This window comes from Desulfobaculum senezii, from assembly GCF_054657395.1.
Map to the genome: position 1 here is coordinate 305,001 of NZ_BAAHYU010000002.1, position 115,343 is coordinate 420,343.

Here is a 115,343-nt window from a genome sequence, read left to right on the forward strand (position 1 = left end):
AGAGACATCTCGAGCAGGAACGAAAGTTGGTCTTAGTGATCCGGTGGTTCCGAATGGAAGGGCCATCGCTCATCGGATAAAAGGTACGCCGGGGATAACAGGCTGATCGCGTCCAAGAGTTCACATCGACGACGCGGTTTGGCACCTCGATGTCGGCTCATCACATCCTGGGGCTGGAGCAGGTCCCAAGGGTTCGGCTGTTCGCCGATTAAAGTGGTACGCGAGCTGGGTTTAAAACGTCGTGAGACAGTTTGGTCCCTATCTGCTGTGGGCGTAGGAGACTTGAGGAGGGTTGCCCCTAGTACGAGAGGACCGGGGTGAACGAACCTCTGGTGTTTCAGTTGTCACGCCAGTGGCACTGCTGAGTAGCTATGTTCGGAAAGGATAACCGCTGAAGGCATCTAAGCGGGAAGCCTGCTTCAAGATTAGGTCTCCCTGGACATTTTGGTCCCTAAAGACCCCTCGAAGACTACGAGGTTGATAGGCTGGGTGTGTACGCACAGCAATGTGTTGAGCTAACCAGTACTAATCGGTCGTGCGTCTTAACTGATCACAAATCTCTCCCTATTTTACTCATATATTTACATATTTGTCCTGGCGACCAGAGAGAGGTGGCTACACCCGTTCCCATTCCGAACACGGAAGTTAAGCACCTCATCGGCGATGATACTGCAGAGGAGTCTGTGGGAAAGTAGCCCGTCGCCAGGACTTTTTTTTGCCCAAAAAGCGCCAACAGCACACCACGCCGTCGGCGCTTTTTTTGCGCCCAAAATCCACCACCCTCACCAACCCCCAACCTGATCCTGCCACACAACACCATCGCACCCCATCCGCCCCCACGTATCCCATGGGCTCCACCGGCTGCTTATGCTCCAAACCTCCTGCCTCCGGCGGCTCAAGGACTCCGCCCTTGTATATTGACCCTCAAGCCAAAGGCGGAGAAAAAAGAAAGCCGCCTCCATGACTGGCATGAAGGCGGCTGTTGCGGCAGACCGTACGCCCTTGAGTTACGAGCTCGTTCTTAAGCTGGGTCGCCGCAATATGTAGTACAAACTCGAATGATTGTTAGAGCACAAAGCTCGAATTTGCAAGGAAGAGTGAACTACGATGAAACGCACCATGGGCATTGACGTATCGAAGGCCAAGCTTGATGTCGCCATTTCTGGTGACGACAGCACGTCCACTGTTGAAAATAACCCTTTGGGTTTTCAGCAAATCGTTGAGACGGCAGAAGCGCATAATGTTGAGCTCGTCATCGTGGAAGCGACAGGTGGATATGAGTCTGACGCCGCAGATTTTTTGATGGAGCAAGGCATTCCCGTCGCTGTTGTGAATCCTCGCCGTGTGCGTGACTTTGCCCGGAGCCTCGGAGTGTTGGCGAAGACGGATCGTATTGATGCTCTTGTTCTTGTTCAGTTTGGGGAAGTCGTCCCTGTCCGGGAAAATCAAAAAGTCCGGGCAACTCAGCGTAAGCTGGAAGCTCTTGTTAACCGTCGCCGGCAGGTCGTCGAAATCCTTTCCCGGGAGCGCGTTCGCTTGCAGCGAGCTTCGTCTGATGTGCGCCCTTACATTGAAGACGTTATTGCGACTCTGAGAACGCAAGAAAAGAGCTTGTCACTTGAAATCAAGAAACACATTCTCAGTGACAAAGATTTTTGTGACAAGGCAACTTTGCTTGAAACCATGAAAGGGATTTCGTCTGTAACCTCTGCGACTCTTCTTGCTTTCTTTCCTGAGTTGGGGACGTTAACGCCGAAGCAAGCAGCTTCTCTGGCAGGCCTGGCTCCATTCAACAGGGATAGCGGCAAGAAAACGGGGCAACGCTGCGTTTGGGGTGGGCGAATAAAAGTACGTAGCGCCCTTTACATGAGCGCAATCTCAGCGACTGTCTGGAACCCTGCAATTCGAGCCTTCTACCAGCGTCTTTGCGATGCGGGCAAACCTAAAAAGGTCGCCCTCACTGCCTGTGCAAGGAAGCTTCTCGTGATTTGTAATGCGATTTTACGGACGGGAAAACCTTGGGATCCTGCACTTAACGCTTGATTGCCAATACGATTGCTTGAGAATCCCGAGTGCGCACTTGCCGGGTGCGTGTGGAAATACAGTCGTGACCCCTGACAGGCTCACGTCCGAGTAGACTGGTTGGGAAAAGTTATTTGGGGGCCGTGGCGCTTTGGAAGAGCGGTGAGAATCCCTGACATGCGGCTCAATATCTTTCGAGATTGCCAGCCCGCCATCATCAATCCCCCTCGGCCCCCCCGCCCCGGACTCCCCCATAAAATCACTCCCAGCCTACACCTCACATCTCTTGTCTCCAGCGCCTTCAGTTCTTCGTCCGTTCGGCTTAGAAAGGGCGAAGGGTCTGAGAGATGAAGAGAGCAGAGCGGCTTAAGGACTACGCCCTTAAGACATCCCAAGTGCGCATGTGCCGGGTGCGTGTGGGAATTTAGTCGTGACCTCTGATAGGCTCACGTCCGAGTATATTGGGTGGAAAAATATTTTTGGGGACCTTGGCTCGTTGGAAGAGTGGTGAGAATCCCTGACATGCACCCCAACAGTATTTGAGTTGCCCAGCCCGCCATCATTAATAATCCCCACTCCCAGCCTACACCTCACCTCTCTTGCCTCCAGCGCCTTCAGTTCTTCGTCCGTTTGGTTTCGAAAGGGTGAAGGGACTGAGAGATGAACAGAGCAGATCGGCTCAAGGACTCCGCCCTTAAGACATCCCAAATGCGCACGTGCCGGGTGCGTGTGGGAATTTAGTCGTGACCTCTGATAGGCTCACGTCCGAGTATATTGGGTGGAAAAATATTTTTGGGGACCTTGGCTCGTTGGAAGAGTGGTGAGAATCCCTGACATGCACCCTAACAGTATTTGAGTTGCCCAGCCCGCCATCATTAATAATCCCCACTCCCAGCCTACACCTCACCTCTCTTGCCTCCAGCGCCTTCAGTTCTTCGTCCGTTTGGTTTCGAAAGGGTGAAGGGACTGAGAGATGAACAGACCAGATCGGCTCAAGGACTCCGCCCTTAAGACATCCCAAATGCGCACGTGCCGGGTGCGTGTAAAAGTACAGTCGTGACCCCTGATAGGCTCTCGCCGAGTATATTGGCTGGAAAATATTTTTGGGGGCCGTGGCGCTTTGGAAGAGCGGTGAGAATCCTTGATTTGCACCACAACATTTTTTCGAGTTGAGCAGCCTGCCACGATCAATAAAACCCAACCACCCGAGCCTAAACCTCCCCAACCACCAGCCGCACGCGCGAAGCACCGAATCCCAGAGCCTTCGGACGCTTCCAAGCGTCCAGAGCGGCCTAGACCGTGTCGCGTTCCACCATCTGCCCACCACGAACATCCGCGCAAAGCACCCGGCCAGCCCCGCCCACCCAAGCCTAGAAACCATGCCCGAGACTGCTCCGCACCCACCACCTCCTACAATCCGGCTCCGGCCGGAGGGGGACGGGTGTCCAGAGGGTGCGGGGGGAATGGTACAGTCCGGGTACATAGGTAACAGATTAGTCCGGGAACATGGGTAACACTTCAGGCATAGTCTGCCTGGAGGTAGCGTATGCCCTGGACAGAGGTAAGACCTATGGATGAACGGATTCGATTTGTTGTAGAGGCTGGGTCAGGAGCTGAGAACATGTCTTGGCTTTGTAGAAAATATGGCATTAGCCGAAAAACTGGCTATAAATGGCTCAATCGCGCACAAATGCATGGAATATTTGCTTTAAGCGAACACAGTCGAGCTCCGCGAAATTGTCCGCATCGCACGCCAATCGAGATGCGAGAGGCCCTCATTGCTTTGCGCAAAGCAAATCCAAGTTGGGGGCCAAAGAAAATAGCATCTGAAGTAAGCGATCGCTTTGGCCTAAGGCCTCCGGCGCCAAGTACGATTGCTTTGATTTTCCAAAAGGAAGGACTTAGCAAGCCCCGCAGACGCCGTAATGTTGTTATCCGCAACTGGCCCAACAAGCTCACTGAAGCAAGGCATCCTAATCATGTATGGACAATGGACTATAAAGGTTGGTTTGAGTTGCCCAATCGTAAGAAATGCTGGCCCTTCACTGTAATGGATCTGCACAGCCGTTACGTTTTGGCTTGTGATCCACTTGCCCAACCAGCCTTGGCCCCAACACAAGAAGCCTGTGACCGTGTTTTTTCCTACTTCGGCTTACCTCAAATTATCAGGGTGGATAATGGAATTCCCTTTGCGAGCTGTGCGGCCGGAGGAATATCGCGCCTTAGCGCCCAGTGGCTTCGCCTCGGAATAACCGTGGAATTCATTGAACCGGGAAAGCCTCAACAAAATGGTGCGCACGAACGAATGCACCGCTCTTTAAAGCGAGAACTTCGTAGAGCAGACACTCTTCGCCGCCAAAGACGCAGGTGTCAGACATGGCGGAGGATTTACAACCATAGCCGCGGTCATGAAGCTTTAGGCATGCGAACGCCTGCTGCTCTTTATGCGCCATCAAGCAGACGCCCACCAAGAATCCTTCCAGATTTCGTATACCCCCCTGAGTATATTCTGAGGCGAGTGAAGCGAAGCGGCTCCATACAATGGAGGGGACATCACAGATTTATCAGTCAAAGCCTGCACCGATGCACAGTGGGCCTTTTGCCAAACCAAAAGGGCGGTATGAATATCTATGCTGGATCAATCTTTTTAGGAGTACTGAATGATTCAGACACAAAAGGCTTAGTCAGGCCCTAGGGGCAACCTGTACCGCCAGAACCTGTTACCTATGTTCCCGGACAGAAGTGTTACCCATGTTCCGGGTTGTACAAATCCTGCAAGGTTCCCCCAACACCCTTTGGCCGTCGGAGACACGGCGACAACATACAGAAATCCCACCGAAAGCACCTCTCGGTCCCGTCATCACAACGCCCCACCAACAAGGCCTCTTTCTCCTCGACATCCCTCGCCACTCTCGGCCCCACCACCATAGCGCATCACCACAGCCGCGATATCTTCCCTACTCAAGCACTTCTAGGCACCCCCAACAGAGAGCACCATCTTCAAGTTCAAGCCCGCTTTTCCCAGAACACCGAAAGCATCTCTCGACTCCGCCACCATCCTGCACACAACCACAGTCTCCTCGTTTCAAACAGGTTGCGTCGTCCCTCGTTTACCCTCAACCTCACCGTCACAACATTCGGCCCAATCAACATATCTCCATCCACGGCTTACCGGGTGCCTACTCATTACCTCTTCTCAAGGAAGAACCGGCTCCCTTCCTACATCCATCGCCGTCGTTGCTTCTCTCCTTCCCCCCCCAATCTGCCTGCAGCCGTCCGTATCCCACCCCATATATCCCACACCGCAAGTGCCTTCACCGCACCAAGCCCCCCCCGCCACGCGTAAAGCGAAACGTAGTAATAATGGGGCGCCTACGATCATGATTGAAATATGATCACGATTATGTCATGTCTACCCATCCATTTGATGTAAGGAGCAAGCCGGAAGTGGGCTTGTGAGAATTGGGTGTGAACGAAAGGGGAAGTTGCGATGCCGTGTTATGAGTTTGAGGGTTTGGTTCCTGTGGTCCACCCGGATGCCTTTGTGCACCCGACGGCGGTATTGATTGGCGACGTGATTGTTGGCGCGGATGTGTATATTGGTCCATGTGCCTCGTTGCGCGGCGATTATGGCCGGTTGATTGTGAAGGATGGCTCCAATGTGCAGGATGGCTGCATCATGCATGGGTATTGCGATGTGGACACGGTGGTTGAAGAGAACGTGTCCGTCGGGCATGGCGCTATTTTGCATGGGTGCGTCATCAAGCGGAATTGTTTGGTGGGCATGAATTCTGTGGTGATGGATGGCGCTGTGGTTGGTGAAGAAAGCATCGTTGCGGCGATGAGTTTTGTGAAGGCAGGTTTTGCCGGTGCCCCGCGCCAGCTGCTGGTTGGCTCTCCTGCCAAGGTCCTGCGCGAAGTGACGGACCGGGATATGCATTGGCATGGCCTTAATATTCGCGAGTATCAGGCCTTGGCTGGGCGTTCGGCGCAGTCGATGACTGAGGTGGCCCCGCTTCGCGAGGTGGAGGAAAACCGCCCCCATCTTGCAGGCGTTACCGATGTGAAGCCGAAGATGTAACGTGCGAGCGAACGGCTAGGCGGCAGATGCAGGTGGCTCAACGTTCGGTATAAGGCGCTGAACGGAAGGCCCTCAGAGTAGGGTCTTCGGATTAAGGCGGGGTTCTCGCCGCTTTGCGCTTGCCTTATCCCGAGCGTCGCCCCACCACCGAGGAACGGTGCCTTCAGTCCGTATGGACGGTATCCACAGTGTGTGGCCAGGAGCACCCGGCAAAACAACGATCGTTCAGCGGTAGCGCCTGCCACCTTTTCTACTTTTTTTCCGGATCCGCGTTTTCCGAGAGAGAGGGCGTTTCACCGCGCTCAAGCTGTTCGTCCTCCACGGTTTGTGTTCGTTTTTGTTCATTGACGCACGCATCCCCGGCGAGCAGGAGAAAACGCCGTGGGGCGCCTTGCGCGCCGCAGTGGCGGAAGGGAATTTCGGCGCATTAAGGACAGTTGTACACGGGCGAGAATTGCTGTAAACGCCCGCAGGGCGGGGCAATTGTACAGGTGGTTGCTTTTTTCACAAATTCAATCTATGTCTTGCCCATCGCTTCGCGCTGGACTGCGCATCGCCTTGTTTGGTTAATCAAACGGCGTATATTTTTCACTCGATATCCCACGAAGAGCACACAGGTTGAGAGGTCACACGGACCTCTCCTTTTGGTGCGTATGATGCTGGGGGCGGTGGAGCGGGGCGAGAGCCTGACCCGCGACGCGGACGCAAGAACGCCCACGGCGTGAAGTCGGCGGCATATTTGCCATTGGACAGACGTTTGCGCTGCGGCGGGTGCAGTTTTGCTGCGAGCGGACCATGCAAAATATGCAAACCGTGCAACGCAGGCCTGCAATTGCATGGTTGCAGGATGGCGCAGGCGAACTCGCCTTTGACAAAAGTTCCCGTATTTCGAGGGATTGCAGGTGTAAGGATTTTGGCACGGTGTGTGCTGATTGTGCACTCAAACAAGCACCATGGCCGGAAAGTCCGGTCAGGACGCCTTGCGTGTTCAATTCTCCGGCGCACGCCGGAATTTTATACTGACTTGCTTCCTGAGAGGAACTTTCGATGCAAAAAGTTCTCACGACCTGCCCGTACTGCGGTTCGGGATGTTCTCTCTATCTGCTGCTGAATGATGACGGCCGGATTACCGGCGTTGAGCCGAATCTTGATCCGTCTAGCGTGAACAAGGGCGCGCTGTGCTCCAAGGGGCACTTTGGGGTGGACTTTGTCCAGCACCCGGAGCGCCTGACATCGCCCCTCATCCGCAAAAACGGCGTGCTGACCGAAAGCACGTGGGATGAGGCCTACGCGGTTATTGCCCAGCGCCTTGGCGGAATTGTCGCCGAGCATGGGCCGGACAGTGTTGCGGGATTTAGTTCCGCGCGCTGCTCCAACGAAGAGAACTACCTCATGCAGAAGTTCATGAGGGCGGCGGTGGGGACGAACAACGTCGACCACTGCGCACGGCTCTGACACGCTCCCACTGTGGCCGGTCTGGCCACCGCAATGGGCAACGGAGCAATGACCAACTCCATCGGCGAGTTGGACGAAATGGGGCTGCGGGACTGTATCTTTGCCATTGGCACCAACACCACCGAGTGCCACCCCATTATCGGCCTTGGCATGATGCGCGCCAAGCACCGTGGTGCAAAGTTGATTGTCGCCGACCCGCGCGCCATCACGCTGAGCCAGCACGCGGACTTGTGGCTGCGCCTGAAGCCCGGCACCGACGCCGCGCTGCTCAACGGCATAGCCCATGTCATCCTTGAAGAAGGCATGGCGGATGAAGATTTCATCGCCGCGCGCACAGAAAATTTTGAAGCGTTTCGCGACAGCGTGCAGCGCTTTACGCCGGAGATTGCCTCGGCCATCACCACGGTGCCTGCTGAGGATATCCGCCGCGCGGCGCGGCTCATTGGCAACAGTGAAAATACCGCCACGTACTACACCATGGGCATCACCCAGCATACGTCTGGCGTGGACAACGTGTTGGCCGTTGCAAACCTTGCGTTTGTCACCGGCAACATCGGCAAGCCCAAGGCTGGCGTGAACCCCCTGCGTGGGCAGAATAATGTGCAGGGCTCCTGCGACATGGGCGCGCTGCCCAACACCTTCCCGGGGTACCAGAAGGTGACGGACGCCGCCGTGCGCCAGCGTTTTGAGCAGGCGTGGGGCGTTTCGCTCAGCGGCGAACCCGGCCGCACCATTCCCGGCGTGTTCGACGGCATCGAGAGCGGTGCTATCCGCGCGCTGTATGTCTTTGGCGAGAACCCCATGCGCAGCGACCCGGACGTGAACCATGTGGAGCATTGCCTTGACCATGTGGACTTTCTCATCGTGCAGGACATCTTCCTGACCGAGACGGCCCAGAAGGCCGACGTGGTGCTGCCCGGAGCGTCGTTTGCGGAAAAGGACGGCACCTTCAGCAGCACGGAGCGCCGCGTCCAGCGCATCCGCAAGGCCATTGAGCCGGTGGGCGACAGCCGTCCGGACTGGCGCATCATCACGGAGTTGATGCAGGCCATGGGCTACGACGCCGACTACGCCTCGCCCGAGGACGTCTTTGACGAGATGCGTTCGGTGACGCCCACCTACGCGGGCATCAGCTATGCGCGCCTTGAGCAGGGCGGCATCCAGTGGCCCTGCTGGGACGAAGCGCATCCCGGCACCCCGGTGCTGCACGTTGGGCAGTGCGACAATGGCCGCGGGCAGTTCTCGGCCATTGACCACCGCGACCCGGCGGAGATGCCCGACGAGGAGTACCCCTTGATGCTGACCACGGGCCGCGTTGTGGCGCATTACCACACCGGCACCATGACGCGCCGCTGCTGGGGCCTGAATGGCCTGAGCCCTGAGGAGTCGCTGGAAATCAATCCCGCGGACGCCGAGGAGCTTGGTCTTGAGCATGGCGATCCCATCGTCGTCACCACCCGCCGCGGCGAAGTACGCACCAAGGCGCAGGTGACCCCACGCGTGCCCAAGGGGCTGACGTTTATCACGTTCCACTTCTCCGAAGCATGCGGAAATATTTTGACAAACAGTGCGGCCGATCCTGTTACCGAAACTGCGGAACTTAAGGTTTGTGCCGTGCGCGTACGTAAGGATACTGCGTCCGACAGCCGCGTTGTGGCGTAGTGCAAGAAAAAGGAAAGCAAATGCCTTCTCCTCTCAATAGCTTCGTTGTTGCTGATTCCGATAAGTGCATTGGGTGCAAGCTGTGTGAAGTGGCCTGCGCCGCGGTGCACGAAGACGTTGTGCCCACGACGGTCGGCTGCCAGCAGAGCCCGCTGCATCCGCGCCTGCACGTTGTGAACACCAGCGAGACCTCCGCACCTGTCCAGTGCCGCCACTGCGAGGACGCCCCCTGCGCCAACGCTTGTCCCATCGACGCCATCCGTCAGGTTGGCGGCCGCATTGTCGTGGACGAGGACGCCTGCGTGGGCTGCAAGAATTGCATGGTCGCCTGCCCCATGGGCGCGCTGCAGCTGATGGACGTGTACCGCCATGGCGAGCGGGTGATGCAGCCCGTCCTGCGTGAGGAAGCCGGCGGCCGGGTGGAGGAAACTCCCCGTCTTGTCGCCACCAAGTGCGACCTGTGCGCCGGCGTGCACGGCGGCCCCGCCTGTGTTGGCGTGTGCCCCGGCGACGCCCTGCGCATTGTCCGGCCCACCGCCCTGCGCCGTAAGCGCAATTTCAATGCCGCGGTGAAGCTGATGTCCGCTATCCGCAACCTTCCTGCCTAACCGCAGAGCACAGGAGCAATACGGTTATGATTCTTGATTCTGAGCAGATCATCCGCATCGATCAGGAGCTGTGCACCGGGTGCGGACGCTGCAAGGACGTCTGCCCGGTGGATGCCATCTCCGGCGAGCGGCACCAGCCGCACACCATCGACGCGGCAGCATGTATATTGTGCGGTCAGTGCGTGCAGGAATGCAGCGCCTACGACAGCATTTTGGATGAGTTTGAAACAACCAAGAAAGAGCGCCTTGCCCAGCGTGGCATGTTGCCCTCGGTGAAGGAACCGCTGTTTGCCGCGCATTACCGCGGCGACGCACAGCGCGTGTTCGACGCCCTGAAGAGCGACAGCTACACCATGGTGCAGTGTGCGCCTGCCGTGCGCGTTGCCATTGGCGAGGAATTTGGCCTGCCCCTCGGGTCCCTGACTCCGGGCAAGCTGGCCGCCGCCTTGCGCCGCCTTGGGTTTGACCGAGTCTACGACACCAACTTCGCCGCCGACCTCACCATCATGGAAGAGGGCTCGGAGCTGATCCAGCGCGTGCGCGAGGGCGGCACCCTGCCCATGTTCACCTCCTGCTGTCCCGGCTGGGTGAAGTACATGGAGGACGCGTATCCCGAGTTGGTGGACCATTTGTCCAGCTGCAAGTCCCCCATGCAGATGGCGGGAACCATGTTCAAGACCTATGGCGCGCGCGTGGATGACGTGGACCCGGCCAAGGTGTTCAGCGTGGCCATCATGCCCTGCACCTGCAAAAAGTTCGAAAGTGAGCGCCCGGAGATGCAGGCCAGCGGCTACCGCGACGTGGACGTGGTCCTCACCACCCGCGAGCTTGCCCAGATGCTGCGCCACATTGGGGTGGACTTCACCAACCTGCCCAGCGAGGACTTTGATAAGCCCCTTGGCACCTACTCTGGCGCGGGCAATATCTTCGGCAATACCGGCGGCGTGATGGAAGCCGCTCTGCGCACCGGCGTCGAACTGCTGACCGGCCAGCCCCTCGCGGATACGGACCTCGAGTACGTCCGCGGCGAGGAGGGCATCCGCACCGCCACGGTGGAGTGCGGTACGACGGAACTGAAGGTCGCCATTGTTGCGGGGCTGGAGAACGTTGTCCCCATTTTGGAGGACGTGAAGAACGGCGTCGCCGAGTACCATTTCATCGAGGTGATGTGCTGTCCGCAGGGCTGCGTGAGTGGCGGCGGCCAGCCCAAGATGATGCTCCCCGAGCACCGCGAAAAGGCCAACCTGCGCCGCAAGGCCGGGCTGTATGCCCATGACAGGAAGCTGGAGCACCGCCGCTCGCACGAGAACCCCGACATCAAGCGCCTGTACGAGGAATTCCTCGGCGAGCCACTGGGGCACGAGTCGCACCACCTGCTCCACACCGACCACAGGAGGAATGGCAGGGCGTGAAAAATACATTTGTTTTCGGTGATCCCAGAAAGTGCATAGGCTGCGGCGCATGCGAAGTGGCCTGCGCCATGGCGCATCTGGACAAGGACATTGACGGCGATGTGCGCAAGGCCAAGGAATTTCACCCGCGGGTGACCATTGTGCGCACACCGGATGTGACCATTCCCATCCAGTGCCGCCAGTGCGAGGACGCCCCCTGCGCCAACTCCTGCCCGGAGGAAGCCATCATCCGCCGCAATGGCGCGGTGGAGATTGTGGCTGGCAAGTGCGTGGGCTGCAAAAGCTGCGTTGTGGCGTGTCCCTTTGGCGCCATTCAGGTTGTGGAATCCACGCAGTCGGCATCCGAGCAAAAGCTGCAAGTCATGGACGGTGAAGAGGCGCATCACAAAGCCATTTTCGCCGCCTTGAAGTGTGACCTCTGTCAGGGCCGCGAAGGCGGCCCGGCGTGTGTGGACATCTGCCCCGCAGGGGCTCTGAACGTCATGACCCCTGAAAATATGCAAGAGCTTGTTACCAATCGCCGCCTCGCAGTGGTGAATGGATTACAATAAGACCCCCCTTACGCGCCCGGATCTGCCCCAGACAGCAGATCCGGGCACTCCCTTGCCAATGATCGAGCCGCTGGGCTACGCTTTTTCTTCCGGTTTTGGCCGGTTGTCTTTTCTCATGCAACAACGGAATGGAAAATGGCTATACGCAAGACGCGGATGATGCGTCCCCGTGGCCGTGGGACCGGACGGCGCGGATGTACGCGCCCCTGCGCATGGAGCCGCGCCAATACGGAGCGCCCCCGCCAGAGCTTGGAGCGCCTTGACGAGCAGAGCGGCCAGACCACGCTTATGGACCGCGTGGCTGTGCGCTACAAGGCTATAAAGGGCGATCAGGTGGACTTGTTGCGCCGGTTTGCCCCGGATGGCACCATCACGTACGTCAATGATGCCTACTGCCAGTTTTATCAGCTGGACGCCGCCGAGGTTGTGGGCATGAACTTTCAGGACCTGCTGGCCCCGGAGCAGTGCCACGAAATCGCCCGCGCCATTTTTTCCCTGACGCCGGAGGATCCCTACGTCCTCACTGAGCCAAGCTACATCCGCCGCGACGGCACGATGTACTGGGTGGAGTTTCTGAATCAGGCTATCTTTAACGACGCGGGGCGCGTTATTGAGTACCAGTCCATTGGCCGCGACATTACGCGCCAAAAGGACGCAGAACTGAAGATTCAGGAGGCGCAGGCCGCCATGACCCGTGCCACGCGCATGGCGACGTTGGCCGTGGTCGGCGGGGGCATCGGGCACGAGATTAACCAGCCCCTCAATGCCATTCGCATCCTTGCCGGGTCCGGCCTGTATATGGCCAAGACGATGGACGACCTGCCGCGTGAGCGAATTGTCCAGCTGCTGGAGGATATTTCCTCGCAGGTTGGGCGTATTGATGACATCATTCAGCATCTGCGCGATTTTCTGCGCGTGAACCAGTCCCGCCCCTATGAACAGTGCGACATGAACGAGTGTGTCCGCTCCGCGCTGGTCTTGCTGGACAATCAGCTGACCGCCGCAGATGTGCGGGTGGAGGTGGCGCTGGCGGAGGATTTGCCCCCGGTGTACGGCGTGCGCGTGCGGTTTGAGGAAGTCGTCCTCAACCTTGTGGCGAATGCCATGCAGGCCTTGGAGGAACGCCCCGGTGAGCGGCGCATCGTCATCCGCACATGGGATGAAGGCGGCGTGCATTTGGCGGTCGCCGACAACGGCCCCGGCTTGCCGGATGAGGACCGCGAGCGGCTGTTTGAACCTTTTTTTACCACCAAGAATACGGAAAAAGCCATGGGACTTGGGCTCTCCATTGTCCGCGAGATTTTGTCGTCCTGCCGGGCGCAGCTTTCGGTGACCAACGCCGAGGAGGGCGGCGCGCATTTTCAGATTGTGTTCCCCCGCACCATGAACGGCGTGCACCAGACCGGCGCAACGCCGACGGAGAGGGACGGCTAAAGGCCATGCGAATTCTTCTTGTTGACGACGATGCGCAGGGACGCGCTTTTCTTGCCGATTACCTGAATCTTTTGGGCCACGCCGTGACGTCCGCCGATTGCGTGGACCGCGCGGTGCAGGTGTACCGGCAGGAGGAGTTTGACCTTGTGCTGTCCGACATCAGCATGCCCGGGGCCACAGGCATCGACCTTATCGGGGCCTTGCGCGGGGGCGAGGACGCTCCGGGCGCGGATATCGTGCTCTATACCGGGCATATCGACGTCCAGTTGGCCATTCAGGCCCTGCGCGCCGGCGCGTACGACTACCTGACCAAGCCCATCAATCTGGAGGAGCTTGGCGCCGTGCTCGACCGGGTGGAGGAGCACATGGGCCTGCGCCGCGAGAATCGCCGCCTGACGGAGCATTTTGACGACGAAGTCCGCGCCGTAACGCAGGAGAAGGAAGAGGAGCTGGAGGAACTGCGGTCCATGCTTTCGCAGCAGGCCGAGGTGGACGGCATCGGTATCTTTTCTCCGGCCATGTGGCAGGTGGTGCATCAGGCGGAGCAGTACCACACGGACCGCTCCGTGCCGGTGCTTATTCAGGGCGAAACCGGTGTGGGCAAGGAGATTGTCGCGAAAATCGTCCACTATGGGCGTGAGCATACCACGCTCCCCTTTGTGGGCATCAACTGCGCGGCCATCTCGCCGAACCTTTTTGAGAGCGAACTCTTTGGCTATGAGCCGGGAGCCTTTACCGGCGGGGCAAACCGCGGCAAGCGCGGGAAGCTGGACATTGCCAAGGGCGGCTCGCTGTTTCTTGATGAAATCGCCGAAATCCCGGTGGAACTGCAGGCCAAGCTGCTGCGCGTGATTGAGGAAAACCAATTCTACCGCGTGGGCGGGCTGAAAAAGCACGAGACGGATATCCGCATCATCGCGGCCACGAACCTTGATTTTGAAGAGCGCATGGAAAAGGGGCTGTTCCGGCGGGACCTGTTCTACAGGCTCAATGTGGGGCAAATCATTATCCCGCCATTGCGGGAGCGCTGGGAGGATATTGTCCCCTTGGCGAAGATGTTCCTTGATGCTTCGGCCCGCAAGCGCGGGCGCGCCTTTGCTGATATAAGCGACGCCGCCCAGAAGGCGCTTTTGGACTACCACTGGCCGGGAAACGTGCGCGAATTGAAAAACGCCATGGAGTGGGTGACCCTCATGCACGATGCGCCAACCTTGGAGCCGTCCCACTTTGTGCACCTTTTTGCTGCGCCGCGGAGCACTGCGCCCAGCGGGCAGGCGCTCCCCGAAGCGGCAGGACGCGCCCGCCGAAAGCGTCCGGATAACGCGGAAGTGCTCCGCGTACTGGAGGCCTGCGGCGGTAACAAAACCCACGCCGCGCGCAAGCTGGGCATCTCGCTCCGTACGCTTTATTACCGTCTGGAGCGGATGGAGCAGCAGGACGGGTGACCGCTTGGCCGGGGCGCGCGGGGAAAACCGGGCGCAGGAATGAATTGGGAATGACGTGAGACCCGAAACGCGGGCAGCAAAGGCTGTCCGCGTTTTTTTATGCGGCCCCGCGCAAAACCTGTCAGGCGTTGCGCGGACGCATTTTGCCCCGTATGCTGGAGATTCTGCGAAGACTGCAACGGGGAGAAGCGGCGATGTGGACGAGAAAAGGCAGGCTGGGCGTAGCGGTGTGGGCGCTTGGTGTTTGGCTGGTGTGCGGTTTGGGACTGCGCGCCGAGGCCAAGGCGCAGGCCGTGGAGCCAATTCGCGTTGCGGCCATCTTTGCGCATACAGGTTCGGCTGCGGAGGAAAACACACCGGACTACCTTATGCCGCGTTTTGCCGCACGCATCATCAATGAGCGCGGCGGAATTCTAGGGCGTCCGTTGGAGCTTATCGAGCTGGACAACAAGAGTTCGGCCATAGGGACGGTTCAGGCGGCGCACAAGGCCGTGCGGATGGGCGTTGTGGCGGCGGTCGGCCCATCGCGCAGTTCTGACGCCCTTGCCATGGCCCCGGTGTTCGAAGAGGCGGGAATCCCCATGGTGGGGACCACGGTGACCGCGCCGGCCGTGACGCGGGCAGGGCACTTTATTTTTCGCGTTTGCTATACCGACGAGCAGCAGGCCGATGCCCTCGTGCGCGTGGCGTGGGAGGAACTTGGCGCGCGGCGTGCGGCAACCATCAATATCGCGGGCGAGGTGTATAGTCAGGGACTGGCCGAGCGCTTCCGCAGAGGCTTCATCGCGCGGGGCGGGACGATTGTCGCAAGGGAGGAATACCTGCAATCCGCCCTTGATTTTACGGACATCATCAACCACGTGAAGGAAGCGGCGCCGGATGTCGTGGTTTCGCCGGGGTTCGCCCGCGATTCCGGGTTGATTCTGCAGCAGGCGCGAAAGATGGGCCTGGAGATGCCGTTTATGGGCGGCGATGGGTGGACCGCTGTGGAGCAGTACCCGTTCATGAAGCCGCTCACCGGCGAAAATTATTACCTTTCGCATTGGCACTGGGGCAAGAAAAGCCCGGCCAGCAAAGCCTTTGTCCGTCTGCTCAAGGAAAAGATGGGCGAAGACGCCCTCGCCCGCGTCGATACCGGCAGCCCCTGCGGCTTCGACGCCATGATGCTCCTCGCCGACGCCATCACCCGGGCAGGCACCACCGCCCCCATCCCCCTGCGTAAGGCCCTGCTCGCCACCCAAAACTACCCCGGCGTCACCGGAACCATCACCTACAACGGCCAAAGAGACCCCCAAAAAAACCTTGTCCTCCTGCGGATATCAGGACGGCAGGTTGAGTATGTGCGGAGTATTATGCCGTGAGAAGGGGGGGAGAATGAAAAAAGAGGCGCCACATGGGCGCCTCTTTGCAGGAGTCGGAGTTATGCTGCGAGAGTGTGAATTGCTTGCGGAAAAGCCCGAGGAGGGCAGTCCGCCACTGAAGCGGCGGACTCGTGCCTCCAAACCTCTTCTGACCTACTAGGTTAGTCCTCAGACAGATTTTGGGGTACAGTCTCACGATGGAGGCCCCATGAAAGCTGCAGAGAAAGTCGCCCGCCAGCGTATGAGTGTGCTTGAGCTTGCAGAGAGCTTGGGAAACGTCAGTGAAGCCTGCCGGCGACGCGGTATGCATCGTAGTCAATTCTACGAGTACAAGCGGCGTTTCCAGACTCACGGCCTTGAAGGGCTCAAAGATCTGCCGCCTATTCCGAAGTCCCACCCTTTCACCACCTCCGAGGAGGTGGTCGAGCAAATCTTGGAATTGAGCCTAGCTCATCCTGCTTGGGGGTGCGTTCGCCTTTCCAATCAGCTCAAACTCATCGGTGTTTCGGTGAGCTCCCCTACCATTCAAAACATCTTGATCAAGAATGGCATGGGCACCAAGTACGACCGCTGGCTTAAGCTTGAGCAGAAGCAAGCTGGCGAACCCATTGAATTATCGGGCGAACAGGTCGCTTTCATTGAAAAACAAAATCCCGTTTTTAAAGAACGACACGTCGAGAGTTCTCGCCCTGGGGAGCTGTTGTGCCAAGACACCTTTTACGTGGGACGTCTCAAAGGGGTGGGGCGAGTTTACCTGCATGTCGTCGTCGATTCCTTCTCAAGCTATGCCTTCGGCTTTCTGCATACCAGCAAGCGCCCAGAGGCTGCCGTTTCCGTCCTTCACAACGACGTCATGCCGTTCTACGAGGAAAAGGAAATTGCCGTTTCCGCTGTCCTTACTGACAACGGCAGGGAATTTTGCGGAACCGAGACCCATCCATATGAACTCTATCTGTCCCTCAACGAGATTGAACACCGCCGTACCAAGGTGCGATCACCTCGGACAAATGGCTTTGTCGAGCGGTTTAATGGCACTGTGCTTGATGAGTTCTTTCGAGAAGCCTTCAGAACAACGCTTTATGAGACCGTAGAAGCACTCCAGGCCGACCTGGACACCTGGCTGACCTACTACAATACTGAACGCTCACACCAAGGGTATAGAAACATGGGACGTCGTCCCATAGAAACCATTAACGAGTACATCGAATCTGTCAGAGAAGAACGTTAGTAGGACACCTCTTCGTCATACAGCATACGCATGGCGTAGAACTCTTGTCTCACAGCAGTACGACTATTGGTTCACCTTGCGGCGCATTTCGTCAGCTTTCGTCATGATGGCGTCATAGTCCATCCCATCAAAGAATTCTCGCATTTTGGTCTGGTCACCACCCGTTTGCATAGCGACAAGCATGGCCATACCAGTCAACGTTTCTTGAAACTCCTGCCGTTTTTCTTCAGGCAAGGACGCCTGAATCTCTTGCACGGATTCATTGAAAGCCGACTTAGAAGAGGAATCCACAGTGGGGTTCGACGAACATCCGGCGCCAATGAGCATGATGCTGGCAATACAGACAGTTGCGAAGATGCGAGAAAGTTTTGTCATAGTGAACAGCTCCTTTTTGCGTGTAAAGATAAACAAATATCGGCAGGCTGTCACTATTGGTTTTTGTGTATTTATTGGCATGGAGTGTTGAACGGCGAAGAGTGGAAACGGAGCAGGAGGGGGGGGGAGAATTCTGCATCGAACAGGGATGCACGCGAAGTGATGGCGGGGGAGCAGGAGGGGGCGCATAGAAGTTTGGCGGGCTTTACGTTGATGAAAAGCTCGCTAGTCTTCTATGCCGTCTACTGTGAATGAATCACAGCACACTTTCATATATATCTATAAGCTGCTTGATATGAACAGGCATGACCAAGGACTTCGAGACTTCAAGGGCGGCCTGTTGCATTTTGTGATGCGTTTTTTTGTCTGAAAGGACAGTGTAGAGTGCGTCCGCAAGGGCTTGGGCGTCTACGGGAATGACGAGCGCCCCATCCCCTGAAATTTCCTTTGCCGGAACATTTTCGCTGATGACGGCAGGGATACCACAGTAGAAGGCTTCGGCAAAGGTTCTAGGAAAACCTTCTATGGTAGACGGCATGGCCAAAACTGTGTTGTGTGGAGCGAGGGCTTTAAATATGGAGGGAATGTCCTTGCGGAATCCAGTAAATGTTACATGTGATTTGATATTTAAAGTATTGGCTAACTTTATTAGAGTATTAAGTTCAGGACCGTTTCCAATGATTAAAGCATGTGCGTCTGGAATTCTTTGCACAAGAAGAGAAAGTGAACGTAAAAGAATATCATTGTTTTTGAGTTTTACAAGTCTACCGCATGTTATGACACAGGGGACATCGTTCTTGAGGATTGATTTGTAGGGTAAAGACGGTGCATTGATAAAGTCTTGCTCATCTATTGCGTTATAAAGATTGATATGCGGTTTTTGGGCAGGGTTTTCGTGAGCAAGACGCTTGTGAGCAACTTCTTTTGAAACTGATATAAATAATGTTGTTACATAGGATAGTATCTTGGCAGATATTCTGTACTTTGCTTTACCGTGTTGTGTAACACTGTGTAAGTGGTAAATAGTTGGTTTTTTAAGTCCGATGCAGGCAATTCGTCCGATATGTCCGCTCACAATGTCGTGCATGTGGACAATATCTGGATCTTCACGGCGAATAATAGAACGAACTTTTCTGATTATATTGGGTTTGAAGAATCCGATGTCTTTTGTTCTATTTGTAATAGATATTGTACGAATTCCAGCCTGAAGAAAATCGTTATAGAACTCTCCTGCACTAGACATGATAAGAGCAATAGGCGTGTGCCCAGCCCTTTTTAGTTCTTTGACTGTACTAAAGAGTTGTGTCTCAATTCCACCGCATTTGACTTGGTCGATTATATATAAAACCTTCATATTAAAATCGCCTTGAGATTTTTGGGGCAGAAGTTGGTGAGCTTATATGCGCGAAAGAATGGGGACAGTAAGCTGACCTACTAGGTTAGTCCTCAGACAGATTTTGGGGTACAGTCTCACGATGGAGGCCCCATGAAAGCTGCAGAGAAAGTCGCCCGCCAGCGTATGAGTGTGCTTGAGCTTGCAGAGAGCTTGGGAAACGTCAGTGAAGCCTGCCGGCGACGCGGTATGCATCGTAGTCAATTCTACGAGTACAAGCGGCGTTTCCAGACTCACGGCCTTGAAGGGCTCAAAGATCTGCCGCCTATTCCGAAGTCCCACCCTTTCACCACCTCCGAGGAGGTGGTCGAGCAAATCTTGGAATTGAGCCTAGCTCATCCTGCTTGGGGGTGCGTTCGCCTTTCCAATCAGCTCAAACTCATCGGTGTTTCGGTGAGCTCCCCTACCATTCAAAACATCTTGATCAAGAATGGCATGGGCACCAAGTACGACCGCTGGCTTAAGCTTGAGCAGAAGCAAGCTGGCGAACCCATTGAATTATCGGGCGAACAGGTCGCTTTCATTGAAAAACAAAATCCCGTTTTTAAAGAACGACACGTCGAGAGTTCTCGCCCTGGGGAGCTGTTGTGCCAAGACACCTTTTACGTGGGACGTCTCAAAGGGGTGGGGCGAGTTTACCTGCATGTCGTCGTCGATTCCTTCTCAAGCTATGCCTTCGGCTTTCTGCATACCAGCAAGCGCCCAGAGGCTGCCGTTTCCGTCCTTCACAACGACGTCATGCCGTTCTACGAGGAAAAGGAAATTGCCGTTTCCGCTGTCCTTACTGACAACGGCAGGGAATTTTGCGGAACCGAGACCCATCCATATGAACTCTATCTGTCCCTCAACGAGATTGAACACCGCCGTACCAAGGTGCGATCACCTCGGACAAATGGCTTTGTCGAGCGGTTTAATGGCACTGTGCTTGATGAGTTCTTTCGAGAAGCCTTCAGAACAACGCTTTATGAGACCGTAGAAGCACTCCAGGCCGACCTGGACACCTGGCTGACCTACTACAATACTGAACGCTCACACCAAGGGTATAGAAACATGGGACGTCGTCCCATAGAAACCATTAACGAGTACATCGAATCTGTCAGAGAAGAACGTTAGTAGGACAGATGCAGGAAGAGCTGGGTCATAGGGCAACCTGCACTGGTACCCGGGGCGGGACTTGAACCCGCACACCCATGAGGGCGAGAGATTTTAAGTCTCTTGTGTCTACCTGTTCCACCACCCGGGCATGTGCGGCTTTTGTCTATACCGATGGGTGGTGTGGCGTCAATGTTTTCTGGTGATTGGTAACAGCCTCGCGCGGCTGATGGTGTGGATGGCACCGGTTGGACGGGCGAGGATGAGATTGCCGTCGCGGTCTGTGATCATGTCACTGATGGGGCCTGCCTCGGTGGTGATGCGTCGCGTCACTCCATGTGCGCTCACGGCCCAGATGCTTCCGGTTGCTGTGCCTACATACACTGTGCGCTGAAGGTTAACGGCAATGGCGCTTGCTTCGGCAGGCAGGCCGGTGGCGAGGACCGTGCGGGTGGTGTCCTGCCATGCACATTCGAGGCGTCCGGTTTTGGGCTGGAGGGTGTAGATGACGCCTCGGGCGTCCATGGTTATGAGGGCTTCCTCACTAGCGTGTGCCTGGCCGGGCAGGGTCAGGATGGACAGCAGCGCCAGCCCCAGCGCCAGGGCCAACACTGCGGTGCGGCGGGGGATTGATTCGTGAAAAAGCATGTTTGATATGTTTTGCGACATGGTTTCCTCCTTGGTTCATGGTATGGATACCAATATGAGGTTTCCGGCACGAGCGGTCCAATATCGGCTTCGCATGAATCAAGATGTGGAGGATATCAGCGGTGGAGCACCGTCACTTACGTTATTTTTTGGCTGTCGCTGAAGAGCTGCACTTCGGGCGCGCGGCGAAGCGGCTGAATATGTCTCAGCCGCCGCTCAGCCAGCAGATCCGGCAGCTGGAGGAAGAGCTTGGGGTTGCGCTGTTCACGCGGACGAGCAGACAGGTGGAGCTGACGCGGGCTGGTGAGGTGTTTCAGGCGGAAGTGGTGGATATTCTGTCTTCTGTGGAGCGGGCGGTGCAGCGCGTTCGCAGTGTGGGAGCGGGCAAGGAGGGGGAGCTTCGTCTTGGGGCGGTGGTCCGGATGTATTTGACGTCCATACCATTGGCGCTGCGTAAATATCACAATGAGTTCCCCAATGTGTCGCTGCATCTCAAGGATTGCTCCACGGCAAAGCAGCTTCGGCTGATGCGCGAAAAGCGTCTTGATATCGGCTGCGTGAGCTATGTGCCCGAGGGCGACACGCTCTTTGAGAGCACGCTGCTCAACAAGGGATGCGTGGGGCAGTCCGTTGTGTTGCCGGAGGGGCATCCCCTTGCGGCGCGTGATGAGGTATCGCTTCAGGACTTAGATGGCGAACCGATGATTATGTTCCCCCGCTGCCAGCACCCGCAGTGGCACGACGCCATCCACGACGCTATGCATAGCGCTGGCGTGGAGATGAACGTTGTGCAGGTTGTGGAGCGTGTGCAGACGGGCCTTGCGCTGGTGGCAAGCGGACTTGGCTATACTATCCATTACCGACCGCTTCCTTTTGGTGAGACGCCGGGAATCGTGGTCCGTCCACTGCGGGAGCACTTGCCCAGCCCCTCGTTGTGGCTGGTGTGGCGCAGCGACGAAAGGGACCCGTTGGTCCGGCGTTTTGTGGACATCGTCAAGGAGTGCAGCGCGGCGCACCCGATGTGCTAGCGTGGCACTTTCGTCCTGCTGGGGGCTGTGGTACGTCCCCATGCCATGCAGATGAATCAACGAAGACGAGTAGTCGTTCTTGGCCTCGACGGCATGCCTTTGGAGCTGTTGCGCACGCTGTCACGCCAGGGCGTGACGCCGAACCTTGCGCGCATTGCCCTGTCGGGCCATGTCACCAGCATGCGGGTGGAGCTTCCGGAGCTTTCACCCGTTAACTGGACGTCCTTTGCCACGGGCGCGGGTCCGGAGACGCATGGCGTCTTTGGTTTCACGCGCATTGATCCGGCGACCTATTCCATTGCCATCACCGACGCCACAGCGGTGCGCACGCCCACCATTTTTGATGCCCTTGGCGAGCGCGGGTTGACCTCACGCGTGGTGAACCTGCCAAACACCTACCCGGCGCGGCCTCTGCGCGGGATGATGGTGGCGGGCTTTGTGGCGCCGGAGTTGTCGCGGGCCGTGTTTCCGCCGTTTTTGGCAGGACAGCTGGCGGCCATGGGCTACCGGTTGGAGGCCGACACCGTGCGCGGGAAGGATGACCCGGAAGTGCTCCTTGCCGAGCTCTCGGCCACGTTGGACTCCCGCCTTGCCGCGTTGGATTTGTTCTGGCGCGACCTTGCGTGGGACGCGTTTGTCTTTGTGCTGACGGAGACGGACCGTCTGTTCCATTTTTTGTATCCCGCCTTGGAGGACGAGGGGCACGCGCTTCATACGCCATGCCGCGAGCTGATGCGGCAGTTAGACCGCGTTGCCGGGGCGCTGCTGGAGCGGTTTGACGCGCTCCCGGAGCCAAAGCGCCTGCTTGTGATGGCTGACCATGGCTTCACGGCCCTTGAGACGGAAGTGGACATGAATTCATGGCTTATGGCCCATGGGTTTTTGCAGATGGAGGGCCAACCCCTCTCGGAGCTTGATGCCACCTGCATTGGCGCGGCGTCGCGCGCCTTTGCCCTTGATCCGGGGCGCATTTATCTCCACACGGCGGAGCGCTTTGGCCGTGGGCGGCTGCTTCCTGCGGATGCGCTGCGCGTGCGTGAGGAGCTGCGGACCATGCTGCTGGATATGCGCTACAAGGGCCGCCCGGTGCTGCGCGCCGTGCACCTGCGTGAGGAGCTGTATAACGGCCCCCTCAGCGCCAGTGCGCCGGACCTTGTGTGTGAGCCCATGCCCGGCATGAGCCTGACGGCCAAGTTTGACGGGCGCGAGGTGTTTGGGTTCCACGGACGGCGCGGCACGCATACGGCGGATGGCGCTGTGGTGTATGACAGCCTAGGCAGCCCTGCGGCCTCCCCGCGCGAGGTGGGGCAACAGGTGCTGGACTTTTTTGGGGCCAGAACGCAGTATTGACGCCCGTCCTGCCATGCCGCGCAGGACCGCCCCCCGGCGCTGCGCGCGCCGTCCACACAGGCACGGCCACACCGCCGCAACAACGACACCACCGCATTTGGATACTATGATAGATTTCAAGAACGAATTGAATCCGGCCCAGCTTGAGGCCGTGGAGACGCTGACGGGTCCGGTGCTGGTCATCGCCGGCGCAGGCTCCGGCAAGACGCGCACCATCGTCTACCGCATGGCCAACATCGTGCAGAGTGGCTACGCGCCGGAAAGCATTCTGCTGCTCACCTTCACCCGCAAGGCCGCCCAGGAGATGCTCAGCCGCGCAGGGACCCTGCTGGGTGAGCAGGGCCTGTGGGGCGTGACGGGTGGAACCTTCCATTCCTTTGCCTACGGCTGGCTGCGCCGCTACGCCGAGGCGCTGGGCGCGGCCAACGGCCTGACGGTCATGGACCAGTCCGACGCCGAAGGCATCGTGCGCGACCTCAAGAACGACATGCGCCTTGGCAAGGGCGACCGCTCCTTCCCCAAACGCAGCACGCTTCTTGGCCTTATCAGCAAAAGCCGCAACAAGGAACAGCCCCTCTCGGACATCCTGCGCAACGAGGCCTTCCACCTCGCCAAGTACGAGGAGGAGTTTGACCGCCTCGCCAAGGGCTACTCCCACTTCAAGCAAAAGCACGGCCTGTTGGACTACGACGACCTGCTCTTTGGGCTGGAGCGCCTGCTGCGCGAGCACGAACCCGCGCGGGACATGCTCCGCTCCCGCTACAAGTTCATCATGGTGGACGAGTTTCAGGACACCAACCTCGTGCAGGCGCGCATTGTGAAGCTGCTTGCCGGGGAGGGCGGCAACGTTATGGCCGTTGGCGACGATGCGCAGTCCATCTATGCCTTCCGCGGCGCGAACGTGCGCAATATTTTGGACTTTCCGAATCAGTTTCCGGGGACCAAGGTCGTCCGGTTGGAACAGAACTACCGCTCGGCCCAGCCGGTGCTGGACCTGACCAACGCCATCTTGGAACAGGCGGAGGTGAAGTTCCGCAAGAATCTGTTCTCGGATATTCCGGATGGCCCGAAGCCGCAGATTATCCGTACGCTGTCGGATAAGTCGCAGGCCAATACCGTGCTCAACAAGGTGCTGGAACTCTCCAAAAAGTACCCCCTGCACGAGATTGCGGTGCTGTTCCGCGCGGGCTACCACTCCTACCCCGTGGAAGTGGCGCTGAACAAGGTGGGCGTGAAGTTCCAGAAATTTGGCGGGCTGAAGTTCTCCGAAGCCGCGCATATTAAGGACGTGTTGGCCTATTTGCGCCTTGCCCAGAATGCGACGGATATCCCCTCGTGGCAGCGCGTGCTGTCGCACATCAAGGGCGTGGGGCCAAAGACCGTCACCAAGATTTATACCGCCGTCATGACCGGGAACGACGGCTACCTTGCCACGGTCCGCAAGCGGTGGACCGAGGTCGGCGAAACGCTGGAATTCCTCGACACGCAGCGCGCCCTTGGCGGTACGCCGTCGGCCATGCTGGCCCGCGCGCTGGAGTTCTATGAGCCGATTCTGGAGCGCCGCTACCCGGACGACTACCCCCGCCGCAAGTCGGGCCTTGAGGAACTGGAGCGCATCGCGACCCAGTACAAGGACATGGAGGCCTTCCTCGGCGACATCAGCCTTGAGAATCCGCAGGATGACGACGAGCGCGGCAAGGAGGATACCCTTGTCCTGTCCACGGTGCATTCGGCCAAGGGGCTGGAGTGGTCGGCTGTGCTGGTTATCGACCTTGTGCAGGACCGGTTCCCGTCCCGCCATGCGCTCAATAGCTCCGATGAGCTTGAGGAGGAGCGCCGCCTGATGTACGTGGCCTGCACCCGCGCCAAGAAGTACCTTGGCCTGTTTGTGCCCGCCACCATCTACAACCAGTACAACCACACCAGCGAGCCCGCGCTGGAGAGTCCGTTCCTGACGGAGCTTCCCGAGCGGACCTTTGAGGCGTGGCGCGAGAACTTCTCCGGCAGCATCAGCCAGATGAAGACGCCGCAGCCCGCCATGGCCGCCGCTCCCGGTGTCGAATCCGAGCCTGCCGCGGCGGACGGCGGAGGCGAAACGCGCCCGGTGTCGCCCAAGAAGCTGGGCTACTGCCGCCATAAGATCTTTGGCCGCGGCAAGATTGTGGCCGCCGTATCCGACGACAAATACCGGGTGAATTTCCCGGGCTTTGGCCTCAAGGTCATCATGGCGAACTTTTTGACCTTTGAATAAGTGCTGCTGCCGCGTTGTCGGCAGGACCGTTTGAGACTGATTCAGCGCCCCGCGCCATCTGCGCGGGGCGCTTTTTTGCGCCATAAATTCGGCAGGCTACGCCCATGGGCCGTGGGGGAGTGCCCGTGAAACGTCGCCTGTGCCCGCCTTTTGCCGCCGCGCGCACTCCCGCGCGACGGGGATGATTTCTTGCGTTATAGGCGAAATTTGTTTCTATTGGATAGTGGATGAACCTTTCCGTTGTGCGCGGGGTGCCCGGACACCGCCGAATCTGTCGCGGCTGGTTAAGGAGAGCCTTATGTCCTTTTGGAGTGGTCTTTCGCAGAGAATGCGGTCCATGACCGACCCGGGCGTGTTGCTTGGGGAGGTGCTCACGCGTGAGGGCGTCATCACCGAGGCGCAGCTTGCCAAGGCCGTGGAGCGCCAGCAGGCCGCGCAGATGGCGGGCGCGGATGTGCCCAATCTGGCGCAGTTGGTGGTGGACCTCGGCTTTGAAAAGGAGCCCCGCGTGCTGGAGGTCGTCAACGCGGCCTACGGCATCAAAGCCGAGTCGGTACGCGATGACATCGACGCCCTTATTGAAGAGCAGGTCCAGCAGACTTTCCTTGGCCGCCTGCGCATCCCCATCCGGTTTAAGCTCTCCGTCACTCTTGCCTTTTTCCTTCTCCTCTCCATGTTCGTCCTGAGCTATTTCCTGCTGCAGCGGCAGGAGAACAACCTCTATGAGGAAAGCATCAAGTCGGGAAAAATCAGCCTGACGTACTTTGTGGACGAGGCCAAGGTGCCCATCCTCAATGGCGATACCCTGCGCCTGAACGCGCTGGTGCGCAAGGTGACGGAGGTGGAGGGCCTGCTCTACGCCGCCATTGTGGACCGCGAGAACGTGACCATGGCGCACAACGACCTCTCCCGCGTGGGCAAGGCCTTGGCCCTGCCCGGCCGGGTGGGGCCGGAGACGAAGGAAGGCGATATTTCGTATTTCCGCCGGTCCACACTGGACGGGCGGCAGATTCTGAATCTGACCCGGGCGGTGACCTTTCAGGGCAAGGTACTGGGCAAGGTGCATGTGGGCCTGTCCTTGGATTTCATTGAAGACCGCATCGAGCGCGAAAAGCTGTTCATCTACGTGGTGACGGTGGTGTTCTTTCTTGCAGGCATGGCCGTGGCCGGGCTGCTGGGGACCAACTTCTCCCGTCCCATTTCCCGCCTTGTGGTGGCGACGCGTGAGATTTCGAGCGGCAACTACCATCACAAGGTGGACTTTAAGCGCAAGGACGAGTTTGGCGACCTGGCGCAGGCGTTTAATTTCATGAGCCACGAGCTGTGGCTCAAGTCCATCATGCGGGAGAGTTTTGGGCGCTATGTGTCCACCACCATCCGCGACCTTATCCTTGCGGACCCGGAAAGCATGTGGCTGAAGGGCGTACGTAACGAGGCAACCATCATGTTTGCGGATGTGCGCGGCTTCACCAAATATTCGGAATCCCACGACCCGGAAGTGGTGGTTGAACAGCTCAACGAGTTCTTTGACATAGCGGCGAAGAACATCAGCCAGCACGACGGGTACATAGATAAATTCATCGGCGACGAGGTGCTGGCCGTGTTTGGCGGGTTGCCGGACTCCACAGGCAACCACGCGCAGGACGCCGTGCGCGCGGCGTGGGCTATGCAGCAGGAGCTGGCCAAACGCGCGTCCGAGGCAAACCCCATCCTCAACCGCGTGGGCGCGTCCATTAATACGGGCACCGTGGTGTCGGGCAATATCGGCTCTGAGGTGCGCATGGAGTACACCGTTATCGGCGACTCCGTGAATGTGGCCTCGCGGCTGAATTCCCTTGCCGGTCCGGGCAGTATTGTTGTCAGCGAAACCACCTTTGAGGTGGTGAAGGACTTTGTGGAAGTGACGCAGCTGCAGCCGCAGATGGTGAAGGGCAAGGCCAAGCCCCTGCAGCCCTACGGTGTGGACCGTGTGCTGGGGCCTGATGATGGCCCCGCGCGCCCGCCCAAGATGTTTACCGGCGATGGCGTGGCCGGACCGCCGCCCGAAAAGGCGCGGCCTGTGGTGACCTCTGGCGGGGCGGGGCAAAAGCCCGCGCCGAAGCCCGCCGCAAAGCCGGCGGGGAAGGGAGCGGCCAAACCCGCAGGAAAGCCTGCCGCCAAGCCCGCACCCAAGCCTGGGGGGAAGCCCGGTGCGGCCCCTGCGCAAAAGCCTGCGGGCACGGCGCACCCCGCGCCCAAGAAGCCCGCGTCGCCGCAGCAGCCAAAGCCCGAAGCGGGCAAGGGGCAGGAACCAGCCAAACCGCGTCCGGCGGGCAAGCCCGGACCGACCAAGAAGTGAGGGGGAGCCATGAGTCGTAGGTGGGGTCTCGTATGGAGTCGGGTACTGGTGGTCTGTGTGCTTGCAGGGCTGTTGGGGGCGTGCGCCGTGGGCGGAAACCGCGTGGTGTCCACCACCCGTTCGTCGCGCTCCTACGCCGTGGTGACGCCGCGCGCGGGTGATACGCCGCAGGCGCTGGCCTTGCGGTATCTGGACGATGCGCGCAAGGGCTGGATTATTGAGGAATTCAACGGGGTGGAGACGTTGTCGCCGGACAGCTTTGTCACCATTCCGCTGATGCCGCTGTACCGTGGCGGCTTGGGCGAGGGGGGCGGATTCCAGACGGTTCCGGTGCTGGTCTACAGCGCGTTTTCCGAGCAGACCAGCGATGTGTTCTCCATGAAGCGCGACCGCTTCCGCGCCCAGTTGCAATACCTCAAGGACAACGGCATCACGCCGTTAACCCTTGAGGAGTTCGTGCGCTTTATCGAATTTGGCGACCATATCCCCGAGCGGTCGGTGCTCATTACCATCGACGACGTGGGGCAGAATACTTATGAGATTGCTTTTGATGAGCTCCAGCGCTTTGGCTTTCCGGCTACGGTTTTTGTCTGTACGGACCTTGTTGCGGACCGCACCGGGGCGTTGTCGTGGGACCGCATCCGCACCATGCGCGATGCGGGGATGGCGATTGAGCACCGCACCAAGACCCTGCGCAACCTTGCGCGGCGAATGGGCGGTGAAACCCTTGAGGACTACATCATCAACGTGGACCGCGAGCTCACCGTGGCGTCTCTGACCTTCCAGTCCGAGCTGGGGCAGCGCCCCTCGTGGCTGGCCTATCCCTTTGGCACCCTCAACGAGGCGGTGGTGGAACTGCTGCGCAAGAATGGCTTCCGCGGCGCGTTTACCATGGAGGAGCGGGTGTCGCCGTTTTTTGTGGACAACTATGCCATCCCGCGCATCAGGATGCCGGGTGACATCTCCATGGACGCCTACGCCGAGGTGATGCGCTTTGGCGTGGATGCGGCGGAGCGCGGCACCATGGTGGATGGCTTGCAGGCCGCCTTTGCCGCTGGCGATGATGAGCCGTATGCCGCCGTGGTGACGGAGGTCATGGCCCGCGCGGACGCCGCGTCAGCGGATGGGCAGTGGATACGCGCCCTGGAGCTGTACCGCATTGCCGGAACGCTGAATCGCCGCGCCCCCGGCGTGCGCCGCAAGGCGCAGGAGGCCAAGAAGAACATGGACGCACGGGCGGCGGAGTTGCTGGCGGCGGCGCGCACGGCCCGTGACGGAGGCGACCGCGCAGCGGCCCGTGATGCGTACGTGGAGGCCCTCAGGTACGATCCGTCTCCCGAGGTGGCCGCGGAGCTGAAGGCGATGCTGTCGCCGCCAACGCACCGCGAATTGGCCCTGACGCAGAGCGATACCCTGCGCCGCATTGCGGAGCGTGAATACGGCAACCCCGGCGGAGAGATTCTGCTTGCCAAGGTGAACAACAAGTCCGTGGTGGATATTCTGGACCCCGGCGAGATGGTGAAGCTGCCCATCCTGTCCGAAGCCTTGGCCCAGCGCATTGAGATTTCCCTTGCGCCTGTGGAGCAGGTGGCGCCTGTTGCCCCGGCTGAGCCCGCGCAGGAGGAAATGATGACCGAACCGGAGGCGGAAGCGGTGGAGGTGGTCATTCAGGAAACCCCGGCGGACCGCATTACGCCGCTTTTGTCCATGGCGCGTTTGCAGTTTGGCAACGGACTCTATGAGACCGTGGTCTCCATCACCAATGAAATTCTGCAGCTAGACCCGGGCAACGAGCAGGCTCTGGAGATTCAGCGCGAGTCCTATTACAGCTTGGCGGAGGGCTTTATCAGCGATGGCAGCAACGTGCGCGCCATGCGCATGCTGCGCAACCTGCCGCGCGACTACCGCGCAACCAAGGAGTTGACCGGCAAGGTGCAGCAGGCCCTTGATACCACGTCCGAGCCGCTCTACCTGCAGGGCGTCAACTACTACATCAACGAGGAGCTTGAGCGGGCTGTGGATTCGTGGGAGCTGACCCTGCAGGCCAACCCATGGCACAAGAAGGCCCGCAGTGACCTTGAAAAAGCGCGCAAGCTGCTGGAGGCTGTGCGCGGGCTGTAGGCTACGGGGCGTGTGAATACAAAAAAGACGGGGCCGCCATCAGTGTGATGGCGGCCCCGTTTGTCGTTTTGTGGTGGCGGGGTTAGCGTAGGAGGGTCACGTCCAGAAAGTCCGGCGTGGCCGTGTGGATGCGGAACAGGTGCCCGGCGACCTCGGTCTGCGTGGTGCCGAGGGGGACAAAGATATGCTGGCGGCTGACCACGCGGGGGCGGCTGCCGCCGCAGATTTCGCGCATTTGAAATTCCAGCTGCATGCCCTTTTTGCCCAGGTAACGCAGGGCGTATTGCCGTTCGGACTCGGCAACAACGCGCGTGCGCTGGATGGGGTCAAAGTGCACGCCGGCAGGTTCCACCCGTCCGGTAACGGCGCGGTAGCGCCCATGGGAATCCAGCGGAATGTAAAAGGTGGAGCTCAGGCGGCCGTCTGTGGCGACCATGCCCAGCACGCCGCCCAGCAGCATGGTGGTAAAGGTGCCGTCCACGCGCAGGCACTCGTAGGTGACGTTGGAGTAGCCGTCAAAGGTGGTCCCCTTGCCGTCGTCCAGCACGATGTGAAAATCGCGCGAGGCACGGACCTTGGGCAGGGTAAGCACTTCCTCGTCGTAGCGCCCGACGCGCAGGAGGTCCTCGCCGTTTTGCACGGAGCGGCGCTCGCCCTTGTGCATGGTGGCAAAGCGGACCTTGCGCAGGGTGGTTTCGCTGTTCATGCCGATGATGTCGACGTTGAAGCGTACTTCGTTGTCGCGCGGGATGGGCGGCACGTCTATGGGCGGCGGCGCTGGCGTAGGCGCGGGCTGCGGCGACAGGCGCAGGCAACCGCACAGCAGGCACAGGGCCAGCGCAAGGGTGAGTCTACACAAAGGTTTGCATGGCATAGTCCACTCGTTCCTCTTCGGTGGTCAGGCGGTCGGCGACGGCGTCCACCTTGTCCAGACGCGGTTGCAGCCCCGTTAGGTTGGCGATTTGGATGGCCAGACCGGGGCGGGCGTTGAGTTCCAGCATCAGGGGGCCGCAGTCCCGGTCGAGCACAAAGTCCACGCCCAGATACCCAAGCCCCGTCACGGTGTACCCCAAAGCCGAATGAAGGAGAAGCTCCCGCCAGCCGGGTATCGTGACGCCCGAGATGGGGCGCAGGGTGTCCGGGTGGGTTTCCACCGTGGCGTTTTTCCACACGGCGGTGGTGGTGACGCCGGTGGCAATGTCCACCCCGCAGCCCATGGCGCCTTGATGCAGGTTGGCCTTGCCGTCGGATTCACGGGTGGGCAGGCGCAGCATGGCCAGCACGGGCACGCCCTTGTACACGATGATGCGGATGTCCGGCACCCCTTGGTAGGCGATGTCGTTAAACACGGGGTCGAAGCGGACGCAGTATTCGATGATGGCCTTGTCCGGCATGCCGCCAAGGCTGTGCATGCCCGAAAGGATATTGGAGACGTGAAAGGACACATGGTCCAGCCCCACAAGGGAGTCGTCCGGCTTTTGGAAGCGCTGGCCCACGCGTCCGGTGATGACAAGAATGCCGTTGCCGCCGGACCCGCGCGCGGGCTTGGCTACAAAGGCGTCGCGGCCCGCGAGCATGTCGCCCAGTTTGTGGACCTGATGCGGCGCCTCAATGACGCCGTAGAGTTCAGGCACTTTGAGCCCCGCCTTTTGGGCAAGGTGCTTGGTGATGACCTTGTCGTCCACCAGCGGGTAGAGCTTGCGCGGGTTGTTGGGCAGCACGTAGTCCGCATTGCGGCGGTTCATGCCCACCACGCCAGCACGCTTCAGGCGGCTGAAGGGATTGCAGAACATGCGCCTACCTCGTCAAAAACGCCCGAAAGCGGACAAGGTCCATCAGGCGGTAACCGGTGTAGCGTCCCAGCAGCAACGTCAGCGCCAGCAGGACGAGGAACAGTTCCGGGAACACAAACACAAGGTGCCCCACAAGGTCGTTGACCATGACCAGATAGGCCAGCACGGCCACGCCAAGGGACCCCAGCGCCTGCTTGATGGCGGCCAGCGCCCCAAGCTCGTCCCACATCACGGAGATGCGCTCAATGGTCATGCTGAGGATGACCATGGGGAATAGCGACACTGAAACGCCGCGCGGCATGCCCAGCTTGTAGGTGATGATGCTGATGCCCGCCATGAGCAGAACCACCACAATAAGCACGCTGGCAAGGCGCGGCACAAGCAGCAGTTTCAGGTGCTCCAGATACAGCCGCACCGCCAGCCCCAGCACAATGACCAGCGAAAAGAGCGACAGCCCCCACACCAGTTCCGTTTCGCGGAAGGAGAGGGCGATAAGCACCGGCATGAACGTGCCAAAGGTGCTGAAGCCGATGACATTGCGCAGGAACACCAGCAGCAGCGCGCCCACGGGGATGAGCAGCAGCATGTGGTACATGGCCTGCGCCTGTACGGGCAGGCCGAGCAGGGAGTATTCCAGCAGGGCGTTGCCTGTGGCGGACAGGCGGTTGCGGACGTCGCCAAGGCTGCTCATGCTGTCCTTGACCACGGACAGGCGCACCGTGGCCTTGCGCGCGCCCATGGTGGACAACAGCGAGGCGTCGCCGCGCCACCACGGCACAAAGTGCTTGGGGGTGGAGAAGCGGTCGTTGGCGACGTCGAACATGCGCCATGTACTGCCGTCGTGAATTTCCAGCCAGTGGCGGATGGATGCGCCGCTGATGGTTTCCAGATCAATGCCGTGCACCGCCTGCGCGGGAATGCCCGCAAGGTGCAAGACGCGCACGGCCATGTTCACGGCGTCGAGGCGGCTGTCCGTCTCGCGCAGGAGGTAGGCGGCGTTGGGGTCGCTGCCGGGGTGCAGCAGCGCCTTCATCAGCAGGGGGACAAAGGTTTCAAGGTCGGCGGACTGCATGCCCGCTTCGCTGAGTAGTGTATCCGCAGCCTTGAGCTCGGACTCCGTAAAGCCGGGGTCCGTCAGGGTTGGGGACTCCGTGGAGGGTTGCCACGTCCAGTTGGGGTCCGGGCGCAGGGTGGCGTAGTAGAAAATATCCTGCTTTCCCGCGGCGCGGCGGCGGCTCCAAATGGCGGCGGCGTTGCCGCTTTCCTCGGTGGTGTGCAGGCCAAAGTTGCCGCCGATGTAGTGCTCGTCCGTGACGACAAAGCCGGGGACGCGGTCCAGCGTCTGCAGGCGCACTTTGACGGGTTGCCCCGTGCCCTCAAAAGCCACGTGGGCTTCAACCTTCCACAGCGGGGAGGTTTCATCCGGAGACAGGGGAAAGCCCAGCACGTGGACCTTGTAGGCAAAAACGGCGAGTCCGGTGCATGCCAGCAGCAGCACGAGGAACCTGTGCTGAAACGTATTCACGGTATGGTGTCCTTACAGTCCGGCCTTGGGCCTGGGCAGAATGTTGGTTTTGGAGGAATCCACAAGGATGCCCTTGCTGAGTACCCGCCGCCCCACAAGCAGGCGGTAGGTAAAGTGGGAGCGGTCCGCAAGGTTGACGGGCGTTTCAATGGTCCTGTCGCCAAAGCGCATCAGCATCCGTACCACCGGGCGGCGGTGATAGCCTTCCGGACGGCGCTTGATGCGGACAAAGTCGATGAGCGGGCAGGTCATGGGCGTGCGCGTGCCGTCTTTGTCAACGTAAGTGAAATGGACGCGCCCTTCCTCCTCGTCCACACGGATGTCCTCCGCGTGCAGGGATGAGGTTTTGGCTCCCGTATCCAGCTTGGCGTGGATAAGAAGCTCTGCGGAGTCGTCCGGGGGCATGATGAGGACGTATTCCGTCCAGCCCGCGACGATGGGATCGGTGTCTGCTGCCGAGGCGATGCAGGGCAGCAGGATGAGGGTTATGAGCAGAAGAGTCGTTCGGAGATGTCGCATTGGTCCTCCGGTAGGCAGTGGCCTGACCCGTACGCGGCGGCCCGCTTGTTGCGTCGGCAACTGTTTGGGCGGGGCTGGCGCGTTGTGGATGGTGCTGGTGTGTGGCGTAGGGCGCAGTGCATCCGCCCGGTGCGTCCGGACGGCGTGTCTGGCGCGCAGCGCCGCATTACACCTTGCGGGTCAGCCTCTCCTCGATGTCGTGTTCTAGGACGATGGGGGCCTTGGGGATGGCGTCAAAGGTGAAGCCCTGCACAAGGTCCTGCGGGGTGCAGGTGGTCCCGGCCGGAGCCAGACCAGCCCTGTGGGCAAGGTCGCCGATGATGGCCTGCGCGCGGGCGCCGCCCTGGCGCAGGGCGCGGATTTCGAAATGTTTGTGGCGCTTGGCAAGGCGCTCTCCCCCGGCGTCGAGAACGAGGGGGACGTGGGCGTACTCCGGCGCTGGCGCGTCAAGAAGCTGATGGATGTAGAGCTGCCGGGGCGTGCAGTGCAGGATGTCGTCGCCGCGCACCACCTGTGTGATGCGCTGGTCCACGTCGTCCACAGCCACGGCAAGCTGATAGGCAATAACGCCGTCGGAGCGGCGGATAGGAAAGTCGCCGCCGCACTCCTGCCAGCAGGTGGAGATGGGGCCGCGTATGCGGTCCGTGAAGGCGATGGTTTCACATGTGCCGTGCAGGCGCAGGGCAGGGGCGCGGCCAGCGGCGCGGCGCGCCTCGCGCTGGTCCTGCGTCAGGTGCAGGCAGGTGCCGGGGTAGGCTGGTCCGGCTTCGCCCACATGCGGGGCGGATGCCAGCGAGCGCAGTTCCTTGCGGGTGCAGAAGCAGGGAAAGGTCAGCCCCTCGGCGGTCAAACGCTCGATAACCTCGGCGTAGCGGTCAAGGCGCTCGCTTTGAGTGTAGGGCGCATAGGGTCCGCCGCAGTCCGGGCCTTCATCCCAGTCGATGCCCAGCCATTCAAGGTCGCGCATGATGTCGTCGGCGTAGGCCTGCCGGGAGCGCTCCGGGTCGATGTCCTCCATGCGCAGGACAAGACGGCCGCCCTGTGAGCGAACGCCCAGCCAGCAAAGGAGGAACGCCCAAATATTGCCCAGATGCAGGTGCCCCGTCGGGCTTGGTGCCAGACGGCCGCGCACCGGGCGGAGCATGTGTTCCGTTTCATTCTCCATGGCGGGTGTGGAAGCACGGTGCGGGTGAATTGTCAAGCTGTAGCACATCGCGCCACGCGGGGACGTAGGGGCGTTTGCGCCGGATTGCGGCGTGGCACATGGGGGGCGCGGGAGCCGCGTAGCCGGAGTGGGCCGGGGCCGTGGGGGCGCCCCGGCGGTCAGGGAAGACGGCAGCGGCATGGCGCAAAAGCGCAGCGGCGCTGGATGCGGGCATGGTTAGCTCCAGCGGCGGGGCTTGGCCGCAAGGGAGGGACCATCGCTGTGGCGGATGCCATTTTCCGCGTCGCGCAGGTCGCCGGGGGTGTTGATGTTAAAGAAACTGCTGAGCTGCGGATCCACGCGCCGCAGGTCGTCAAAGGAGACGGGATGCGCCGGAACTGCGTCAAACAGGCGTACCACCTGCCGCACACCCGTGGCCGCAAGGGCTTCAATATCCGGCAGGATGGCGCGGGCGTATACTGCAAGGAGCGGATGCCAGAATCCGTCCTCGCCACGGGGGACGACGGCGGGCGCGTGCGGCGCGGCGTTCAGGAGTAGCTTCAGCAAGGCCGGGTGCAGAAAGGGCGCGTCGCAAGGGACGACCAAAATCCGCTCAAAACGGGCATGGCTGAGGGCGGCGTGCAGGCCGGTGAGTGGTCCCGAGGCAGGCAACAGGTCCGGGACGGCGCGGATGGGCGCCGCGCCCGTATCCGCATCCGCCGCGCCAACGAGTAAGATGTCTGTGGACAGCGGGGTCAGCACGGCAAGCTGGTGTTCCAGCAGGGTGCGGCCGCCAAGGCGCAGGCTGGCCTTGTCCACGCCGCCGAGGCGCTCTCCGCGGCCTCCGGCGAGGATGGCGATGGATATGTGGTGTGTGGTTGGCATGACGTATGGTAGCGCGCAGAAAAAATTATCTGTTTGCGCGCTGTGCTCGCAGTGCTTTTAGCGGGCGCGCTTGATGCTGTCGAGGATTTTGGCCTCTATGGATTCCAGCTCATCGGAGACGGGCGGGTACCATTTGATGTTTGCCATCGCGCTTTGGGTGTAGGTGCGGGTGTGGTGGACGCGGATGCGGTCGTCCAGATAGCGGTGGGCATGGCGTGAAGCCGTGGGGAAAAATTCCAAATTGGAGAATGCGGCGGCATTTTCAGGGCGCATCATAAAATTGATCCACGCGTAGGCGCCGTCAATGTTGGTGGCCTTTTCCGGAATGGCAAAGGTGTCCATCCAGCCCAGCGCGCCGCTGGCGGGCACCACAAAGGCGATGTCGGGATTCTGGTCATTGAGCGCCCAGCCGTCGTTGTCCCAGCCCATGGCAACGTGGACTGTTTCGTCCTGCATGGCGCGGCGCAGTTCGTCGGCGGTGTTCCAGTACATGGCCACAAGGGGCTTGCTGGTCATCAGCAGGGACGCCGCGCGGCTGATGAGGTCCTCGTAGTGCCGTGGCGAGCCGTAGAGGTGGAAGGGGTTCTCCCCAAGGCTGAACGCCAGAGCGATGAGGGTTGGGCGTTTGAGGCGGTAGCTGATGCGCCCTTTGTAAGCGGGGTCGAGGAGCGCGTCGTAGTCCGTGGCGTCTGGAGCCTTGGCGGTGTTGACGATAAGCCCCGACGTGCCCCAGCAGAAGGGGACGGCGTAGGGCGTTGTGCCAATGCTGGTGTGGTGCAGTGTGGCCGAGAGCAGGACAGGGTCGAAGAGCTCGGTCTTGACGCGTGCGAGGTCGATGGGTTGGTACAAGCCGTAGGCCTTTTGCGCCCCGGCGATGCGGTCCTGACTGGGCTGAACGAGGTCAAAGGGCGCATCGGGCGCGCGCAGCAGGGGAATCATCTCTTCATTATTGGAATAGGTCACCGAGACGTTGATGCCTGTTTCCTGCGTGAAGCGCTCCACAAGGCGCGGAGGAGCATACCCCTGCCACGTCAGCAGGCGCAGCGGCTCCGCGCCCTGTGCAGGCGCGGACCACACGACGAAAAGAAGCAAGAGGAAAAGGCGCATGATGACTCCTTGTCGCCGAAGGGCTAGCGCGCCACAACCAGCAAAACCGAGTGCTGGATAGCGCTGGCAAGGGTCTCCAAAGACCGCTCGCCCGTGGACAGCGTGCCGGGGCACCCCATCCCAAAGATGGATTTGATGCGGCCACCAAGCCCCGCCGTATGCCGCGGCGCGCGGGCAATGAGGCTGCGGACCAACTCCGCGCGTAGGGCGTAATTCATTTCTCCGGGCAGTTCACCCGTGGTGTGGAAGACATGCTGGGCGTCAATAACCGCCTGCACAACGCCTACCACCTCGCCGCGGTCATTGACCAGCGGACCACCGCTGTTGCCGCTGGAAAGGGGCACGGAGATGGTGAAGGTCCGCGGGTCGTCCTGTATACCCTTGAGGCCGCTGATGCGTCCGGTGGAGAGCTTGGGCGAGGCGCCAAAAATGGCGACCTGCGGAAAGCCGATGGTGAAGACGCTGGCCCCAAGGCCGGGGGGCTGGGCCGCAAGGGGCAGGGCCGGCGGCAGGGTGCATGGGTCCTCAACGCCCAGCAGTACAAGGTCGCTTTGCATGTCGGCTTCCGCCACATACGCCGTCAGACGCGTGCCGTCTTCAAGCAGCAGGTCGATGCGTGGACGTCCGCGCACCACGTGCAAATTGGTGACAACGTATCCCTCTGCCACGGGCCAGCCTGTGCCCGTGGACAGCGTGTCGGGCGATTCGGGCTGGGTGCCATGCTGCTCCACCTCCTGCACAATGACTTTCACCGCCGGATGACCGGGCCGGAATGCGCTGAGGCGGCGCGCGGATTCAAGGGCGAGGTCAAAGCGCCGCTCCCGCGCAAAGGCCATTCCTGCCGAGGCCAGCAGGCCTGTGCCGCGCTGAACATTTTGCCGCGCACCTTCGCCCTGCATGTCCATGGTCCCCAGCAGCAGCATGGCATCGGGGATGTCCTTGCGGGCGGCGGTGGTGAGCCATTTGCGCGCAAGGGCGGCATCACGCGGGACGCCAAGGCCGCGCAGGTGCAGGTAGCCAAGGGCAAACTGCGCCCGGGGGTGGTCCTGCCGCGCGGCGCGGCGCAGCCATGTTGCGGCCTCCTTGAACAGAATGCGCCCTTTGCCGTGCCAGCCCTCGCGCATTTCGCGCTCCGCACGGCCCGCCAGCAGAAAGCCAAGCAGGAATTGCGCCTCGCTGTCGTCGTGACGCGCTGCGGCCCGAAGGCGCGACTCCTCGCCGGGGGCAGGCGGCGCGGCGGTAAAGAAGGACACCTCCGCCGCACGCACAGGCAGGGCGCACAGCACGACCACACACGCCAGCGTCGCCATAAGGGCGCGGACGCGTCTGGTGCGCGGGTGTGGGCGGTGTCGTGGTGCGGGCATGGTGGCGATGGCCTGCCTTGGTCAAAGGTTGAGGAGGCAACTATACCACTATGATTCTCGTCGAGGCAACGAGGGAGCGGATTTTCGCGGAATGGACCAGCGCAGGGGAAGGGGAGAAATGCAAATGCGGGGTTGACTGTTGCGTAAGCAACGCTTATGACTGCCCTCGCATGAACACCAGATTCACAGAGGAGGACGCACCATGAAACAGCTTTTTCGGACGCTCTTCGTGCTGGCGGTTATCATCGTGTGGAACGCAACGCCCTGCGTTGCCTAGCAGGTGATGCCCCGGCATGCCGGGATTGAATCATACGCGCAATCAGGCGCCGCCCCGTACCCGGGGCGGCGCCTGATTGCGTTTGGGGCGTTCTCTAGGCGAGGTGAGGTGTTTTACGGCAGGGCGATGTTGACCCAAAAGTCCACGGTGGTGCCCTTGTTCACGCAGCTGTCCACGGTAATGATGCCCCCCATGCGGGAGACAAGGCGGCGGACAATGCCAAGGCCAAGGCCCGTGCCCTCGTACTTGCGCGATTTGCCCCTGTTGAGCTGAATGAAGGGATCGAAGATGGTTTCCAGCTTGTCGTCGGGGATGCCGATGCCTGTGTCCGTGACGGTGAAGAGCAGACGCGCCGAGCCGGGGGCCGTGGCCTTGCGCAGCATCTGCACGTCCACCCGCACACTGCCCTTTTTGGTGAATTTTACCGCGTTGCCCACAAGGTTGAACAGAATCTGGCGCATGCGGCCTTCATCGCCAATGATCATCTTGGGGATGGAGTCGTCCACGGTGTAGCCGATGGTCAGCCCCTGCCGTTTGCTCTGCTGGGCAAAGGTGTTGATGACCATGCGGATGGTGCGCCGCAGATTGAACTCGTTGTGGGACAGGGTAATCATGTCCGCCTGCAACTTGGAGAAGTCCAAAATGTCGTTGATGATGGTCAACAGGCCTTCTCCGGCCTGCAGGGCGGTTTCCACACAGTCGCGCTGCTCGTAGTCCAGTTCCGTATCCAGCAGTACATCCAGCATGCCCAGCACGCCGTTGAGGGGCGAGCGCAGCTCGTGGCTCATGTTGGCGAGGAATTCCGTCTTCATTGTGCTGGCATCCTGCGCCAGGTCGCGGGCGCGGCGCAGGTTGTCCTCTATGCGCTTGTTCTCCGTGATTTCGCGGGAGACTTTGAGGATGCTGCCGTGCTCGTCCTCTCCTGTGCGCAGGGCGTAGTACTGTACCTCCCAGATGGAGCCGTCGGCGTGCGTGACTTCGTTGCGCATGGTGGTGCCCGTTTCCAGAACGCGCTCCACCGGACAGCCGGGGCAGGGCGTGTCGCGGCCCGTAAAGATGCTGTGGCAGGCGTTGTTGACCATGTCGTCCAGTTCGCGTCCTGCGGCGTCCGCGGCGGCGGAGTTGGCCCAGATGATGCGGCGGTCCGCGGTCTGGTGGACGACGGTCTCCGTGATGGTGGACAGAATAAGCTGTTTTTCGGACTCCGACCGGCGCAGGGCTTCTTCGGCGAATTTTTGTTCGGTGATGTTGCGCGCCACCTCAATGGCGCCGGTGACGGCGCCTTGCGCATCAAAGACAGGGTAGCCCGTCACAAACCACACATGCCCGTCCGGCGTGGTCATCTCGCGCGCAATGGGATCGCCTGTGTCGATGGCTTCGCGTACGGGGCAGCCCTCGCAGGGGGCGGTGCGGTTGTGCCACAGTTCGTAGCATTTGCGGGAGGCAAGGTCCTCCTGCTTCAGGTGCAGCGAGCGTGTGGCGGCCTCGTTGCCCCACAGCACGGTGTGGGACAGGTCGTGCCGGATGACGATTTCCGAAATGGTGGAGAGGATGGTGTGCTTTTCCTCTTCAGTGCGGCGCAGGCGCTGCTGCGCATGCATGCGTTCCGTCACGTCGTTGATGGTGACGATGGCGTATTCCTTGGTCCCGGATGCCGTGTAGATGGCGCTGACGCGGACATCGGCCCAGAATGGCTGCTCATTTTTGTGGAGATAGCGTTTTTCCAGCGTGCACGAGGCGTTCACGCTGTCCATGGAATCGATGATTTCACGGGTAATGGCGTAGTCGTCTGGGTGGGTGAGATCGTCAGGATGTTTCCCTAACAGCTCCCCTTTGGTATACCCAAATATCTCCGCCGCTTTCCGGTTGGCGTCGATGATGAAGCTGTCTTTGTTGGTGATGAGAATGCCCGACGGCGAGCTGTCGAAGATAGCCTTGAAGAAGGAATCGTGCCGCTTCATCCGGACGGCGGCTTCGCGCTGCGGGGTGACGTCCATCATCAGGCCCACAATGCGTTTTTCGCCGTCTGCCGTGGTGGTCAGCACCATGTCATCACGAATCCAGCGCCATGTGCCGTCGGCGTGGCGGAAGCGGTATTCCACCATGTGGTGCCCAAGGGACTGGAGCACATCCTCCACGTCAATGACCCCAAGGTCGTCGGGGTGCATGTGCTGGAGGAAAAACTCCGTACTGCCGGTCGCTTCCTCCACCGTGTAGCCGAGGATGTCCGTGATGCTGGGGCTGATGTACAACCCCGGAAAGCCGTCGGTGTCGAGGACGCAATAGAGAATAAATGGCGCGCTGGAGAGGAGGTCTTCCAGCCGGGCGAGGGAGAGCGCAAAATGGCATTCCCCTGCGGCGTCGCGCGGGGCGCTGCACGGGGCGTCCTGCGAGCAGGGCGCGCAGGGCTTGGGCGCAAGCGCCACTTCGTCCGTAATATCCGTAATAATGCCGGAGATGGTTGCTGTTTCGCCGTCCCCGGCGCTGAGGGTCATTGCATCACGCAGCACCCGCCACGAGCCGTCCGCGTGGCGGAAGCGGTACTCGGCGGTGTGCCGCCCTGAAATGGGCAGACGCTTGGCCGTAACGGCAGGCGCGGGGTCGTCCGGATGGATGCGGGAGCGCCAAAAGTCCGGGTCGGCGACAACCTCGTCGGGAGTGTAGCCAAGGATGCTGGTGATATTGGGGCTGACGGCGGAGATGGGACCGTAGGCGGAGAACGGAGCGGAATAAAAAATGTATGGAGAAGCTTCAAGCAGCGAATCGAGTTGGCTTTTTGACGCGGCAAGGGCGTCGCGTTCGCGGGTGACGCGTTGAAGTTCCTCGCGAAGGCGCTCGTCTCGCGCAAGGAGTCGTTCCGGGGGCAGGTGCTCGTGCATGTCCGTCTACTCCGTCCCGAAGGTGATGGTTGGAGGTGGTGCTGCGCCGCAGTCCCTGAAGTGAGCTGCTTGGGATATATGCAGATGGGAATCATCGTGTCAAACCTTCGTCTGGAAGGGGGGGACGCGGTGCGCGCGAGTTGTGTCACGCCACAAACTCGGGTAAGGATTTGACATTCTTATGTCGGGAGGAAAAAAAGTGGAAATTCAGGAGACCGGTTTTCCCGGACTGTTCATCATCAGGCCCGCAGTACACGGCGACGGACGGGGATTTTTCCTTGAGAGCTGGAGCCGCCGGGTTTTTGCCGAACACGGGATAGAGGTCGATTTTGTGCAGGACAACCACGCGCGTTCCGTCAAGCGGGGCGTGTTGCGGGGCTTGCACTTTCAGGCGCCGCCAGCGGCGCAGTCCAAGCTCGTTCGCGTGACGCGCGGCGCGGTGTACGACGTGGTCGTGGACCTGCGCGTTGGCTCGCCCACCTACGGCAAGTGGCACGCCGAAACACTGAGCGAAGAGAATTTTCTGCAAATGTTCGTCCCCAAGGGCTTTGCCCACGCCTATCTGACGCTGACGGACGAGGTGGAGTTTCAGTATAAGGTGGACGCCTTCTACTCGCCGGAGTGCGACTCCGGCATTTTTTGGAACGACCCGGACCTTGGCATTGATTGGCCGGAACAGGACCCCATCCTCTCCGACAAGGACAAGCATTTGCAACGCCTGAGGGATTTTGCGTCCCCGTTCCGGTTTGACGCCGCGTCGTAACGGCCGGAAGGCAACAGCATACAAACACTCGACCCAAGGACAGCATCCATGACAGAGCAGACCCCCGCGCCAAAACGGCTGGAGGGATGTCAGGCCATCGTTTTGGCAGGTGGTTCCGGGACGCGGCTGTGGCCGTATTCCCGCAGTTTGTACCCCAAGCAGCTGCTTGCCCTCACAGGCGAGCAGACCTTGCTGCAGGAGACCGTCTCCCGGTCTCTGTCCATATTTGACCCGCAGGACCTGTGGGTCGTCACCAACGAGGAGCATGTCTTTGAAGTGCGCAGTCAGCTCCGCACTTTGGACACGGGGCTGGACGGTCAGGTTTTGGCCGAACCCATGCGCCGCAATACGCTCCCGGCCATCATGCTGGGCATGGAGCGCGCCCTTGAGCGCGACCCTGACGCGGTGGTGGCGGTGTTCCCCTCCGACCATATGATTCATAAGCCCGAGGTCTGGCACGACGCTTTGGAACGTGGCGTGCGCCTTGCCCGCGAGGGCTGGTTTGTGACCTTTGGCGTGACGCCGGGCTATCCCGAGACGGGCTACGGCTACATTCAGCGCGGCGCGTCCCTTGGGGGCGAGGGCTTCGAAGTTGCGGCCTTTGTGGAAAAGCCGGATTTGGAGACCGCCAAGCGCTACCTTGCGGATGGCGAGCACTACTGGAACAGCGGGATGTTCGTGTTCAGCATCAAGGCGTTTATGGATGCCGTGGCGGAGTTTCAGCCCGAGCTGGACGCGTGGTGGCAGCAGCGGGGCGAGCGCGCGTTGGTGGACGGCTACGCCGGACTTCCGGACATCTCCGTGGACTACGGAATCATGGAGAAGGTTGGTCAGCAGGCCGTGGTGCGCGCGGACTTTGGCTGGGACGACCTGGGCAGCTGGGAGGCCCTGCACCGCCTTGGCGACAAGGATGCAAACGGCAACGTGGTGCGCGGCGACGTGCTGAATCTGGACTGCAAGGACAGCCTGCTTCTGTCGCGCGGGGGCAAGCTTGCCGCCGTGGAGGTGGAGGGGCTTATTGTGGTGCAGACCCGCGACGCCACGCTTATTTGTCCGGCGGACAAGGTCCAGCGCGTCAAGGACGTGGTGGGGACCCTCAAGAGTGAGGGCAGCTCCCTTGTGGAGGCGCACGTGACGGTGCACCGCCCGTGGGGCAGCTACACCGTGCTGGAGGAAGGCCCGCATTATAAAATCAAGCGCATCGAGGTGCTGCCCGGGGCCAAGCTGTCCCTGCAAAAGCACCACCACCGCAGCGAACACTGGGTGGTCATCAGCGGCACCGCGCAGGTGCGGGTGGATGACGACGAGATGCTCCTGTACGAAAACCAATCCGTCGATATTCCCAAGACGTCCATGCATAGGCTTGCCAATCCCGGCAAGGTTCCGGTGGAAATTATCGAAATCCAAAGCGGGCCGTATTTGGAGGAGGACGACATCGTCCGGTTTGACGACGAATACGGACGGATAAAGGCTTCCAAGGACGTCAGCTAAAACGGAAATCGCGGTTCGTGAATTTTTTCATTAGGCCTTGACACGTCTAGGTTCTCATGCCTAGAACTGCCTCGGTCATAATGGGAATTTTTAAGGATTTTTGTCCCACGGCGGAAATCGCACTCCGGCATTTTGGTGCCCGGGGTGGGGCGTCTGCCTTGGGGCTGTGGCGAGGGCCTTAGGGCAGTCGTTTCCCGTGACCGGGAAGAGACCGGGGGGGACCCGGCGGTCAAAACATTCTACCTAAGGATGAGGCGAGAGCACATGGTGAAAAAATCTTCGAGCAGTGGAGGGGCGTTGCCATTCTTCGTCGGATTTGTGGCGATGCTCTTTGTAGGATGGTGGGTCTTCCCCCGCGTGTTATTTAGCGAGATGCAGCAACCGATCCGGTTCAGCCATGTCGTGCACGTGGAAGACCAGGGCATGTTCTGCGACGACTGTCACTACCTGAAGGAAGACGGCTCGTTCAGCGGCATCCCGTCCACGCAGTCCTGTGCGGACTGTCACTACGACGTGCTGGGCACGGACCCCGACGAGGAAAAGTTCGTTGAGGAGTACGTGAACAAGGAGAAGGACGTGGAATGGCTGATCTACCAGTACCAGCCGGACAACGTGTACTTCTCGCACGCCGCGCACCAGGACATGGACTGCACGACCTGCCACCCGGACATGGAAACGTCGGATACGCCGCCCACGTACTACAAGAACAAACTCACGGACTACTCCAACGGCGGCTATAAGATCGTCTTTGGCCGTGGCGTTGGTGTGGACCCGGCCTACAGCCGTGGAACAATGAAGATGTGGGAATGCGAGCGCTGCCATGCCGAAAGCGGTCAGAGCAACGCCTGCTACGTCTGTCATCGTTAAGAGTGAGGTGGCGTAATGTTGAATAGAAGAGCTTTCCTGACGTTCTCCGCAGGTGCCACGGCTGGGCTGATGATTACCCCCATCCCGTGGAAGCTGACGGACGACGTGTCGATTTGGACGCAGAATTGGAAGTGGAATCCTAAAGTCCCCAAAAGGGCTATATATTTCTCTGAACTCGCATCCAAGATGGACCCCTCCGGTGCCGGCATCCGTGTCGCCACTGTAGACGGCCAGCCCATCGGTGTGGCCGGCAATCCCGACCATCCCCTGGGCAAAGGTGCCATCCCCTCCATGGCGGCGGCGGAAGTTGGACTGCTGTACAGCCCCTCCCGCGTGAAGACCCCCATGAAGAAGACGGCAACCGGCCATCAGCCCATCAGCTGGGACGAGGCCGAAGCCCTGCTGGCCGAGAAGGTTGGCGCAGCCAAAGGTAAAGTCGCTGCCGTGTGCGGTGACGAAACCGGCTCCGCGAGTGAAATCTTCAACGCCCTCGTGGCGAACCTTGACGGCCAGTTCTTCCTCACCAACGGCGAGGCGCAGAGCGCATCGCGTGCGTGGAAGATGATGGGCGGCGAAGGTCAGGTCGGGTACGACATCAAGAACGCGGACCATGTCCTGTTCCTGGGCGCCGACGCGCTGGAGTCCTCCGGCACGGCGGTCCGCAATGCGCAGGCGTTCTCCGCAACGCATCCCTCCGGCAAGCCCGCCACGGCCAAGTACGTCTACGCCGGTCCGGTGCAGAACAATACCGCTGTGGTCTGTGACGAATGGGTGCAGGCTGGCCCCGGCATGGCCGCTCCCATCGCGCTTGGTCTGGCCAACCTGCTGGTGCAGGACGGCATGACCGCCAGCTTCTCCGGCTTTAATGCCTTTGCCCGCAAGGTTGCGGCCTACACTCCCGCCCGCGTTGAACGCGAGACCGGTGTGCGTGCCCGCGACCTGCAGCGCATGGCTGCGGAACTCAAAAGCGCCAAGCGTCCCCTCGTGGTTGCTGGTTCCGAGTTCCTCGGCGGTGGCGGCGCAAGCATCCAGCTTGCCGCCCTTGGCCTCAACGCCCTGCTGGGCCGCGTCGGCGCTACCGGCGGCGTAAAGGCCGTTGCCGACGCTCCTGTTGTGGTGCCCGGCGCCGTGTCCCGCTCCGCCATGTACGAAGGCGACTTTGTCGGCTTTATGCAGCGCGTTGCCGCTGGCAAGGACAGCGTGGACGCCATGGTCGTCTACGACGCCAACCCGGCCTACGCCCTGCCCGAGCAGCTGAGCGGCGCCATGAAGAAGGTGCCCTTCGTTGCCACCATCAGCTCCTTCATGGACGAGACCGCCGCCGAGGCCGACCTTGTGCTGCCCGCGTCCATGACCGTGGAACGCTACGACGACGTGTACACTCCGTACGGTGCGGCTGAAGCCACCTACAATGTGAACACCCCCGTTGCGAAGAAGGCCTTCGACACCCGCCACGGCGCGGACGTCGCCCTGAGCCTTGCCGGGACGCTGGGCATGGACCTTGGCTACCGGAACTTCCGCGAAGTGCTGAAGGCCAAAGCCGAAGCCCTCGGCGCATCCTGGCGCGGCCTCAAGAGGGGACAGACCTTCACCGCATCCAGCAGCACGCCGAAGCAGCTGAATCTGGCCGCATGTGCCATTGACGGTCCGGCCACCATGGGCACTGGCGCTCTGGCGCTGGCTCCCATCGTGAAGACCAACCTTGGCACTGACAAGGTCGCTCTTCCCCCGCTGAACGTCTCCACCGTTCGCGAAACCGACTGCATGGTGCAGATGAACGCCAAGACGGCCCGCACCTGCGGCGTCAAGGCGGGGCAGACGGTCCGCCTCTCCGGCCCCGGCGGCAAGATGACCGCTCAGGTGGCCATCACGGAGAAGGTGATGACCGGTGTTGTGGCGGCTCCTCTGGGCCTTGGACACACCGCTTGGGACGAGTTCTCCCGCGGTCTGGGCGATAATGCCTTCAAACTGCTCGCCGCAACCGACGAGCCCGAGACCGGTATGACCGCATGGTCCAAGACCCTGGTCGAGATCGCCCACGCATAAAAAGAGGAACGCATCATGTCAGCATTCAAAGAATTCCCGATCAGATGGGGCATGGTCATCGACATAGACAAGTGCACGGGCTGCGGCGCGTGTACTGTGGCCTGCAACAAAGAAAATAATATCGCCCCCCAGCGTCAGCAGCTTGACCGCATCGCCGGAAAGGGCTTCCCCACCCGCTTCAAGAAGCTGGAGTGGATCACCATCTATGAACTGTCCAACGGCAAGCAGGGCAGCGCGCATGACAGCGCCTTCCTGCCGCGTCCGTGCATGCAGTGCGGCATGCCGTCCTGTGTGACCGTCTGCCCGGCAACGGCGACGGACAAAAATGAAAACGGCGGCATCGTCAGCCAGATCTACCCCCGCTGTTTTGGCTGCAGATACTGCATGGCCTCCTGCCCTTACCACGCCCGTGTGTTCAACTGGGACCAGCCCGTGTACCCCGAAGGCATGGAAAAGCAGCTGACCCCCAACGTCTCCGTGCGTTCGCGCGGCGTTGTGGAAAAGTGCAACTTCTGCCACCACCGTTGGATGTACGCCAAGGACGCCGCCCGCGTGGCTGGCGAGGACCCGAACGCGCTGCCCGAGGATGCCTACATCCCCGCCTGCGCCGAGGCCTGCCCCACCGGCGCCATCACCTTTGGCGATGTGAAGAACCCCGAGCATAAGGTGTACGAGCTGGCTCGCAGCCCCTACACCTTCCGCCTGCTTGAGCGCCTGGGCACTGACCCGCAGGTGTACTACATGAGTAAGCGCGAGTGGGTGCGTCGACAGGGTGACAACTACCTTGAAAACGAACCGGGCCCCGTAGCCCACGGCAATGGAGGTCACAATGGATAGAGCTCTTTGGCCTGAAGGCGTCGAGCGGTGCTCGCTCGGCAAGTTCCTGCTTTGGCTCGGGTTCGTCGGTGTGCTGCTGGCCGCCGGTCTGTACGAGTTCTTTATGATTCTCGTGCCGGACGGACTGGCCCGTACCGCTCTGGACAACTACTTCGGGTTCGGCCTGTGGATCACGTTTGACCTTGCGGTCATCGCCCTCGGCGCCGGAGCCTTCTTCACCGGTCTGCTCAAGTACATCCTCGACATCAAGGAGCTTGAGAAGATTGTTAACCTCACGGTCATTGTCGGCTTCATCTGCTACTCCGGCGCTATGCTTGTTCTGGCGCTGGACGTGGGGCAGCCGCTGCGCTCGTGGTTCGGCTACTGGCACGCCAACGTCCACTCCATGCTGACGGAAGTGATGTTCTGCATCACCTGTTACCTCATGGTGCTGGCTATTGAGTTTGTGCCGAACATCCTTGAGAACAGGAAGCTCAACGAGATTCCTTACCTGCACAACCTCGCGCACAACCTGCATGTGGTTATGCCGCTCATCGCCGGTATCGGCGCGTTCCTGTCCACCTTCCACCAGGGTTCCCTTGGCGGCATGTACGGCGTCCTCTTTGGCCGCCCCTACATCCTGCGTGACGGGTTCTTCATCTGGCCGTGGACGTTCTTCCTGTTCGTGCTGTCCGCTGTGGCTGCTGGTCCCTGCTTCTCCGTGCTGGTCGTGAAGATCATGGAGCTGCTTACCGGCAAGACCCTTGTGGATTACAAGGTCAAGAAACTCATGTGCCGCATTGGCGGTACCATGCTGTGCCTGTATCTGTTCTTCAAGTTTGCCGACACTTGGGCTTGGGCCGCCGACGTGCTGCCGCGCTCCGGCTTGACGTGGGATCAGATGTTCAACAGCGGCCTTGGCTACGGCGAAAGCCTGTTGTGGATTGAGCTGGGCCTGTGCGGCGTTCTGCCCGCCATCCTGCTGATGGTGCCCCGCTTCCGCAACACTCCGGGCCTGCTGTACACCGCCGCTATCCTGAACTGCACCGGCGTCACGCTGAACCGTTACGTCTTCACCGTTCAGGCGCTGGCTATCCCGGTTATGCCCTTTGACCAGTGGTACAACTACATCCCGAACTGGGCTGAGTGGGCACCCTGCCTTGGCGTTGTTGCCTACGGCATGCTCGTTCTGTCCCTGTCCTACCGCTACCTGCCTGTGTTCCCGCAGGAGAAGGAGCTGAACGCCAAGCCCCGCATGGCGGCTCCGGTTGAGCAGAAGGACGACGCGGAGGCAACGGCGACAGCCTAAACGCCCCTGCCCGACCCGTCTTCAAGGCCCGACCGGAAATCCGGTCGGGCCTTTTTGCGATGGGGATTGCTTCATATTGACGGAAGGTTGGGGAGCGTCTATCGTCAAGGCACGATGCAGCAGGATGTCCGGTGAATACTGCGGCGGACGGGCTTTGGTGCCGGACCCGCACGGGCCGCGCTCTGCCGCTGGTCTCCTGGAGGCGAGCCCCGGACGAAAGAGGCCGGAGCTCCCCGTCCGGTATGCGGAAGACAACCTACGCGTGCCGAGAAAATTTTTGCGCCGCCAAAGACGAATCGTGGCGGAGGTTGGGCGGGAGTGCCCGGCCGTGCCCGCGCGGGCCACAGCGCCCCGGGCCAGAAGCCAAGTGAAAAGCCTGAAGACGACGCACCGTGCCCGGATGGCGGATGCCGTCCGTGGTGTGGGCGTTCTTTTTTTTGTGCGGGCGGACACGCTCGCCAGCGCATATGACGACGAGAGTTGTTCAGACGTCACCGCAGTGCGGTGGTTGAGAAGGAAAAGCAGAATGGGACAGAATGAGGAGCAATACTCCACAATCCATAAGCGTGAGGACGATGTGTCCTCCATGGAAGGAGCGTATTGTCTCATTGATCCTCGGGCCGCCATTTGGGGCGAGGAACCGGGCAAGGGCCCGCATACACGCGTGGACTTTCCGCCGCAGCAGCGGGCGGGGTTTACCCTGTGCCCCTTTGTAAAGGAATTTATTAAGGTTGGGCGCCGCCACGTGCCGCGGGTCAAGCCCTATCTTTCCCTGCGCGACATGGGCGAGATGGTCCTTGCCGGGCTTGGCGTGCTGCGGGCCTCGCATGTTGTGGCCCCGGGGCTGTACTGCGTGGGCTTCCCCGATGAGGAAGCACCGGTGCTGGCCGTGCCGAACCGCAAAATGTCCTTTGATGTCCTGCGCAAGGAGCTTTCCGGCATTGACGCGTGGCTGCTTGTTTTTGACGCCACGCGCAAGGATTCATGGAAGGCTGACGAGCGGCACCTGTATTCCGTCCCGGCGCTGGTGCACGCGGTGCGGGCCTCGCGCCTGCACGATGTGGTCAGCCACCGCCGCGTGTATGTGCCCCAATCCGTCGAGCACCGCCTTGATGCCGACATTGTCATGGGCCAGAGCGGTTTTTCGCTGGTGTACGGTCCCCGGCGGACCAAGGACTGGCAGGGATTTTTTGAAAACGGCGGCGTTGCCACCGTGCCCATGCAGGAAACGACCTTCACCTTGGCCGAGCGCATGGTGCGCATTCCGCGTCAGCTGCACGCGCTACTGCGGCCGCTTGCCCTGTTTGCCGTTGTCGCCTTTGTGCTGTCGGGCATGGGGCCGGATGTGTTTGATTTTGATGCCGCGTGGTCGCGGATGCTGGGTGTGGTGTGGGCGGCTGTTGCCGCTCTTGCCGCGGGGAGTGTGGCCGTGCCGCTCCTGCTGCCGGTGCTGCCCGGCGGCAGGCTGACCTACAAGGGCCTTGGCATGGGCGCTGTTGCCGCGTGCGTGACGCTCCCCATGCTGCCGGAAGCGCTGTCCGCGCTTGATGTGGTGGCCCTTGGCACGTTGATTGTGAGTGCCAGCAGCTGGCTGGCGCGCGATTTTGCCCGGCTGACGCCCATCGGCGCAGCCATGGGTCCTGTGACCGTCTGCCGCCGCCCGCTCCTTGGGCAGTGCATTGGCGGCGCGGTGTGGGCCGTGCTGTGGGGGGCATCGCGTTTTCTTGGATAGCGCGGCGAAGACTGCGAGAGATGAAAGCGAAGAGGGATGGCCGGAGACGGCTATCCCTCTTTTTTTGCGGCGCGTACCAGCCCGCGCCAGATGCCCCGGTGGGCGCGCAGGTGGTAGAGAAATTCCGGGTGCCACTGCACGCCAAGGACAAAGTCGCGCCCGGTGTGCTCCACGCCTTGGATGACGCCGCTCTCCTCGCGCGCGCACACGCGGATGCCATCGCCCAGCTTGTCCACGGCTTGCTTGTGCAGGGCGTTCACCCACAGGAGGCGGGAGGACACAAGGCGGTAGAGCAGCGTGGTGTGGTCCACGGTGACGGATTTGCGGGGCAGGATGGTGCGCATCTGCACCGTTTCCGTATAGAAGGCTTCAAGGTCGCGGTGCAGGGTGCCGCCGTGGAAGACGTTGAGCAGCTGGGCGCCGCGGCAGATGCCAAGCACGGGACAGCGCAGGTCCTCGGCGCGGTGGAGCAGGCGGGTTTCCAGTTCGTCGCGGTCCTTGCCGGAGGAGGTGGAGCGCTTGAGGCTGAGAAGCCGCCGCAGGATGTAGATAAAGGGCGAGAGCAAGAGCCGCGTGCCCCAGTAGCGCCTATGGTGTGGGGCCACATGCGGGGGCGGGGCGGGCTGTTCGCCGTAGAGGCTTGGGTCCACGTCCGCGCCGCCGCCGATGACCAGCGCGTCCATGGGCGCGTCCGGCAGCGGCCCGCCGGGCACAACCCGAATGGGGCGCGCTCCGGCAAGCCGCAGGCAGAGCCATGTAAACAGCCACGGCCCCAAGCCGCCTCGGCGCGGGGCCGTGACCCAAACCGTCGGACGCATGGCTACTCCATCATCTCCCGCACATGTGCGGCCCATGGCCGGGTCAGCGCGCTGAGGGGCGTGCCGTGCAGGTGCATGAAGGCTTCGGCCATTTCGCCAAGGCGCTTCTCGTCACTGGCGAGGCGCTCCACGTGCAGCCACATGTCCCACTCCGCCGCCACGGTCCACGTCGGGTCGTCGATGAGGCAGTTGGGCAGGCGGTAGTGCAGGGCGGGGCGCGCCTTGATGAGGTGCATGTCCAGCGTGGCCGCCTCCAGGATGGAGCGGTCCATAAAGCAGAACAGCGGCAGCATATCAAGGGTGCGGTTTCGCGTGGGGTTGTGGGTCAGGTAGTCCACCACAAGATGCTGCAGGTCCGGGGCGTAGTCGGGACTGAGGACCAGCGCCTTGTAATCCTCGGGGAAGGAATCCACAAAGGGCGTCATGCGGCGCGTAAGGTCCACGTTCAGCGTTTCCTTCATCCAGTCTTCAAGGAGCAGGAAGGCGCGCAGATAGCGCAGTGCCGCCTCGGTGGTGACTTCCGGCATTTCGGGATTCATCTGAAAGCCAAAGGCGTAGAGGATGGACGCCTTGGTGCCCTTGGCGTCCTGCTCGTGCAGGGCCTGACGCAGTTCTTCGGCCACGTGGAGCTTGTCCAGCGGCAGGGGCGGTGTGGCTATCTCGCACGGCACAATGTTTTGCGAGGTCTCCAGCACCAGATGGTCCAGCCTGTCCTCGTCAATGAACTTCGAAATGTCGAGGCCCATTGTTTCAAGGATGGTCTTGTACTTTTGGTTCTTGAGGAGGGTGGCGTCCATCTCCGTCGCAAAGTCGCCATACGGGGTGTCCGTGACGGTGATATCAAAGGGATTGCGCTCCACCTTGCGGCCGCCGAACAGCCTGATGATGCAGTCGGCGGCGGTGTCGGGGGTGAGTCCTGCCATTTCGTATTCAAAGCCCACCCGGCGCAGGGCGTTGTCCTGCGTTGTGGTGACGGGGGGCATGGGCATTTGTGTCATATGTGTATGTCCTGTCGGTGTTGTCTGCGTGGCGCCCTTGGCGCGTGGGCGCCAAGAACATGGAATCACCTAGACATACACATGAATCCGGGCAGGACGCAACCGGGCGCGGAAAAGCCGCCAGCCACTGGCATTTGCAGGTCGGCGTGCCCTTTAAAGGGCGTCGTTGACGCGGCGGGACGAAAAAAGCCCCTCAGGAGGGGCTTTTTGATATGTGGAGGTGATGGCGACGTCTGTCCGTCTTTAGGCGTCCTTGGTGAAGACGAAAATGTGATCACCAGTAGGGACGGAGGCTTGAAATAAATGAGTGTTGTTTTTGAAAAAGGCGTCAACATCCTTGAAATAAGCGGTAACGGCAGGGTTCCGGGAAAGTGCTCCCAAATCATCGAAGAAAAAGCCCAGCATGCTCGCCAGCCCATCTGCCCCGGGATATTCGCGGACCTGCGCGCCAACGTGTTCTCCCAGTTCAAGGATGCTTTCGCGGGAGGGGAGGCCGCATTCGAGGTGCTCCTTGGCCCATGGAGCGCCCCGGTGTTTGTAAATCAGGCGCTCAACTTCGTTCTTGTCGAACCCTTTTACCGCAATGGGGACAATGAGGATAACGGCCTGTCCAGCAAGTGCAAGGAGGTCCGTCAGAAATTGGGCCCGGTCTGCCGCGGGGACGTGCTCCAGAACATGGACGGAGACGACAAAGTCAAAGGTTCGCCCCAATTGCTGCACTGTGTGCGCCAACAGCGTATTTTCCTGCGGCTCGCACAGCATATAGTCGGCATTGCCAAGAAAGTGGGACAGCAGCCCCTTGCCCCCGCCAATATCAAGGACGGAGAACTCGTCATTGTCCGCACCGTGGAGGTCCCGGATGACCTGCGCTGCGCGCTCCAAACGGACATAGGTTGGAAGAGGCATGGTTTTTCGTGTGGCTTCGTTGGCATGCAGGCGCTGGAGCAGGGCGTGGTCTACGGCGTCCGGGGCGAGGACTTGGGCGGTTTTCAGGTGCGCGTAGGCCGTGGTGGCGTCGTGGGCCTTGAGGGCCTGTGTTGCCAGATGAATATGGTAATCAGGATGCAGGGCGGACATGGTTCCTCACTGGACTTGGTGTGTTTGTGGATGCGCAGTATCGACGGGAAACTGACGGGCACGCCGCGTGAGGAAGAGGAAGCAAGTTATATACCGGGGTGGCAGTGCGCGAACCCCACACACGCGTGGTACACAACACAAAAGCCCCCAAGATGGGGGCTTTTTTTAGGTTCATCTCCCAATTCCGGGGAAGGCTGCTCTGATTTTGAGAAAGAAGTACTCGTCGTCGAGAAAGCCGTAGGCCATCCGTTTGATCACCTTGATCTTGTTGTTGATCCCTTCGAGTAGGCTGGTGTGTAGCGGATATCGGCAGTGTGAGATAATGCCCGAGATGTAGGGTTTGAGGCGCTTAGCGAATTTAATGAGCGGCTCGACTCGGCTTTGCATGGCGCGGCGGTACCAACCTTTCCAAAATCGCTTGGCAGCTTTGGAGTATCGGTAGTCCCAGAGTCGCTTCAAATCCTCCTTGAGGATATAAACCTTCATCAAATTTTTGTTGGCTCGAAGCAGGTCATAGAGCCGGATTCGATCTTCCTGTCGCATGAGATTCCGCCTGTTGCGCAGGAGCAGCCATCGTGAGCCTTTGACAACCTTACGGGCGTCTTTGTCATGATTGAGGCGATTGGCCTCATCGTTTCGGACGCGGTCGATTACTTCTCGGCCATACTTGGCAACGACATGAAATAGATCGTAGACGATCTCGGCTTTCGGGCATTGCGCCTTCACCTCGGCGGCATACGCACCGTTCATGTCCATTGCAACGGCCTCAATTCGGGCACAACCATCACGGCCAAGCAGTTCAAAGAATGGTCGGATGCTCTCCCGGCTGTTGCCTCTTCCTACCCACAGAACCCGCTTGGTGTAAGGCTCGACGATGATCGTGGCGTAGCGATGTCCTTTGCGGATGGCAAACTCATCCATTGCGACAACCTTGACGCCTTTCAAGTCAATGGGATTGAGTTTTTCCGCTAGGTACCGCTTGTCGATTGTCTTCACGGTCTTCCAGTTCAGGCCGTAGCATTCCGCGATGTGCTTAATGGGAAGTATGCGGCAGAGCCGAACAACGGACTCGGCCAGCCGCCTTGTGACACGCGAATACCTGTCGAGCCAAGGAAGCTGCTCCAGCTTTGGTCCACAGACGGGACAATGGACCCGACGCCGGATAACGAGCAAATGCGTTGCCGCGTCGAATACAGGCAAGTCACGAACCCAGCGTTCGACATAGTCGTGAACTGCGCAGACAAGCCTGCCGCACCCGCTGCATCTCATTCGCCTTCGCCTGATTGGAATCAACTCGATCCAGACTTCGGGGTGCTTCCGAGCTTCGCTGGCTTCAAGGCGCTGAACAGTTCCAACACGATACCCTTTCCAGTCTCCCAACAACCGGGTAATCTTGCCCTTGGACAACGGTGCCCTCCTTGTAGCTCTCGTCTGTTGTGCAACTGTCGAGATTACTGAGGGTTTCCGTTGTCCTCAATTTTTTATGTTTCCCCCGGAATTGGGAGATGAACCTTTTTTTAATGGGCTATGGCGCGCCGGGGTTATTTGTAGCAGACGGCGGCGACGGAATTTTTGTGGGAGCCGCTGATAACCTTGCGGCTGTAGGTCAGGTAGGTGATGACGCCTTTTTCAAAGTCGATAAACCGCACCACCTTGATGCTTTTGAAGATGAACGACGCGCGCTGGGAGAAGACCTCTTCGCCTTGTTCCAGCTGCCGGAGCCTTGCTTCATCAACCTTGCCCGTCAGCACGCAGGTAATGGACGAGCTGGCTTTGTCCTCTGCCACGCCAAAGGCGCCCTTGATGCCGCCCTTCATGGCGCGGGACAGGTAGCAGGTCACCTGCGGGATGTCCGGGTCGTCAAAGGAGAAAATCTTGATGGTGTGGTCGGGGCCGAGCATTTTCCATTCTGTGGAGACCTCGCCCACAACGCGGGCGTCGCTTGCGAAGCTGGGTGCGGCGCAAAGCAGAAAAAGCAGAGTCAAAACACAAATGTGGCGGATACGCATGATGCCTCTCGGGTTATAGGACGGTGGACGGCCGGGAGCCGTGCCGGATGAAGACTGTGTTGTTCTGGGGCAATCGGGCCGTGGTGTCAAATTGTGCGTGCCTGTTGGCGCGCGGCGCTAGGTGGTTTTGTGAAAGTCCCCCAGCTTACGCAGGAGCCACTGCCCAGCTTTGCCCAGCGTCTTGTGTGGGGAGCGGATGAGGTACAGGGGCGAGGCGTGCTCGCGCAGTTCCAACTCTAGTGAAATGGGGACGATGTTGCGCTCCGCCATCACGGTGGCGAGGATGCTGGATGGGAAAAAGGCCCAGCCGAGGCGGCGTTCCACAAGGGCGGCGCACGTGGCGTAGCTGTCCACCAGCCAGCGCTTTTGGCTGAAGTGGGTCACCTCGGTGTCCTTTTCCGCCGTGCGGCTGGTGACCACGAGTTGGCGCTCGTCCTCAAGGTTGCCGAGGGTGACCCCTTCCTTGCGGGTAAGGGGATGCGTGGCGGACGCCGCGGCCTGAAAAGGCAGGTACGAGAGCAGGGTGTAGGTCTCCAGGCGTTTGGGGATGCCTGCACTTACCACAAGTCCGATGTCCGCCATGCCGGATGCCACGTAGTCCTCAACATCGTTGAAGATGCCCGTCAGCAGGTCCAGCTCCGTAAAGGGAAAGCGGGCTTCAAACGGACCAAGCACATGCTCGATGAAGTTTGGATACAGGGCTTCATCAAGGGCGATGCGGATGTGCGTGTCTTCCTCCGCGCAGAAGGACAGCGCCCGGTCCTCCAGCCGCTCCGCGCCGCGGATGACGCTTTGGGCGTCGCGCAGCAGGGCTTCGCCCTCCTTGGTGAGGCGAAGGTACTTGCGGCTTCTGTCGAACAGCTGGGTGCCAAGGTCGATTTCCAGATTGGCCACAGCCGTGCTGACGCCGGACTGCGCCTTGCCAAGGCGCCGCCCCGCCGCCGAAAACGACCCCGTCTCCGCCGCAGCGGCAAAGCATTGCAGATGCGTGAAATTGAACGAAATCATGATGCATTTTTCTCCGTGCTCCCGGGGGAGGTCTGCGGGCAACGTACGCGCGCGGGCGGGCGTTGTCTATGACCTATACGCTTTTCGGATAGGTTCTCACTGTGCAGTCGGGCTCTTGGCGTATAGGTTCTTCTCGTTCACAGCACACAATGCCGGGGCGAAGCATGCCCCGCGCGGAGCGATACACCGGGAGAAGACACACATGGCTCTTATAGAATGGCACGCGGAGAATCAGTACATGAACTGGCCGGAACTCGTGGATGTGGCGCCCGAGAGCGCGGGCATCGACCTGAAGGCGGTCCGCCAGTACCGGTTGGCGTCCGTGCGCCGGGAAATGAAGCGATACGACGTTAACGCGCTGATTCTGTCGGACGCGGTGAACATCCGCTACGCCACAGGCGCCAGAAATATGCAGGTGTTTTCCGCCCGCAATGCGCCTTCGCGCTATTTGCTGCTGACGGAACACAGGAGCATTCTGTTTGAATTTACGGGGTGCGAGCACCTTGCCGACGGGCTGGAAACCATCGACGAGGTCCGCCCCGCCGAGACCGCCAGCTTCGTGGCCGCCGGGCCGCACATCCGCGAACGCGAGGCGCAGTGGGCGCAGAAAATGATAGCCCTCATGCGCGAGCTGGTCGGGCCGGATCTGCGCGTTGGGCTGGAGCGGATGAACGCGGGCGTCGCCATTGAAATGGCGCGGCAGGGCGTCCCCATCGTGGACGCGCAGGAGCCTGTGGAAATGGCGCGCTGCATGAAGTCCGACGAGGAACTCAAGTGCGTTATCGCCTCGCTGCAGGCGACGGAGCAGGCTACGGGCAAAATGCGCGGGGCCATCCGTCCCGGCATCACGGAAAATCAGCTCTGGTCCGTGATGCATCAGGAAATCATTGCTCTGAATGGCGACTATGTGGAAACCCGGTTGCTCAGCTCTGGCGCGCGCACCAACCCGTGGTTTCAGGAGTCGGCCAACAAGGTCATCGGTGAGAATGAACTCATCGGCTTTGATACCGACGTCGTGGGCTGCCATGGCTACTATTCTGATTTTTCGCGCACCTTTCACGCCGGACCGGACGCCCCCACCGAGGAGCAGCGCACGCTGTACAAGGTGGCCTATGAGCAGATCCAGCACAATATTGGCATTATCAAACCGGGTATGACCTTCCGCGAGTACGCCGAGAAGGCGTGGGACATTCCGGAAAAGTACCACGCCAACCGCTATTACCTGTCCGCCCACGGCGTGGGCATGTCCGGCGAATATCCCTACCTGTACCACCGCGCGGACTTTCCGGACGCGGGATACGACGGCGTTATCCAGCCGAATATGACGTTGTGTGTGGAGTCCTACATTGGCGAGCAGGGCGGCCGCGAGGGCGTGAAGCTGGAGGAACAGCTGCTGGTGACCGAGCACGGCACCACGCTGCTGACGCATTATCCCTTTGAAGACGAACTGCTCAAGTAGTAAGGCCGGGCGCCACAATGCATGACGAAGCGGTAAAGAGTCAGACGCCGGAAGCGCAGATGCCAGAAAAAAACCAGATGCCAGAAACCCAGATGTCGGACACGCAAATACTGGAACGCGGCGACCTGCGCATCACGCTGCATAAGCGGGGCGAGAACGCCTACGTCAAACAGCGCCGGCCCGTGACCTACGGGCTGTACCACGAGGTGGAAACCCCCTCGGCGCGGCTGCTGTTTAACCTTGAGGGCGACATTATCCGGGCCGAAGGCCGCGGCGGCGCATGGCCGAGCGACCTTGAATACCTCCGGCGCACTGCTGGGGACGACTGGGTGTACTATTCCACCGGCGGCTACGGCGGCTCGTGGGAAACGCTGACGGAATCGCCGTTCCCGGCGCAGGTGTCCTTCCGGATTCCGGAACCCTACAGCGAGGTGTTCAAGACCTTCGGCGAATACTATTTGCCGAACCTGCCGTACGCGTCCAACGCCATTTTGGGCACAGACCCCTTTGCCATACCTGCGGTGCAGGCACTGCTGGACGGTTGGTGTGATGAAGTGCAGGCCGTGCGGCGTAAAGCCAATGACCTGCCGCCGCAGTTTCGCGCGTTTCTCGGCCGGGTGGCGGACAATACCCCGCAGCGCCTGCGCCAGAAGGCGAAGCGCCTGTTTGCGGCCTGCGGCGGGCGCGCATCGGTCCTGCCGCCGGATGCGCGGCACGTGGACTACAACGTCATTCCGCTGAATATCTCGCAGGGCTGTCTGTATAAATGCCGGTTTTGCACGGTGAAAAACACCATGCCCTTCCGGACCCGCTCGCGGGCGGACATCGCCGGGCAGTTGGACCAGTTGGCGGCGCTGTATGGTCGCGACCTTATCAATTACAACGCCGTGTTCCTTGGCGACCACGACGCCCTTGGCGCCGATGACGCCACGATTTTATGGGCAATCGGTCAGGCGCGGGAGCGGCTGGGGATTGACCGGTCCTATATGCAGGGCGCGAGCGTGTTCCTCTTTGGCAGTGTGACGTCGCTGATGGCCAAGGATGACGCCTTTTTTGACCGCCTTGGGACCTGCGGGGCCTCGGTGTACATCAACGTGGGGCTGGAATCCGTGGACCAGCAGACGCTGGACTTCATCGGCAAACCTCTGCGCAGTGCGCAGGTCGCCCGCTGTTTTGAGCGTATGCAGGAGATCAGCGCGCGGCATGCGTCCATTGAATGCACGGCGAACTTCGTTTTTGACGAGGCCTTGCCGCAGGGGCATATCCCGGCGTTTTTGGAGTTGGTCGGTGCGGCTGGTGGGTCGGCGCAGGCGAAAGGGACTGTGTATATGTCGCCCCTGTGTCTCAGCCCGCCGTCAGCGCGCACGCTGTTTGAGCTGAAGCAGCTGAAAACGTGGAGCCGCTTGCCGCTGTATTTGTACCTGATTCAACGGCTGTAGAGTGAGTTTTTTTGAGCATTGGGCGGACGCCCTGCCAGAATTATGAGGACGCTGTGTCCGTGGAACGTGGGGAAAAATTGGGCCCCCCATCAAAAGGCAAAACCAAGACAAGGAGTGAATGTATGAAGAGGCTGAAAGGAATTTGCGCGCTCGTCGCCATGGTCTGTGTGTTGTCCGTTTTTCCGCAGCATGCCAATGCGCAGGATAAGACGATTCGGTTTGGCGTGAACAACTGGGCCGAGAATGTCGCGGTCTCCAACATGTGGAAGATTCTGCTGGAAAAGCGCGGCTACGACGTTGTGCTGACGCAGGTGGGCAATGGCGTTATGTACAGCGCTGTGGCGAATGCTTCGCTGGACGTTGGGCTGGAAGTGTGGCTGCCCAATTCCGATAAGCCTCTTGTAGACCGCTACGGCAAGGATTTTGACATCCAGAATGCCTGGTACAAGGGCGCAAGCCTTGGGCTGGTGGTCCCCTCCTATGTGGACATCGATTCGCTGGCCGACCTTGCTGAAAACAAAGAGATGTTTGACGGCGAAATCATCGGCATTGATTCCGGCTCCAGCCTGAACGAGATGACCCGCGGCGCCCTGAAGGAATACGGCCTTGAGTACGACTTTGTGGAAAGCTCGGAACCGGCCATGCTCGGCGTGTTGAAGGCCGCATACGAGGCCAAGAAGAACGTGGTGGTCACCCTGTGGAACCCGCACAGCGCCTTTGCGAAGTTTGACCTCAAGTACCTGAAGGACCCGAAAAACGTCTACGGTGAAGGCGACGACATTTTCTTCATCACCAGAAAGGGCTTTGACAAGGACTACGGCGAGGTTCTGGGCTGGATGAACTCGTGGTTCATGACTGATAGCACCCTTGGAGAACTCATTGCCACCATCGAGCGCACCGGCGACCCCGAAGAGGGCGCGGCCAAGTGGATTGAGGCCAATTCGGAATTGGTCGAGTCTTGGTTCAAGTAACGGGCGCAGCGTGCGCAGGCGAAAGCGCCGCGCCGCACGCCCCCGGCACCTGCTGTGGCGGGTGATTATATTGCCAGACAAAGGCTCCCCGGACAGATTCCTGTCTGGGGAGCCTTTCTTATGCGTGGGGGAAGGGCAACGGCGCGGTGACACCAAAACAGGGCGCCGGGCGCGGCTTCTGGACGGACTAGGGCAGTTCCAGCGTAAGGCGCAGCATGTCCCGGAGCTGGATGCCGTCTTCAAAAATGGGCTGGGGGTAGTGGGTGACAAAGAAATCCCGGTCGATGGCCGTTACCCGAAACCCGTGGCGCTGGTAAAACGCAAGCTGGTAGCCAAAGCTCCCGGTGCCCACCTCCAGCCGCGGGGCGCCGCTGTAGCGGAAGACGCCTATCACATGCTGTAACAACTGCGAGCCAATGCCCCGCCGCTGATGCTCCGGGGCAACGGCAATGCTCATAAGCTCATACCCGCCATCCGGCAAAGGGAGCACAGCGCACGCGCCACGAACCTCGCGGTGGTCCTTCTCTGCCAGCGCGACAAAGCACCGCGACTGCGGCAGATAGGACGCGAGCTTGTCCTCGGACGGGTCCGCCAGCAGAAGGAGTGAGCGGGGCGCGTCCGACGGCGGAACTTCACAAATATGCATGGGGCATCTCCTTTGAGCATTGGCTCTTTGTGCGAGCCGACTCTACCCCAAATGCGCGCAATACCGAAGGGGTTTCGGGGGGGCACTGCGCCCCAACCGTGTTTGCGGCCAGCACCGCCGCCAGCATCGGTCCTGCGGGGCGGAGGAGGGCTGGCGGGCGCGGCGCGTGTGGCGCCTAGTTGCTTCGCTGGGCAAGGACTTTGGTCAGCACCACCCGCGCGCTGCGGGCCTGTTTCGTGTCCACTTTGGTGTCCAGTACGCGGATGAACTCGTGCATCTGCGCGGTGGTCAGGCCAGTGTTCATGGCGGCGCCAAAGTGAAAAAAGAGCTGCCCTTCGGTGCCGGTCATATTCGCAAGGGCGGCGATGGTCGCCAGTTCGCGCTGCTGATGCGTCAGCACATCGCGGGCGAAGATGTCGGCAAACAGGTGCTCCTTGAGGAAGGTATCAATGATGGGCGTGAACTCTTGGTACGGCGCGCGCGTGGTGGGAATGTCCTTCTGCCCGGCAAGGTCCGCGCGCACGCGGGCGCCGTAGGCGTCGCGGTCCATGTCGGCGGGCAGGGGCGAGGCCTCTTTGCCCTCGGCGTCCAGAATGCCTTTGGCCCTGCGCTCCTGCGTCAGGGTCATGAATGCGCCAAGGGCATTGAGGCTGCGGGGAAAGCCCGCATAGGCGTACAGCTGGACGAGGATTTCCTTGATTTCGTTTATGGTCAGCCCGGAGTCCAGCCCGTCACTGAGGGCCGGGGTCAGCCGGTCCATGTCACCACTGGCGGTAAAGGCGGCAATGGTGATGATGGCCTGCTGTTGGGCATCAAGGGCTGGTTCCGGTGTGTGTTTTGTCGTCATGGTTGCCTCCGCTGCGGATGCAAGGCCGAAGGTGAAAACAAGGGCAATGATGGCAAATGCAGACGTCCTTCTGATCATATCGGCCTCCGTGCATTGCAGGCAGTGTGTTGGTGGTTGTCCGCGCCTTTGTGGCGCCTTGGGGTGTGGGGGAATGGCGGGGCCTGTGGAGGGGGCGCCCCGGGCTTAGCGCGCGTCCAGCGCGTTATACTCCTCGTCGCTAACAGGTTCGACCCATTCGTTGGAGCCGCCCTCGGCGGGCACTTCCACCGCCACGTGGGCAAACCACGAATCCTTGGCCGCGCCGTGCCAGTGCTTGACCTCGGGCGCTATGTGCACCACATCGCCGGGGCGCAGCTCGCGGGCGGGTTTCCCGGCTTCCTGATACCAGCCGCGGCCACCCGTCACGAGCAGGATTTGCCCGCCCTTGTGGTGGATGTGCCACCAGTTGCGGCACCCCGGCTCAAAGGTCACGTTGCCGATGACCACACCCTCGGTCGAGAGCATTTCAAGGTAGCTGGTGCCGGTGAAGTACTTTGCGTAAGCGTCATTTTTCCCGCCTGTGGGAAAGATGCCTTCTCCGCGAAAGGAATGACTCATAATGGTCTCCGTGGGTTTTGGGGAATTTCTTTTGTAATTCTCTTTACGGCGCCAGAAGGGCCTTGCGGGATTTCCCCCGGCGCCTGTTGAGTAAACACAGGCGCAGTATATGCCATATTGCCGCGTGTGTGGTTGGCGGATTCTCTTTGAATGTTGCCCAATCCTCTCCGGCAAAGGAGATGTGGCATCAGGACGCCGGCCGTTAGGCGCGGCGTCCTGTGTGGCTGAAGTAGAGCGCAAAGCTGATGCGGGTGAGGACGGCGGCAAGAACAAACAGCCCGGCTGCCGCCCAAAAGATGGTGTTTATGCCGCTGGTATCGACAATGACGCCGCCAATGCCCGCCGCGCTGCCAATGGCGAATTGGATGGCGGCAACGGACAGCCCGCCCGCCAGTTCGGCGTGGTCGGCGAGGGTGCGCGTAATCCATGTGCTCCAACCAACGGGCATAAAGCCCCAGAAGACCCCCCACATGAGAATCAGCAGCAGGTTCGTCCACAGGGCGCCGTCGGTGAAGGACAGGACGATGGCGGTCAGCGCCAGCACCGTTTGCAACAGAATCATGCATCCGCGGAACCGCCGCTCAAAGAGCATGCCCGCGCCAAAAGTCCCAATGCAGTTGGCGAGGCCAAAGACGCCAAGTACAGCGGAGAGCTGCGAAGGGCTGAGGGCAAGGGTGCGCTCCAGAAAGGGGCGGAGGTAGGTGAAGAACATATTGTAGCCGCCAAAGCTGAAAATGGTGGCAAGGATGCCAAGCAGCACCCAGTTCTGCCGCAGCAGGCCGAACATGCTGGAAAAGCTGGATGCCTTGCCCGGGCGAAGGGGCGGCAGGGCAATCCATTGCCACACAAGGGCCGCCACGGCGAGAACCGCGCCCAGCCCAAAGACGGCGCGCCAGCCCAGCAGGTTCCCAAGGGAGCTGGCAACAGGCAGAGAGATGACCGTAGCCGCCGCAACCCCGCCGTAGATGATGCTCAGCGCTCGGGGCACAGCGCTTACAGGCACAAGCTGCAGCGCTACAGCAGCGGACATAGACCAAAAGCCCCCCACACAGATGCCAAGAAGGGCTCTGCCAATGAGGAGAATGGCGTAGTTTGGCGCTATGGCGACGATGAGGTTTGAGGCCACAAGAAGGGAGGACAAGGTCAGCAGGATGCGGCGTCTGTTGATGCCTTGCGTCAGGGGGGCAAGCAGCAGGCTTGTCACCACGGCAAAAGCGCCAACAACGGAGACGGTTTGTCCCGCCATTCCTTCGGTAATGCCAAGGTCGCGGGCGATGGGCGTCAGCAGGCTGATGGGAAGCCATTCCCCGGCAATAAGGCTGGTAACGCCAAGGAACAGGGAAAAGACCGCGGACCAGTGCGCGGGACGCGCGTCAAAGACATTGGGGTGTGATTGCATGGAAACGGGGTACCGGTACTTGAGATGTATGCCGCTGCACCAGAAATTGGACGCGTAGGCGTGGCGGAGACGACGGCGGGGCCTGCCATGCGTGGGGCAGGCCCTGCCGTCGTAACCTTGCGCAGAATGCGCAGCTGAGCGGCGTGTGGTTATTTCAGGGCCGTGGCGAAGAAGTCTTCCAGCGTGTCAAAGGGGATTGCGTCCACTTTGTCGTACAGGTCCACGTGATTGGCGCCGGGGACGACCACAAGTTCCTTGGGCTGGTTGGCCTTTTTGAACGCATCCTCACTGAAGTAGCGGGAGTGGGCATTTTCGCCGATGATGAACAAAATGGGCCGGGGCGAGATGGACGCAATGCGGTCAAGCAGCTTGTAATTCATGAAAGCCATGTCGCTGGTCATGGTGAAGTGCGTGGTGGACCGGCGATGCTGGCCGCGCTCCGTCTTGTAGTAGCCGTAGAACTCGCGGGTGATGGGGTCGGTATTCTCGTCGATGGTCTCCGGCAGGCCCAGCGTTTTGACCTCGCCGCCCGCATATTCCCGCCAGCGCTGCTCGCCGAGTTCGTCGAGGTAGGCGTTGCGGTCCGCTTCGGACCACGAGTCCATCCAGCCGTTGGCCTTCACCCGGCTCATGTCATACATGCTGACCGTAGCGATGGCCTTGATGCGCCTGTCGACCTGCGCCGCGCTGAGGGCAAAGCCGCCGCTGCCGCAAATGCCGATGACGCCTATGCGTTCGCGGTCCACGTAGGGGCGGGTTCCCATAAAGTCCACGGCGGCGTGGAAGTCCTCCACAAAGCCTTCAACGGATGAGGTCTGGCGCGGAAAGCCGCCGCTCTCGCCGTTGTAGGATTCATCAAAGGCGATGGTGACGAAGCCGCGCTCCGCCATGGTTTGGGCGTAGATGCCCGCCCCTTGCTCCTTCACGCCGCCGTAAGGCGTGCCAACGATGATGGCGGGGTAGCCCCTGGACGGGTCAAAGTCCTTGGGCTTGAACATGTCGGCGGCAATGAAGATGCCAAACCGGTTATGAAATTCCACCTTCTCGTGGATGACGTTGTCGCTTTGTGCGTATGTTTTGTCCCAGGTCATGGTGTCCTCCGCATGGGCCATGGTTGTGAAAAGAACCAGAAGCAGGACCGGCAACAGGGCCGCTCCTTTTTCGGCGAGCAGTGATGCGGCGCGCAAGGCGTCCTCCTGCATGGGCTGTGGTGTGTGGCCGTGCGCCTACAAGGCGGACCGGAATATCGAGACGATGTCCGCGGCGCTCATGGGCGGGCGCCCGGGCAGGTTGCCGTCTTCATCGTGGATGATTCGCAGCGTGTCGCGGGCGTAGGTCTCCAAAAGGGTGTCGTCGATGCCCAGTTCGCTCAGCCGGGTCGGGCAATCGATGGAGCGCAGGAATGCTTCGAAATGGTCAATCCCCTCCAGCGCGCAGGACACATCATTCTCCGAGGTTGCCGTCAGGCCAAAGATGCGCTGGGCAAACTGGACGAACTTTGGCGTGTTCGTCTTGGCCGCAAAGCGCATCCACGCGGGGTTGATGACCGACAGGCCCGCCGCGTGGGTGACGTCATGATGGCCGGACAGGGTGTGCTCCAGCATATGCACGGGGTAGGCGCCGTTGGTGCCCACCTGCACCCAGCCGTTGAGCGCCACAGAGGCCGCCCACTGGATGTGCGTGCGCGCTTCAATGTCCGCGCCGTCGGCGAGGGCTTTCGGTCCCCACTGCATGGCGGTGAGGATGACGCCTTCGGCAAAGCGGTCCTGCAGGGGCGTGCTGTCGATGCCATTGAAGTAGGCTTCGGTTACGTGGGTGATGAGGTCGCACACACCGTAGGCCGTCTGATTGCGCGGCACGCTGACGGTAAGCTCGGGGTCCATGATGGCGGCCTTGGGGTAGAGCAGGGGAATTTGGATGAAGGATTTGACCTTCGTCTCCTCGTTGGTAATCACCGCGCCGCAGTTGGTCTCGGACCCTGTGGCCGCCAGCGTGGGAACCGTGATGACGGGCAGGGCTTTTGGGGGAACGTGGACATCCGCCTGCCCATGGTGAATCATATCCCACGGGTCGCCGTCGTAGAATGTGGCGGCGGCGATGACTTTTGCCGCGTCCATAACGCTGCCGCCGCCGATGGCGATGATGACATCGCAGCCCTGACTGCGGGCGGTTTGCGCGCCGCGGATGACGGAGGTGATGCGCGGGTTTGGCTCCACGCCGTCGCACTCGGCAGAGGCAACACCTGCGGCCGTAAGGCTCTGCACTGCGCGGTCAAACGCACCGCTTTTCTTCACGCTGCCGCCGCCGGTGACAATGAGGGCTTTTGCGCCGTATTCGCGGGCCACTTCTCCAAGCCGGGTCAGATTGCCCGCGCCAAAAATGATTCGAGTCGGATTGTGAAATTCAAAATTCATTCCCCACTCCTTGTGTTTTCATGTGGTCGATGGAGACAGTTCTACGGGGAGGGCTGGCGGGATTGAACACACATTTCTCTCTAAAGTTTGCCCAATCCTCTCTGGATGGCGCGAGAGGCTTGAACCGCAGCGGAAAGTGGTGTCTGTAGGATGAGCAGACTCAAGGAGGGAAGGCCATATGTCAGAACTGGTTCAATTGCTTCATGAAATGGCAACGAACGACGGCGGGGCCGTTGAATCAAACCTGCCGGGCGTACGTTTTTTTAAGGATACAAAGCACGTTAGGCGCAGGCCAATGTTGTACAATCCTGGAATTTGCATTGTGGCATCGGGGCACAAGGAAGGAACGCTCGGCGGGGTGTTTTTCCGCTACGACGCGGACAACTATCTTGTCACATCCGTTGCCATGCCCTTTGAGTGCGAGTCCTTCCCCGGTGAGCGCGACCCGCTCCTTGGGCTGTACATCGACCTCGACATGGCCGAGCTCAATGACCTGATAACCCAGATGGACGAGCGCCCCGGCTCCGTTGAGCTTGGAGGCGGCGATTCGCCATTGGGCATTGGTCCCTCAGCCATGGATAAGGACATGAAGGACGCGGCGGTAAAGCTCCTGCGGACGCTGCGCTCCGAGCGGGAGGCCCGCATCCTTGGCCCGGGCCTAGTGCGCGAAATGTACTACCGCGCCCTGTGCGGCAGCCAAGCCCCGGTACTGTATTCCCTTGCCAAGGGCGGCAACACCTACTCGCAGGTGGCGCGGGTGATTTCCCTGCTGGAAGGCAACTACGCCAAAAAATTTAATGTGCAGGAAATGGCGGACTCCGCGCATATGAGCGTTTCGGCCTTTCATAAGGCCTTTAAGGACATCACGGCGGACTCGCCCCTGCGCTACTTGAAAAAAATCCGCCTGACCCGGGCGCGCGACCTTATTGTGCAGCAGAATATGAAGGCCTACCTCGCCGCCGATGCTGTGGGGTATGAAAGCACCTCGCAGTTTAGCCGCGAGTTCAAGCGCCACTTCGGGCAAAGCCCTGCGGAGCTCATGCGCGAAATGCGCTCCGCCGTCTAAGAACGCGCGGCCAGAGACGTTGCCGTGTCGGAGATGCTGCCCGTTGGGACACAACGCAAAACGCCCTGAGACGTTACTGAATGTCTCAGGGTGTTTTGCGTGTGCTGTGGCGGAAGGGGGGGATGTATGGACCCGGCCAGCACGAGGGAAAAAAGACGGGGCGGAGCCATGCTCCACCCCGAGGAAGCTGGGAGGCCTTGTCCGGTGCCGCCTGATGCCGCCAGAAGAGCGAGCGCCGGGAAGCCGGCCGCGGCGGCGCGTCCGTGCCCCCCCCCTCCACTGGACATCAGCGCTGGAATTGCCTATTGACGCGTATTTGAGAAAGAAATTCAAAGTCATTTTCAAATTGTAAACGCGCAATCGGTACCACCTCATGCAGAACACTGTTTTCCCCTCTCATCCAAGTCCGCCCGGGGGCGCCCTGTGGCCCTGTAGTTTTGGGGCTGTGTACATGGATATGGACGGTCTTGTCCGGCATATAGCCGGACCGGAGCGGCTCCCCAAAGGATTGAGCGATGCGCTGAGCGTTGGGGCGTCCATTGACGATGCCTTAGGCGCGTATCCGGCGCTGAGGCGTCATGTTGCCTTGTCTCACACTGTTTCGGCGTATGCGACAACATTCCGCGTTGGGACGGCGTGTTGGCGGTTTCAGAGTGTCCGGTGCGGGCTTGCGGCGTTTCGGTCCACCGGCGTGCTTCTTCTTTTGGAACAGACTTCCGCGCCGCGCACGTGCGTTCATGCCAGCGCCGCACGCCTTGCGGGGCTGCTTGGCGTATTTGGAGAGCGGGGCGTTTTGCATGATGGCGGCGGGGCGCCGATTGTTTGCATTGTCCCCGGGACAAAGCAGAATTCGCTTCTTCAGCTGGCCAGCACGGCCCCGCGTCCGTTTCCGCACCTTGGGCAGCACCACGCGCCACTTTCACGCAAGGCTCAAAGGCGGCTTGGGACCGACGGATGGTGCGTTGATGTCCTCTCTCCGCTACAGGATCACGACGCCGCACCGCTCCTTGCAAAAAGCTTCTCGCTCACCCTTGGGGGTCAGCGCCTGACCGCGAGCTTCTACCGCCCCGTCTCACTTGCAGGGCGTCCCGGTACGCGGGAGGCAACCTGTGTCGTGCCTGCATCAGGTGTCCGGGGCACCGGCTACAAACGCGCGCCCGCGCCTGATTTTACGTTGCTGCATGTAGATGATGGCTACTTGCCCCTTTTGCGGACCCATGCGGCGCACCTGATGGATGGGGCGCCGTTGTCCTTTGAGGAGATGGTTCACCCACGCGACGTGGAGCGCTACCGGGCCACTATCGACGATGCCGAGCGCCGCCGGGCGTCATATGCCTTTCGGTACCTTTTGCGGACGGACGAAGGGCAGGATGTGTACGTCATAGATACGGGGCGCGGTGTCTATGATGTGGATGGAAATCTTGCCCACATTGAAGGGGTGCTTTTCGAGGCTTCAGCGCTTGAGGCGTTGGTGGAGAGCGCCGCCAATCAGGAACCGACCACGGCGGCTGGCGAGTTTGTGGAGCTGGGCATCATTGGGCGGTCGCGCGGCGTTCGGGAGGTGATAGCAACCATTCGCAAGGCTGCCACGTCTTCGGAGTGTGTGTTGATTCAGGGTGAGTCCGGCTCAGGCAAGGAGCTTGCCGCCCGCGCCCTTCATACTGCGAGCGCGCGGGCACACCGTCCATTCATCGCCGTGAACTGTGGCGCCATACCTGAATGCCTGATGGAGAGCGAATTCTTCGGCCACCGCAAGGGAGCCTTTTCTGGTGCAGACCGTTCCCACGCCGGGCTTCTTGAGCAGGCTGACGGGGGAACGCTTTTCCTTGATGAAGTTGGAGAGATTCCTCAGCCCATACAAGTGAAACTCCTGCGCGCCATTGAGGGCGGCGGTTTTTCTCCTGTTGGTGACGCGCGGGTGCTGACACCGGATATCCGCATCGTCGCGGCCACCAACCGCAATCTTGCCGAGATGGTCGCCAAGGGAGCCATGCGCCGCGATTTCTACTACCGTATCAACATCTTGCCCCTCACCATTCCCCCGCTGCGCGAACGCCGGGAGGATGTCCCCCTTCTTCTTGGGCATTTTCTTGAGCAAGCCGAATGCACCCAGCCCATCCCGGGCAAGGCGCTGACCCGGCTTATGGACTATCCGTGGCCAGGCAATGTCCGTGAACTGCGCAACGTGGCCATGCGCTACGCCACCCTCGGCGAGCTTCCCGCGGAGCTTGTAGGTCCGGAGCAAAGTCTTCCTGAGGAACATCCGCAGGAGCCGCCCACCTACGGCACCCTCAAGTCCCGCCTTGGCGTTGTGGAAAAGGACATCCTGCGCAAGGAGCTGGATGCCAGTGGCTGGAAACGCACAGCCGTTGCGCGCCGCCTTGGTATCGACCGCCGCACTCTCTACGATAAGATGCAGCGCTACTCTCTGAAGCGAAAAGGGAAAGTGGGAGAATAGCGCCCCACCATGGGGTCGATTGGGCCCACATGCTGAGAGCGCAGGGCTGGCATGGGCTAGGTGGCGTTTCGTGTGTAAAACGGGAAGAAAAGCTCCCAATCTGAATTCTCCCGTTCGTCTTCGCTCGTCGCAAAACCCTTGCTGGTGCTGGCTTTTTGCGTATTGCCTTCTGGCACGCTGTTTGCTGATTATGAAAATCAAAATCATTGCAAGAGCATTCAGGAGGAACAATGTCTATATGACCTACTAGGTTAGTCCTCAGACAGATTTTGGGGTACAGTCTCACGATGAAGGCCCCATGAAAGCTGCAGAGAAAGTCGCCCGCCAGCGTATGAGTGTGCTTGAGCTTGCAGAGAGCTTGAGTACATTTTGCGCGCCGCCTTTCAGTCCGGTTTCGGACGGCTTTGTACTACCGCACTGTATTAAACGGCGGATTTCGGCAGGGGGACACAAAAAAGCCCCGGAAGTACCGAGGCTTACGTGTTCGTCTGGCGGAGGGGGAGGGATTCGTGTTGTCGTCTAAGCCCTCGGCCATCCGAGATTTTTCTTCAAAACAGGCTCTGTCGAACCCCCAAACGAGCCCCCAGCATTGGGACTGAGTAAAAAAAATAGCCGAATGGCGAAATTCTTTACTTCATGCCCTTAGATGGGGAGAGGGGCCCTCCATGGTCAAGGGGGGTGCCCCCAGGGGGGCTCTATGTATAATCACGCACACCTGATGTGAAAAAACAAAAAGGGTGCGGGACTACTCCATATCCTCGTAGAACCATGTGATGTTCGGGGAGTTCGGGTTTTTTCGTTCTCCCGAAGCCAGGTATATCCAGCTTCCTTTCTTGATCCCTTCAAACTCTTCGTCGCCGAGGTAGAAACGCTCGCCATGGCTGTTGGTCTTGTAGACTCTGAAATAGCCGTAAACGGGGCGCTCTGGCTCTTTGGGAGTCTCCAGTGTCTGCGAGTATCTTTCAGGCCTTTCGGCGACGTCTCTGGCGATTTTCTCAAGATCATAGAGCTCAACAAGGTTGAAGCCAAACTGAGGATTGCCACGCTGGGTTGCATCCGATGGTTTCACGATGCCAGCCTCAATGAACTCAAGGAATCGCTTCAGGGTGAACGGTATCCCGTATGCCTTGAGGTGGGCTTTTCTGATGAGCGTCTTCGGGAGCAACCGCTCCGTGCGCCTGGTTTTCTTCTCCGAATACGTCGCCCCTAGAGTCTTGGCTCCAGAGAACCTCTTTGTGTTGTCGTCCATGCTCTTCGTTCCTTTGTGTTGCCGCGCGTTGAATGAAGAGCCTGCCTAAGGAATGAAAAACCGCTTAGGGCAATGATCAAAGAGGAACGTGAAGGTTCGCTCCGGGCGGTATAGCTGAGGCTGAGGCGGTGGGCAAGAGGAGGGGGACGCGGGCAGAGGCGCGTCTGTGTGCATCTCATACTCTTTACTCATGGCGGTGTTGAAGGTATTGATTCCCCTAAAAAACAACAGCTTGGGGGATATATGAGTAAGGGCGTCAAGGTGTGCGCCACGTATAGCGTTGTTACTCCGATGTTTTTGTCTGGTGCGGACCAGTCGAAGCCGGAGCTGCGCGTGAGTTCTATACGTGGTGCGCTGCGTTTCTGGTGGCGGGCGCTGGCGTGGAATCGTTGTAAAGGGGATTTGAAAAAGATTCGCGAAGAAGAGTTTCAGTTGTTTGGCAGTACGTCGACTGGGCAGGGGATGTTGATGCGGCTTGTGGGGAAAACGAATACGAGCCAATGGAAGACTGGCTCGAAGGAGGAGCAGTGCAGTGTGGTCCCTCATGACGAGAAGAAGAAAGGAGGTTTCACATATTTTGCTTATGGTGTCGCAAATTTTAGAAAGGAACTGAAGCATGGCGTATTTCAGAAGCCTAGCGACTTTACCATACAGTGCTTGCTCACTGAAAAGCAGGTAGCGCACAAAGATTCATTATGTAAAGCTCTTATAGCACTTGGAACTTTCGGTGGGCTTGGTGCAAAGAGCAGGAAGGGGTTTGGTAGTCTGAATATCAAGTCTCTCCTTGTGGATGATGTGTCCTATGAAGGTTTCTCGGATGATGCTCTTGAACGGATAAAGACACTAATGGGGGGCGAAACGTGCGCAGAATTGCCTCCCTATTCAGCCTTTTCAAGATGTTCTCTAGATGGATGCCCATGTCAGGTCGTTGATCTTGGGATAGAAGAAAGTAGTCCGGAAGATGCTCTGGGGATGGCCGGATTCGAAATGGCTCATTATAGGGGGTGGGGGTTCAGACTCAAGAGCGGCAGGCGTGTCGTTTGTGGAAAGGAAGCTCAGCAGAATTTCCCAAGAGACCATGAATGGTACTGTGAATACAAAGAGAACCCAAGACAACGCCCACGATGTATCGCTCACCCACAACGTGCAGTGTTTGGCCTGCCTCATTCTTATGACAAAGGTAAGAAGGTTGGGCGTTCAACAGTAAAGCCAGTAGATTCAGAGCGACGCGGAGCGCCTATTTTGTTTCATGTATTCCCGAGCAGTGAGGGATATAGAGTTCTTGCAATCGTTTTGACTTCGACATTTTTGCCGCCCGAGAAGACGCTTGAAATTTCATATAAGAGAGGAGATAAGCAGGTCTCTTCGTTTAAATATATCCCGGTTACTGCCGCTTGGAACATCCTTCAAGACTTCATAAAAACCTTTGAAGGCGGCGAGGTCCTCTACTCCGCACCGGAGGACAGTCATAATGAGTAAGTATCTTCATTTCTCGATTGGCCCGGTTCAGGGATTTGTGGCGCAGTCTCGTCGGACTCGTGATTTGTGGGCGGGGTCGTATGTTTTGTCTTGGCTGATTGCCCATGCGATGCGCGCGGCCAAAGATGAGGGCGGCAAGATTGTTAGCCCTCATGTTGAGGGCAAGACGCTGAATGCATTTGCTGGAGAAGTTCCTCCGGAAGCAAGACCGACATTTGGGCAGTTGCCGAATCATTTTACGGTAGATTTGGGTGGCGTTACTGACGACGGCGCTCGCGAGGTCGCCCGTAAAGCGGAGGAGGCAGTCCGCGACGCGTGGAAGCGACTTGCAGATGGTGTGTACTCATATATCGAGCCAGCAATTAAAGCCGATGGTCGTTCCGCTGAAATCAAGGCCCTTTGGGACCAGCAGATTAAAGACTTTGGCGAGACTCATTGGGCTATTTCGGAATCCCCAAGCTTTGCCGTGCTCCATCAGCGCAAAGCGTGGCGCGTGCCGTCTTTAAATGATGAATGCGGCGACCCGTGTTCGGTCATGGGCGGATATCAGGAGATATCGACGTATGACCGTGCGTCCGGTGGGCGTAAGGCTTTCGATGATCAGAAAAAGTTCTGGACGCGCATCCGGCGGGAGGCCGGCAAGGACCACAAGCAAGGCGTCTCGCCTTTCGACCTGCCGGAATTTGAGCGGCTTTGCGCTGTCGCCTTGGTAAAGCGTCTTTTCCCGATGCTGGCGAAGGATGACGAGTCCCTTCTTGGCTACAAGCTGGACGTCAAGCATTGGCCTTCAACGGCGCATTTGGCGGGGTATGAGTTTAAGAAGGTACTCCAGAACAAATCCCTTGATGATGAACTTAGTTCTTACCCTAAAGATGTGTTTGATGCTGCCAAGAAGATGCCAGGCAATACACTCCGTGGTGCCTTTCTTGGCGTAGGCGAAAGCGCGGCATCTTCTACTGGTGAACTTTATACTTTTGAGAATCTCGGCGGTGAATACCTCTTCGAGTCCGCACTATTGCAGTCGTGGACCCGCAATGCTTTTTCAAAACCGAACGCGGGCATAGATGGGCCTGTAATCGCGAATGAACTCGCCAAAAAGCTCCGCACCCTCTACACCAAGGCCGAAGGCCGTCCGTCTCCTTTCTATGCCGTTCTGCTCATGGATGGTGACCGCCTTGGAAATCTCTTTCACGGCAAAAATCCCGACGAAGCTCAAAAACTCTCCGAACAGCTCGCGGATTTTTGTAAAGGCGTGCCGGGCATCATTGAAGCTCGCGCTGGCTATACCATTTATACTGGTGGCGATGATGTGCTTGCGCTTCTGCCAGTGTCCACGGCTGTGGATGCGGCACGAGAGCTGAAAACGCTCTATTGCGAGGCGTTACCTCCTGGAAATCCCGAATCTATCCCCACCATCTCCGCAGGCATTGTGTTTGCTCGGTTCAACGTTCCGCTCATGGACGTGATTGCCGAGGCGCACCATACGCTTGATGACATTGCCAAGGAAGAGGCGGGGCGTGCTGCTTGTGCTGTGACTGTCCTCAAGGGCGGGAGCGATAATGTGCGGTGGCGTGGGAAGTGGAAGCAGGTTGATGACATCCTTGGGGCGCGACAGGCATTGGATGATGAACAGCTTTCGCGCAGCTTCACGCACCGCATACTGGGTATTTTTCAGAAATTGGTACGCGATCCCAAGTTGAAGCATGACAAGGTCAAGCTCCCAAAGAGCATTGGTATGGAAGAGATTATCAAGAGCGAGTACGAGCGCTCCGTTGAGCGCCGTGGTAATGATTTATCTAAGGAAGAAATCAAAACAGCCGCCAAGAAATTCCTCGATGCGATGAGGTGGGTAGAGGTGGAAAAATCTCAGCCCCCAGAGAGCTTTCAGCCGTCCGGTATGCTTCTCGCGCGGTTTCTGCAGCAGCACGGAGGGCTGATTAATGACTGATTCCCGCCGTTTCTTTTCCATGGAGCCTGTTGATTCGTGGTTCTTTCGCGATGGTCGTCCCATGCATATTGATGAGAGTGCGCTCGGTAGTTTCAAGAGTTTGTTTCCGCCGTTTGCCTCTACCGTAACAGGTTGCCTGCGCGCGGCGTTTGCGCGTTCGAAAGACTGGGATGGCCGTTCCCGTTGGGAAAAGGTCTGGAATAAAGACCTTGGTGATTTCAACGAGACGGGCCCGCTGCGGTTTTCCGGACCGCATCTCTGTAAGGGCGATGAGCTGTATTTTCCCGTACCCCAGAGTTTGTACTTTGAGGGTAAGGTGCCGTGTGCCATGGCGTGGCCGTCCGGCGAGAAGTATCTGACAGACCTTTACGAGAGGCCTATCAGCATTCCGGAAATGAAGCCGCATAATCCCGCCGCAAAGGTTCGCGATGACCTGTACGTATCGCGCGACGGGCTTGTGAAAATGCTCAACGGGAAGCACCCAGCCAAGGACGATGTGCTCCCCGTTTCGGAGCTTTGGGAGAGCGAATCTCGCATTGGTATCCGGCGCAGCGCGGAGACACTGACCACGGAGGAGAACGCGCTCTACACCACGAAGCATGTGCGCCTTCGTAAAGACGTGTCGCTGGTGTGCGGTATTGAAGGACTGAAAGACGGCTACCAAGCTCCGTCCACTCCCCAGCCATTTGGCGGTGAAGGGCGGTTGGCAAGCATTGAGGAGTTGAAGGCGGAGGGCATCCCGGCGTCTTTCAATGCGGGTGGCGACACACTGTCGCAGTTTGCGTTGTACGTGCTTACCCCGCTGAAGCTTGGTGGGATGACGCTAACTCCAGAGTCCGCAGTTAAAACGGACAAGGGGCCGTTTACGCTAAAATGCGCCGTCACGAGCAAGGTTCTTCATGTTGGTGGCTGGGCGAATGTACGGGATGAAAAAGGCAGGGCGAAATATCGCAAGCAAACGCGCTCCCCGTTGATGATTGGTGGTGCTGTGCTCTTTTGCAAAAGCGAGACGGCGGCGCTTCGGGTGGGGGATGTTGTTCGCATTGGTGATGATACTGAATTTGGATTTGGCGTTGCTGTCGTTGGGCAGTGGAACGCGGAGGGTGAATAGATGAAGAATTGCGTAATCGGCATGGTGGCAGAGACCGCCATTCATTTTGGTGTGGGACGGAGTGAAGGTGTTGTAGATTTACCCATCGCCCGCGAGGCGGCAACGGATTATCCCGTGATTTACGGCTCGGGGTTGAAGGGGGCGTTTCGGCAGTATGTGCGTGATTGCGGCAAGTCCGAGGTAGATGAAAACGATGTGTTTGGCGACAAGGATGCTGAAAGTGCAGGCCGTCTTTGCTTCTCCGATGCTCGCATTTTGTTGTATCCGGTCCGGTGCATGACGGGTTCTTTTGTGTGGATTACGTGCCCGATGGTGCTTGAGCGGTTCAAGCGGGACATGAAGCGGTTTGGTGAAGAAGTTTCGTTTAACGTGCCAGCGATTGAAAAAGTTGGTCAGGCCGTCACTGCAAACAAGAATAGTGATGGGAAGCTTCTTATTGAAGATCAACTGTTTGAGGTCTTGAAAAAGAAGAGTTTGGGCCAAGGGTCGGATTCAATTGTCGCGTCATTGAACAAGGTGATTCCGGTGGAAATCGTTCGCAAGCAGTTGAAAGAACGTCTCGTAGTGCTCAGTGATTCAGATTTTACTCATTTCGTGCGGTTTGGCGTGCCGATTGTGGCCCGAAATGTTTTGCAAGAAGGAACAAAGAAGAGCAACGGCCTTTGGTATGAAGAGCATCTGCCTGCAGATACCATTATGTATTGCGGCATTACTGCGCGCAGAGATGGAGTTGAGGAATTTACATGTCTCTTAGAAGACACCCCCTACGTACAGGTTGGCGGCAACGCTACAGTTGGGCAGGGATGGTTTAATATGATGCGCGTGGGGGGCGAGTAATGGAACAGTTTTATGAACAGAAACGGGCGGCGTATGCGCTTGAATGTGTGAAGAGAATTGCGAATAAAAAAGAATCTGAAATAGTAAAAGCAAAATATCGTACTGCTGTGCGCGGTTTAGGGCCATCTGTCATCATGAGTGGTCTTGGGCAGTCGCTTTCAACCTTGTACGCGCGAGGCGAGCGGAAGAATGGTGACGAAGGTGCAAAGGCACTGCTTGGTGATGTGATTCGCTGGGTTGTTGAACATCCAGTTCACCAAGATGGCTGGAAGACAGTCCCTCATCATTTTTTTAAAAAAATTAATGATTCGTCGCGGGACACATATAACCTCGTGCAAGTAGAGGTTATTGCGCTTCTGGAATGGCTTTCAAAGTACGCTGTCGCGATGCTCCCAAATCCGAATGATGTTGAAGAGCGCTCAGAGAAGCAAGACAAAGATGGGGGGGAATAAATGCCAAGTGAGACCCCCAAGATTGAGAAAGTCTTTTATAAAGAGCTGCAGGCTTATCTGGGAAAGAAAACGGATTTCACGTTCAACTCGCTTCTTCATGATACGTTGTTTGCCTTCGTAGCCAAAGATAAAGGGTATTGGGGTAAGGATGTTGAGAAGAAATTTTTGCACCCCACCGTCACCGTCCCCGCAGGCCTCATGGATCGCCGCGAAGCGCTGGTTGCGCAGTGGCGGAAGCGGGCGAGGTGTCGGGCGTTGAGTTTTGAGGCAACGACGACATCGCGTTTTGTGACGGGGATGGGGTTGCCGCATCCTAAGGAGAACGGTTTTTCGTGGATGCGCCCTTATGGCGTGCCGTACATTCCGGGGAGTTCGCTCAAGGGGATGCTTCGGGCGTGGCTTGAGTCAGATTGGTGTGATTGGGGATGTCATCGCGACACGCGAGATTCTGACGAGACTAAAGACCCTAAAGCGGAAGAGAAAGAAAGGTGTTCACGTCTGAAAAAGCTGTTCGGCACGGCTGGGCAGATGGGCGAGATTGTGTTTATGGATGTTATTCCTTCGGGAAATAAGGTCCAACTCGCCATGGACGTTATGACGCCGCACTATGGGCCATACTATGGCGCGAGTGACGGTGATTTGCCCAATAATCCGCCAGCAGACTGGTATGACCCTGTGCCTATCCAGTTCTTGACTGTGGAGGCGGGGCAGAAGTTTCGCATCGACCTGTTGTTGCCGCAGGAGAAAGCTGTGGATGGTGATATTGGAGAAAAGTTAAGAGAAGGCCTTGAGCTGTACGGCATAGGCGCAAAGACATCGTCTGGATTTGGGCGGTTTGCGCTTGAAGAAATAGAGGGGAAGAAGAGTGAGTGAGTTGGAGAAGGGGGATAGCTTTAGTGAATTCGTAAGGTTGCGATATTTAAATGCGACAGGCGTAGTCTTATTGATTGTTGTCGTGTTTATTGTTCGGTTTGAATTGGCAGTTTTAGGTTTAGAGACAGATTTTTGGGATGGTATGGATTCGGCATCTTTTTATATTTCCTTTTGTGTGATTTTAACAAACATAGCTTTTGCTTTTGTAAATCTCCAAGGGCAATGGATTAAATCTTTTCCTAACTATATGGAAGTCATATTCAAGCGAAATAACGTTGAACTGGAAAAGTTTGGTACGAATGGAAATCCTATCCCAGTCGTGTGTGAAGCAGATGTTCGATCACTTGCACAACAATTTGGTAAATCAAAAAATGAAGATAAAAATTTGCCGTTAAAAGTTGAGTATGATGTTCAGAACGAAGTCGACATGAAGAATAGGCAAAAGCTGTATACAGTGACGATGTGTTTGCGTCCTCCTAAGCCAGAAGATACATCCGATATGAAGAAGACAAAGACAAATGTAGAATTCAATTCACCAGACCTTGGCGGTAAGGTTGGCATTGAAATCAAGTCCGAGGTTCGGATTTCGCCGGAATCGGCAAGCTGAGTGGGTATGAAGGAAGGGCGCGGGCGCAATGGTCCTGCGTTCTGCGCCTTTTTTTGGGGTGAAAAGCAAGGCGTGGCAGTGGTCTGCGGGTACGAAAAAATTTTAGGTCGATTTTGCTGATTTCCGGCTGGAAGGGTGTGGAGAACAGGGTTTTCATCCCAGCCTAAGATCCTGTATTTACAGGCAAAGAAAGAAACTCGACCTAGGACGAAAATGGACGTCTGTGGAAAACTGCCAAAAGAAGCCTAAAAAAGACGACGTCCACGAAAATGCCCTTGCAACTGCCTTGAATTATAGGGTAATTGAAAGCAAGTCTCAAACGAGACGTCCGTACCGGTATGGGTTGTGACAAACATAGCCCCCGGCGTGGTGGGCCATTGTTTCCTCAAACGAGACGTCCGTACCGGTATGGGTTGTGACAGCATACCCGTTTTTTCCACTTTGCAAATCGTTGGCTCAAACGAGACGTCCGTACCGGTATGGGTTGTGACTTCTCCCGCGTAATCCCGACAGTTGCTTCTACTCAAACGAGACGTCCGTACCGGTATGGGTTGTGACTGCGTGCTCTCCATCTGCCAATCGGCAAGGGCTTCTCAAACGAGACGTCCGTACCGGTATGGGTTGTGACTTGTCTTGCATACGTTGGTATCCTAGTGCTTCGCTCAAACGAGACGTCCGTACCGGTATGGGTTGTGACAGGCGGAAAATATGGTCCTTTACCGGCTCTACGACGCTCAAACGAGATGTCCGTACCGGTATGGGTTGTGACATAGGGGCCTCACAAAGAATACTAATCCTGTGAGTCTCAAACGAGACGTCCGTACCGGTATGGGTTGTGACACATCAATAAAGCTGTCGAAAGCCATGATCACTGTAAACTCAAACGAGATGTCCGTACCGGTATGGGTTGTGACAAAGCAAGGTCGCTGTCAATGTACCACGTTTTCTCAAACGAGACGTCCGTACCGGTATGGGTTGTGACCCTCATCGTTGTCATGGTCTGCCCACATGCGCGCCTCAAACGAGACGTCCGTACCGGTATGGGTTGTGACAGAAACAAGTCGTCACGATACAACAAGTGTTCGCTCAAACGAGACGTCCGTACCGGTATGGGTTGTGACTCTAGGTAGTCCCCATCGAGCATCTTGGTCCAAATCTCAAACGAGACGTCCGTACCGGTATGGGTTATGACCCCGCCATGGAGCCGTTCTCGAACCCAGCCATGCTCAAACGAGACGTCCGTACCGGTATGGGTTGTGACACATCAATAAAGCTGTCGAAAGCCATGATCACTGTAAACTCAAACGAGATGTCCGTACCGGTATGGGTTGTGACAAAGCAAGGTCGCTGTCAATGTACCACGTTTTCTCAAACGAGACGTCCGTACCGGTATGGGTTGTGACCCTCATCGTTGTCATGGTCTGCCCACATGCGCGCCTCAAACGAGACGTCCGTACCGGTATGGGTTGTGACAGAAACAAGTCGTCACGATACAACAAGTGTTCGCTCAAACGAGACGTCCGTACCGGTATGGGTTGTGACTCTAGGTAGTCCCCATCGAGCATCTTGGTCCAAATCTCAAACGAGACGTCCGTACCGGTATGGGTTATGACCCCGCCATGGAGCCGTTCTCGAACCCAGCCATGCTCAAACGAGACGTCCGTACCGGTGCCCTCAATGCTCCAGCGCCCCCATCCCCATTAACCCTTAACTCCGCAGGTTTTGCCGTATGCCTCGTGTCCATAATTATGTCGTTGCGTATGACATATCGAACGATAAGGAGCGGCTTCGGGTTTCTAAGGTGCTTGAGGGGTTTGGGGAGCGGGTGCAGGGGAGTGTGTTTGAGTGTGTGCTTGATGCGGCGGGCAAGCGGCGGCTGTGTGAGCGGCTTTCCGCTCTTGAGCTGGCGACCGGTTTTGTCAGTCTGTACCGCCTTGCGCCGGATGCTTCCCGCGACGACATCGGCGACGCCCCGCCTAAACCTTCTGAAGCCTACTCCGTGGTGATATGACTCCATTCCCAGACTTGCGCTGGCATGTGCTTGGCGTCACGCTGGCGAATACGCGTAACGTCTTTGCCCGCCAGCACCCGCTTTCCATCTTTGACGCGGTGTTCAAATATGCTGCCGGTCGCGCAGGTATCAATTCACCGTACTTCTTTCACCCCGTCGAACACGCCCTCCCCGCACGAATGTCCAGAGGAGGGCGCTTTCAGTTGGAGGTCGTTTTCCCGACTGCCCCGCAGGCAGAGGTCGCCGCCTTTGCTGGCGGTTTGCAGGAACACCTCGCCGACATTCGGAACAACTTTCGTATTCAGGGTGAGCCCGCAGTATGGCAGGAAAGCCTCGCCGAGCGCGTGGACGCTTTCGTTGCGGCCGGTGTGCCGGATGAAGTGTGCCTCGACTTTCTCACGCCGTTTCCTTTCAAGCCTCAGAATAAGAATCGCCGCTGGCTCATCTCCGCCAAGGAGTTCTTCCGCCTGCTCGTGCGGCGCGTGGAGCGTTTTTATGGCGAATGCTGGACGGGGGCGGCAGCCTTGCATGAGGCGGTGGCGACGCTTCCATATTATTGGGAGTATACGCGGCATAAGCATCCGTCGCGGTCCGGACGCGGGACGCAGTTTGTGCATGGCATGACAGGGCCGCTGTACCTGAAAGGCGACATCGCGGCGGTGCTGCCGTTGCTGCTGGCTGGCGAGCGTTTGCACGCGGGGCGACGACTGGCGGCCGGAATGGGATGCTATCTTGTGCGGCAGGAAGTTCCGTACTTTGATGCGATGCTCGGTGACCAGCGGTTTCAGGAGCGGGTTGCGGACCAACTGGAACGCGAATCCGACCGCGCAAACGAGCTGGAGCGGGAATACGACAGTGTCCGGGCGGCGGTGACGCAGGTTGCGGAAGATATCCTCGATGGCTGTTACGAGCCCGCGCCTGCCTCAGCCGTGGACGTAGCGACGACAAGCGGCGCGAAACGGCGTCTTGTGACTTATGCGGCGAAGGATGTGGTGTTGCAACAGGCTTTGCAGACGCTCCTGTCGCCTGCTCTGGAAAAGATGTTTGAAGAGGCGTCCATATGGCACAGGCGCGGGCGGTCCCGCGAGACCGGGCGACGGATGGTGATGCAAGCGGTGGGCGAGGGCTTTTCGCATGCGCTGGAGGCAGATATTCAGTCATTCTGGGAAGAGGTGCCGCATGCGCCACTTTTGCGCGTTTTGGAGCGGGAGTTCCCGGTGGCAGACCGCCAGACTCTGCGAGCGGTGCAGGCGTCTATAGAAGGCCCTGTTAGTGTGGGCGGGCGCGTGGTTTGCGAATCCACGGGGCTGGCGCAAGGCAATGCCCTGACGCCGCTTCTTGCAAATCTGTATCTTGATACCCTCGACGAGCAGATGGAGGAGCGCGGTTATCGGCTGGTGCGCTACGCGGATCGGCTTATTGTGCTGACTCGGGAATTGGAGGAGGCAGAAGCGGCACGGGAGGCGCTGTGCGGGATTCTGGCTCGCCTCGGGTTGCGGCTCAATATGGAGCAGGCAACGATTTCCAGTTGCGAAGAGGGATTTTCCTTCCTTGGCAGAACGTATGGGCTTGGCGCAGACGATGAATTGGAAGGCGAGGCGCCGTTACGCCGTACAGTGACCGTGACAAACCGTTACGCCTTTGTCGGGGTGGATCATGATTCACTGTGTGTGCGAAAAGGCGAGGCGGACCTTGCGCGTGTGCCGCTGGCGCGGGTGGAAAACGTCGTCATGATGGGGAATAATTCTATTTCGGCGCGGTTGGTCCAAAAGTGCGCATCAGAGAGCATTCCCATTACTTTTTGCTCTGCGGCAGGGCATTACGTTGGCTCCGTGCAACCGGACTCGAAGCGGCATTTTGAAATGGCAGGGCGGCACCTTGGGCGGTTCGAAGCGCTTGCGCCTGATGCGCGGGTGCGGGCTGCGCGGGATGTCGTATTGGCGAAGATTTCGAATTATCAGCAATGGCTGAGGGCGCGAGGCGTGGGCGGGCACAGTCTGCACGCATTCGAGCAGGCGGTGCGCGGCGCGGCACAGGCACAGAGCGTGGGGGCGCTGCGTGGACACGAAGGCCTTGCGGCAAAAGCGGCTTTCGCGGTGACGCAGGCGCTGGTCAGTCCGGATGTGACAGACGGAAGTTTTGCCAGCCGGAAGCGTGAGGCGCGGGCCAAGGCGGATCGCTGGAATACGCTACTCGATTGCCTGTATTCGCAACTTTTCGCGCGGTTGAATGTGCTGGTGCGCGGGCGCGGGCTGAATCCATATCTCGGCGTACTACACAGCCACAAGGATAATTACGAATCGCTTGTGTGTGACCTGCAGGAACCCTTTCGTTTCCGCATGGACCGGCTGGCGCTCAGAATGGTCAACAAGCGGGAAATCCTGCCGGAAGATTTCGACCGATCCAAAGCGGGGCGTTATCGCCTGACGCGGGGTGGATTCGCCAAGGTGGTGGAAGCCTTCGAGCGCGAAAGGCGGGTGCAGATAGCGCAGGATAGTGGACCGCTAGGAGACCAGCTCGCCGCGCAGGTCGCGGCAGTTGCTCGCTGGGTTGGCGGCGACGAGCTGGAGGTCTACCGCAGCGGCGCCCCTATGAAGACGCGCGGTGCGTGCAATACTCTTTGAGGAAAATGGAAGGGCGGTGCGTGCGCAGTGGCATGATAGCCCGTCGTGGGGCGTTTGGGAGTTGCAGAGTCGTCGCGGCAATCTCTACTTCCCCCGCGCCAGAGCGGGAGTTAAGAGACGCCAATAAAAAAGAATATGAATATTAATATGAGCCGAACTGCTCGCGGAGCGCCATCAGCGCTTCGATGAGTTCGTCGAGCAGATGGGGCGCGATGGTCAGCCCCTTGCGCGTCGGCTTGAACTGGTCGCCTGACAGGTAGAATACGCGGATGTCGGCATAAGGATTGTGGTTATAATGCGTGATGGACGCCCGGACCTCTTCCATGGCGTTCTTGGGGAAGGTGTAGACGTGAGTCCAGTCTGACATGGGGGCCTCCATGAGGGGGGCGTGAGGTGGGTGCCTTTATATCCTGCTGCTGTATATTCGTATAATAAATGATTTTGATCAATATGACATGCCGGGACACCAGAAGTCGCAGTTTTCACAGTATTCGCACCGTGCCATTATAATATGTTAGTAAGACAGTCTTCTTTCTTTATGTTTTTTCTATGGCGTGAAATGCTAGAGCTGTGAGTAAGCAAAGCCCCCGCAGGACGATAGCGGGGGCTTTGCTGTGGCGTAGGGTGCCCCCCTGCGAAAAGTGTGAGAACTGTGAATCCCTTCGCAAGGGGGCCGTTACTAGCCGCGCTTGACCACGACGTAAGCTTCCTTGCAGTGCTTTCCGCCGCGGTCAAGGCCTTCGGGGAGCTTTGCAATATAGCCATGGTTCAGCAGTATTTTTACTGCCGCTCTGCACGCGACAACCCCTTCACGAATGGGGCCTTTATAGATGTCCTCCAGGGTGAACGAGGTTATGTCGTTGTCCGTCAGCCACTGGAAGATTTTTTCGGCGTTGAGGATTTCCCTTGTGGGCACGACCTGCGAAACGATGCGGAGGCGCTCCTCAATGTACCAATCCATTATGCATGTCGCGCGGCTGAACGCCTCGGGATTGATCTCGGTGGCGCTAGGCTCGTCGATGACTGTAAGCACTCCTGCGATGCGGAGGGCAATTTCAGCCGCCCGTTTGATGAAGGGGAGAATACGGCTGTAGTCCTCCGTGTTTTCTTGATGGTCCACAAGACTGTTGTGGTATGCCCCATATAGCCCCTTATCCGGGGCAGGAAGGGACAAGGTTCTGAGGTCATAAAAGCCTTTTGGTCCGGTTTTGAAAATCGGGCTTTGATGTATTATGGCGAGCATTCGCTCGTTGTACTGCTGTGTCTTGAAGCCGTTTCTCGGGCTCTGGCTCTTATATCGGAGTAACGACCCCGTATCAGGAGCGCAGTACAAGAGGCACCTGTTAAGAAAACCTTGGTCCTCAAGGTCCTTGTCGTTCAGCAAGGCCTCTATGATTGCCGGTTGCCCCATGAGGTGGATCGCAAGCTGCCCATGCGAGCTCCCTTCAAGGGGGCGGCTAACGCGGACGACATCACTGGTTTCCCTGTCCCATATGCTTGACCAACTTGCTGCCATCTTGAGGCGATTGTCATTCTTCATGCTGTAGCCGTGGGTGAGTCTGGCTGATTCGTCGCTATGAAGGATGAGTGTTCCATACCCCTCGTGCAGTAGGCGATTGAGTCCCTCCATCGTGGGATCGCTTGTCACAATGACAGGTGCCCTTGGAGGCTGAGGGCCCTTCCCCAGTTGTTTAAGGGCCTCTTGTTTCTTGGGCGCCCTGGACCTAATGATAGAGAGCTTTTGGTGTTCAAAAAGGGCCTTGGCCTGGTCGTATCCTTCTTTTGCGGCGTGGTAGCGGTCAGTCAATTCCATTTGGAATTGCTTGAAAGGGGCCATGACAGCCCTGCTCGCCGTGCTCTTCCCGGTTCCCGATTTAGCCGCTGTGATAGCGTATAGGCCGCAACCAGACTCCCGGCCATCGTGTTCAAGTTGGACGATGGACTGGGCTGCAAAGCTTGCCGCCGTCAACAATGTCTGCGCGCAGAGTGGGGCCGGAATCTGGTGTGCGTTCATGAGATGCAGAGCTGCAGACGCAAGCACAGGCCCAAGTTTATCAGTGGGGAATGGGCGGGGTGTGCTCGCAACCTCGCGTAGGCGGGGGAGAGGCTTGGCCTTCATGACAGCACCCCCTGGTCTTTCAAGTAGTCGCGGACGGAATCGATCCCCTGCTCGCCATGCATGTCGTTGAAGTCCGTCCGGCCCGCTGGATCGAAGAACGTAGGGAAAATGGCAATGCCGGAGACGGCAGTTGCTGCCCTGATGGCGGATCGGCGTCCGGGGTTCTTTGAAGTCCCGTGGTCGTCATCGCCGCATATTACGATGCAGGTTGTTGGGTGCTGGCGGCGAATGCGCCGGGCGACGTGGATAAGGTTGCTGGCCGTCATGGCGCAGATGACCTCAAGGCCTGTTGCCAGGTGGAGCGTCGCGCCTGTGGCGTAGCCCTCGCAGATGAGAATGGCCCTTTTGTCACCGGAGAGGGAAAAGAAGTTCCCTTGGAGCTTTCCTCCTTGCAGGAACCTCTTGCATCCGTAATAATCGATAAACTGAACAGAGGCGATCTTGTTAACCTGGCCCTGAAAGATCGGGATAACAAGATTGCCTTGCTCGTTGAGGGATATCCGCCCAAGGGCGGGTATCCCTTTCCTTTGTAAGTAGGGGTGGTGAGTTGGGCAGGCAGCCAAGGTGCGTATCAGGTTAGACGCGATGCGTGCAGCGTTTTTGTGTGCTGCTTGCTGCTGACGCTCCCTAGCCCTGCGCTTCTGGGTTAACTCCTCCCGCTCTGTGGCGGAGAGGGCGATTGGGAACTCTGCCTTCCATGTGCCTCGGACACCGGCGCGGTGGTTCTCGAACCAGCCGTTTGGAATGCCATCGAGGTGGAGTTGATACGCTCCGTCCTGACCATCCTCTTTGCCCTCCACGCCACACCGGTGGATACGGCCATCGCCGATGACCTCGTTGGGTCGTAACCCTGCCTTCCACATTGCGTTGAGGAAAGCTTCCGGAACGTTAATCCTCATGGTCTACCTCCTGAGTTGGGCCCTGGGCTGTAGACAGCGTGTTGATCAGGGCCGTGATGTCCTCTTCCCTCCAAGCAACGATGCGTGTGCCGAGCTTGATGCCCTTAGGGAACCTTCCGCTTTTGACGCCAGCCCACCACGTGGACTTGCTGACCGGGATAATCTCCAGCACTTCGTGCAGCCTTAGAAAACGTCTTGTTGTGCTCATAGGCGCTCCTTGTTTTGCAACAAGTCCTGGTGGACACGTTGCGGTGTACTCGGTGCCTATAATGCTGAAAGACAGCAGGGCTGGGGACTGTAAAATAAGGTTTTTTTGCTTTTTGGGGCGGGGTAACATGAGATGGAAAATGGGTGCCCCCCCAAAAAAGCCCGGCTTTCGGGCCTTTTTGGGGGGCGAGGAGAGATGTAAAAGAATGAGTTTTCCAGGTGGTGATGCGGGGCGGGTAGGGGGTGCTTATTTTACAGAGAAAAATTCCAAGTAGCGATAGTCACGGTATTCACGGGCAAGCCTTGTCGTGTTGGACCACCACTCGTTGATGTCTGCCGGCTCGTCAGTTGTTCCGCGCCGTTTAGGGCACATGAAGTCATAAACCTCTTTCCTTGAGGCTCCCTGACTTTGAGCATCAAGTATCTGGAGGTACTGCCTGTAGCGTTGAGGTTTATAGTGTTGCCGGCTTTGGGGGGGCTCTTCAAATTGTGTTACGTATCCTCCACGGGCATGAGGGAATTTATCCTTGGAAGCTTCAACTAGTTCGGCAAAGTGTGAGTCGCAGAATCCATAGGTTATCCGTCGAGAGAATTCCTTTTTAACGCGTTCAACTTGAGCTTTGAAGGGGTCACGAATGTCGAACAGTGCTAAGAATTCATTGTCCTTGAGCCGTATGGTTAGAAGGGAAGGGCCGACACGTTCTATGCGTGATTTGTCGTATGACGAATCAAATCGAAATGGTTTTATGAGACGAGGGTTGAGAAGGGAGGTGAGCCCGAACACTTGTTTAAAGAGTGCTACGCAACTGGGGGAGAAAGGTTCGTCAACCATGTAAAAAAGCTTTTCCCAGCGAAGGAGATAGGGCTCAACCTCAGGTGCCGGTGCTATCCTTCCTGGAGACGCTGGCACTAACTTATCCATAAAGGCGTCGCAATATGCCCTGATGTAGGCTTCGTTTCTTCTAATGAACTCCCACCCCCACCTAGGACGAGGGGTATTAACGCCAGGGTATGAGTTCGTGTCGCGCCAGTTGGGCTGGGGAGTAAAACGGTCCATTAAAGAGGGGATCTGTTCTGCCACATTACACTCCTTCAAAGGTTGACAAGTTAGGACGTTGCTTTCACCTCATCCAAATAATCCGCCCACGCTTGCATCATATTGCGCCGGACATCGAGGTGTTCGGCTCTGTTGTATGCTGCGCGGACTTTGTTTTGCTCGGTGTGCGCAAGTTGGCGCTCAATGGCGTCGGGTAGCCAGCCCAGTTCGTTGAGACGGGTTGAGGCCATGCTTCGGAAGCTGTGTCCGGTGAATTCTTCCTTGCTGTACCCTAGGCGACGGAGCGCGGCATTGACGGTGCCATCACTCATGGGGCGGCCATTGCTGCGCAGTGATGGGAAGACGTAGCGCCCGTGTCCGGTAAGTTGGTGAATTTCTTTAAGGATGCCAATGGCTTGTCGGGAAAGAGGGACGATGTGCTCGTTGCGGGTTTTCATCTTGGATGCAGGGATGCGCCATTCCGCCGCGTTCAAGCTGATCTCTGACCATTCCGCGCGGCGGAGTTCGCCGGGGCGGACGAAAACCAGTGGCGCAAGCTTGAGCGCTGAGCGGGAGATGATGTTGCCGTCATAGTCTCCAATGGCTCGCATGAGTTCGCCAATCTGGTGGGGAGCTGTGAATGTGGGGTAATGAGTCTCATGCGTGGGAGTCAGAGCTCCCGAGAGGTCGGTTGCAGGGTTGCGGTCTACGAGGCCAGTGATGAGGGCATAGTTGAAGATTTGGCCGCAGATGCCGCGTACCCGATGGGCGACGGAGATTGCACCTCTTTTTTCGATACGCCGGAGAGTCTCCAAGAGAAGAGGGGGAGTGATGTCTCTGACAGGAAGGGCACCGAGGTAGGGGAAGATGTTTTTTTCGAGGCGCTGGACCACTGTTTCTGCGTGGCGTGGAGACTTGTCGCGCAGGTGCTTGCTCATCCACTCGCGAGCGAGGGACTCGAAGGTTGTGCTCTGGGCCTCATCCTCCTTCGCTTGACGCTTTTGCTCTGCACTGGGGTCGAGACCATTGCTGAGCAGCTTCCGCGCCTCCAAGCAAAGCTCACGAGCTTCGCTAAGAGATGTCTCGGGGTAGGGGCCGAGCGAGAGCGTTTTTTCTCTGCCCTCAAAGCGGTACTTCATCTTCCACAATTTGGAGCCTGAGGGTTTGACGAGAATATAGAGGCCTCGCCCGTCAAAAACTTTGTGGCTCGTTTCTTGGGGTTTGAGAGACTTGATGCGCCTGTCAGTGAGCTTCATGGGGGTTCCCTCCATGCATAATTCGTAAATTACTTTACGAACCCCCATATAGACCCCCATTCGTATTGGATGTCAATGGACGTAAAAAAAGCTCCTCAGACAGGTAACTGCCTAAGGAGCTTATCTTTTGTGCGAATCTTCGGACCTCTTCGGATGCCCTAGGATTACGAAATGGCGGAGGGGGAGGGATTCGAACCCCCGGGGAGCGTAAACCCCCAACGGTTTTCAAGACCGTCGCAATAAACCGAGCTCTGCCACCCCTCCGCGTGGATGGGTGGCGAATATATTCGGGACTGGGGAGAATGTAAACCTTTTCTGGACAGGGATTGTTTCCGGCAAGGCGGGGCGGGTGTTTGAGTGGGAAGTGGCGGGACATCCGGGGCTGAATTCCGGGTGTCCCGCCTCTGCTCGTGTTGATTCCTGCTAGAAGGAACTGCGGAAGATGCGTTCGATGACGGTTTGGTCCACCTTGATGGGCGCAAGCGGGAGCAGGAGCTTGCTCAGGGAGGAGTCCATGGTCATGCGCGTGAGCTCGGGGAGGTCGGCTTCCGTGAAGTAGCCGTTCATGCTGGTGCCCTGACCGACGCTGTTCAGCCACTTTTTCAGCTGGCTGGCCGCGTAGTCTGCTTCGCCGCCGACGCCCTTCAGGTCCGGGACGATGGGGTTGAGGATGTCCGCCAGCACTTCTGGCGTGGCGTGGTAGATTTCGCGGACCATGGCGGGCATCAGGATGCCGAGGCCGTCGCCGTGCGTGACCTTGGCGTTGATGGCGCTCATGGCGTGCTCCATGGAGTGCGTGATGTGCAGCAGGCCGATGTCGAAGGAAATGCCCGCGATGGCGGAGGAATACATCAGCCAATAGCGCGCCGTCAGGTTATGCGGCTCCACAATGGCCTTGGGCAGGTACTTGGCAACAAGGCGGATGGCGTCCTTGGCAAGGCAGATGGAGTACGGATTTGTGGTGATGGTAGTGGCCGCCTCCAGCGCATGGTTCATGGCGTCGATGCTGGTGGAGATGGTCTGCTTGAGCGGCATGGTCTGCGTCAGTGCAGGGTCTTCGATGGTGAAGGTCGGGTACACGTGCGGGGAGTTGATGGCGGGCTTGTCCTCGCCGTCCGACTGCGCCACCGCGAACGCATCGGTTTCACTGCCCGTGCCATGGGACGTATTGATGGCGATGATGGGCGCGGCTTCGGCAATGGGCTCGCCCTGCTCATAGAACTGCTTCGCTGTTTTGCCGGGGTGGCGCATCAGGACTGCCGCCGTCTTGGCCGTATCCATGGCGCTGCCGCCGCCAATGGCGAGGATGACATCCGCCTGCATGTCCGTGGCGGCCTGTGCGGCTTCTTCACAGTTGTCATAAGTTGGGTTCGGGCGCACCTTGCCATAGTGCGTAAATGCCGTGGCCTCGGCCTCCAGCGCAGGCTTCACCGTCTTCCACGCGCCTGAGGCCTCGTAGGCGATTTCGTCCGTGACAACCAGAACCCGCCCTTGCCCCTTGGCCGTGAATTCCTTGAGGATGTCCGTAATCATGGCGACCGCGCCCACACCGAAATACGTTACAGGGCGGGCAGGTTGCAGTTTGAAAACGTGATTGATGTCAATCTTTTCTTCCCAACCAGTCATAGCGACTCTCCTTGGTTAAATGCGGCTGAAGACGCCGTCGCAATGGTGCTGCATAGAGTGGTTATCCCATAAGCAAACACCCCTGCGCATAAACGGAAGCGCCATCTTCCGCCGCGTCTGTGGCCGTCGTCACGCGCGGGGAGCCGCGTGGGCGGTCCGGTGTCTTCAGTCAGGTTCCGTGTGTGGTTTCCCTGCTTTTGTTCAAAAAGGAAGGCAAGTTGTGTGCCGAACATGCAAAGCGCTAAGCCGTGCGGGTTTCCGGTGCATCTGCGTTTTTTGGAGTGGGTCAAAAGACGCCACATTTTGTGGTGGGGGACGCCCATTTCCTCAAAGTGCCCAATGCGGCGTAAAAAGGGCTTGTGTCGTTGTGACCCGTTCGGGCTGCTGAGGTGGCCGGAATGCGCCATAATCCTATTGAAATACTTGGGTAAAATGGAAGGCATGCCTCCGGCGGGTTAAGGACTCCCGTCCTTGTATATTGACCCTCAAGCCGAAGGCGGAGAAAAAAGGAAGCCGCCTCCATGACTGGCATGAAGGCGGCTGTTGCGGCAGACCGTACGTCCTTGAGTAATGAGCTCGTTGTTAAGCTGGGTCGCCGCAATATGTAGTACAAACTCGAATGATTGTTAGAGCACAAAGCTCGAATTTGCAAGGAAGAGTGAACTACGATGAAACGCACCATGGGCATTGACGTATCGAAGGCCAAGCTTGATGTCGCCATTTCTGGTGACGACAGCACGTCCACTGTTGAAAATACCCCTTCGGGTTTTCAGCAAATCGTTGAGACGGCAGAAGCGCATAATGTTGAGCTCGTCATCGTGGAAGCGACAGGTGGATATGAGTCTGACGCCGCAGATTTTTTGATGGAGCAAGGCATTCCCGTCGCTGTTGTGAATCCTCGCCGTGTGCGTGACTTTGCCCGGAGCCTCGGAGTGTTGGCGAAGACGGATCGTATTGATGCTCTTGTTCTTGTTCAGTTTGGGGAAGTCGTCCCTGTCCGGGAAAATCAAAAAGTCCGGGCAACTCAGCGCAAGCTGGAAACTCTAGTTAACCGTCGTCGGCAGGTCGTCGAAATCCTTTCCCGGGAGCGCGTTCGCTTGCAGCGAGCTTCGTCTGATGTGCGCCCTTATATTGAAGACGTCATTGCTACTCTAAGAACGCAAGAAAAGAGTTTGTCACTTGAAATCAAGAAACACATTCTCAGTGACAAAGATTTTAGCGATAAGGCAACGTTGCTTGAAACCACGAAAGGGATTTCGTCAGTAACCTCTGCGACTCTTCTTGCTTTCTTTCCTGAGTTGGGGACGTTAACGCCGAAGCAAGCAGCTTCTCTAGCAGGCCTGGCACCATTCAACAGGGATAGCGGCAAGAAAACGGGGCAACGTTGCGTTTGGGGAGGACGAATAAAAGTACGTAGCGCCCTTTACATGAGCGCAATCTCAGCGACTGTCTGGAACCCTGCAATTCGAGCCTTCTACCAGCGTCTTTGCGATGCGGGCAAACCTAAAAAGGTCGCCCTCACTGCCTGTGCAAGGAAGCTTCTCGTGATTTGCAATGCGATTTTACGGACGGGAAAACCTTGGGATCCTGCACTTAACGCTTGATTGCCAATACGATTGCTTAACGATCCTGCGAGCGGTCATGACGTGTGCCCCGCCTGTTACGTGCCAGACTTCCTGCCATGCTCCCGCGCGTGTGGATGAAAGGGGAGCGCAATAAAGCCCACCCCCCATTTTCCGTCCCAGCTTCCGGGGCGGAATTGAGAGGATTCTTAAGGATGAAATCCTTAAGCCACCGGAGGTAAACCTTGCGCGGCATAACCGCCCGGTTCGTCAAGAGGCACCACAAAGGCATGCCTCCGGCGGGTTAAGGGCTCCCGTCCTTAACGATCCTGCGAGCGGTCATGACGTGTGCCCCGCCTGTTACGTGCCAGAACCCCTGCCATGCTCCCGCGCGTGTGGATGAAAGGGGAGCGCAATAAAGCCCACCCCCCATTTTTCCGTCCCGGCTTCCGGGACGGAATTGAGAGGATTCTTAAGGATGAAATCCTTAAGCCACCGGAGGTAAATCTTGCGCGGCATAACCGCCCGGTTCGTCAAGAGGCACCACAAAGGCATGCCTCCGGCGGGTTAAGGGCTCCCGTCCTTAACGATCCTGCGAGCGGTCATGACGTGTGCCCCGCCTGTTACGTGCCAGAACCCCTGCCATGCTCCCGCGCGTGTGGATGAAAGGGGAGCGCAATAAAGCCCATCCCCCATTTTTCCGTCCCGGCTTCCGGGGCGGAATTGAGAGGATTCTTAAGGATGAAATCCTTAAGCCACCGGAGGTAAATCTTGCGCGGCATAACCGCCCGGTTCGTCAAGAGGCACCACAAAGGCATGCCTCCGGCGGGTTAAGGGCTCCCGTCCTTAACGATCCTGCGAGCGGTCATGACGTGTGCCCCGCCTGTTACGTGCCAGAACCCCTGCCATGCTCCCGCGTGTGTGGATGAAAGGGGAGCGCAATAAAGCCCACCCCCTATTTTCCCGTCCCGGCTTCCGGGGCGGAAATGGGAGGATTCTTAAGGATGAAATCCTTAAGCCACCGGAGGTAAATCTTGCGCGGCATAACCGCCCGGTTCGCCAAGGACACCGCGTGGTTGTTATGGGAGGAGGGTGCATGGGTTGCGTCGGCGGGCGTGACCAGCTAGGGTAGTATGGCCGTTGACGCGCGTTGGTGTTTTCGGCGTTGAGCATAGCCGGGCATCCATCGTGTTGGTGGAGGCCCGATTGGCTGTGCAATTTTGAAACGCCGCCAAGCGGCACATGCAGAAGGAGAGCCAAAATGGCCCAGGCGAAAAGCGGCGACACAGTACGTATCCATTATACTGGAACCCTCGCGGACGGATCCGAGTTTGATTCCTCGCGTGATCGTGAGCCGCTGGAGTTCACCCTCGGTGCTGGTGCAGTTATCCCCGGCTTTGATTCGGCCGTGGACGGCATGCAGCCGGGTGATTCCAAGTCCGTGACCATTCCGTGCGCAGAAGCTTATGGCGACTACGTGGACGAAGCGGTGGCCGTTGTGCCCCGCGATCAGTTCCCGGACCACATATCTCCCGAACTTGGTATGGCCCTGCAGATTCCCCAGCAGGAGGGTTCTCCTGTTGTGGTGACGATTACCGAGATTTCTGACGAGTCCATCACTCTCGACGGCAACCACCCCCTGGCGGGCAAGGACCTGAACTTCGAGATCGAGCTTGTCGAGATCGTTTAGTGAGAATGGGGGCGCTTCGGCGTCCCCTTCTTTTTTGGTACGATGAAGCAGGAACGACACCTTACCGTGCTGGCCTTTGGCGACAGCATTACGTCGGGCTGGGGCATTGGCCTTGGCGCGTCGTTTCCGTCGCTGCTTGAGGCGCGGCTGCGGGATGAGGCCAAGCTGGAACTGACGATGCGCAACGCGGGCATCCCCGGCGACACCACGCGCGGTGGCTTGGGGCGGCTTCCTGCTGCGCTGTTTTCACGGCCGGATTGCGCCATCCTTGCCCTTGGCGTGAATGATGTGTTCCACGAGGTGCCGCCGGAGTCGCTGGAGGCGAACCTGCGGCGCATGCTGGAGCTGTTTGCCGAGGCGGAAGTGCCTGTGCTGTTTGTGGGCGTGCGGGCGCTTGGCGTGGTGGACCCGGACTATGCCGAGGACTTCAACGCCGTGTACCCGCGTCTGGCGCGGGAGTTTGGCGTGGAGTTCTATCCTTCGCTGCTTGCGGGGGTGGAGGGTGTGCCGGAGATGAACCAGCCTGATGGCGTGCACCCGAGTGAAGCGGGCGCGCGGCGCATTGCGGAGGGCATGTATCCGTCCCTGTTGCGGGTGCTGGATACCTGCTGGAAGGTCTGAGGAAGGTGTACGCGCGCCGGGGCTGGGATACGCCCCGCAGCGGGCGCGCAAGGAAGAGAGTAAGGCGGGCGTCTGATGTGGACGCGCCGCCCTTTGTTTTTTGAGGGGCTGGGGTTACTGCGCGAGGCCGCGCAGCAGCAGCTTGAAGTCCGTCACGGAGCCCTTCCACGTGACGTGGGGGCCGACGGAGACGCTGATGATGGGGTCGTCTGCGGCGTTGACCTCGACGACGATTTCGTCCTCTGGGGTTGAGAAGACGGCTTCTGCCCATGCCTGTGCGGGCAGGTTGTTCACTTCAATATCGTAGTCCGTGTGCAGTTCGCAGCTGATGCGTTTTTCGTCCATGGATTTCTCCTTGCGGTGTAATGGTGCCGTGGGCGGCGACGCGAGTGTGCGACAACCGGGCCGGATGTGCAAGTGGTGGCTAGTCCTCGCCCAGCATCTGGCGGATGTGCTTTGCCTGCCGCTTGGTCAGCGAGGTGAATTGGCAGCCGATGATTTTGGGCGACACCCGGCGCACGGTGGCGGCGACCTTTTTGATGGTGACGGTGCCCATGATGACGAGGTCGAAGGTGAGCTTTTGCCCTTCCTTGAAGGTCACGCTCATGGGCTTGAAGCCGAGCCCGCCGAGGCTGATGTCCACCACGGGCAGATTCTCCGCCACGCCGGGGAGTTTGACGGCGCGGTCGGCAAAGGCGAGCCGCCTGTGCCGCCGCATTTCCGAGCCGTTTTTCTCCTGAACGTTGCCGTCCAGAATTTGCACCTCGTGCCCTTCCGTGTCGCTGGTGGAGCCGTAATACCATTCCTCGCCCGTGAGCTTGAGGAAAAGATCCTTGGCGGCGGGGATTTCTCCCACGCTTTCTAGAATGGTGCGCAGGGTTTCCTCGGCGCGCTCGTCCTGCCCTGCGTCCATGTAGGCCTTAGAGAGGCCGACGGCGATGTCCGTGTCCTTGGGCGAGAGGGCGTGGGCGTGCTCAAAGGCGGTGACGGCCTTGTCGTGCGCGCCTTCATCCTGATGGCGGGATGCGGCGGTCTTGAAGGGATTTTCCGCGTCGGGTCGGGCTTTTTTGACCTCGGTATACAGGGATTCCGCCTGCTGGGCGTCGCCCGCGTAGGCGTAGATTTCCGAGGCTTTGAGAAGGTGCTCCATGGCCCCGTCCAGATTGCCCTTGCCCCGGTGGACTTCCGCAAGGCCTTTGTGCGCTTCGGGAAAGTCGGGCAGGCGCGAGAGGGCGGTGGTCAGCTTTTTGTGGGCGCTGTCGAACTTGCGCAGCTGAAGGTCCTTCCAGCCGCTGGCGAAGAGGCGCTTTGCGGCGTCCTGCGGGGAGTCGTGCTCCGGGGCCGTGCTTGGCGCTTTGGGCGCCGCCTTGGGCGCGGTGGCCTCAGCTTTTTGGGGCGCGGCTTTGGCGGCCCGAAGGGCGGTAATGACGGCGCCGACGAGCTCACGCGGGGAGAAGGGCTTGTTCAAAATGCCGTGCGCCCCGGCCTTGGTGGCGCGGTGCCTGTCGTCGTCGGTGGGGTTGCGGGCGGTGATGACCACGGGCACCCGCAGCCCGGCAGAGCGCATCTTGCGCAGCAGGATGAAGTCCGCTGCCGAGGCGATGGACCAGTCCACCAAAAAGACGTGGGGCGGCGACGTTTGCAGGGTTTCCCATGCGTCGCGCACGTCGGCGACCATATGCACGTGCGAAAGGCCCGCGGAGGTAATGATCTTGCGGAGAAAGTCGCGGGCGGCCTTGTTTGGCTCCGCGATGACGAGTCGCAGTGATTGTATTCCGGCCATGGCACCACCGTTAGCGTCGAAGGGGATGCCTGTGATAGTACACGGAAGACGCGGCGGCGTCATGGTCTGGCCGCGGAGGAGGATTTTTTGAAAAGAATGCCGATGACAAGCGAATATTGCGCCGGCGCGCCTTCGCCGGAGCTGGAGCGCGGTGTGGCGGAATTCAATACGGGGCGCTACTACGATTGCCACGAAACCTTGGAAGACCTGTGGCGCGGGGACCAGACGCCGCACCGGGACCTGTACAAGGGTATGCTTCAGGTGGGCGTGGCGCTGTATCACCTTGAGCGTGGCGGGCGGCGCGGTCCGCTTCGGCTGTTGCGGCGCGCGCAGGAATTGCTGCGGCCCTTTGCCCCGGTCTGCCATGGGTATGATATTGCAGGGCTGGTGGCGGACGCGCGGGACTGCCAGCGGCTGGTGGAAGGGCTGGCAGAGGAGGCCAGTGTGCCGGAGCGGGTGTTTGCCCTGCGCATCCACCGTGCGGGGCCGGACGGCTGACGCGTGCGGGCGAAGGATTGAAGAGAGAACAACGTGGCGCAAGACCACCGCGTGACGGGCCGCTCCCAGAGGGGGCGGCCCGTCTTGTTTTTTCAGTCCTTAAAGCGGATGCGGAAATCGGTGATTGTGGCGTTGTAATTTTGGGCTCTGGAACTATAGGTCCAGCCAAAGCGGAAGTGCTGGAACTCGTTGTCGCCAATGCCTAGATTTCTGGAGTCAGTGATGGTCGGTGCATCTGCAATGGGATCGTAGGACGAGAACTGGTCCAGGTCCTGCGCCAGGTCGCCGCAGTCGGCGTTGGTGCAGTTGTGCCAGATGCGGATGTCCACGTCCTTGGTGGTGGCGTTCCAGTCCACTTCCATGCGCAGGGGGATTTCCTTCGCGGCGGTCTTCTCCATCCAGAAGCCGCTGTCCTCCTCGTAGATGCCATCCGTGCCAGGGACGGGATTGCCCGTGCCGTCAGAGAGTGTTTCTATATGCGTTGTGTCGTCGTTGAGGTTGGTGCTGTTGGTGTTCCAGTACAGAATGGCCATGTGGTTGGCCGCTTGCAATGTGCCGGAATCGTTGGGGTCATTTTGGGCAGAATGCTCTCTTGTATCAAATTCAAGTCCAATTTTGGGAGGAAAGATGCCAAGAGATGTCCCAGGCCGTTTACTTGCGTATCCTAGGTATCTCCCTTGATCTGCACCACAGAGTTGGCTTGGGTCATTGTTTAACCCCGTTGAGGCATTAATGCCACACAAAGCGAATGTGTGCCCTCCGTTTGAAGTGTCAATGCTCCAGAGGAAATAGACCCGGACTCCGGAGCCGAAGCTGCATACGCCCTCGTCGCAGGCGCCTTCTGTGGCGTTGCCCATGTACCATATGCAGGCCATATCTTCAGGGCCCGTGTCGTTGAGGTTGATGCCGTCGCCGTCGGCGTTGACGGTGAAGGGTGTGCGCGAGCCACTGCGGGTGACGTAGCCGTCGCCCGGGCTGGCAAGGGGAAAGTCGCCGAGGTCGTCCTCAAAGGAGACATCGGAGCCGCCGGGACCGGTGTGCTCTGCCGTGGAGCAGTCTACGGTGTTTTGCAGATAGGTGAGGCGCGCGTATTCGAAAATATCGTCAAAGGTGCGCGAGGTGTCCACAGCGCTGAGGTCGCCGTGGGTGAGGATGCTCAGGGTGGCGGAGCCGGACCCCGGGAGGGCGGTAAAGTCCTGCTGGGAGTTGGGGCCGAAGCTGGCCACGATGAAGGCCACGTCGCTGACGGTGGACGAGTCCGGCTCGGTGACGGTGAGCTGTGTGGAGTTGGTGCCGCAGGGGCCGGAGTTGGTGAGTTTGGATGCGCCGCTGACGTCGGCGACAAAATAGTAAAGGGGCTGTCCCCACGCATCGGTTTGGGTGGCGATGGTGGAGGGCACCGTGTTCCCGGTGCCCGGCGAGGGCAGGGCGTAGCTGCCGGAGCTGAACATCTCGCCGATGATTTCGTCGCGCGCCTGCCGCACGAGGTTGCGGCTGTCCACGACCTTGTCGGAGCCAATCTTGGAGATGAGCCCCGGCAGGGCGGTGGAGACGATGACGCCGATGATGACGACGATGATGGCCATCTCGATGAGGCTGAAGCCCTTTTGGATGCCGGTGCGCATAGCCGTTCTCCTTGCGTGGCCGTGGCTGGGAGCCATGTTTGAACAGCCAGTTTGGGTGAATGCTGCAATGTTTCGCTTCGTCCGGAGCGCGAGGTGCTGCGGGGAGAGTTGAGCGGGCGGCGGGCTAGCGGAAGCTGAGGCCAAAGTCGGTGATGGTTATCTCCTGCGTGCCGAAGCTGGATGTCGTCCAGCCCAGCAGGACGCGGTCGAATGAGCCGCCTACATTGTCATAGTAGATGGTGGCATTGACGAAAGGGTCCGCAGTGCTGCTGGTGTAGTCGGCCGAGAGGTCCGTGAAGCTGGTGCAGTCCTCGGTGGCGCAGTCGCGTATCCAGCCTTGGATGGTGTAGGAATACAGGCTGCCGCTTTCCTGCGCGCGGGCGACCTCGAAGCGGACGGAGTGCTCAAAGCCGTCCTCCCACTGTGTGGCGGAGGCGGGGATGTAGATGCCGGTGTCCGTGGAATTGTCGCTCGGGATGGTGGCCTGGGTGGTTTGGCCGGCGTCGTCGTAGGCGTTTGGCGTGGAGACAAGGTCGCCGTGCTGGTTGTCGTCGTCGCGGGTGAGGCCCCAGTAGACGATGGACAGGTGGTTGCGGGTGTCGCCGGGGGAGAGGTTTGCGCTATCTAATGAAGGATCACTGCCCTCGATGACGTCGTTGGGGTAGGCGTCTATCTCAAGGCCGATTTTTGGCGGGTTGATTTCGCCGTCGCCCGCGCCGCTGCCGCTGCCGGAATACGCAAGGCGCGCCCCGGAGATGCCGCAGTCCGCCGCCGTGTTGTCCGTGGCCTGCGTCACCGCAAAGATAAAGCCATCACCGGCGGTTTTGCTGTCCGCGCTGGTGTCGGGGGTGACGTAGGTGAAGGAGAAGAAGACGCGGAAGCCGTTGCCAAAGTCGCAGGTGCCGTTGGTGCAGTTTCCTGCGGACTCGTTGCCTTGGTACCACAGGCAGCCTGCGTCGTCTGTGCCCGCGCCGTCGCCAAGGGTGGCGGTGTTGGTTTCCGTATTGACGGAGACTGCGCCCGTGCTGCTGCCGGGCGGGCTGATGCCGGTTTGCGTTCCGGCAAAGTCGCTGATGTTTTGCCCAAAGCTGACGTCCGACCCGCGCGGGACAAAGGAGTCGGACGCGGTGTTGGTGCAGACCTTGTTGCGTAAGAGGTTGTAGGAGGCGAACTCCACATCGTCGTCAAAATTGAAGCCGCTGCCGTCCGTGCCGTAGGAGCGCGGGTCCGACACGGCGAAGGTGTTGGTGGAGTTGGTGGTTTCCTGATTGTTGTTGCGCCCCGCGCTGATGAGCACGAAGGCGATGTCCGTGAAGGTATCCGTGCCGCTGGGCGTTGTCTTTTGCACCTCAATGGAATCCGTCAGGGACGAGGTGCACAGGTCGCCGCTGGTGAGGCCGGAGTCCGGCGCGTAGACGATGGTGTTGCCGTAGGGGTCGGTCTCCACGCCGATGTCGTCGAGGGTGGTGGGCAGGCTCTTGTTGATGATGGCGTAGCCGATGATTTCGTTTTTGACCTTGGTGAGGAACTGGCTGGTGGCGCGCTTTTTCTCCTGCTGGATGAAGTCCGAGACGATGGGCAGGGTCAACCCGATGATCAGCCCCATAATGACAAGGACTATGGCCAGCTCCACAAGGGTGAAGGCGTGTCGCGAGCGGGATGTCTGATCCACGGTGCACTCCTTTGACGCCGGGGGCGTCCGCTTCCGCCGTGAGGGCTACTGCGCCAGCAAGGCCCGAAGCTCCGGCGCGGTAACGTAGATGTACATGTCGTCGTCGCCCCGGTCCGGGGATGCCCCGGTGTAGTCGGGCAAGGTGCCGAAATCAAAGTCCGGCGGGTCGTCGGGGTCTAGGGCCGCGATGTGCTGGGTGCCTGCGCCTTCCTCAAAGAGCTTGCGGTAGCTGTCGTCGTCCAGTTCGCGGTCGCGTCCGGCGCTGACAATGACAAAGGCCACGTAGTGCACGGTGTTGCCGTCCTTGTCGATGAGGACGGAGCGGGTGCCCGATGGCGCTGTGGCGTTTTGCCCTTTGGCCAGGTTGTCCTCCACGTATTTGGCGGAGCCTTCGGCCATGGGTTCTTCCGTACTCTCTGCCAGCCCTTCAATGAAATAGAGCCTGTTGCCCCATGCATCCAGCTTGCCGCACATGCAGGCGTCCACGTCCTTGGCGGTGGCGTTGATGCCGGTTGGGTCGCAGTCGGTATTGTCCGTGCGTCCGGCAACGCCGTCGCCCGTGTAGGACGGATAGGTGTTGGAAAAGAACAGACGCTTGATGAGGCAATCGCGCGTTTCCACAAGGATGGCATTTGTTTTGCCCACGCGGCGGCCCTCCCACACCGTCATCCACGCAAAGCTGGCGGCGGAGATGATGATGCCGATGATGACGAGGACGATGGCCATCTCAAGGATGGTGAATCCTCCCCGGCGCGCGGAGGCCGTGTGGTGCGTGCGGCAGGTCGTGCGCGGCTGCATATCTGTATTGGGCCCCTTGCAGTAAAGGGTTTTCGACTCCATGACACAATGACACCTTTCATGGCGAATGGCAACACAGCTGGCGCTTTTGCAGTGTGCCCGCAAAGATGAATGGTGTTGGGGTGGTGCAGGGTTTTTCGCGTTTTTTGCCGTGTCTCTGGCATGCTTTGCGCCCGCGTATTGTAATGGCTGGCAAATGGCCGTAGAGTAAACAAAGGTGGACTCTGCTGTTTTGCCCGCGCTTCCTGCGGGCGTTTTCGGGCCTTTGCGTGGAGGTGTGATGACTCGCCTACGCTGTGACGGATACGTGTTGCCAAGCCGCCGTTCCCGCCGGGGACGCGCCGTTTCCGAGTTATTGGTCGGGGTGCTGATTGTGTCTATCGTACTGCTTGGGCTGCTCTATTTGTGGACAGAGGACGACAAGCCCACGGAATTTGGCATTGATGTCTCGCCCTACCGTGTTGCCAATGCCGTGTATGCGCACAATCTGCTGGAGCGCTACCGCCTCGCCGTCATGAATTATATAGACATGTACGGACAGCTGCCCGGCGATGTGGGGGCGCAGGCCAACGGCACCGGGCGCGGCGATTGGCGGCTGGAGCGTGAGTATGGCGAGGGCGAGCGCGCTTTGGCCGATATGGCCGATGCTTCAGTGGTGCCGCGCGGCACGTTGCGCGTGCGTGGGCGGGAGCTTGAACTCGCGTGGGTGTCGCTGGTGGCGGATGAGCGGGAGCTTACAGGGGCCAACTATTTCGTTCTGCGCGGGTTCAACCGCGACGAGGCCCGCGCCATGGATTGGAAGTTCGACGATGGGCGCAACAATGACGGGGATATCCTTTACGCCGTGCGGGGCGAGGATGCCGTGGACCTGTATATGCGGCTGGAACTGGATAACTAAATCGTGGGCAAAACAAAGAGACTGAGGGGGACTGCCGTGGGGTATCGCAGGGGCTGGTTTGTTGGGGCGCTGGTGCTGGTTTGGCTGTGTGTGGCGCTGCCTGCTGGCGGTGGGACGGTCCGTGCGGGGCTGCAACCGCTGGCGGTGGTGTTCACGGGCAATACGCTGGGCCTGTATGACGCCTGCGAGACCTGCTCGCGCGAGGGGATTGGCGGTCTTGGCCGCCGCGCCACGGTGTTTGGCGATATCCGGCAGGAGTATGGCTCGCGCACGGTCTTCATTGGCGCGCCGTATGAGTTTATGCATTTCCGCAAGGGTGCGCAGGGGGCGTCCACAGCGGTGGCGCGTGCGTTGGTGGAGGCCTACGGCATGCTGGATTACGACCTCTTGTGCTTGGCCCCGCGTGAAGCGGCGTGGCTGGAGGGCGAGGGCGTTCTGCCGCAGCGGACGCAGTGGGCCGTGGCGCGCAACGCGCCCATGACGCGCGTTATCTCGCGCGGAGGGTGGCGCATTGGCGTGGTGGTCTTTCCCGTCGCCAAGGCCACCTACAAGGGGCCGGACGCGCCGACGATGCAGGCCGTGGCCGACGCCGCACAGGGGTTGCGCCCGGAGGTGGACATCGTCCTTGGCGTGAGCGCGTGGGGCGAGACCCCGGAGCAGAAATTCATGGCGCAGTATGACGAGGCCGTGGACGTGCTGCTGGGCAGCGGTCCGGGCATGGCCTCGGGCTATCGCCTCAGCCCCGGCGGCAGCACGCTGTGGCTGCGCAGCAACTTTGACGGGCGCGGTGTGTTGCGGCTTGTTGTGGCTGGTGACTTTTTGGCCGCCAATGGGCGGTATGTGGTCAACCAGCACTTTCGCGTGGCCAATATCCCGCTGGATGGCCGTGTGAAATATGATACGGCCGTATCAAATCTTTTCAGTTGGCTTTAGGATATTCGGGCGCGGACCACGAAAAAATATTCCATAGCCGATTTATTGCGATGTCAATAGTTGAACATGTTGTAATATTTGCCGTTTTTCCGCGAGCCCCTCGCATAAGCGGAATTTTGCAGGATTGAGCCACGGCCCGCAGATGGCCTTATTCGTTGACGGTCCACAAAGGCTCTGGCACATAGTAAAAATAGGGGGAAAGTCCAGCCAACCGTATGTTTTCGGTTGGGGGCCGCTGCCTGAAAGCTGCGGCAGGCTGCCCAGGCTTTCACTGCATCAGCAAAAGCACGGGAGGAACAGGAATGCGTTTGCTTCAGGCTGAAAAAGGAAAAGTCACTGGCTTCACGCTTGTGGAGATGGCCATCGTGCTGGTCATTATCGGCATCATCCTTGCGGGCGTGATGAAGGGCAGAGACATCGTGCGAGGCTCGCAAGTGAAGCAGTTCTCGCAGGGGTATGCCCAGAAGTGGGTCACCATCGCTTCTACCTACTACGACAAAGTGGGGCAGAACTTTATGGATGGCTCAGACAACGGCAACAACGGTGGAGGCAGTCCCGATGGCCGCATGGATGGGGTGCCCTGCTGGAGTCAGAACAGTGGCTACGCCGCCGCGGATCGCTCCGATGGACTTCAGGTGCTGCGCGATGTTGGCATCACCCCCTGCACCATGATCAAGAGCGACCTGAACAACGACACCGCCACAACCTCCTGCAACAATGGATACAATATCTGGGAACGCACCGTGGAAGGTGAGTGGAGTGGTAAGGCCACCGTGGGTGTGGGCTTCTACAGCTACCTCGTCAACAACGCGCGGCGCAACTGCGTTGTCATCGGCGCAGTACCTGCCGACGTCGCCATTGGTCTGGACACCCTTATCGATGGGCAGGCCGACGGCGAAAACGGGCTGTGCGTCAGCATGTCGCCCCCTGGAACGGCCTACAATCCGGGTTCGTCCACGGACTTCGCCGCCAATGACAGTGCCCTAAATCCTCAGCCGTGGCCGACGCAGGATACCGGGCAGGCGCGGCTGGTGAACGTGGCCCTGATTTTGGACTTCTAGGCCGTTTCCCACGTGATGGGGACGTGAGCAAACACTTTTCATACAAGCCGAGTGGAGGCAGCGATAATGCAGTCTGTCAAAGATTACCGTGAAGGCAAAAGCGGCTTCACGCTTGTGGAAATGGCCATCGTGCTTGTCATCATCGGCATCATCCTTGCCGGTGTGATGAAAGGGCGCGACATTGTACGTGGCTCGCAGATCAAGCAGTTTTCGCAGGGGTTTGCGCAGAAGTGGGTGACCATCGCATCCACCTACTACGACAAGAAGGGGCAACCGCTGTTTGACGGTCCAAGTAACGGCAGCAACGCCACCGGTTCCGCCACAGACGGGCGCATGGACAGCCGCATGCTGGCCGACAGCAGCGGCGGCGAGTCCGGCACCGTGGTCACGGACAGGGACAACGTGATGACCTACCTGCGTCTGGTGGGCATTGAGCCCTGCACCATGATCAAGAGCGACCTTGAGGACTCAAGCGATGATTGCGATGGCTCCGACTACAACGTGTTTGAGCGCATGGTGGACGGCGAGTTCACCGGTAAGCAGCGCGTTGGCGTTGGCTTCTATAACTATGTCATCGACTCCGGCGGCGGCACCGATCCCAACCGCAATGTGGTTGTGCTCCAGAATGTGCCCGTGGATGTCGCCATTGGTTTGGACACCGTCATCGACGGGCAGGCAGACGGCCAGAACGGCAGCTGCATCGCCCTTGATGTGGGCGCAGCCAACGGCGACTACGTCACGGCACCCGTGACCGCTCCAGCGTCTCCCGTGACTCCGGCAAGCTGGGGCACGGACAACACGGTCCTGACCTGCGTTGGTCTGGTGCTGGATTACTAGGGCACAAGGCAGAACGGCTCGGAGCACAGAGCCATTACCGCGAATATGGGGGAAGTCATGAAAAAGCGCGTCGAGAAGGGCTTCACGCTTGTGGAGATGGCCATCGTGTTGGTCATCATCGGCATCATCCTGGCAGGCGTGATGAAAGGCAGAGATATTGTTCGGGGGTCGCAGGTCAAGCAGTTCTCGCAGGGCTTTGCGCAAAAATGGGTGACCATTGCCTCCACCTACATGGACAAGACAGGGCAGGCCTTCGTTGACGGCACGGCCAACGGCGGCGTGAACGCCTCGGCCGACGGCTTCATGGACGGCGTCTTCATGGGCACCGGCAACCTCGCCCAGTACGATGAGGTTATCGACGCCGCACGCGACGTAGGCATTGAGCCTTGCACCATGATCAAGACCGACCTGTCCAACGACACCAACAACAACTGCGCCAACGGCTACAACGTGTTCATGCGCAACGTGGAAGGCGAAACCATCGGTAAGTCGCGCGTTGTGGTGGGCTTTTACGCCAAGCAGGTTGGGTCCAATGGTCCCTTCCGCAACATGGTGGTGCTGCAAAACGTGCCCGGAGACGTGGCGCGTGGCCTTGACACCGTCATCGACGGGCAGGCCGACCCGGCCAACGGCGCATGCGTCGGCATGGCCAATGCCACCAGTGAAGACATTGCAAGCATCAATACCACGTTCAGTGGAGCGAACCCCGTCAACCTGATGAACTCGTACCCGGATGCGAATTCCACCAATCAGTATGTCGTTGTGGGGCTCATTCTGGATTACTAGCGCGGGGTTCCGCGTTCCAGCGGATACGGAGCGGCAGATGGAACCGCGTCTGCCGTTTCGCATCCGGTGACAAACCGGAGGCGGCGGGGGGCCGTCTCTGGCGGTGAGGGGGGCAGCCGTGGTCCGGCATGCTGTGACAATCCGTCCATGAACACGGGGAGCAGCTCATGACGCACGACATCTTCGAAGCCTTGGGGTTGGATAAAAATCCGTTCTCCATGGCCGCTGATACCGACGGGTATTTCCATACCGGTACCACCAAGCAGATTCTCGACGAACTGGCGTTCGGCATCCTGTCGCGCAAGGGCTTTTTGCTCCTGACGGGAGAGGTGGGCGTGGGCAAAACGTCCCTGCTCTACCAGCTCCTGCGGCGGCTGGAAGGGGAACAGCTCGACACGGCGTGGATATTCAACACCATGCTGAACAAGGAAGAGCTGCTCCTTGCCATTGCCCGTGACTTCGGCATTGACGCCCCGCGTACGGCCAACGTGGCCGGACTGGTGGACATGCTGCAGCAGTTCCTTGTGGGGTGCAACACCCAGGGGAAGAACTGCGCCATCATCGTGGACGAGGCCCATAACCTGAGCCTGCCCGCCATGGAAGCCCTGCGCATGCTCTCCAACCTTGAGCTGGAGGGACGCAAACTGGTGCAGGTGCTGCTTGTGGGCCAGCCCGAACTCAAGGCCCGCCTCGACGAGCCAAAGCTCCGGCAGCTTCGTAGCCGCATCACCATCTATAAAGAACTGCAGCCCTTCTCCCTTGAGGAGACCGGGCGGTACGTCAACTACAAGCTCTCCAGCGCGTCGTCGCAGTTTCGCATTTCCGGTGCGCCCCTCAAGGTGCTGTTCCGGGCCACCTGCGGCAATACGCGCATGGTCAACCTCGTTATGGAGCGGGCGCTGTATGCGTCCGTGGCCTTCGGTGACAAGGAGCTCTCCGTCCGCGCGCTGGATGCGGCAGTGAAGGAGATCGGTTCCTGTCAGGTGGAGGTGGCAAACCGCCTTGCCGCGCATTCGCGCCGCCGCAAGATGGCGGTGGTTGCGGTTGCCGCGGCGGTGCTTGTGGGGCTGTCCTTTGTCCCGCTGTTCAAGACCACGCAGGGCAGTGCCAGCCTTGCCCGCCTTGCCGCGCGCAGTATGGCCGGGCTGACGGCGACGCCGGTTGGCGCCGATGTGGGCGGGCTGCGTGTGCAGCAGCACGAGGGCGCCAAAGCCCCAGCCCCGGCGACAACTCCCGCCGTGCCCGCGGATGCCGCGGCGCTGGATAACGCTTCCGCGCCGGACATGGTGGCCTCTGTGGCGCCTGCGCCCCAAAAGAAGCCGGCGGCAAAAGCGCCGCCCAAGACCTATCCCGAGTCCTACGCGGCATTCCTCGACAAGGCCGGAATGGGCGAGCATCTGTCGGTGCTGGACCGCGCCGTACAGGAGCGCAAGGTGGGCATCCTTGAGGAAGTGGTGCCCGAGGGGAGCAAGCTCCTCAAGCTGGACCGCCTGCCCGCGCAGACGGGGGTCCCGTTCTCGTCCTTCCCGTGGAAGAAGCTGGTGCGGGAAAGCCCGGCGTGGCTGGTGCTGTGGGAGCCGCCCTTTGTGGTGCAGGACTTCTACTACGGCTACCGGAGCAAGGACATTCTGGCGCTGCAAAAGATGCTGAAGCGTCTTGGCTACTACTGGGGGCAGGACGACGGCATGGTCGGCCCCGTAACGTGGCGCGCCATTAACAGTTTTCAGAAGGATATGAAGCTGAAGCGCACCATGTGGCCGGACCCGGAAACGGTCTTCTGGCTCACTGTCATGGCGAAGCAGGGGTGACGGAAGAGGGCCCCGCATCGGGGCAACACCGCCGCGCAACGCTCACTATCACCACAAGGGTGGAGTTATGGCCGGACCCATTTGAATAGGCGACCTCCTGCGGGACAAAGGGTATATCGGAGACGAGCACATCCGCTACGCCCTGCAGGTCCAGCGTGTGACCAAGGAAAAGCTTGGGCAGGTGCTGACGCGTACCGGCCTTGTGTCGGAGTACGACCTCGTGCACACCGTGGCCCAGCAGCTGGAACTGGAGCATGTGAATCTGGACAGCATTTCCCCGGACTTTCAGCTGCTCAAGCGCTTCAACCGCAACACCTGCCTTGCCTCACGCGTGTATCCCTATGCGATGAAGGACAATCAGGTGGTGGCCGCCATCTCCGACATACCGGAGAACAAGACCGAGCAGTTCATTGTGCGCGCCACGGGCATGAAGCCCCTGTTCACCATGGCCGAGGAAAGCCGCGTCATTTCAGCTATCTACAACTATTTTTACTTCCTCGACAATCCGGTGGAAAAGCTGATGCAGCGCGAGGTGGGCATTATTGCCGCCGACACCAGCCGCACCGTCAGCCCCGACACCCTCATTAACTACATCCTGCTGCTTGCGGTGAAGCAGCGCGCAACGGACGTACACCTGCGGCCCATGGCGCGCGGCATTGCCGTGGCCTTCCGCGTGGACGGCGTGCTGCGCAACGTGGCCTTTTTGCCGCCGCAGCTTTCGCGCGTGACCACGTCCATCAAGCTGCAGGGCGGCATGGACATTGCCGAACAGCGCCTGCCGCAGGACGGCCGCTGGACCGCGAATCTGCTGGAGCGCCGGTACGATATCCGTGTGTCGTCGGTCATCACGCCCTTTGGCGAGAACATGGTCATGCGTCTGCTCTCGCAGGAGCGGGCCAGCATGTCGCTGCCTGCGCTGGGCATCCTTGAGGATGATGTCGCCCGCATCACGCGTCTGTTCGACGAGCCGTTTGGCATTTTGCTGCTCACCGGGCCGACCGGTTCGGGCAAGACCACCACGCTGGTCACGGGACTGACCTCCCTCGACCTCCTTGGCAAGAACGTGCTCACCGTTGAGAACCCCATTGAATATGTGGTGCCCCTTGCGCGGCAGACGCAGGTGAACGAGGGCGCGGGCTATGGCTTCTCCAACGCCATGCGCCACTTTTTGCGGCACGACCCGGACGTCATCCTCATCGGCGAGATGCGCGACGAGGAGACCGCCACAACGGCCCTGACTGCGGCCACAACGGGTCACCTTGTGCTGTCCACCCTGCATACGAACACCGCCATCGGCGCTATTCCGCGTTTGCAGGGCCTTGGGATGGATACGCAGATGCTGGCGGAAAGCCTCATCGGCGTGGTGAGCCAGCGCCTTGTGCGTACGCTGTGCCCGCATTGCAAGAAGCAGGTGCCGCCCACCAAGGAGGAGTTGGACTACCTTGGCGAGTCGCTGGAGATGGTCTCTCGCGGCGAGGGGTGCGAGGTGTGCAACAATTCGGGCTACCTTGGCCGGACGCTGGTCTATGAGGTGCTGGTGGTGGACCGCGAGGTGCGTGAGGCCATGGAAAAGGACATCGAGCTGACCCAGTTGGAGGACATGCTGCGCCGCAAGGGCTTTCGGACCATGTTCGACGTGGCGGTTATTAAAGTGAAGGACGGCATTACCTCGGTGGAGGAAGTCCAGCGAGTGCTTGGCAAGACGAGGTACTAGCGGCGGCGGGCCGCATGTGGCGAGAGGCGAACAAACGGGGGGAGCATGCCCATATTCCGGTTCAAGATGCTCGGCTCGGAAGGCAAGGTCGACAAGGGCGTTGTGGAATTGCCCTTTGACGACGACGCGCCAGCCATCCGCTATTTGGAGCGGCAGGGCGGCGTGGTTATCGCCATCCAAAAGCTGGGAACCGTGATGTCGTGGCTGACCAAGCTGGCCACGCAGGGCTTCTCGCGCGTTGGGCGGTCGGACCTTGCGGAGTTCTTTAACAATATGGCCATGCTGCTTGGCGCTGGTGTTCCCGTGTTGTCCGCCATGGACGAAATTATGGAAGAGATCAAAAACCCCATGCTGCTCATGACCCTGCGCTTTATGCGCACGGACATTGAAGGCGGGCAGACCTTTGGCGAGGCGCTCTCGCGGCATCCCAAGGTGTTTAACCCGCTGGTGCAGTACATGTGCCGCATTGGCGAGGAAACCGGCATGCTGGACCGCATGTGCCGCAAATCCGGCGAACACCTTGAGCACATCGAGGAAATCGTCAGCGGCACCAAGCGCGCGCTGGTGTACCCGGGGTTCATCCTTGGCGTGGTTATCCTGTCGTGCTTCTTCTGGTTCTATTTTGTGGTGCCGCGCATCGTGAAGCTGTTCTCGGACATGGGCGTTACCACGCCCGCGCCTACACGCGCGCTTATCGCCATCTCCAACTGGTTTCAGATGTATTTTGGCTGGACGGTCATTGGCGTGGTGGGCGGTATCATCCTGCTTAGCTATCTGCGGAGAAACAGTACCCGCGTGCATTATATTTTGGACTCCATCGCCCTGCGCGTTCCGGTGTTCTCAACCATTATCGAGACGTCCATCATTGCGCGGGTCACGGAGTATTTGGGCATTCTCATTGGCGCGGGCGTTGGCGTGCTGCGCACCCTTGAGATTATCACCGAGTCCATGACCAACCTTGTGTACAAGGGCCGGCTCATCCTTGTGCAGGACAGCGTGCGCAACGGCAATGCGCTGTCGGATTCCATGAAGCAGGCCGAGGCGCTGCACCCCTTTGCGGTGCGCATGGTGTCCGTTGGCGAGCAGACCGGACGCATTGAGGAGCAGACGGAATATGTGGCCAAGCTGTACCGCGACAAGCTCTCCGCACTGGTGGAGGTGCTGGGCAAAACGCTGGAGCCGGCCATGCTGGTGTTCATGGGGCTGCTCTTCGGGGCCATCTTTGCGGGGCTGTTGCTCCCCATCTACGACATGATCGGCAAGGTCGGCTGACGGCCGGGAGGAGACGATATGCGGTGGATCGTAAGTATTGTGCTCAGCGTGGCCTTTGCGGCGGGAATCGTGCTGGCCTATCAGGGCTGGATGGATTTTCGCACCTCGCAGGCGGAGATTGAGTTTCTCAAGCAGGAGATGCGTAACTACCAAAAGGTGGAGCGCATGTACGCCGAGCAGGAGGAAAAGGTCGTGGTGGTCAACGCCCTGTGGGAGGAGATTCAGGACGTGGGCCTCGCCCCCGCCAATTGGCTGCAATATCCACTGTCCATCGGCAGAACCATGAGCTGGCGCGACCTTGAGCGGCTGCTCTTCCTCGCCAGCAACGACCCGGAAACCGGGGGCTACTGGTTTGAGCCGAAGCTCTTTCGGGTGACGCGCGTGGTGGTTGCCCCGGAAGGGGGCGGAGAAGGCGGGGAAAACGCCGGACTGCCGCGTCAGATGTACGAGACCGTCATGCAGGGCCAGTTCATGATTCCCAAGAAGAAGTGATGCGGCCCATCACCTTGGCATTTAGCGAAACGGGGACCAAGCGATGACAGATCCCAAGCACGATCCCAAGAAAAAGCCGGAAGACGTGACGGACGAAACCAAACGGACCGACACGGACGAAGCCGTCGTACCCGAGCTTGAGCTGGAGGATATCTCCTGGGAGCTGGAGGACGCTTCCGAGCCGGAGGCCGAAGAAGCCCCTGCGCCGCCTGTGGACGCCGCCGCTTTCGACGAGCCTACGGACGAGGACGCCGCCCCCGAGCTGGAGGACCTTTCCGCGGAAGTGGAGGAGGTGCCCTATGACGAGCCGGAGGCAGGAGCGGACGCAGCAGCGCCAGCGGCGCTGGACCCCTTTGTGTCCGAAGTGGCCGCCAGCGCTGATGAGGACGCCACCTACGTCACCGCCGGGGACGACGCGGACATCGAAGAGGGCGACGTGGAGGACGTTGTCGCCCTTGGCGAGGACGACATCGCTGAGCCCGAAGCCCCGTCCACGGAGGACGACCTCATGACGGTCTCCCCCGATGAGGACGCGGCGTATGAAGACGCCGAGGACGCCACGTACGAGGAGGAAGGCGAAGCCCTGTCGCTGGAGCCTGACGAGGCCGCGGAAGCCTACGACGCCGAGCCTGAGCCCGAGCCTGAGCCGGAACAGGCCGCCGCACCGCCGCCCCCGCCGCCTCTTCCTGACATGGAGGAGCCGGAGGAGGAAGCGGGCTATTCCACGGACTGGGGCTGGAAGGTCGTGCGCAGTGGCTTTACCCCGTTCGTGTTCGAGGCGCATGACGAAAAGTTCTATTTTGCGTCGGGTTCGGCCCAGCGCATTGACGATGCGGCCGGCATCGGACGGTATTTCAAGTACCTTGTGGATTATGCGGAGTCTCCGGGCATGGGCCTTTTGACCCTGACCACGGAGTACAAATACGCGGGCGTCCTCGCGCGCAAGAACCTTGAGGAAGTGGGCGAACTCAACACCGAAGGCACCCTGCATATGTTCGCCAAGCGCAAGCTGGAGGGTGGACAGGTCAGCGTGTTCTACGAGGTGCTGCCCCGTGACCGCCACGTAGCCATGCTTGAAAGCTACAACGCGTCGGACAGCGGGTTTGTCTTTCTTGATTCCATTTCGCTGGCTTTTGGCCTGCTGAAGAAGAAGGGGCGGGGGGCTCACGCCATTGCCCTGCATCTGCCAAGCGCCATCGTGCTGGTGGCAGGCAAGGGCGGCGATGTGCACCTTGCCCGCCGGTACACCCTCGTCGGCGACGATGAACAGGCGTTGGTGGAAGGCCTCTTCGCCCTGGACCAAGATCTTGCGGCGCTGGAAAAGAACGTCGGCCAGAAGATTTCCCATGTGGACTGGGTGGAGGCGCTCACCGCCACACTGGAATTGCCGCGGCCCGATACGGAAATTCCGTTGGTGCCCATGCCGGTGCACGAACTGTCGCTGGATGGCGACGTGGTGTGGTCCGCACTGCCCACAGCGGTGGGCACGGCCCCGACCAGCGCCAACCTTGGCCCAAAGCAGGAAATGTATCTGCGTCCGCTGGAGCAGGCGGAAAAGTGGCTGTGGGCCGTTTTCCTTGCCCTTGCGCTGGTGGCCGGGGCGGGCGTGTACGCCATTCAGGGCGTGCGCTCGCAGGTCAAGGAGCAGGTGCAGATGTATCGGCAGGAACTGCGGCAGGTGGAGGAGCGCATCCGCTCCCGCGCCGTCAACGTCGCCTTTGAGGACGTGGACCCCGCCTTGAATTTGGCCAACAGCTTCCGCCGCTCCGCGCTGTCGCCGCCCTTTGGCGAGCTGTGGAACTTCCTTGCCTCGCTTCGGCCCGAGGCCGTGCGTGTGGACGGGATGGAACTGCGCTACGGGCTGGACGCCGTGGACGTTCGCCTTGAGGGGCAGGTGGAGATGGAGCTCGCCGCGGCGCAGCAGGTGTTCACCACGTATATTGAGGAGCTGGAGCTTGCTGGATTCACCGTTGTAAGCCAGCAGCTCGATCTGGACCTTGAGGGGAACTACTATTCGCTCAACATCAGGTGGCCGCTCAGCAACAAGGGGGACTAGATGCATCCGGGCAGACGGAACATACTCATACGTTGGGCGGGATATGGCCTTGTTGTGGTGGGCACCGTGGCGTGGCTGGCAACCAAGGACCATCAGGTGCCGACCTTTAAATCCGATGTGATGCGCAAGCTTGCGCCACAGCAGGTGAGCATGCCCTCGGATGAAGCCACGGAAGCCATCCGCGCCGCCATTGACGTGCTGCGGGGGACGAAGGCTACCTATGCCAAGGTGGACTCCGTGGAGCCGGACCTGCTTGTGCTGGACGAGGCCGCGGAGCAGGAAACCGGGCGCCGAACCCTGACGCTGACGGCCATCTCCATTGGGCCAAAGTCTAAATACGTGATGCTGTCCGGCGCGGCCTACAGTGAGGGCGACGTCCTTCCCGATGGGCGCGTCATCAAGCGCATTGAGCCGGACGCCGTGGTCTACGGCGTGGGCCAGACCGAAGAGCGGCAACGGTGGCTGCCACCGTTCAGGGTGGAGCTCAAGCGTCCCGAAAGGGACAAGGGCGAAGCCACCACGTTCGACCCCACCCAGCCCATGGCCGGGGGCGAACAGCAAGAGGCTGCGGCCGCGCCACCTTCCGGTGTAGACATCGGCGAGTTGCCGCCGGACCTGTCTCCGGATCAGGCGCTCCAAATTCTGCAACAGCTTGGAAAACAGCAGTAGGAGCGCGCCATGCTTGATATTTTACGCAAAATCTCGGTGTGCGGGGCGCCACCCGCGATCACATCGGAACCCCTTTCCGCTGGAAGGGACAGGAAGGTGCCGACCATGCGCAGGTGTACGATGGTTTTGGGATTGGTAGTCGTGTCGCTTTGCCTTGCGGCATGCGGGAATCAGGCGTCCAAACAGCTGGAGAGCAACCTTGATTACGACGCCCTCTACAAAAGCATCCGTCACGAGAACGAGCAGTTCCTCAAGGTACGGGCGCAGGAGGAGCAGTTGGAGCAGGAAAAAGGCTCGCTGGTGGAGGCCCTTGAACCAGTCTTGCCCGAGTTCAACCCGTTGGAGGAGACGCGCATCTCCATCAGCGTGCAGGAAGAGACCATCCATAATGTGCTCTACCTTATCGCGCGCAATGCGGGGCTGAACCTTGTCATTGAGCCGGGCATCAGTCTGGATAACAGAATCACCATCAGCTTTGAGGATGCCTCCAGCGCCCTTGTGATGGAAAAGCTCCTCGAAGCCTACGACCTCGCATGGGATGTCAAGGACAACATCCTGTACGTCCAGCGCTGGAACGAGCGTACCTTCGAGCTTGATTTCGTCAACGTCACCAGCGAGGTCGCAACATCCAGCGGCGGCGACATCTTCGGCAACCTTGGCAATGAAGGCTCGGGCGGCGACCTTTCGGGCGAGTTCACCCTTGAGACAGAAATGGGCGGCGCCCTTGAGGACGATTCCCTCTATGGCCTCATCCTTGAAACCGTGGATGCCATCATCAACGAGGAAAGCGGCAATATCGACGGCGGTGGCGGCGGTGGGGGCGACTCCGCCGACAAGAACGGCTTTTTCGCCCTCGACCCGTTGGCGGGCCAGTTGTACGTGCGCACCACGCCCGGCAAGCTGCGCGCCGTGGCGAAGATGCTCAATAACCTCAAGGCCAAGCTGTCGCGGCAGGTGGTCATTGACGCACGCATCCTGCAGGTTTCGCTGGATGACAACTGGAGCCTTGGCATTGATTGGAATTACGTGGACCAGCGCCTGTCCGCAGGCGACTCCGGCACCACGTTTGAATACCTGAGCCGCTTTGACAACCCTGCGGAATACCCCAATGGCATCGGCAGTCTGACCCGCAGCGGCGACGACGTTATCTTTAAGATGACGGGCTTCACCAAGGGCGACATTGCCATCAACGCCGCCATTGAGGCCATGCAGACCTTTGGCGGGCTGAAGACCGTAGCCAATCCGCATGTGCGCGTGCGGCACGGCCAGCCTGCGCTGTTCACCTCCGGCCAGTCGGAAAAATACGTCAGCGAAATCTCGCGCGAGGTGGACGACGACAACAACACCACCTTCACCGTGGAGACGGCAACGGTCTTTAACGGCGTGATGCTGGGCGTCATCTGCTTCATCAACGACGACAACAAGATTGATATGCAGATTTACCCCATCAAGAGTGAGGTCAACTCCAGCAGCCTTGAGCCCAAGGCCGTAACCGGCGCTGGCGACCAGATCTCCCTGCCCAAGGTGGAGGTGAAGAACGTGAGCACCACCGTGCGCGTGAGCGATGGGGACACCATCATCCTTGGTGGCCTCATCGACAAGGACACCGGCAAGACCGACTCCGGTGTGCCGGGGCTCTCGCAGGTTCCCGGTCTGGGCTGGCTGTTCAAGAGCCGCACCCAGATTGAGAGCGTGCGGGAACTCGTCATCATCATGAACATTAGGGTAGTGCAATGAGCGTTATCTACCGCAGTCTCCAACAGCTGAAAAAGGAAGAGGCGGCGAGGGAGACCCGGCAGACGCCTCAGGCCGTGGCTCCGCGCATGAGCAAGCTCATCATCCGGGCGGTGATTTATATCGGCATTCTTGTGCTGCTTGTGGGCTCCGGTGTGTTCTTTATCAAGCGCGAGGTGGAGCAGATTGAATTGCCGCTGCCGCCCGATGTGCCGCGCGCCCAAAACGCCAGCGTGCAGGAGCGCGCCCCCGGCGATGGCACGGAGAGCGACCTTACCGCAGACCTTGCCCTGCCGCGGCGGCAGGAGCCGCCTGTGAATCAGGAGCCCATCGTCAAGCAGCGCCTGTACCGCCCAACGGTGGAGGAGCGCCAGCAGGACGTGGTGGACCTCACCAAGCCCACCAAGGCCTTGGAAGTGCATTTTGCCAAGCGGGCGCGCACCAACGAGCAGGTACTCTCGCTCCAGCGCAAGCTGGTGCAAACGTCCGAAACCGGCGATTTGTCCAAGTCCAAGGAACTGCTGGATAGGATGACCACCCAAATCGGCCGCAAGGAAAGCGCCACCAAGTACAAGTGGGAAGGCTACCTTGCCCTCAAGGAAAAGCGCTACGCCGACGCGGAAAACTTCTACCGCCGCGCCCTGAGCCTGCGCCCGTCGGACTTTGTGAGTAATCTGAACCTTGCCTATGCCCTGCTTGGCGAGGACAAGCGCGGGGAGGCGCTGAGTATCTACCGCCGCCTCGTGGACCGCTATCCCATGAACGAGAAGGTGCTCCAGCTGGGCCGCATCCTCGGCGAGCGCTAGATGCCCGCGCCTGCGCGCATCCTGCCGCCGTCCATACTGGCGCACCGCTTCCGTCACGCCTCTCCCGCCCGGCACCTAGCCCGCGGGGGAGGCGTTTTCCTTTTGCCCGGCAACAC

Annotated in this window: 91 protein-coding genes, 2 tRNA genes, 2 rRNA genes, 1 pseudogene and 1 CRISPR repeat array (1 of these 97 only partly in view); of the genes and pseudogenes, 57 read left to right on the plus strand and 39 right to left on the minus strand. The window is 59.5% G+C overall.

All coding sequences use genetic code 11. The features are described 5' to 3' along the window. The 13 genes and pseudogenes from ACYQ2T_RS02160 to ACYQ2T_RS02220 form a co-directional block, all read left to right on the plus strand. Positions 1-550: ribosomal RNA gene (locus ACYQ2T_RS02160) — 23S ribosomal RNA — on the plus strand; it begins 2,392 nt to the left of the window's first position. Positions 551-593: 43 nt separating this feature from the next. Further along, positions 594-708 (plus strand): 5S ribosomal RNA (gene rrf / locus ACYQ2T_RS02165). 411 nt (positions 709-1,119) lie between these two features. Beyond that, positions 1,120-2,043: an IS110 family RNA-guided transposase gene (locus tag ACYQ2T_RS02170; protein ID WP_459898067.1), complete on the plus strand. Its 924-nt coding sequence runs from the start codon at positions 1,120-1,122 to the stop codon at positions 2,041-2,043. Between the two features lie 1,549 nt (positions 2,044-3,592). Continuing rightward, positions 3,593-4,717 carry an integrase core domain-containing protein gene (locus ACYQ2T_RS02175; protein ID WP_459897495.1) on the plus strand — a complete coding sequence of 375 codons (1,125 nt, stop codon included), beginning with the start codon at positions 3,593-3,595 and terminating at the stop codon, positions 4,715-4,717. A 795-nt stretch (positions 4,718-5,512) separates the two neighbouring features. After that, complete coding sequence (caiE, locus tag ACYQ2T_RS02180) at positions 5,513-6,103, plus strand: carnitine operon protein CaiE (RefSeq protein WP_459898069.1); 591 nt, start codon at positions 5,513-5,515, stop codon at positions 6,101-6,103. A 1,047-nt stretch (positions 6,104-7,150) separates the two neighbouring features. Further along, a pseudogene (fdhF, locus tag ACYQ2T_RS02185) lies at positions 7,151-9,187 on the plus strand (formate dehydrogenase subunit alpha); the annotation flags it as partial. A 53-nt stretch (positions 9,188-9,240) separates the two neighbouring features. After that, entirely contained in the window at positions 9,241-9,828 is a 588-nt protein-coding gene (locus tag ACYQ2T_RS02190; protein ID WP_404846212.1) for a 4Fe-4S dicluster domain-containing protein, read from the plus strand. 26 nt (positions 9,829-9,854) lie between these two features. Further along, positions 9,855-11,240 carry a [FeFe] hydrogenase, group A gene (locus ACYQ2T_RS02195; RefSeq protein WP_459898073.1) on the plus strand — a complete coding sequence of 462 codons (1,386 nt, stop codon included), beginning with the start codon at positions 9,855-9,857 and terminating at the stop codon, positions 11,238-11,240. Next, positions 11,237-11,791: a 4Fe-4S dicluster domain-containing protein gene (locus ACYQ2T_RS02200; protein ID WP_459898075.1), complete on the plus strand. Its 555-nt coding sequence runs from the start codon at positions 11,237-11,239 to the stop codon at positions 11,789-11,791. Before ACYQ2T_RS02195 ends, ACYQ2T_RS02200 begins: the two co-directional genes overlap by 4 nt. Positions 11,792-11,926: 135 nt before the next feature. Beyond that, positions 11,927-13,225, plus strand: coding sequence for a PAS domain-containing sensor histidine kinase (locus ACYQ2T_RS02205; RefSeq protein WP_459898077.1), 1,299 nt, complete (start codon positions 11,927-11,929; stop codon positions 13,223-13,225). Positions 13,226-13,230: 5 nt separating this feature from the next. Beyond that, entirely contained in the window at positions 13,231-14,670 is a 1,440-nt protein-coding gene (locus ACYQ2T_RS02210) for a sigma-54-dependent transcriptional regulator (protein ID WP_459898079.1), read from the plus strand. Between the two features lie 194 nt (positions 14,671-14,864). Further along, the gene (locus tag ACYQ2T_RS02215) at positions 14,865-16,031 is read left to right on the plus strand and encodes an ABC transporter substrate-binding protein (protein ID WP_459898081.1); all 1,167 of its coding nucleotides are present in this window, start codon (positions 14,865-14,867) and stop codon (positions 16,029-16,031) included. 208 nt (positions 16,032-16,239) lie between these two features. Continuing rightward, the gene (locus tag ACYQ2T_RS02220) at positions 16,240-17,259 is read left to right on the plus strand and encodes an IS481 family transposase (protein ID WP_459898083.1); all 1,020 of its coding nucleotides are present in this window, start codon (positions 16,240-16,242) and stop codon (positions 17,257-17,259) included. A 63-nt stretch (positions 17,260-17,322) separates the two neighbouring features. On the opposite strand, the gene ACYQ2T_RS02225 is transcribed toward ACYQ2T_RS02220, so the two are convergent. Beyond that, positions 17,323-17,634: a DUF6694 family lipoprotein gene (locus tag ACYQ2T_RS02225; RefSeq protein WP_459898085.1), complete on the minus strand. Its 312-nt coding sequence runs from the start codon at positions 17,632-17,634 to the stop codon at positions 17,323-17,325. A 256-nt stretch (positions 17,635-17,890) separates the two neighbouring features. Continuing rightward, on the minus strand, positions 17,891-18,988 hold the full coding sequence (locus ACYQ2T_RS02230; RefSeq protein ID WP_459898087.1) for a glycosyltransferase: 1,098 nt from the start codon (positions 18,986-18,988) through the stop codon (positions 17,891-17,893). Positions 18,989-19,120: 132 nt separating this feature from the next. Here ACYQ2T_RS02230 and ACYQ2T_RS02235 point away from each other — a divergent pair, with 132 nt between their 5' ends. Further along, positions 19,121-20,140 carry an IS481 family transposase gene (locus ACYQ2T_RS02235; protein WP_459898083.1) on the plus strand — a complete coding sequence of 340 codons (1,020 nt, stop codon included), beginning with the start codon at positions 19,121-19,123 and terminating at the stop codon, positions 20,138-20,140. A gap of 43 nt (positions 20,141-20,183) precedes the next feature. Here the strand turns inward: ACYQ2T_RS02235 and ACYQ2T_RS02240 are convergent. Next, positions 20,184-20,270: transfer RNA gene (locus ACYQ2T_RS02240), tRNA-Leu, on the minus strand. 38 nt (positions 20,271-20,308) lie between these two features. Next, entirely contained in the window at positions 20,309-20,788 is a 480-nt protein-coding gene (locus ACYQ2T_RS02245; protein ID WP_459898089.1) for a hypothetical protein, read from the minus strand. An 83-nt stretch (positions 20,789-20,871) separates the two neighbouring features. On the opposite strand from ACYQ2T_RS02245, the gene ACYQ2T_RS02250 reads away from it, so the two are divergent. From ACYQ2T_RS02250 to ACYQ2T_RS02270, 5 genes are all read left to right on the plus strand, one after another. Beyond that, entirely contained in the window at positions 20,872-21,795 is a 924-nt protein-coding gene (locus ACYQ2T_RS02250) for a LysR substrate-binding domain-containing protein (RefSeq protein ID WP_459898091.1), read from the plus strand. 45 nt (positions 21,796-21,840) lie between these two features. Then, positions 21,841-23,145, plus strand: a complete 1,305-nt coding sequence (locus ACYQ2T_RS02255; protein ID WP_459898093.1) for an alkaline phosphatase family protein — start codon at positions 21,841-21,843, stop codon at positions 23,143-23,145. Positions 23,146-23,251: 106 nt separating this feature from the next. After that, complete coding sequence (locus ACYQ2T_RS02260; RefSeq protein WP_459898095.1) at positions 23,252-25,396, plus strand: ATP-dependent helicase; 2,145 nt, start codon at positions 23,252-23,254, stop codon at positions 25,394-25,396. Between the two features lie 298 nt (positions 25,397-25,694). After that, entirely contained in the window at positions 25,695-27,734 is a 2,040-nt protein-coding gene (locus tag ACYQ2T_RS02265) for an adenylate/guanylate cyclase domain-containing protein (RefSeq protein ID WP_459898097.1), read from the plus strand. A gap of 9 nt (positions 27,735-27,743) precedes the next feature. Next, entirely contained in the window at positions 27,744-29,855 is a 2,112-nt protein-coding gene (locus tag ACYQ2T_RS02270; protein WP_459898099.1) for a polysaccharide deacetylase family protein, read from the plus strand. Positions 29,856-29,937: 82 nt separating this feature from the next. On the opposite strand, the gene ACYQ2T_RS02275 is transcribed toward ACYQ2T_RS02270, so the two are convergent. The 9 genes from ACYQ2T_RS02275 to ACYQ2T_RS02315 all read right to left on the minus strand — a co-directional run bounded on the left by ACYQ2T_RS02275 (position 29,938) and on the right by ACYQ2T_RS02315 (position 41,348). Then, complete coding sequence (locus ACYQ2T_RS02275; RefSeq protein ID WP_459898101.1) at positions 29,938-30,729, minus strand: hypothetical protein; 792 nt, start codon at positions 30,727-30,729, stop codon at positions 29,938-29,940. Continuing rightward, positions 30,707-31,648 (minus strand): alpha-L-glutamate ligase-like protein, encoded by a 942-nt coding sequence (locus ACYQ2T_RS02280; RefSeq protein WP_459898103.1) that lies wholly within the window; start codon positions 31,646-31,648, stop codon positions 30,707-30,709. The genes ACYQ2T_RS02275 and ACYQ2T_RS02280 overlap by 23 nt, the downstream gene beginning before the upstream one ends. 4 nt (positions 31,649-31,652) lie before the next feature. Then, entirely contained in the window at positions 31,653-33,173 is a 1,521-nt protein-coding gene (locus tag ACYQ2T_RS02285) for an inactive transglutaminase family protein (protein WP_459898105.1), read from the minus strand. A gap of 12 nt (positions 33,174-33,185) precedes the next feature. Then, positions 33,186-33,692: an ATP-dependent zinc protease family protein gene (locus ACYQ2T_RS02290; RefSeq protein WP_459898107.1), complete on the minus strand. Its 507-nt coding sequence runs from the start codon at positions 33,690-33,692 to the stop codon at positions 33,186-33,188. Positions 33,693-33,858: 166 nt separating this feature from the next. After that, positions 33,859-34,836, minus strand: coding sequence for a tRNA glutamyl-Q(34) synthetase GluQRS (gluQRS, locus tag ACYQ2T_RS02295; protein ID WP_459898109.1), 978 nt, complete (start codon positions 34,834-34,836; stop codon positions 33,859-33,861). Positions 34,837-35,073: 237 nt separating this feature from the next. After that, positions 35,074-35,721: a molybdenum cofactor guanylyltransferase gene (mobA, locus tag ACYQ2T_RS02300; RefSeq protein ID WP_459898110.1), complete on the minus strand. Its 648-nt coding sequence runs from the start codon at positions 35,719-35,721 to the stop codon at positions 35,074-35,076. A gap of 57 nt (positions 35,722-35,778) precedes the next feature. Then, the gene (locus ACYQ2T_RS02305; RefSeq protein ID WP_459898112.1) at positions 35,779-36,828 is read right to left on the minus strand and encodes an extracellular solute-binding protein; all 1,050 of its coding nucleotides are present in this window, start codon (positions 36,826-36,828) and stop codon (positions 35,779-35,781) included. Positions 36,829-36,851: 23 nt separating this feature from the next. Further along, complete coding sequence (locus ACYQ2T_RS02310; RefSeq protein WP_459898114.1) at positions 36,852-38,192, minus strand: tetratricopeptide repeat-containing serine protease family protein; 1,341 nt, start codon at positions 38,190-38,192, stop codon at positions 36,852-36,854. A gap of 390 nt (positions 38,193-38,582) precedes the next feature. Further along, on the minus strand, positions 38,583-41,348 hold the full coding sequence (locus tag ACYQ2T_RS02315; protein WP_459898116.1) for a PAS domain S-box protein: 2,766 nt from the start codon (positions 41,346-41,348) through the stop codon (positions 38,583-38,585). 199 nt (positions 41,349-41,547) lie between these two features. Between ACYQ2T_RS02315 and rfbC the strand changes: the two genes are divergently transcribed. The 7 genes from rfbC (at position 41,548) to ACYQ2T_RS02350 (ending at position 50,372) form a co-directional block, all read left to right on the plus strand. Next, positions 41,548-42,111, plus strand: coding sequence for a dTDP-4-dehydrorhamnose 3,5-epimerase (gene rfbC, locus ACYQ2T_RS02320; protein WP_459898118.1), 564 nt, complete (start codon positions 41,548-41,550; stop codon positions 42,109-42,111). Between the two features lie 48 nt (positions 42,112-42,159). After that, positions 42,160-43,602, plus strand: coding sequence for a mannose-1-phosphate guanylyltransferase/mannose-6-phosphate isomerase (locus tag ACYQ2T_RS02325; RefSeq protein ID WP_459898120.1), 1,443 nt, complete (start codon positions 42,160-42,162; stop codon positions 43,600-43,602). Between the two features lie 264 nt (positions 43,603-43,866). Beyond that, on the plus strand, positions 43,867-44,469 hold the full coding sequence (gene qrcA, locus ACYQ2T_RS02330; protein WP_459898122.1) for a menaquinone reductase multiheme cytochrome c subunit QrcA: 603 nt from the start codon (positions 43,867-43,869) through the stop codon (positions 44,467-44,469). A gap of 15 nt (positions 44,470-44,484) precedes the next feature. After that, entirely contained in the window at positions 44,485-46,515 is a 2,031-nt protein-coding gene (gene qrcB / locus ACYQ2T_RS02335; protein WP_459898124.1) for a menaquinone reductase molybdopterin-binding-like subunit QrcB, read from the plus strand. A 15-nt stretch (positions 46,516-46,530) separates the two neighbouring features. After that, on the plus strand, positions 46,531-47,352 hold the full coding sequence (locus ACYQ2T_RS02340) for a 4Fe-4S dicluster domain-containing protein (RefSeq protein WP_404846238.1): 822 nt from the start codon (positions 46,531-46,533) through the stop codon (positions 47,350-47,352). Next, positions 47,345-48,640: a menaquinone reductase integral membrane subunit QrcD gene (qrcD, locus tag ACYQ2T_RS02345; protein WP_459898127.1), complete on the plus strand. Its 1,296-nt coding sequence runs from the start codon at positions 47,345-47,347 to the stop codon at positions 48,638-48,640. Before ACYQ2T_RS02340 ends, qrcD begins: the two co-directional genes overlap by 8 nt. A 526-nt stretch (positions 48,641-49,166) precedes the next feature. Further along, complete coding sequence (locus ACYQ2T_RS02350) at positions 49,167-50,372, plus strand: mercury methylation corrinoid protein HgcA (RefSeq protein ID WP_459898129.1); 1,206 nt, start codon at positions 49,167-49,169, stop codon at positions 50,370-50,372. A 50-nt stretch (positions 50,373-50,422) separates the two neighbouring features. Here the strand turns inward: ACYQ2T_RS02350 and ACYQ2T_RS02355 are convergent, their stop codons facing one another. The 6 genes from ACYQ2T_RS02355 to ACYQ2T_RS02380 all read right to left on the minus strand — a co-directional run bounded on the left by ACYQ2T_RS02355 (position 50,423) and on the right by ACYQ2T_RS02380 (position 56,282). After that, positions 50,423-51,190, minus strand: a complete 768-nt coding sequence (locus ACYQ2T_RS02355) for a gamma-glutamyl-gamma-aminobutyrate hydrolase family protein (protein WP_459898131.1) — start codon at positions 51,188-51,190, stop codon at positions 50,423-50,425. A 2-nt stretch (positions 51,191-51,192) separates the two neighbouring features. Beyond that, entirely contained in the window at positions 51,193-52,188 is a 996-nt protein-coding gene (locus tag ACYQ2T_RS02360) for an amidoligase family protein (protein WP_459898133.1), read from the minus strand. A 243-nt stretch (positions 52,189-52,431) separates the two neighbouring features. Continuing rightward, positions 52,432-53,265 (minus strand): methyltransferase domain-containing protein, encoded by an 834-nt coding sequence (locus tag ACYQ2T_RS02365; protein ID WP_459898135.1) that lies wholly within the window; start codon positions 53,263-53,265, stop codon positions 52,432-52,434. A gap of 171 nt (positions 53,266-53,436) precedes the next feature. Next, positions 53,437-54,672, minus strand: a complete 1,236-nt coding sequence (locus tag ACYQ2T_RS02370; protein WP_459897527.1) for an ISL3 family transposase — start codon at positions 54,670-54,672, stop codon at positions 53,437-53,439. Positions 54,673-54,806: 134 nt separating this feature from the next. Beyond that, the gene (locus tag ACYQ2T_RS02375) at positions 54,807-55,274 is read right to left on the minus strand and encodes a CreA family protein (protein WP_459898137.1); all 468 of its coding nucleotides are present in this window, start codon (positions 55,272-55,274) and stop codon (positions 54,807-54,809) included. A 117-nt stretch (positions 55,275-55,391) separates the two neighbouring features. After that, a complete protein-coding gene (locus ACYQ2T_RS02380; RefSeq protein WP_459898139.1) occupies positions 55,392-56,282 on the minus strand; it encodes a LysR family transcriptional regulator in 891 nt (296 codons plus the stop codon). A gap of 202 nt (positions 56,283-56,484) precedes the next feature. On the opposite strand from ACYQ2T_RS02380, the gene ACYQ2T_RS02385 reads away from it, so the two are divergent. From ACYQ2T_RS02385 to ACYQ2T_RS02395, 3 genes are all read left to right on the plus strand, one after another. Beyond that, on the plus strand, positions 56,485-57,741 hold the full coding sequence (locus ACYQ2T_RS02385; protein WP_459898141.1) for a M24 family metallopeptidase: 1,257 nt from the start codon (positions 56,485-56,487) through the stop codon (positions 57,739-57,741). A 59-nt stretch (positions 57,742-57,800) separates the two neighbouring features. Next, positions 57,801-59,180, plus strand: a complete 1,380-nt coding sequence (locus tag ACYQ2T_RS02390; protein ID WP_459898143.1) for a radical SAM protein — start codon at positions 57,801-57,803, stop codon at positions 59,178-59,180. 122 nt (positions 59,181-59,302) lie between these two features. Next, positions 59,303-60,151 (plus strand): glycine betaine ABC transporter substrate-binding protein, encoded by an 849-nt coding sequence (locus tag ACYQ2T_RS02395; protein ID WP_459898145.1) that lies wholly within the window; start codon positions 59,303-59,305, stop codon positions 60,149-60,151. Positions 60,152-60,338: 187 nt separating this feature from the next. Here the strand turns inward: ACYQ2T_RS02395 and ACYQ2T_RS02400 are convergent, their stop codons facing one another. The 6 genes from ACYQ2T_RS02400 to ACYQ2T_RS02425 form a co-directional block, all read right to left on the minus strand. Next, on the minus strand, positions 60,339-60,797 hold the full coding sequence (locus tag ACYQ2T_RS02400) for a GNAT family N-acetyltransferase (RefSeq protein WP_459898147.1): 459 nt from the start codon (positions 60,795-60,797) through the stop codon (positions 60,339-60,341). Between the two features lie 175 nt (positions 60,798-60,972). Next, positions 60,973-61,722: a carboxymuconolactone decarboxylase family protein gene (locus ACYQ2T_RS02405; RefSeq protein ID WP_459898149.1), complete on the minus strand. Its 750-nt coding sequence runs from the start codon at positions 61,720-61,722 to the stop codon at positions 60,973-60,975. 105 nt (positions 61,723-61,827) lie between these two features. Next, positions 61,828-62,241, minus strand: coding sequence for a cupin domain-containing protein (locus ACYQ2T_RS02410; protein ID WP_459898151.1), 414 nt, complete (start codon positions 62,239-62,241; stop codon positions 61,828-61,830). 202 nt (positions 62,242-62,443) lie between these two features. Then, positions 62,444-63,640, minus strand: coding sequence for an MFS transporter (locus ACYQ2T_RS02415; RefSeq protein WP_459898153.1), 1,197 nt, complete (start codon positions 63,638-63,640; stop codon positions 62,444-62,446). 149 nt (positions 63,641-63,789) lie between these two features. Next, positions 63,790-64,827: an alpha/beta hydrolase gene (locus tag ACYQ2T_RS02420; protein WP_459898155.1), complete on the minus strand. Its 1,038-nt coding sequence runs from the start codon at positions 64,825-64,827 to the stop codon at positions 63,790-63,792. A gap of 39 nt (positions 64,828-64,866) precedes the next feature. Further along, positions 64,867-66,054: an iron-containing alcohol dehydrogenase gene (locus tag ACYQ2T_RS02425; RefSeq protein WP_459898156.1), complete on the minus strand. Its 1,188-nt coding sequence runs from the start codon at positions 66,052-66,054 to the stop codon at positions 64,867-64,869. A gap of 208 nt (positions 66,055-66,262) precedes the next feature. On the opposite strand from ACYQ2T_RS02425, the gene ACYQ2T_RS02430 reads away from it, so the two are divergent. Next, entirely contained in the window at positions 66,263-67,120 is an 858-nt protein-coding gene (locus ACYQ2T_RS02430) for an AraC family transcriptional regulator (protein ID WP_459900077.1), read from the plus strand. Between the two features lie 1,114 nt (positions 67,121-68,234). Continuing rightward, positions 68,235-69,578: a sigma 54-interacting transcriptional regulator gene (locus ACYQ2T_RS02435; RefSeq protein ID WP_459898157.1), complete on the plus strand. Its 1,344-nt coding sequence runs from the start codon at positions 68,235-68,237 to the stop codon at positions 69,576-69,578. Between the two features lie 745 nt (positions 69,579-70,323). Here ACYQ2T_RS02435 and ACYQ2T_RS02440 read toward each other — a convergent pair. After that, a complete protein-coding gene (locus ACYQ2T_RS02440) occupies positions 70,324-70,827 on the minus strand; it encodes a hypothetical protein (protein ID WP_459898158.1) in 504 nt (167 codons plus the stop codon). 168 nt (positions 70,828-70,995) lie between these two features. Here ACYQ2T_RS02440 and cmr1 point away from each other — a divergent pair, with 168 nt between their 5' ends. The 9 genes from cmr1 (at position 70,996) to cas1 (ending at position 82,769) form a co-directional block, all read left to right on the plus strand. Further along, positions 70,996-72,306, plus strand: a complete 1,311-nt coding sequence (cmr1, locus tag ACYQ2T_RS02445) for a type III-B CRISPR module RAMP protein Cmr1 (protein WP_459898159.1) — start codon at positions 70,996-70,998, stop codon at positions 72,304-72,306. Beyond that, positions 72,299-74,254, plus strand: a complete 1,956-nt coding sequence (gene cas10, locus ACYQ2T_RS02450) for a type III-B CRISPR-associated protein Cas10/Cmr2 (protein ID WP_459898160.1) — start codon at positions 72,299-72,301, stop codon at positions 74,252-74,254. The genes cmr1 and cas10 overlap by 8 nt, the downstream gene beginning before the upstream one ends. Further along, positions 74,247-75,365: a type III-B CRISPR module-associated Cmr3 family protein gene (locus ACYQ2T_RS02455; RefSeq protein WP_459898161.1), complete on the plus strand. Its 1,119-nt coding sequence runs from the start codon at positions 74,247-74,249 to the stop codon at positions 75,363-75,365. Before cas10 ends, ACYQ2T_RS02455 begins: the two co-directional genes overlap by 8 nt. Beyond that, on the plus strand, positions 75,366-76,202 hold the full coding sequence (gene cmr4 / locus ACYQ2T_RS02460; protein ID WP_459898162.1) for a type III-B CRISPR module RAMP protein Cmr4: 837 nt from the start codon (positions 75,366-75,368) through the stop codon (positions 76,200-76,202). It begins immediately after the preceding gene. Further along, complete coding sequence (gene cmr5 / locus ACYQ2T_RS02465; protein ID WP_459898164.1) at positions 76,202-76,654, plus strand: type III-B CRISPR module-associated protein Cmr5; 453 nt, start codon at positions 76,202-76,204, stop codon at positions 76,652-76,654. Before cmr4 ends, cmr5 begins: the two co-directional genes overlap by 1 nt. Continuing rightward, complete coding sequence (gene cmr6, locus ACYQ2T_RS02470) at positions 76,655-77,527, plus strand: type III-B CRISPR module RAMP protein Cmr6 (RefSeq protein WP_459898166.1); 873 nt, start codon at positions 76,655-76,657, stop codon at positions 77,525-77,527. Beyond that, complete coding sequence (locus ACYQ2T_RS02475; RefSeq protein WP_459898167.1) at positions 77,520-78,134, plus strand: hypothetical protein; 615 nt, start codon at positions 77,520-77,522, stop codon at positions 78,132-78,134. Before cmr6 ends, ACYQ2T_RS02475 begins: the two co-directional genes overlap by 8 nt. A 314-nt stretch (positions 78,135-78,448) precedes the next feature. Continuing rightward, a CRISPR array of direct repeats spans positions 78,449-79,747; the repeat unit is 36 nt; unit sequence CTCAAACGAGACGTCCGTACCGGTATGGGTTGTGAC. Positions 79,748-79,863: 116 nt separating this feature from the next. Then, the gene (cas2, locus tag ACYQ2T_RS02480) at positions 79,864-80,145 is read left to right on the plus strand and encodes a CRISPR-associated endonuclease Cas2 (protein ID WP_459898169.1); all 282 of its coding nucleotides are present in this window, start codon (positions 79,864-79,866) and stop codon (positions 80,143-80,145) included. Beyond that, positions 80,142-82,769, plus strand: coding sequence for a CRISPR-associated endonuclease Cas1 (gene cas1, locus ACYQ2T_RS02485; RefSeq protein ID WP_459898171.1), 2,628 nt, complete (start codon positions 80,142-80,144; stop codon positions 82,767-82,769). The genes cas2 and cas1 overlap by 4 nt, the downstream gene beginning before the upstream one ends. A gap of 142 nt (positions 82,770-82,911) precedes the next feature. On the opposite strand, the gene ACYQ2T_RS02490 is transcribed toward cas1, so the two are convergent. The 8 genes from ACYQ2T_RS02490 to ACYQ2T_RS02525 form a co-directional block, all read right to left on the minus strand. Then, the gene (locus tag ACYQ2T_RS02490; RefSeq protein ID WP_459898173.1) at positions 82,912-83,136 is read right to left on the minus strand and encodes a transcriptional coactivator p15/PC4 family protein; all 225 of its coding nucleotides are present in this window, start codon (positions 83,134-83,136) and stop codon (positions 82,912-82,914) included. 312 nt (positions 83,137-83,448) lie between these two features. Continuing rightward, the gene (locus ACYQ2T_RS02495; RefSeq protein ID WP_459898175.1) at positions 83,449-84,888 is read right to left on the minus strand and encodes a DUF3987 domain-containing protein; all 1,440 of its coding nucleotides are present in this window, start codon (positions 84,886-84,888) and stop codon (positions 83,449-83,451) included. Next, a complete protein-coding gene (locus ACYQ2T_RS02500) occupies positions 84,885-85,787 on the minus strand; it encodes a toprim domain-containing protein (protein WP_459898176.1) in 903 nt (300 codons plus the stop codon). Before ACYQ2T_RS02500 ends, ACYQ2T_RS02495 begins: the two co-directional genes overlap by 4 nt. Then, positions 85,777-85,995, minus strand: coding sequence for a helix-turn-helix transcriptional regulator (locus ACYQ2T_RS02505; RefSeq protein WP_459898178.1), 219 nt, complete (start codon positions 85,993-85,995; stop codon positions 85,777-85,779). Before ACYQ2T_RS02505 ends, ACYQ2T_RS02500 begins: the two co-directional genes overlap by 11 nt. A gap of 246 nt (positions 85,996-86,241) precedes the next feature. Beyond that, the gene (locus ACYQ2T_RS02510) at positions 86,242-87,075 is read right to left on the minus strand and encodes a hypothetical protein (RefSeq protein ID WP_459898180.1); all 834 of its coding nucleotides are present in this window, start codon (positions 87,073-87,075) and stop codon (positions 86,242-86,244) included. 26 nt (positions 87,076-87,101) lie between these two features. Beyond that, positions 87,102-88,286, minus strand: a complete 1,185-nt coding sequence (locus ACYQ2T_RS02515) for a tyrosine-type recombinase/integrase (RefSeq protein ID WP_459898182.1) — start codon at positions 88,284-88,286, stop codon at positions 87,102-87,104. Between the two features lie 172 nt (positions 88,287-88,458). Further along, positions 88,459-88,550, minus strand: a tRNA-Ser gene (locus tag ACYQ2T_RS02520). Between the two features lie 159 nt (positions 88,551-88,709). Continuing rightward, positions 88,710-89,912, minus strand: coding sequence for an iron-containing alcohol dehydrogenase (locus tag ACYQ2T_RS02525; RefSeq protein WP_459898184.1), 1,203 nt, complete (start codon positions 89,910-89,912; stop codon positions 88,710-88,712). 668 nt (positions 89,913-90,580) lie between these two features. Here ACYQ2T_RS02525 and ACYQ2T_RS02530 point away from each other — a divergent pair. The 3 genes from ACYQ2T_RS02530 to ACYQ2T_RS02540 all read left to right on the plus strand — a co-directional run bounded on the left by ACYQ2T_RS02530 (position 90,581) and on the right by ACYQ2T_RS02540 (position 93,785). After that, positions 90,581-91,516, plus strand: a complete 936-nt coding sequence (locus ACYQ2T_RS02530; RefSeq protein ID WP_459898185.1) for an IS110 family RNA-guided transposase — start codon at positions 90,581-90,583, stop codon at positions 91,514-91,516. 1,219 nt (positions 91,517-92,735) lie between these two features. Next, positions 92,736-93,164 (plus strand): FKBP-type peptidyl-prolyl cis-trans isomerase, encoded by a 429-nt coding sequence (locus ACYQ2T_RS02535; RefSeq protein ID WP_459898187.1) that lies wholly within the window; start codon positions 92,736-92,738, stop codon positions 93,162-93,164. Positions 93,165-93,206: 42 nt separating this feature from the next. Further along, a complete protein-coding gene (locus ACYQ2T_RS02540) occupies positions 93,207-93,785 on the plus strand; it encodes an arylesterase (protein WP_459898189.1) in 579 nt (192 codons plus the stop codon). A 114-nt stretch (positions 93,786-93,899) separates the two neighbouring features. Here ACYQ2T_RS02540 and ACYQ2T_RS02545 read toward each other — a convergent pair whose 3' ends face one another. Together ACYQ2T_RS02545 and ACYQ2T_RS02550 are read right to left on the minus strand one after the other, a co-directional pair. Then, positions 93,900-94,130 (minus strand): hypothetical protein, encoded by a 231-nt coding sequence (locus ACYQ2T_RS02545; protein ID WP_459898191.1) that lies wholly within the window; start codon positions 94,128-94,130, stop codon positions 93,900-93,902. 79 nt (positions 94,131-94,209) lie between these two features. Next, positions 94,210-95,568: a tetratricopeptide repeat protein gene (locus ACYQ2T_RS02550; RefSeq protein ID WP_459898193.1), complete on the minus strand. Its 1,359-nt coding sequence runs from the start codon at positions 95,566-95,568 to the stop codon at positions 94,210-94,212. Positions 95,569-95,664: 96 nt separating this feature from the next. Between ACYQ2T_RS02550 and ACYQ2T_RS02555 the strand changes: the two genes are divergently transcribed. Next, positions 95,665-96,066, plus strand: a complete 402-nt coding sequence (locus ACYQ2T_RS02555) for a DUF309 domain-containing protein (RefSeq protein WP_459898195.1) — start codon at positions 95,665-95,667, stop codon at positions 96,064-96,066. A gap of 92 nt (positions 96,067-96,158) precedes the next feature. On the opposite strand, the gene ACYQ2T_RS02560 is transcribed toward ACYQ2T_RS02555, so the two are convergent. The 3 genes from ACYQ2T_RS02560 to ACYQ2T_RS02570 form a co-directional block, all read right to left on the minus strand. Further along, complete coding sequence (locus tag ACYQ2T_RS02560) at positions 96,159-97,691, minus strand: hypothetical protein (protein WP_459898197.1); 1,533 nt, start codon at positions 97,689-97,691, stop codon at positions 96,159-96,161. 124 nt (positions 97,692-97,815) lie between these two features. Then, positions 97,816-99,363, minus strand: a complete 1,548-nt coding sequence (locus ACYQ2T_RS02565) for a type II secretion system protein (RefSeq protein WP_459898199.1) — start codon at positions 99,361-99,363, stop codon at positions 97,816-97,818. Between the two features lie 45 nt (positions 99,364-99,408). Continuing rightward, the gene (locus tag ACYQ2T_RS02570) at positions 99,409-100,161 is read right to left on the minus strand and encodes a prepilin-type N-terminal cleavage/methylation domain-containing protein (RefSeq protein WP_459898201.1); all 753 of its coding nucleotides are present in this window, start codon (positions 100,159-100,161) and stop codon (positions 99,409-99,411) included. Between the two features lie 373 nt (positions 100,162-100,534). On the opposite strand from ACYQ2T_RS02570, the gene ACYQ2T_RS02575 reads away from it, so the two are divergent. The 13 genes from ACYQ2T_RS02575 (at position 100,535) to ACYQ2T_RS02635 (ending at position 115,227) form a co-directional block, all read left to right on the plus strand. Continuing rightward, entirely contained in the window at positions 100,535-101,059 is a 525-nt protein-coding gene (locus ACYQ2T_RS02575; protein WP_459898203.1) for a hypothetical protein, read from the plus strand. A gap of 36 nt (positions 101,060-101,095) precedes the next feature. Beyond that, the gene (locus tag ACYQ2T_RS02580; RefSeq protein WP_459898205.1) at positions 101,096-101,992 is read left to right on the plus strand and encodes a UshA-like (seleno)protein family 2; all 897 of its coding nucleotides are present in this window, start codon (positions 101,096-101,098) and stop codon (positions 101,990-101,992) included. A gap of 302 nt (positions 101,993-102,294) precedes the next feature. Next, a complete protein-coding gene (locus ACYQ2T_RS02585; RefSeq protein ID WP_459898206.1) occupies positions 102,295-103,053 on the plus strand; it encodes a prepilin-type N-terminal cleavage/methylation domain-containing protein in 759 nt (252 codons plus the stop codon). 66 nt (positions 103,054-103,119) lie between these two features. Then, positions 103,120-103,890 (plus strand): prepilin-type N-terminal cleavage/methylation domain-containing protein, encoded by a 771-nt coding sequence (locus tag ACYQ2T_RS02590; RefSeq protein WP_459898207.1) that lies wholly within the window; start codon positions 103,120-103,122, stop codon positions 103,888-103,890. A 57-nt stretch (positions 103,891-103,947) separates the two neighbouring features. Beyond that, positions 103,948-104,676: a prepilin-type N-terminal cleavage/methylation domain-containing protein gene (locus ACYQ2T_RS02595; RefSeq protein ID WP_459898208.1), complete on the plus strand. Its 729-nt coding sequence runs from the start codon at positions 103,948-103,950 to the stop codon at positions 104,674-104,676. Between the two features lie 167 nt (positions 104,677-104,843). After that, positions 104,844-106,484 (plus strand): AAA family ATPase, encoded by a 1,641-nt coding sequence (locus tag ACYQ2T_RS02600; RefSeq protein ID WP_459898209.1) that lies wholly within the window; start codon positions 104,844-104,846, stop codon positions 106,482-106,484. A gap of 97 nt (positions 106,485-106,581) precedes the next feature. Further along, the gene (locus ACYQ2T_RS02605) at positions 106,582-108,198 is read left to right on the plus strand and encodes a GspE/PulE family protein (RefSeq protein WP_487247226.1); all 1,617 of its coding nucleotides are present in this window, start codon (positions 106,582-106,584) and stop codon (positions 108,196-108,198) included. 45 nt (positions 108,199-108,243) lie between these two features. After that, entirely contained in the window at positions 108,244-109,470 is a 1,227-nt protein-coding gene (locus ACYQ2T_RS02610) for a type II secretion system F family protein (RefSeq protein ID WP_459898211.1), read from the plus strand. 18 nt (positions 109,471-109,488) lie between these two features. After that, positions 109,489-109,962, plus strand: a complete 474-nt coding sequence (locus ACYQ2T_RS02615) for a hypothetical protein (protein WP_404846031.1) — start codon at positions 109,489-109,491, stop codon at positions 109,960-109,962. Positions 109,963-110,005: 43 nt separating this feature from the next. Further along, positions 110,006-112,018: an ICP22 family protein gene (locus tag ACYQ2T_RS02620; protein ID WP_459898213.1), complete on the plus strand. Its 2,013-nt coding sequence runs from the start codon at positions 110,006-110,008 to the stop codon at positions 112,016-112,018. After that, on the plus strand, positions 112,019-112,687 hold the full coding sequence (locus ACYQ2T_RS02625; RefSeq protein ID WP_459898215.1) for a SctD/MshK family protein: 669 nt from the start codon (positions 112,019-112,021) through the stop codon (positions 112,685-112,687). Between the two features lie 105 nt (positions 112,688-112,792). Further along, positions 112,793-114,424, plus strand: coding sequence for a pilus (MSHA type) biogenesis protein MshL (gene mshL, locus ACYQ2T_RS02630; protein WP_459898217.1), 1,632 nt, complete (start codon positions 112,793-112,795; stop codon positions 114,422-114,424). Further along, complete coding sequence (locus ACYQ2T_RS02635) at positions 114,421-115,227, plus strand: tetratricopeptide repeat protein (RefSeq protein ID WP_459898218.1); 807 nt, start codon at positions 114,421-114,423, stop codon at positions 115,225-115,227. The genes mshL and ACYQ2T_RS02635 overlap by 4 nt, the downstream gene beginning before the upstream one ends. The last annotated feature ends 116 nt before the right edge of the window (positions 115,228-115,343 follow it).

Excerpts from the sequence above, each read along its gene's own strand:
- ACYQ2T_RS02170 (WP_459898067.1), top strand. The coding sequence starts at position 1,120 with ATGGGCATTGACGTATCGAAGGCCAAGCTTGATGTCGCCATTTCTGGT.
- ACYQ2T_RS02175 (WP_459897495.1), top strand. The coding sequence starts at position 3,593 with ATGGATGAACGGATTCGATTTGTTGTAGAGGCTGGGTCAGGAGCTGAG.
- caiE (WP_459898069.1), top strand. The coding sequence starts at position 5,513 with ATGCCGTGTTATGAGTTTGAGGGTTTGGTTCCTGTGGTCCACCCGGAT.
- ACYQ2T_RS02190 (WP_404846212.1), top strand. The coding sequence starts at position 9,241 with ATGCCTTCTCCTCTCAATAGCTTCGTTGTTGCTGATTCCGATAAGTGC.
- ACYQ2T_RS02195 (WP_459898073.1), top strand. The coding sequence starts at position 9,855 with ATGATTCTTGATTCTGAGCAGATCATCCGCATCGATCAGGAGCTGTGC.
- ACYQ2T_RS02205 (WP_459898077.1), top strand. The coding sequence starts at position 11,927 with ATGGCTATACGCAAGACGCGGATGATGCGTCCCCGTGGCCGTGGGACC.
- ACYQ2T_RS02210 (WP_459898079.1), top strand. The coding sequence starts at position 13,231 with ATGCGAATTCTTCTTGTTGACGACGATGCGCAGGGACGCGCTTTTCTT.
- ACYQ2T_RS02215 (WP_459898081.1), top strand. The coding sequence starts at position 14,865 with ATGTGGACGAGAAAAGGCAGGCTGGGCGTAGCGGTGTGGGCGCTTGGT.
- ACYQ2T_RS02220 (WP_459898083.1), top strand. The coding sequence starts at position 16,240 with ATGAAAGCTGCAGAGAAAGTCGCCCGCCAGCGTATGAGTGTGCTTGAG.
- ACYQ2T_RS02225 (WP_459898085.1), bottom strand. The coding sequence starts at position 17,634 with ATGACAAAACTTTCTCGCATCTTCGCAACTGTCTGTATTGCCAGCATC.
- ACYQ2T_RS02230 (WP_459898087.1), bottom strand. The coding sequence starts at position 18,988 with ATGAAGGTTTTATATATAATCGACCAAGTCAAATGCGGTGGAATTGAG.
- ACYQ2T_RS02235 (WP_459898083.1), top strand. The coding sequence starts at position 19,121 with ATGAAAGCTGCAGAGAAAGTCGCCCGCCAGCGTATGAGTGTGCTTGAG.
- ACYQ2T_RS02245 (WP_459898089.1), bottom strand. The coding sequence starts at position 20,788 with ATGTCGCAAAACATATCAAACATGCTTTTTCACGAATCAATCCCCCGC.
- ACYQ2T_RS02250 (WP_459898091.1), top strand. The coding sequence starts at position 20,872 with ATGTGGAGGATATCAGCGGTGGAGCACCGTCACTTACGTTATTTTTTG.
- ACYQ2T_RS02255 (WP_459898093.1), top strand. The coding sequence starts at position 21,841 with ATGCAGATGAATCAACGAAGACGAGTAGTCGTTCTTGGCCTCGACGGC.
- ACYQ2T_RS02260 (WP_459898095.1), top strand. The coding sequence starts at position 23,252 with ATGATAGATTTCAAGAACGAATTGAATCCGGCCCAGCTTGAGGCCGTG.
- ACYQ2T_RS02265 (WP_459898097.1), top strand. The coding sequence starts at position 25,695 with ATGTCCTTTTGGAGTGGTCTTTCGCAGAGAATGCGGTCCATGACCGAC.
- ACYQ2T_RS02270 (WP_459898099.1), top strand. The coding sequence starts at position 27,744 with ATGAGTCGTAGGTGGGGTCTCGTATGGAGTCGGGTACTGGTGGTCTGT.
- ACYQ2T_RS02275 (WP_459898101.1), bottom strand. The coding sequence starts at position 30,729 with ATGCCATGCAAACCTTTGTGTAGACTCACCCTTGCGCTGGCCCTGTGC.
- ACYQ2T_RS02280 (WP_459898103.1), bottom strand. The coding sequence starts at position 31,648 with ATGTTCTGCAATCCCTTCAGCCGCCTGAAGCGTGCTGGCGTGGTGGGC.
- ACYQ2T_RS02290 (WP_459898107.1), bottom strand. The coding sequence starts at position 33,692 with ATGCGACATCTCCGAACGACTCTTCTGCTCATAACCCTCATCCTGCTG.
- gluQRS (WP_459898109.1), bottom strand. The coding sequence starts at position 34,836 with ATGCTCCGCCCGGTGCGCGGCCGTCTGGCACCAAGCCCGACGGGGCAC.
- mobA (WP_459898110.1), bottom strand. The coding sequence starts at position 35,721 with ATGCCAACCACACACCACATATCCATCGCCATCCTCGCCGGAGGCCGC.
- ACYQ2T_RS02305 (WP_459898112.1), bottom strand. The coding sequence starts at position 36,828 with ATGCGCCTTTTCCTCTTGCTTCTTTTCGTCGTGTGGTCCGCGCCTGCA.
- ACYQ2T_RS02310 (WP_459898114.1), bottom strand. The coding sequence starts at position 38,192 with ATGCCCGCACCACGACACCGCCCACACCCGCGCACCAGACGCGTCCGC.
- ACYQ2T_RS02315 (WP_459898116.1), bottom strand. The coding sequence starts at position 41,348 with ATGCACGAGCACCTGCCCCCGGAACGACTCCTTGCGCGAGACGAGCGC.
- ACYQ2T_RS02325 (WP_459898120.1), top strand. The coding sequence starts at position 42,160 with ATGACAGAGCAGACCCCCGCGCCAAAACGGCTGGAGGGATGTCAGGCC.
- qrcA (WP_459898122.1), top strand. The coding sequence starts at position 43,867 with ATGGTGAAAAAATCTTCGAGCAGTGGAGGGGCGTTGCCATTCTTCGTC.
- qrcB (WP_459898124.1), top strand. The coding sequence starts at position 44,485 with ATGTTGAATAGAAGAGCTTTCCTGACGTTCTCCGCAGGTGCCACGGCT.
- ACYQ2T_RS02340 (WP_404846238.1), top strand. The coding sequence starts at position 46,531 with ATGTCAGCATTCAAAGAATTCCCGATCAGATGGGGCATGGTCATCGAC.
- qrcD (WP_459898127.1), top strand. The coding sequence starts at position 47,345 with ATGGATAGAGCTCTTTGGCCTGAAGGCGTCGAGCGGTGCTCGCTCGGC.
- ACYQ2T_RS02350 (WP_459898129.1), top strand. The coding sequence starts at position 49,167 with ATGGGACAGAATGAGGAGCAATACTCCACAATCCATAAGCGTGAGGAC.
- ACYQ2T_RS02355 (WP_459898131.1), bottom strand. The coding sequence starts at position 51,190 with ATGCGTCCGACGGTTTGGGTCACGGCCCCGCGCCGAGGCGGCTTGGGG.
- ACYQ2T_RS02360 (WP_459898133.1), bottom strand. The coding sequence starts at position 52,188 with ATGACACAAATGCCCATGCCCCCCGTCACCACAACGCAGGACAACGCC.
- ACYQ2T_RS02365 (WP_459898135.1), bottom strand. The coding sequence starts at position 53,265 with ATGTCCGCCCTGCATCCTGATTACCATATTCATCTGGCAACACAGGCC.
- ACYQ2T_RS02375 (WP_459898137.1), bottom strand. The coding sequence starts at position 55,274 with ATGCGTATCCGCCACATTTGTGTTTTGACTCTGCTTTTTCTGCTTTGC.
- ACYQ2T_RS02380 (WP_459898139.1), bottom strand. The coding sequence starts at position 56,282 with ATGATTTCGTTCAATTTCACGCATCTGCAATGCTTTGCCGCTGCGGCG.
- ACYQ2T_RS02385 (WP_459898141.1), top strand. The coding sequence starts at position 56,485 with ATGGCTCTTATAGAATGGCACGCGGAGAATCAGTACATGAACTGGCCG.
- ACYQ2T_RS02390 (WP_459898143.1), top strand. The coding sequence starts at position 57,801 with ATGCCAGAAAAAAACCAGATGCCAGAAACCCAGATGTCGGACACGCAA.
- ACYQ2T_RS02395 (WP_459898145.1), top strand. The coding sequence starts at position 59,303 with ATGAAGAGGCTGAAAGGAATTTGCGCGCTCGTCGCCATGGTCTGTGTG.
- ACYQ2T_RS02400 (WP_459898147.1), bottom strand. The coding sequence starts at position 60,797 with ATGCATATTTGTGAAGTTCCGCCGTCGGACGCGCCCCGCTCACTCCTT.
- ACYQ2T_RS02405 (WP_459898149.1), bottom strand. The coding sequence starts at position 61,722 with ATGATCAGAAGGACGTCTGCATTTGCCATCATTGCCCTTGTTTTCACC.
- ACYQ2T_RS02410 (WP_459898151.1), bottom strand. The coding sequence starts at position 62,241 with ATGAGTCATTCCTTTCGCGGAGAAGGCATCTTTCCCACAGGCGGGAAA.
- ACYQ2T_RS02415 (WP_459898153.1), bottom strand. The coding sequence starts at position 63,640 with ATGCAATCACACCCCAATGTCTTTGACGCGCGTCCCGCGCACTGGTCC.
- ACYQ2T_RS02425 (WP_459898156.1), bottom strand. The coding sequence starts at position 66,054 with ATGAATTTTGAATTTCACAATCCGACTCGAATCATTTTTGGCGCGGGC.
- ACYQ2T_RS02430 (WP_459900077.1), top strand. The coding sequence starts at position 66,263 with ATGGCAACGAACGACGGCGGGGCCGTTGAATCAAACCTGCCGGGCGTA.
- ACYQ2T_RS02440 (WP_459898158.1), bottom strand. The coding sequence starts at position 70,827 with ATGGACGACAACACAAAGAGGTTCTCTGGAGCCAAGACTCTAGGGGCG.
- cas10 (WP_459898160.1), top strand. The coding sequence starts at position 72,299 with ATGAGTAAGTATCTTCATTTCTCGATTGGCCCGGTTCAGGGATTTGTG.
- ACYQ2T_RS02455 (WP_459898161.1), top strand. The coding sequence starts at position 74,247 with ATGACTGATTCCCGCCGTTTCTTTTCCATGGAGCCTGTTGATTCGTGG.
- cmr4 (WP_459898162.1), top strand. The coding sequence starts at position 75,366 with ATGAAGAATTGCGTAATCGGCATGGTGGCAGAGACCGCCATTCATTTT.
- cmr5 (WP_459898164.1), top strand. The coding sequence starts at position 76,202 with ATGGAACAGTTTTATGAACAGAAACGGGCGGCGTATGCGCTTGAATGT.
- cmr6 (WP_459898166.1), top strand. The coding sequence starts at position 76,655 with ATGCCAAGTGAGACCCCCAAGATTGAGAAAGTCTTTTATAAAGAGCTG.
- cas2 (WP_459898169.1), top strand. The coding sequence starts at position 79,864 with ATGCCTCGTGTCCATAATTATGTCGTTGCGTATGACATATCGAACGAT.
- cas1 (WP_459898171.1), top strand. The coding sequence starts at position 80,142 with ATGACTCCATTCCCAGACTTGCGCTGGCATGTGCTTGGCGTCACGCTG.
- ACYQ2T_RS02490 (WP_459898173.1), bottom strand. The coding sequence starts at position 83,136 with ATGTCAGACTGGACTCACGTCTACACCTTCCCCAAGAACGCCATGGAA.
- ACYQ2T_RS02495 (WP_459898175.1), bottom strand. The coding sequence starts at position 84,888 with ATGAAGGCCAAGCCTCTCCCCCGCCTACGCGAGGTTGCGAGCACACCC.
- ACYQ2T_RS02500 (WP_459898176.1), bottom strand. The coding sequence starts at position 85,787 with ATGAGGATTAACGTTCCGGAAGCTTTCCTCAACGCAATGTGGAAGGCA.
- ACYQ2T_RS02505 (WP_459898178.1), bottom strand. The coding sequence starts at position 85,995 with ATGAGCACAACAAGACGTTTTCTAAGGCTGCACGAAGTGCTGGAGATT.
- ACYQ2T_RS02515 (WP_459898182.1), bottom strand. The coding sequence starts at position 88,286 with ATGAAGCTCACTGACAGGCGCATCAAGTCTCTCAAACCCCAAGAAACG.
- ACYQ2T_RS02525 (WP_459898184.1), bottom strand. The coding sequence starts at position 89,912 with ATGACTGGTTGGGAAGAAAAGATTGACATCAATCACGTTTTCAAACTG.
- ACYQ2T_RS02530 (WP_459898185.1), top strand. The coding sequence starts at position 90,581 with ATGAAACGCACCATGGGCATTGACGTATCGAAGGCCAAGCTTGATGTC.
- ACYQ2T_RS02535 (WP_459898187.1), top strand. The coding sequence starts at position 92,736 with ATGGCCCAGGCGAAAAGCGGCGACACAGTACGTATCCATTATACTGGA.
- ACYQ2T_RS02540 (WP_459898189.1), top strand. The coding sequence starts at position 93,207 with ATGAAGCAGGAACGACACCTTACCGTGCTGGCCTTTGGCGACAGCATT.
- ACYQ2T_RS02545 (WP_459898191.1), bottom strand. The coding sequence starts at position 94,130 with ATGGACGAAAAACGCATCAGCTGCGAACTGCACACGGACTACGATATT.
- ACYQ2T_RS02550 (WP_459898193.1), bottom strand. The coding sequence starts at position 95,568 with ATGGCCGGAATACAATCACTGCGACTCGTCATCGCGGAGCCAAACAAG.
- ACYQ2T_RS02555 (WP_459898195.1), top strand. The coding sequence starts at position 95,665 with ATGCCGATGACAAGCGAATATTGCGCCGGCGCGCCTTCGCCGGAGCTG.
- ACYQ2T_RS02560 (WP_459898197.1), bottom strand. The coding sequence starts at position 97,691 with ATGCGCACCGGCATCCAAAAGGGCTTCAGCCTCATCGAGATGGCCATC.
- ACYQ2T_RS02570 (WP_459898201.1), bottom strand. The coding sequence starts at position 100,161 with ATGCAGCCGCGCACGACCTGCCGCACGCACCACACGGCCTCCGCGCGC.
- ACYQ2T_RS02585 (WP_459898206.1), top strand. The coding sequence starts at position 102,295 with ATGCGTTTGCTTCAGGCTGAAAAAGGAAAAGTCACTGGCTTCACGCTT.
- ACYQ2T_RS02590 (WP_459898207.1), top strand. The coding sequence starts at position 103,120 with ATGCAGTCTGTCAAAGATTACCGTGAAGGCAAAAGCGGCTTCACGCTT.
- ACYQ2T_RS02595 (WP_459898208.1), top strand. The coding sequence starts at position 103,948 with ATGAAAAAGCGCGTCGAGAAGGGCTTCACGCTTGTGGAGATGGCCATC.
- ACYQ2T_RS02600 (WP_459898209.1), top strand. The coding sequence starts at position 104,844 with ATGACGCACGACATCTTCGAAGCCTTGGGGTTGGATAAAAATCCGTTC.
- ACYQ2T_RS02610 (WP_459898211.1), top strand. The coding sequence starts at position 108,244 with ATGCCCATATTCCGGTTCAAGATGCTCGGCTCGGAAGGCAAGGTCGAC.
- ACYQ2T_RS02615 (WP_404846031.1), top strand. The coding sequence starts at position 109,489 with ATGCGGTGGATCGTAAGTATTGTGCTCAGCGTGGCCTTTGCGGCGGGA.
- ACYQ2T_RS02620 (WP_459898213.1), top strand. The coding sequence starts at position 110,006 with ATGACAGATCCCAAGCACGATCCCAAGAAAAAGCCGGAAGACGTGACG.
- ACYQ2T_RS02625 (WP_459898215.1), top strand. The coding sequence starts at position 112,019 with ATGCATCCGGGCAGACGGAACATACTCATACGTTGGGCGGGATATGGC.
- mshL (WP_459898217.1), top strand. The coding sequence starts at position 112,793 with ATGCGCAGGTGTACGATGGTTTTGGGATTGGTAGTCGTGTCGCTTTGC.
- ACYQ2T_RS02635 (WP_459898218.1), top strand. The coding sequence starts at position 114,421 with ATGAGCGTTATCTACCGCAGTCTCCAACAGCTGAAAAAGGAAGAGGCG.